Genomic DNA, 115343 nt, shown 5'->3' on the forward strand with positions numbered 1-115343 from the left:
CGACAGCTGCTCGTTCTGCTTGAACGCATTCGAGAAACGAAGCGACATGAGCAAGGTCAGCATCAGCAGGAACAAAAACGGTTCTATCGGCGGAAACGTGAATAGCGGCACGAAGAAATAAACATTCAAATTTTGCACAAAAGCATAAAGGTTGAGCGCGACTGCGGCAACCGCCAAATACAAGCTTCCTTCCACTTTTTGCCGGGCAGCCAGTATAAACACATACAACGCATAAAAAATCGGGAAAACCGCATAAAACGTCGATACCGGCTGCATAGCCGCTTGCTGGAAATAGGAGAAAAACAACGCATACCCGATCGTTAAAATACATCCGATAACCAGCATAAACCATATGATTCGCCTGGAGCAATAACTCCGAAAGCCTGTATAAATATAAAGGCAAAACGACATGCCGACTCCGACGACCGAGAGATATTGGAGGCGCAGGAACAGCCATCCCGGCAAGGATTGGACGAGCTCATACACCACTCTCTCGCCCCTCATTGACGTAAAAGCGCCAGTAAACAAACAAATCAAGCCAAACATGAAGATGGACGGATCATTTCTCCGTTGAGTATATAAGCCGACGAAGTACACGCCTACCATCATGAAGGCCGTAAGCCTTATCCAATCATAGGCCATCGCTTTACTTTGGATCTTCGAGATCTGTTCGGCGTACCCGATGTAAATAGAATGATTTATCCCGCTGCTTGCCGGAAAATCATAATTCGAAACTTGAACAATAACTTCATTGGTTCCCCGCTTCAAAGTAAAAAAACCGGCAAATGGCTTATTCCGCGCATCATATGCCCGGTTATTAGCAGGATCTCCGCTCTTCCCGATTAGTTGGCCATTCACATAAATATGGTTAGCCATAGGGATCGACAATGTTTTTAACCCGTATAAGCGGTTATCTTCCTCGTTTTGGATGAGCAGCCGATACGTTGCGCTGCCGAAGGTGCTCATTTGGTCCGACCATGATCCCGGCACGGCAATCATCCGAGGAGCGGGCACACTTCCCTCAGCAAAATTTTGCGCGAACAATAACTGATTGGGATAAAACTCCCACTGGCAGTCGAGCTTCATTACGCCTTCTTCGGCGAAACGCCAGGGTTGTAAATCGAGCACACCATGCTCCGCCTTCGGCGCTCCGTCATCGTTAAGCTTCAATATCCAAGGGATCGTTCCGTACGTGCACACGACCATAGCAACTGTAATTAAAAGTGCTGCTATCTTCTGTTTCACGCGCCGCTCCTGATTCGGAAATGGGAAGAAGTTAACTGCTGGTACAACGCAGCGGTCTCCGGCTCCAATTCGACACCGAGACGCTCGCGTACCTCATGCTCCAGCTGCCGGTATACTTTAATCGCCTCATTGCGATCCCCCATCTCCATATGCAGCTTCATCAGCTCCCGGCTATCCTGCTCGGAATCCGGAGAAATCGCTACACTCCTGCGCAGACACTCGAGCGCATAAGAGCGCTGGTCATTGCTTTTGAAAAAATGAGCGAGCCTGCGAAGCGCATGCACATATTTGTCCGCCAGCTTATCGCGCCTGTGGTACGCCCAAATAAAGTCACAGTCTTCCAGGTAATCCCCCTTGTACAGAGCCATGATCCGCTCCAGACGCGGTACGCCAAGCCCCGTATCTTCCAGCGTTTTGTCGAGCAGCTGTTCCAGCTCGGTTGCATCGCAAACGAGGCTGCCGCAATCAAGCGAATAACCATGGGCCGTCTTACGAACAGTTAACGGCAAGCCGCTCTCCCGTATATTTTTTCTAAGCAGCGATATGCACGTATGCAAATAGGTCCTTGCCTTCTCGGCATTCGATTCCGGCCATAGCGTCTCCATAATGACGGTACTCTCTACGGTTTGACCGGATCGGTGGACAAGCAGTGCGCACAGCTCCTTTTCCTTGTTCGTCCGCCATGACAATTGCGTACTTTCGCTCTGCCCGAGCTTAACCGAGAAGCTGCCCATACAGCAGATTCTCGGGCTACCGCTCTCTTCATATCCTCCAGACCGTCCTGCTACAGCTTCTTCAATCCGCTTAAACGAATGATGCAGCCTATCCTGTTTAATCGGTTTCAACAAATAGTCGAGCGAATGAATTTCAAACGCTTCGACAGCATACTCGGCATAAGCCGTTGTAAAAATAATATGCAAACCAGGGTGGGCCGTCTGAATGGCGCGCGCCACGTCCACGCCTTTCATACCCGGCATTTCAATATCCAAGAAGACAGCGTCCACTTGCCGCTGTTTGATTTCCTCAACGGCTTGCAGCGGATTCATATATTTACCGACAATGTCCACATTGCCGAGCTCGCACAGCATAATTTCCAGCATATCCAGCGCGAGCTCCTCATCATCAACCAGTACGACGCGAATCATCAATGCTCCCCCATTGCCCAAAGCTCTCATTTGTATGTGAGTAATTAATTCGACAAAATCAGACGATGTCCTGCTCTTTTTTTTCCACGAATAACCAAGATACTAGGTCCAACTACCTTGACAACCGGGGATAAAAAAAAGAAAAAGCCGCATCCCATGCGACTTCTATATTTGGTGCATAATTCATTGCTCTACTGTTAATGTTGCCTGACCTTTCACCAGCTTCTCCTCGGTACCGGTGCCTGCGATTGGCGAATAGACACAGCAATGCAGGTCTTCGTTGCCGTTAATATGGCCAAAGGTGTTGATTTCGAACGACAACTCACCAAAGTCCGGGTGGTTCAGCAGAAAAGGCTGCGTCTGCTTCTCTTTGACATTGTGACGATCCCACCGGGCGGCGAATTCTGCACTTTCCTTGGAAAGTCTTTGGACGAACGTCTCGTACCACGGGTCCCCCTTCGACTGCCCATGATACGAGCGGAGGATAGCGGCGCTATATCCGGCAAAATCTTCCCAGTTCAGAACTCGGTTCCGTAAATACGGATTCATGAAGAGGGACCAGACCATGTTGCGGCCCATCACAGGGTCTTCCAGGAAGTCATATAAGAAACGAGGCGCCTGGCGGTTCCACGCGATAATTTCGGTCCGGCGATTGACAATGATGGAGGGATACGGCAGCTGGTCGATGATCTTCTGCAGTCCCGGTTCGATCGGCGAAGCAAGCTGTTGTTCGGACCAATCCGGAAGATCGCCAAACCCCGACAGCCGCATGACATGCAGCCTCTCGTCATGAGACAGGAGCAGCGCTCTGGCGATACTCTCCATTACTTCCCTGGAAGCAGCCACGTCTCTTCCCTGCTCCAGCCACGTGTACCATGTGGTGCTGACATTCGCCATTTCCGCGACTTCTTCCCTGCGAAGTCCGGGGGTTCTCCTTCTGCCGTATCCCCCGGTGATGCCGACATCCGCCGGTTGAAGCCTTTCTCTGCGCGATTTTAAGAACTCCCCGAGCAGACTCCGGGTTTGCGTCATTTAAGCAGCACCTCCGTGATGTAAGATTACAATGCTCAAATGATACCATCCTTGCTGTCTCAATAAAAGCCTCCGCTCCACTATTAGGCGAGCAAGAGGCTGTAGCTTGTGGCATAATATCGCTTTGATGATCTAACGATTGTAATTGCTTAATATGCTGCTATCCGTTATCCCATCTGCAGCACCAGCTTGCCCGACGTTTGCCGGCTTTCGAGCAGCCGATGCGCCTCGGCTGCCTGCTCCATCGGATAGATACCGTACATCTCCGAGCGTACATCCCCGTTCGCGAGCAGCTGCAGCGCTTCCCTCGCTGCCTTTCCCACCGCCTCCGGATCATATACGGCATATGCACCCAGGTTAAAACCGACGATATTCCTATTTTCCAGCCAAATCTCATTCGTGTCATGCATCAGCTTGCCGCCGCTGGCATTGCCCAAAGCGATCATTTGACCTAGCGGCTTCAGGAGCTCCAGACTGTGGTCCCTCGTCTCTCCGCCAACCGGGTCAAAAATAGCGTCGACTCCCTGTGCTCCCGCCAATCGTTTGGTTCCAATTGCAAAATCCGAGCGCAGCAGCAGCTCATCATACCCAAGCGAGGAAGCGAGCTTGATCTTGTCCGATGTGCCCACTGTTCCCAATACCATACCGGCACCGAACCGCTTGGCGACTTGCCCTAGAAAGCTGCCCAATCCTCCTGCAGCGGCATGAACCAGGACGGTGTCTCCTTCCTTCATCCGGCTCACATGCTTGACAGCCATATAGGCGGTAGTGAGGTTAACGATGGAGGCAGCCGCCTCGGCCATCTTCCATTCGCCTCCTAGTGTATCCAGCGGTACCGTAAGCTGCGGCGTTACTCTAGCCTGAGTCGCGTAACCTCCAAGCTCAAGGAGCTTCATAGATGCAACCGGCTGGCCGATCGTAAATCCCTGAACGCCCTCTCCTATAGAGCGGACATATCCGGACACCTCTAGGCCCGGGATCACCGGGAACGGAAACAACTCTGTAAACTCGCCCTTGCGGATCAGAATATCTACGAGCCCAATGCCAGCATACGCCACATCGATGATCATCTCCCCGTATCTTGGCGTAAGATCCGGCAGTTCCTTTAATTGCAGCACCTCGGCTCCGCCTGCTCTTTCAATAACAATCGATTTCATTTTGAATACCTCCCCATAGGATATCTACGAATTTATGTTACCAACGAAGGGCGGCTCCAAACAGGTTTCGATTATACGGGTATAAAAAGTAACAGGCTTCGCGAAGAATATCAATTTATCCTGAAAGGAAGCATTACCTATTGTGAAGGATCCATAAGGGCTGTATCGCTTGGACCGCCATATTCCCTACTCATTTAATAAGGTGGTCACCCTGCTCTGGATCAGCTTGGCTACTTCCTCCGCAGGCTTTTGACCGCTAAAGAACGATCTGGCTTCGTCTCCTATGATGGAAATTATACTCCCCTTCACCATCGAATAGTTATCCGCAGTGCTAAGAAGCTGTTTGAATTTAGTGAATTCTTCGTCCGATACCTTTGGTATTTTTCCGTCTGGCAGCTTGTATGTACCTTTTTTCACTTGTTCTTGAATATCGTTTAGTTGCTTCTCGTTCACAGACTTAAGCATGGAAAACCCTTCTCTCTCTTGCATGGACTGGATCTCTTCGGATAACAAGAAGGCAATCACCTTCCATGCCTCCTCTTTAACCGGAGATTTGGCTTGAATAGCGAGCTGGGATGTGGTGACAATCCGGGTCCCGCTTTTTTGTTCAGGCTTTTGCAGCAGCTTCGGGTTGGAGTAGAACTGATGTAAGCCGTTGATAACATCTGCCGGTGATTGCAAAACGGTAGAGTAGAACATTTGCTTGCCTACGTCAGCCGGTTCCGTGGTCATGACTTTATTATCATACATGCTTTTAATTTGCTGCATCGCTTCCAAAAATAAAGGAGAGTCGAACTTTGCCTTCTTCGCCGTTTGATCAACAAAATCCGCGTACTTATCCACGATCATCTCTTGAAGGAGTATTTCCGGCGGGTCATTAGCTAAGGCATAACGGCGTTCCTTGCCGCTTTCCCCCATTTTCTTCGATATCTCCGCAAACTGCTTCCAGGTCCAATTCTTATCGTCAACGTTTGTCTTCTGCAGAAGATCCCCATCTCCTACGAACGCCCGCAAGTTGAATCCGGATGGAATGCTATACAAACCGCCATTCATCTTCAACGCATCTATAATATTCATCTGCAACTCGCTCTTATTCAGTGTTGCATCTTGCTTCATGAGCTCATCCAGGTTCAGGAGAAGCTTTTTGCTCATATAATCGTCGATTGGCAAGCTGCTTATTTCGAAGATATCCGGGCCTCTGCCTGCCAAGAGCGCCGTATTCGTCGTCTTCTGGTATTTTTCATAATCTTCCGTGGATTGGATTTGCAGGTCGATGCCCGAATTTTTTTCTTCAAATTTTCTCTCTACAGCCTGGAAAAATGCGCTCGATCTTTGCAATGACAAAGTAACGACGGTCTTCCCCTCTCCTGATGCATTGCCCCCCTTGCGCTCCACTTCCTCACTGCCGCCAGAACGGCACGCAGTCGTTATCGTTATTAACATACCAATACATAGTATCCATTGAAACTTTCTCATTGAATAAATCCTCCTATCCATTTCTCATATACATATATCAAACTATTGCAGGCGAACCTGGTTTCCGTCTTGCAAAGGCTCACTGCTTTCCAGAACAATCATGTCATCCTCATAGATGCTATCGGATTGAATCATCGTTTCATAGCCATTCATTTCATAGGAGTGAATTCGGACCTTGCGGACAATAAAGACGTTGCCTATGGCTCCTCTCTGCTCGTCAATCTTATAAACAAACATGCCCTCACGATCCTGATGAAGAGCTTCATTGGAAAGGGTCAATCCCTCTTTGCGCGATCGTTTCTCGAGCTTGATCTGTACCTGTTCACCCCCTTTCAGTCCGGGATCAACGACCTTTACGCGAAGAATCTTTTGTGGAATGGCTACCGACTTTCCTATCCCTTCATTAGAAGAGCTCGCGGTTCGCGGTTCTGCATTCGCCACTTCGTCTAATGTGCCGTCGATTATACGGGATTGTTGTTCTTGCGCAGCGTGTACTTCGACCTCTACTTTCTCACCGGCCGAAATCGCAATGCTGGACAAACGGCTTGAATCGGCAACAAGCTCGAATCGATAACCAAGGCTGCTATTCGTCATAACAATATCAGGCTCACCTGCTGAGGCCAGACCTTGTGCGGAATTTACTTTCGTAATCACCCCATCGAAGGGAGCCGTCAGTTCCTTCTGGATCGATAGACGGTCTTTCAGATCGTTAATTTTACGTTCCTGCAACGCTAGATCAAGCTTTCTCGTTTCGAGATCGCGTCTTGCATTCCGAATCTTGAGCTCGTCCCCATCCATGGTTGACTGGATAAGCTGGTCTTGAATACTTTCAAGAGCGATTTTTTGCTTGTCTAGGCTGGTCATTTCATCTTCCAGTTCACGTTCGGCCGTTTTGCTGTCATAGATGATTAGTTGTTGCCCCTTCGTCACTAGATCACCTGCTTTAACGAGAATTTGTCGGGCCTTCCATCCGGCAGCATTCGATAGGTTAGCTTCATTGAGCGGTTGCAGGTTCCCGCTGCCTTCGATTGTGAATACAAGACTTCCCTTGGCCGGCTTTTCCGTTATCACTTTCGGCAAGGCTAACGACTGCAGCGTATTGCTGAATATCGTAAAAAACACTAATAATCCCATAAATACAATGAACACGACTTGAATGCTTTTTTTTCGCCTATGTTCAACCGGCTTCTTTTCCAACTCCATCTCCCCTTACACTTGCATGGTAGGCGACGGCATCGCGACACTACCCTTTGATGCCAGACAATTGAATACCTTCTATGAAGTAGGCTTCCGCATGTAGAAACAGCAGCACCATCGGAGCCATATAAATGACGGACGCAGCAAAAGCAACCCCCGGCTCAGCATTGATCCTGGACAAATAAACCGATAACGGCTGCTTGAACGGATCATCCAGAAAAACTATCGGCTGTTCCACCATGTTCCAGTAATCAACGAATAAGAGGAGAACAAGTGCAGCGAGACCCGGTTTAACCATCGGGAGCATGATCTCGAAGAAGATCCGCAAATGCCCGGCTCCATCCATTTTTCCCGCTTCAATGTAGTCATAGGGAATTTCCAGCATGAATTGTCTTAGCATGAACACGCCGAAAGCAGCGAAAATGCCTGGTAGTAGGATCGCGATCGGACTATTTAGGAGCCCAAGCCTATCCGCCATAATGTAATTCGGCACTAACGTCACTTGGAATGGCATGAGCATCGTCAAAACATACACGAGAAACAAGGATTCCCGCCCGCGAAATTTCAGCTTGGAAAATGCGTATGCTGCAAGAGATGCTACCAGGGTGTGTCCTGCGATGATCGGAACTACCATAAATACCGAATTCCAGAACATCGCGAGATATCTCGGACTGTCCACCAACACCTTACGATACTGCTCCAAGGTCACTTGATCCGGCAGCAATTTCAAATTCACGAAACGAGCGGCTTGGTTCATCTGCCCTATGGAGCCGTAATTGATGCTAATTTCTTGCTCTGTCATGAGCGAGTTTGTGAATGTAATCACAATTGGGAATAAGAACACTATGGCTATTGCGCCCAAGAAGAGCGTCAACACGCCTTTTTTCAATATTTTGGCATCAAGCACCTCCAACCTTCCCCCTATTCCATAAACTGACGATACCGGCGTTCAACCGCAAACAATCCAGTGACGATCAGAAGGATGCAGCCCGCCATCAAGATCGCCGCCGCAGTCAACTTCTGAATATCGAGCGATGTGAACATGTTGTTCATATAGTGCTGCAGCATGTAGATACTGTCATGCGGATAATCGCCGGCAATCAAATACGTTTCCCTAAATACTTTGAACGAATTAATGATCGACATAATGACTACGAAGAATATGGTGGATGTTAAGCAGACAATCGTAATACTGCCGAACTGCCGTAAACGACCTGCCCCTTCCACTTGAGCGGTGTCGTAATAATCTTTCGGGATTTGCTGCAGTCCCGCCAAGAATAAAATCACGTTATAGCCGATGTTCTTCCATAGATAGACGGCAATGATCACGATTCGAGCATGATCGGTCTTCATCCAATCCACTCGTTCGATACCGCTGCCGCTCATCCAGGCGTTCAAGGAACCATTCCAATCAAGCAAAATTTGCCAGACCAGCAGGGTCGAAGCTACAGGAACGACAAGCGGCAGCACATACGCAGTGCGCAGCCAATTTCGAAGGTATACATTCTGGTTCAGCAGCATCGCCAAGCTTAGCGACAGCACAAGCATAAGCGGGACACTAACAGCGCTAAAATAAAATGTGTTGGATGCCGCCTTCCGAAAGGAGTCGCTCGCCAGCAGCTCTCGGTAATTATCCAGTCCCACAAAATGGCCGTCCACCGTACTGTCCATGAAAGAATAGTACATTCCCATAGCGAACGGTATCAGGTAAAACAGCGCAAAGCCGATAACGCTCGGCGCGAGGAACATCCATGCCACCGAAGCATCCTTGCGGAGCCAGTTCTTCATGGTTGCCTACAACATCCTTTCCAAAAGCCAAAGTTCAAAGGCGTACTGTTACAATGATTCCATCCATATTGTTGCCGGAAATCTCATATTGGCGGTTGGCCGGCACTTTAATGGCGGTATTTTGGGATACCGGGTAATAGGCGACCTGATATTTTGTACCGTCAACGGTAAACGCAATGCTCTTCTCCTTCTTCAAGTAATCCAAATATTGCTCCAAGACAAATCGTTTCTCTTGCATAATGGCACTATGAGGCAGTCCGATATAGCGGTAATGCCACGGTTCATATTGGATCCCCGTAATCGCTGCTTTATCCTTCGGGTAGCGTAAGATAAAACCGTATTTCCACGCATTTTTATTCAGCCACTTTCCTTCAGGCGCTTGATTCATCTCCATTTGCGTAGAACCGATATCAAGGGATAACCCTAAATTATGTTCGCTGTAACCAGCAGGAAGAGCGTAATCCGAACCCATTTCTTGATAAAGCTGACTCTGCTCTTCCAGGCCGCGATAACCGCTAGTAATAGAGAAATGGCTGACTTTATCTTTTTGTGCAGCACCCACCATCTCTATAAATCGTTGCGCCACACTCTCCGATAATTGAATACGGTTGTCCAACAAACCATATCCCCTTATCAGCTGCTTATGCTGAGACAGCTTGATCACATCGGATTTGATTCCCTCTTTATGAACGGGATACTCCTTATTCACCAACAACAGATCACCTTGGTAAACCTGATCCTTTGTGATCGTTATCGTTTGTTGTTTTAGTTGTGATACCGCTTCTTGATCCTTTTCACGAGCTGGGTAGCCCTGCATGAGCTGTTCATTCTGTTCGAAGACGATACCCCCTGCCACCAAAAGTACGGCAAATAAAAATAGCCACTTCTTCATTTTCAGTCCTCCTCTTCTTACATTTAGACTAAGGAAAACTGTTAAAGAAAAAGCAGCGCAAAAATTAAAATTTTTCTAAAACCACAGGATCAGAGTTGTGTCCTTGAAAATAAAAAAACATCGTCCCTACCAGCTGACGATGTCAAGTAACCCCTATGTTACGCGGGCTCTACAGGTATGTTTTTTTGTGGCAGACGAACTTCAAATACCGTACGAACGAGATTGCTTTGAGCCGTAATGGTGCCGTGATGCTGCTCTACTATATTCTTTACTATGAACAAGCCAAGACCGGATCCCCCGTCTTTATGAGTTCGCGCCTTATCCCCGGTAAAAAACATGTCGAAGATATGCGGCAGCTCCTTCTGGGGAATACTGTCTCCATAATTGACTACTTGAATCACTACATCTTTTGCATCAGGATGGCATTGAATATCTATGAACTGGCCGTCTACTCCATAACGAATGGCATTCGTCAGAAGATTTTCAAATACGCGTGCCAGCAGTTCACCGTCACCCCAGACTATCATATGAGGGGTCATATTCAATCTGGCCGTTAAATTATTTTTCTCCAGCACAGGGAATAATTCTTCGGTTAATTGGATGAGAAGCTCGTTAAGATCGATCGTCGTTGTTTCCATGGTAAGTTTTCCGTAGTTCATACGGGTGATTTCGAACAGTTCGTCAATCAGCTTCTCCAGACGCTGGGCTTTGGTGAAAGCTATGCTTGTATAATGCTTCCTTTGGTCAATAGTCAGCTGATCGTCTTGAAGCATGAAATCCAAATAGCCTATAACAGATGTCAGCGGCGTTCGCAAATCATGAGCCAAATTCAAAACCAGCTGCTCCTTGCTGTTTTCCGCAAAATCTCCTCTTTGTATAGCCTGCTGCAATTTTTGGCTTGCCAGATTAATGTCTCTCGCTATATCCCCAAATTCATCATTGGAATGTAGACTTATACGACTGTTAAAATCACCGTTCGCAAGCTGGTTAATCCCGTTGGATATGACATGAAAATAAGCCGCATAACGCTTGGTGAACAGAAAGAACAGATAAAAGGAGACCGGGAAAAATATGATCAAAAAGAAATTCACATCCCCGATTTCTCGAATGAAAAAACGCAGTTTGGTAGATGGATCCTCAAACTTCGTCGTATGATAATAGAGCTGCAGGATTTTAAAGAGGATATAGGTAAATACAGCGGATAAAGACATACTCAAGCCGAATAGTAAAATCATTTTAAACCGAAAGCTTCGGATTACGTTATCCATTGAACGAATACCCCACCCCCCAGACGGTTTTAATCAGTTTGTTCTTATGCATGTCTTCTCCAAGCTTTTTCCGCAAGGTTCGGATATGTACCATTACCGTATTGCTGCCTTCATAGTATGCCTCTCCCCACACATGCTCAAAGATATTTTCCGTGCTGTACACCTTCTTGGGATAGCTGGCAAGCAAAAATAAAATGTCGAACTCTTTCGGAGTTAATTCAACAGGCTTGCCGTATAAGAACACGGTTCGCTCTTCAGGATTGATAATCAGCCCTCCAGCCTCCAAAGCAGGCTTACTCATCACTTGCATCGATTGATTGAACTGCATGGACCGTCTCAGCTGGGCGTTGACTCGTGCAACCAGCTCCATCGGATTGAACGGTTTGGTCACATAATCATCCGCTCCTCTCACCAGCCCTGCAATCTTATCGAGATCGGTAGCTTTAGCGCTTAAAAAAATGATAGGAAACGGATGTTTCTCTCGAATTTGCCTTGTTACTTCATAACCGTCCATTCTAGGCATCATAATATCTAAAATCGCCAAATCAATAGAGTGTGTATTAACAACCGAGATTGCTTCCTGACCGTCAGCCGCTTTGATACACTGGTAGCCTTCTTTCTTCAAATGCAGCTCAATTAGGTCGGCAATCTCCGCCTCATCATCAGCTATTAGAATCGTAATAGACTTCATACACTCTACCTCCGTAATACGTAGTATTACATATATTAAATCGTTTATTCCTAGTGATTCCGGCTAAGATTCGCTTGGCTTGGTGAATGAATTTGGTACAGCTACCTTAAACTTAGCACATAATCGGAACGCAATCCAACCGATCAAGCCCCCGCAGGAATTTAGAATAAGATCATCAACATCAAAAATTCCAATGGAAAATACGGTTTGCGCGCATTCCAAGCATAGACTTAAACCAAAAGAACACAGGAGCGCATCTACAAACGATAGCTTTCTTTTGTTTATAGATAATAGGCCAAGTAAAATACCGTAAGGGATGAAAATCACGATATTTCCTAACAGGTTATAGAGCAGATGGCTCGAAAATACGTGAAATGATTTGGATATTTCATGAAACGGAATCAGATTCCCTTCATTCAGCCGCGAGGCAATATAATGAGGGTTAGCCAAATTTCGTCTCAGCTGGCGATATAGAAATGGCACATCCATCGTGCCGAACTTAAATAATATCACTTTGAATAATCCGAACACATACAAGCCGAGCAGTGCTTGGATCACAATATCAAATAATAATCTCTTCTGCTTCATTCCTCATCCTCTACTTTCCTTAAGCTCAATCTCCAGTGAATGATAACCGAGACCACTTATTCACCCTATGTTAAGGATAACTATTTAAAAAGAAATGAGGCTAAATCTAAAATTTTCATTAAATTGATATTGTTCTGCCCGTTAGCACAAGACGGCTGCCGAATCCATCGCGGCAGCCGTGTCTTAGGTTATTATTTTTATTCTGAGAGATCGGTCACTGCACCTTTAGATGCAGAGGATACGAGTCTTGCATATTTGACTAGCACACCCGAAGAAGCTTTGAGCGGTGGTTTCACCCATGCACGTGCCCGAGCAGCCAGCTCCTCTTCGGATGCGTTAAACATAATCTGCTGGGTTTCACTGTCGATGGTTATTATGTCCCCGCTCCTTAGCAGCGCGATTGGACCGCCTACCTGTGCCTCGGGTGATACATGGCCGACTACGAATCCATGCGAGCCTCCAGAGAACCTGCCATCCGTAATAAGGGCGACTTCCCCGCCAAGCCCCTTACCTACAATCAGCGCAGTAACAGATAGCATCTCCGGCATACCCGGTCCGCCCTTTGGGCCACAGTAGCGAATAACCAGTACATCGCCTTTATGGATTTCATTTCTCAAAATGGCTTCGGTTGCGTCCTCTTCGCTGTCATATACCTTGGCCGGTCCGACAAAGCGCTGCTTCTTCATACCTGACATTTTGGCAACGGCGCCTTCAGGTGCAAGGTTACCTCTCAGTACAACCAAGGGTCCATTCGGCTTTAGCGGCTGATTCAATGGACGAATAATCTCTTGATCGTCCTGCAGCGGAGCTGCTTCGGCTAGATTCTCCGCCAAGGTTTTCCCTGTGACCGTCAGACAATCACCATGAAGAAGCCCCTCAGCGAGTAATAGCTTCATTACACCCGGAACACCGCCAATTTCGTTCAAATCCTGCATGACATGCCGGCCGCTTGGCTTCAGATCCGCCAAATGAGGAACACGCAGACGGATCCGCTCAAAATCGTCCAATGTTAAATCGACCTCTACCGAATGGGCAATGGCGAGCAAATGCAGGAATGCGTTTGTTGAACCACCCAAAGCCATAACAACCGTAATCGCATTTTCGAACGCTTTTTTCGTCATAATGTCTTTGGGATAGATCTCCTGTTCGAGCAACGATATAACTTGCTTGCCTGCTGCAGCACATTCGGCTCCTTTATCAGGTGAAATGGCTGGGGTTGATGAGGAGCCGGGCAGGCTCATCCCCATTGCTTCCGCCGCAGCAGCCATTGTATTTGCGGTATACATGCCGCCGCAGGAGCCTGGGCCCGGGCAAGCGCTGCATTCTACCTTATAGAGCTGTTCATCCGTAATTTTACCTTCATGATATTGACCGACTGCTTCGAAAGCCGAAACGATATCGACGTTTTTACCGTCAAGTTTCCCAGGCTGTATCGTGCCTCCGTACACATAAACGGAAGGAATATTCAGCCTCCCGATAGCCATCAGACAGGCAGGCGTGTTTTTGTCACATCCGCCTATCGCCACAAGACCGTCAAAGCGCTCGGCCCCTGCAACAATCTCAATAGAATCCGCAATGGCTTCCCTGCTTGGCAGCGAGAACAGCATTCCGTCATGCCCCATCGAGATGCCGTCTGAGACGGTAATCGTATTAAAAATTAATGGAGCGCCACTGTGGTCACGGACGCCTTGCTTGGCTTGAACAGCCAAATCATTGATGTGCATATTGCACGGGGTTACCTCACTCCAAGTGCTGGCTACGCCAATCATCGGCTTTTTGAAATCTTCATCTGTAAAACCAACAGCGCGCAGCATCGCTCTGTTCGGTACCCGATTCACACCTTCACTTATTACTTTGCTGCGAATACGGAGATCTTTTCCGTTCGACATTGTACATCTCTCCAGTCTCTTTAGAGTAATCCGTGCAGCTCCTGCATCGGACGGATGAAATTCTGCTTCATCATAGCCTGAGCGTTATCACTATCATTCTTCTCAAAAGCTGAAATGATTGATGCATGCTCATCGACTGAAGCCTGTGTCGCAGCCATCGGCTGCTTTAAGAACACATATTTAAAACGCCGGATATGAATTTGAAGCGAAGCGCTGAATGAAGCGATGTAAGGATTGTCCGACAGCTCTACAATGAGGTTATGGAACTGCTCATCTGCCTCCATGGCTTGATAAGCTTGACCGCTCTTAATGGAATTTGCAAAATCCAGATTAATCGCTCGGAGCTGTTCGATTTGCTCCGGAACAATAGACTTGGCGGTGATTTCGGCTGCTAAAGCCTGAAGGGCTGCCATCGTTGAATACATCTTGAAGATGTCGTCCTTCTCAATTTCTGTTACTTTGGTTTCTTTTCCAGGATGCGTGGTAACAAGCCCTTGTACTTCGAGCAGCTGAAAAGCTTCCCGAATCGGTGTGCGGCTTACGCCAAGCGATTCCGCCAATTCGGCGTCGATCAGTTTTTCCCCGGGTTGCAGCGTTCCATCGATTATCCATCTCTGAATTTGCGAGAAGGCCCTTTCTTTGGCGGACATCCGTGCTGGCGAGACAAAATTGGTAGGTACTGGCATGGTTATCATCCTCAATTCCATGTTTACTTATATGCAATATATCGCATACATATATTAATTGCAAGAGGTTTTATTGGAGACTGCTTCTGAGCAAAAAAATAAAGCCCCATCACATAGGTGGCTTGATTGGCGCTGCCTAATTCGAACCTCACTAACTGAGACGGATCTAGTACACCTGCTATCGGGTGAAACGGTTATTCCACATATTCGAGGCGTAATTTACTAATTAGACCACCACACAGTAATGAAAGCCACCGCGTTAACACGCGATGGCTTGTTAATAATACCTAACCCGTTCCTGACTATGAACACTCGTCGATCAACCGCTCTAAAAACTCCGAAAACATCGAAGATTCTACCATGATTTTTTTAATCCCGATATCAACGTGCTGTCGTACCTGCTTTTAATATAGCAGCTTCCGATCCGATATGCGTGCCGTGACCACATGACCGCCGGCATGATTGCGATGTCCGCATGCAACAGGATCCGGTCCGACATAGCCCGATTCTCTGCCCTCAATGCTGATCTTTCCCGGTTCCAGCGTTACGATAGCGTATAATGCGTCTTCATATGGCGCTGTATTGGCCAGCAATGGGTAAGCTTTCATGACTTCGTCTGAATAACGGGTAGCCGCATAGTCTTTGCCCATATAGAAGTAGGACATGCTGTTAATATGAATGAAGTAAATATCGTCAATCACCTTGACCCCGTCCAGATGATTATGACCGTTCAGACACGCAATCACTTTGCGGAACCCTGCCTGCTCATTCGCTTCTCGTAAAATCGCCCGCAGCTTATCGCTGTTTTTGATGCCATAGTTGAAATCGTTGTAGGGCGATTCCAGATTTTGATGACTGAACAGAATCGTCGTCTTGTTCGTTGCGGCCAAATCTTCCCGAAGCCATTCGAGCTGTTCTTCCGTCAAGTTGCTTATCGCATCGGGGTGCTTGTGATAGTTGCCATGCTCGTAATCGACGCAGCTTCCCTCCAGCAGCAAGTAGTTCGCATCCAGCACGACGAAATGGTAATCTCCACTGTCGAATGAATAGTAATTGCGCTCCATGCCTAAATATTCCATGATCGTCTTCTTGTCGCACTTGTCCATATCATGGTTGCCCAGCACATGGTATTTCGGGCCGGTGAACCGTTCCCATTGGGCGACAAACGGTTTATTTTGCGGGTAAGGGAAACAGAAATCTCCAAGCTGAATAATAAAATCGACGTTCTCTTCGTTCATTCGATCAATGAATTGCTGCAGCCGCTCTTCGGCCCGGTACATGAAATCTTGATGAATATCGGCCATAACGCCGAATTTGATCTTGTCGTTGCCCATAGGAATCGACTCCTTTTCTACTTTTACTCCTTCACTGAGCCGAGCACAATCCCGTGAATGAAATACCGCTGCAGGAACGGATAAATCATCAAGATCGGAATCATGCTGACCATCACCTTGGCGGCGTTCAGTCCTTGGTCGGACGTTTGCATAAGCGTCTTCAGCATCTCCGGATCCATATTGTCTATTTGCGCCGGCTGCAGCAAGAAGGTGTTGATATAGGTTTGCAGCGGCATGTTAGCAGGCGTATGGATTAACACCAATCCATCGAAAAAAGCGTTCCAATGCCCTACTACGCTAAGCAGCGTTACTGTAGCAATAGCTGGAAGGCCGAGCGGAAGATATAGGCGGAACAGCGTGTTCCACGGTCCCGCGCCGTCCATCATGGCAGCTTCGTCCAGCTCCTTCGGCAAGTTGCGGTAAAAATTCATCAGTAATATGACGTTGAATATCGGCACCGCACCGGGGAGAACGAGCGCCCAGATCGTATCGATCAAGCCGACAGAACGGATCGTAAGATACCACGGGATCAAGCCTCCGCTGAAAAGCATGGCGATCACAAGGCACCACATATATACGTTGCGTCCCTTAAATCTCCGCGGTGTCCTAGATAATGGAAAAGCCATCAATACTGTCATAATAAACTGGATTGTTCCGCCTAGCAAGACGCGTTTTATGTTTGAAGGCTTACGTGAAGCGGGAATTCGCCTGCCGCAGCAGATCGGTCCTCTTATGCGCCGGAAAACATGGCAAGGATCTGTGTTCTCATCCTATCGGGATAACCTAGAGTAATGCTGTAATATACGCAAGTAATGATGGCACCTGCACCAAGCCCCTGAAACACCCTCCCTGCGATTAACACTATCATATTCAGTGAAGCAGCCGCGATAACAATACCGATCACGAAACAAAGTATGGAAGCAATAAATGCTACAAAAACACCATTTTTGTTGATCCGCTGCCCCATAATCATAGTTCCTACGATTTGCGCCAGAAGAAACGCGCTGAATATCCAGCCGTACAAGTGAAGGCCATCTAATTGTTGGGCAAGACTCGGAGCGATCGTAGTGATCGCCAATCCTTCAAACGCCACAGTAGTGACGGCAAGTATGATTCCAATAGTCAATGCTCTGTAATTGGAGTCAAAGATCCCGACACTTTTTTGAGTTGTTTCCTATAGTATAATCTCTTTTATTATTGAATAATAGTCCTAACTATAATGGTCGCGACAAGTATATGACCTGCCTTTAATAAATTAATTGGAGTTAGTCTTAGCTACATTCTCCATAGGCAAATAAAGTTGTCTCGTCTATAATAGTGCAGCAAGTATATGACCTCCTTAACTTAATGATACCTAAGTAATCAAATGATGGCCGAACTTCACTGCTGATTATAAATCATTGACATTGTTATACATTACGTTCAGTACCCTTCGGAATGTATCAACTTCCTCTTCGGTTAAATTTTTAATGGTGTTCTTGTAAGCTTCGATGGAAGGAGCAAGAATTTGATCTTTCATATCACGGCCTTCAGGAGTCAAATAGACGCGCAAAGACCTTCGATCCGTTTCATGGGTCTCACGATAAATAAATCTCTTCTTCTCCAGCTTGAACAGCATTCGCGCAACGTTCGTCTGGTCCTTGTGCAGCCTTTCTGCAAGCTCCTTCTGGGTAATCCCTTCCTTTTCCCACAAAACTACGAGTATTTCCCACTGTTCTACAGTAATATTAAACGGATTGACCACTTTTTGATAATAGTTGTTAAGCCTTAGAGCTGCCCGCTGTACATTAACACCGATATATTTTTCTAATTCCATGGTTATCCCCACTTTTAGTTGACATGAATATAGTTGTTACGACCATTATAATCACACCGCTTTTCCAGAGTCAACTCCCCTAAATCTATTGAGGTATATAAAAATCCCCGTGGCACATAAGTACCCGGGGATCCATTAGTGATGACTAATTATTCAAAACGTACGACCTGTTTCTCATCCGCCGACCTAAGCGCACGCAAGCAGGCCTCCGTCACGTAAAACGAATCCTCGGCGCTCACCAAGCAGCGCCCTTCTCCTTTAATCTGCTGCACGAAATCGGCGAATATCTCGCCTTTCGGCACTAACGGCAGCTCCTGCACGCCATTGTGCCTTCCATTGATCAGCAGTACCTGCTGATCCCGGACCTCTAGCACGCCGGCCGTTCCGGCGATGCGGATCCGGTCGTCGCCGTGCGACGGTGCCTCGTTCGGCCGCAAATAGTCGATGCTGACTGACGCGCCGATTTCGCCTGACATCGTAAATTGGCACTGTGCCGTGAGCTCCAGCTCGCCATGCTCCTCATTGAATAGGGTCGAATGCGTGGCATAGACCGTTTCAAAGCGTTGGCCGCTGTACCAGCGTACCCAATCAATCGCATGGCTGCCGACCCAAGGAATTGTGCCGCCATAGGTGTCCCGCTTCGTGAAATGCTCGCCACGGCGACCGAGCCGATAGGACTTCTGTGCCTGAAGCAGCCGTACTTCCCCTACCGCCCCATCGCAAACCGCGTGCCATGCCGTCAAAAATGCCGGCTGATAACGGATGCCGAACATCGCAGCAAGATGTACGCCCTTCCCCTCTGCAGCGGCATACACCTCACGCAGCATAGCCAAGTCTTCCAGCGTCGTCGCGATCGGCTTTTCGACAAATACATGAATGCCTCGGCGCAGCGCCTCCGCTGTAATTCGGGCATGGTCGTGAAAGTAACATGCGACCGCCACGATATCCGGCTCAACTTCGTCCAGCAGCTTCAAGTAATCCTCATAAACGGCCGGCGAGTGACTTTCCTTTTGCGCTGTTTGGATAACCTTGTCCATTGTCTCGCCAGCGGAACCGACGGCCACAGCGGCCAACTTGACCTCAGGGAGCTGTCTCAAGCCGCTGAATACATAATTGATGTGCCCGGTCGCACCGATAATCGCTAATTTCATAAGCATAACACCCTTTCAATCATATCGAGTAGGATAAATGTAATGAGTGCGCCATGGCAGCTCTTCCTTCATTTCATAGACTTTCGTTAATCTTCTAAATATGACTACTCCCGTTTCTATATCTCATTGGTTAATTCCTGCCTGTTATGGGAAAAATAATAGAAAATTTCCTGCAAGGAGGAGACATCAATGCACACGATCTGGAAAGGCGCAATCAGTTTCGGATTGGTTAACATCCCTGTCAAGATGTATGCTGCCACAGAGGACAAGGACATCTCTATGCGTATGCTCCATAATGTTTGCGGGGGCCCTATTTCCTTTACGAGAACCTGCAAAAATTGTGATGTGCAAGTGCAAAATGAGGACATTGTACGAGGTTATGAATATCAGCCCGGTCACTTTGTAGTGTTTGAAAAAGACGAGCTGGAGGCGATCGGCGGGGAAAAATCACGAGAAATCAAGATTATTGATTTTGTTGATTTACACGACATAGACCCTATTTACTTTCAAAAAACATACTTTCTGGGCCCGGCCGAAACAGGAGTCAATGCGTACAATTTGCTGTTTAATGCGTTAAAAAATACAGGTAAAATCGGGATTGCCAATGTCGCATTACGCAGTAAAGGCAGCCTAGCCGCGATTCGATTAGTGGATAACTGCATCGCTATGGAAACAATCTTTTATCCTGACGAAATTCGATCTGCCGGAGATGTCCCTAATTTGACACCTGATGTAGAAGTGAGTCCTAAGGAGCTCCAAATGGCTGAAATGCTCATTGAACAGCTATCCACGGAATTTGATCCCAAAAAGTACGAAAACGAATATAGAGCCCGCGTATTGGATGCGATCAACAAGAAAGTGGAAGGAAAACAAATCACCGTCACGCCAGAGGCTCCGTCTACAAATGTCATCGATCTTATGGCAGCGCTGCAGGCGAGTATCGAACAGGCTTCAGATAACAATGCATCGCCCAAGAAGAAAACTACGAAAGCTAAGAAAGCTCCAAAGCCCGCATCTGGATAAATGCTCCTCCAAAACCATGAATTAACGCATGAATTAAGTGCCTGTTACTTGTTACAATTGCACCTAGAGGTGTTAATTCATGTTTTTACAACCAATGCTGTTAGAAGGCTACGAAGAACCGTTTGATGATAATGAATATATTTTTGAACCCAAAATCGAAGGTTACCGTCTCATCTACTCGCAGGTCAACCAAATCACTCATTTATACAGCCGATTTCATCGTGATGTAACCCGGTTTTTCCCGGAGATCTACCATATTCACATCGATGATGACATCGTATTGGATGGCGTGATTGCCAATGTTGATAAGCACAGCGGCCATATCGACTCGGATTGTATAAAGCAGCGCTTTTCGTTAAGAAACCACCAGGAGATTCAGAAGCAAAGCATACATAATCCATGTAATTACATCCTATTCGATATCTTGTTTTACAAAGGCAGAGATCTTAGAGGCTTGCCTTTAATGAAGAGACGGGAAATTCTTCGGCAGCTCGATCTGGGCAACCGGAATATAGGGTTCATCCCCTTTATTGAGAACAATGGGAGCAAGCTCTTTGAAGAAATCCGAAAGCGCGATATGCAAGGTATGGTCGCCAAGAAGAAAGATAGTCTGTATATCGGAGACCGGTCTGACGAATGGTTAAAAATCATGAATTGGCAGTACGATGATTTCTTCGTGACCGGTTATACATCCGATAGTACTAAAATTAGAATTTCTGCAGTGGACAAAGCTAGAGGATTTAGAGAATCCGGGTTTGTCTCATCCGGGCTTACCCTTGTAGATAAACTAACGCTTTTAGCAGCGTCTAAGCCGCTGATCCTTAAGGAGTCTGAAGATATAGTCTCATTATTGCCGGTAATAAAAGCTCGAATAAAGTTTCAAAAGTACTCAAAGGATGGCTTTTTGAGAGACCCTTCATTCGTACGGTTTCTTTAGCCTGCTTCATCTGCTCTTATTTGAAATATATAACGTTATACATAAGCATAAGCCCTCGGAACTCTAGGTCCCGGGGGTTTATGTTTTGCGGTTAGCGTGTATAGCAGCAAGACAACTGGTTAATAGTATATGGAGAAAATTTCCCTGAAAAAGTGACTGGGACGACAATACCATGGTTATTGGGGAGTTAAATCATCTCTAGAAAGGAAGAACGTCATGAATCCATCGGATCACAGCATATCGGAGCAAGGAGCATTCAATTTATTCAGTGAAGAAAGCGTGAAGAACCCCTTTCCCTTATTTGCACAAATGCGAGCTATGGGGTCGGTGATACCTATCCCAAATCCGATGGGCGGTACAGGTCAAGCCTGGATGATTCTGCGTATGGAGGAAGCGATGCAGGTGCTCAAAGACCATGCCCGCTTTACCGTAGATCCGACTACTATCGACGGCAACAACGACATCAGAGCCGGCCTTGCCGACAAGGCGGATCCGTCCGCTCCCCCTACCTTTTTCACCGGCAAATCCATGCTGTTTGTCGATGAACCCGATCATCGTCGGCTGCGGGTACTGGTGTCCAAAGCCTTTACCCCCAAGTTCATGGAGGGCTTACGCCCGCGCGTACAGGAGATTGCCGACGAATTGCTTGATCGGGTGCAAGCTCGTGGCGAGATGGACATTGTCAAAGACTACGCCTATCCTTTACCGATCAATGTCATCTCTGAAATGCTGGGAGTACCTCAAGCCGATCGGGAACAAATTCATGTATGGTCCGGTGCGCTCGCACGCGGTCTCGGTTTTGGCAAGCAAGAGCCAGAGGTTGCAGAGCATTTACGAGCCTTCGGCATGTACACGGCGAAGCTTGTGGCTGACAAACGGCAGCATCCCGCCGATGACTTGATCAGCCAGTTGATCGCCATCGAGGAAGAAGGGGATCGCCTGAACGAAGAGGAGCTGATCTCGATGATCTCTCTCTTGATCTTTGCCGGACATGAGACGACCTCGAATCTGATAGCCACCGGCACCTTGATGCTGCTGGATCATCCCGAACAGCTGGAGCGGCTTACTAAGGACCTTAGTCTTGTTCCCTCAGCGGTCGAAGAGCTTCTGCGCTTCAATGGTCCCGCCACAGCGTCAGGACCGCGTTTTGCCACGGAAGATACGGAACTCGCCGGACAGCGGATCAAGAAAGGTGATATGGTCATTCCTTTGCTGAAATCGGCCAATCGGGACGAACACCAGTTTAGCCAGCCGGAGGAGCTGGATATTACTCGCACCATGAACCGTCATCTCGCCTTCGGATACGGGATTCATATGTGCTTGGGGGCGCCGCTGGCTCGCGTGGAAGCTGACGTTGCCTTCACCACCCTGCTAAGGCGCATGCCCAATTTGAGACTTAGCATCCCCCGTGATAACGTAGCTTGGCACTTCGCATTATCTTCACAGGGGTTAGCGTCCCTTCCCGTTACTTTTTAGACGGGTACAATTCCTAGTAACGCATAACAGACCAGGCAGCAAAAATAGCCTTGGCCGTCTAACGGCTAAGGCTATTTGCATACTTGCGAATCGGAGGCGATTCTGTAGCGCCGAATCAGCCTCTGCAGCTTATTTTGCGCCTTTCACCAGCATATCGGTGATCAAATCGGCCTGCCCAAGGATGGAGATCGGATCGTAATATAAATACGTATTATTAAAAAATGAACGGAAACACAAAGGTAACGAAAGCGGCCCAAAGTCCGTATACAGGTAAATACTGGGCAACGGCATTCTGAACGGCTGTAAGTCCGGTTTTGTTCTGCAGAAACCGCATGTAAGAGAGCATAATCCAAATCAGGTTGGCCCAGATCAGGATGTTAACGCCTAGTACGGCGATTCTGTTGGGCGTAATCCCATAGGAGGAAAGCCTGAACACTATGGCGGATAAAGCTACACTGTCTATGATCAGCGCAAGAATAATCAAGGCAAAATTGATGGAATCCGAAATGTTCCTTTTCTCGTCCGTCTCTCTTTCGGTAATGGAGAATATGGTGACCGCCAATACACTAAGAAGGATTCCATTGAAGGCCAGGAGGAAATCGCGGTCCAGGAATGGATTTTTCCCTACCGCAATAACCGTTACAAGATATACCAGCAAGGTCACCAATACAAGAGGACTAAATATTTTGGCTATATAGGGAGCTATATTTTTATATAGTTTAAGGTTCCTTGACACCAGATATGCAGCCACAACGGCGAGAGCGGCAGCGCCAAAGATAACGACATTTTTAAAATAAAATTCCGTTATATCCATTCCGACAAATCTAAATAACTGCATGGTTAATGCCGTTAGCAGCATTCCACAGATGGCCATACTGGCGTATAGTATGCCGAACTCTCCATTAAATTTGAGATAGGCTAATCTGGCTCTGCTTATTGGGTATTCATTTCCTGTAAACGCAAGCCCTACTAATACCCATAAGAAAATGGGAAGATGGAGATAAACCAGGATAATACTGTCTTTATTCTCCAGAGGCAGCATATTAAGATAGGATGCCGAGATTAAGAACAATGCTCCAAGGATGTATAGTATCTTTCTTTGAGGTGCATTATTGTATACAAAATACGCTGCAATAAAAGGAAGTACTCCAAAAGCAAGGTTAATCGGGGCTATGGCTTGCTGTTCGGCATAATGAAAGATGATTCTGCTGACAAGCCCGGCCAAAATGGCTAGTAGGCCCATAATTAAGAATTCTTTTTGAAGCAGAGCAGCTTTTTCTGTATTTGTCGTCTCCTTGAAATTCAATCTTTCGTTCCACACGGCCAGAACCTGCGAATTAGGGTTTTGAGCCCAAGCGGCTGTGAATGACCTCTTAAAAGCTTCAGGATCTTTTCTGTACATACTCTCCAACTCGCTTGGATTCGTCAAATGGTTAATGACAAAATTACTAACGTCCATGCTATACCTCCTCCACTGTCTTAATAAGTCCTGTTTTATTCTTGAGAGTCTTCTTCGTCCATTTTGTACTCTAAAATATCTCCAGGCTGACAGTCCAAAGCCTTGCAAATCGCCTCTAACGTGGATAACCGGATCGCCTTTGCCTTACCATTCTTCAATATGGAAAGATTGGCCATCGTAATTCCCACCCTCTCCGAAAGCTCGGTAACGCTCATTTTCCTCTTAGCCAACATCACATCAATATTGATAATAATCGCCATCGTATTCACCTCAGACTGTTAAATCATTTTCAGATTTTATGTCAATAGCCTCTTTTAAAAGCCTTTGGAGAACAGCGGCAAACACAGCAATCACCAGGGAGGCAAAGATCAAGACCATTCCGATAACAATGATCCCTGGGGCATCGTCTCTCTCTGCTATGAGATATAAGAGCGGCATACCCAGCACATACAAGCCGCTGAATGTGATTGCACAGTATTTTATCTTCTTTAATGCCTGAACCGATAAATCCGAGAAGGCGTTGCTCTTGTCAATATAGCCAAGAAGCTTGAAGGACTGATACAGCGCAATGTAAAAAGGAACCGCCGTTGCATACAAATCGATCAAGACGAGATATTTTAAATAAGGACTGTCCGGATACAATTCTACGGCAAAATTCCCGATCTCAGGCACCGCGAATATACACAAAGCAAGCACCGGAATTGCAATAAGTATAAGAGCCGCCTTTAAAAAGAGGGTTGAGCCTTGTTTCATAACATACACCTCACAAAGTTATTTACGATTTATAATTTAGCATAGTATTTATCGTAATTCAATAAATAATTACCGTTTTTAGATCAATTTTTATTTTATTGTAATATGTCTACCATTTTGTGCACAGAAAAAAAAGCATTCCTTTTTTACAAAGAAATGCTCAACTCCACTACAAACTATTCAATTGCGCAACCGATCCAATTGTTCGCGTAACGCCAATAGGCTTTCGGCTACGGTTTGATGTGCCGTGTCTAAAACGATATGATCCCTCTCCCAATCATCGTACTGCCGGTTCTTGACCTCATCCCATGTCGGCAGGACAAAGCCGGGAATATCGGTTGCTCGCGTAGCGACTCGGTGCCTGTGTTCTCGTTCATCCGAGCAGACCACTTCGATTTCGACATAGGGAATTCCGAGATCCTCTGCCACGCCTCGCCAGGCTCGTCGAGTTTCATGAATGGGATTGACCGTGTCCGCTATTACGTCGAGGCCGAGCTTAAGATTCTGTGATGCAATCTCGTAACATACAATATAACCCGCCGGACCATCAACCCAGACTCCGGCAGCTCGCATAGCCTGCTCCACGACATCAACCCGGAGATAGGTGGCCCGGAGCTCTCCTGCCAAAGCTGCTGATAACGTGGATTTCCCAGTGCCGGGCAAACCGCTGAAAATATAGAGCATCAAGACCGCCTCCTTTACATCATCGCTGCCATAAATCGTTTCAAACCTAGCATGGCAAAGCCGAATAAAACCGTGCCGGCACCAATTCCCGTAATCGCGCTGTTCGCTACTTGGAGCTTAGGGGATACAACTACGGCAGCTATCGAAACGGCAACCATTAGCGCTGCCAGAATCCATAAGCTGGGATCGTCAAATACACTTTTCAGACCAATAAAATGTAGGCCGACGATAAAAGCGACCCAAGGAGCGATGTATTCTTTTCGCTTCCATCTGGTAAGTACAAAAGCACCTGCACCTGCCACAATACATTCGGCATAAAACGAAATTAAATAATTACGATAGGCGGACACTTCATTCAAAGCGGATGGCGCATCCCAGTTCGTAATGCTTAAATAGACACCTGTTAAGCAAAGTAACAACGCGATACCGGATGCAATGCCAATATATATTCTCCAACTTGGTCTGGGACGCTCTTGTGCCCAACCAAACCAGACAAAACTAAACATACCGAATACAGATACGTACATGGCGTAATCCCTGATGTATTCCATGATCCTCCACCTCGTTTCAATAGTTAGTAGAGCAATCCTTGGCCACTTATTGAAGGTTTGGGTAAACCTGATAAAACAAAAACACGCGATTAACGCGTGAGTTTGTTGGCATTATTCCGTAATGATCAACTCGGTTTCTGCAAAAGGCATTGGATTTCGGCATATTTTCAGCTGCTTGCCGCTCTGTGAAGTGATGTTGCGGCAAATGACTTTTTTACTGGATACATAAGGATAGGGCTTGACCGTATCTTGACTCTGGTCGTCAGACGGATTGGAAAATAAATAAAAGCCTTCATCGTCTCCCGGAACGTTCGAATCGTCGATATGGAGGTTGATAATCTCTACATTCTGAGGCATGTAGCATGTATATCCAAAATCATGCATGCCGTTATTTCTTACGGCAAACACGGAAGTACGGGCGTCGCCGTTATATGGAATCCACTTGGAATCCCGAATGATGACGTCACCTTCCCATGTGCTGCCATAATCATTCCGAAATTCCACTAGAGAATGTCCGTATGAGATTACATTATCAAGAGTCAGCAATCCTCTGCCAATGGCTTTGACACCCTGCCATCCTATGTAGCTGTCTTTTATGGTATAGGTACCGGATACCCCCATATGCGCATCAAGCCTTGAGATGACACAGTTTTCCACTCGTATATTTTTGCAAAAATTCGAAGCGACGACCCCCCAGCGGGTCCGGTCAGTAATATTGTTCATCCTGCAGTTTATCAGCTTAAAATCAATTACGCTATTTGCATGAACATCGTACGATCCCATCGATACCGGCTCACCTGCAGAGCCAATGGTAGTATATATCTTATGTCCGCTAACAAAGCTGTTCTGAATCGTCACATAAGCACAACGCATTGCATTTAAAAATCCTCTGTACGGAGAACCATGTCCCACTTCGCCCGCAATATAATGGACTACCCCGTCGATCACAGTATTGGAGCGAGTAATATCGATCCCGCGGCCATAGTAATCATATTTGGATTCTCCCCGGTTCGCTATTGTTGTAAAAATGCCTCCGCTGATTTTCAGCACGGAGTTATCGATGGGCCACGCTTCTACCTTCGTAATCTCCTCATAGTCCCAATCAATGGGGGAAACAATGGAACCGTCTTTATTCACAATAAAACAGTCTGTCTGATTAGTCCCGTTGTCCTGATTTAACCCAAAACGGATAAATTTCTTCACGTTGGCATTGGTTACAATAACATAACAATTCTCTTCCAATGATAAATCCAATTGCTGCTGGTCTCTGGTCAAGGCCGGGATCTTCAGTTCAACCGGTTTATGGACAGACCTTACATGAAAACAAGGAAGCTTGTTATTGTCTACAACCGTATCGTCGATGGTAAATCGTGTCGTGCTCCAATCTACGTCCGTTTCAATCACGGCAGTCAAAGCTTTGGCTCCAATGTAATAAGTAGCATCAGGTTTGGTCTTTACCGGCAAACCATGCGTATTGGCATAATCATGCGCAGCGCAAATTGCCTCCATATCGTCTGTCTCGCCGTCCCCGATTGCACCGAAATCCTCATAATTGACATTCTGGACTACTTTTTCCATCGTTACTTCCTTTCTACCATATGAGTACGGTTAGTTTATCAGTTAGGGATAACACGCCTGTAAAAAATTTCTTAATTCGATCTTAACATAAGTTTCATTGATGGAGTACCCGTGAAATTTTTATCGCCTATTGCACACTATATCGCACCGTGATATACTCACTTCATGATATATCAAGATGCGATATAACAAGGCATGATGTAACATACACTGATATAATATAAAGGAGATTGTATGGACAACGAAAAGATCTATCGTCAGTACTTGCCGATGTCTGAGACCGCCTATTACATTTTGCTTTCCCTTACCGAGGTTCGGCACGGCTACGGCATCATTCAGTTTGTGGAAGAGCTAACGCAAGGCCGAATTCATCTTGGCCCCGGAACTATTTATGGAAGCTTATCGCGAATGGAGAAGGACCGCTTAATTCAGGCAGTAGCTGAAGAGGAACGGCGTAAGCTGTATCACATTACTTCATCCGGTAAGGAACTGCTCAAGCTGGAGATCGCCAGAATCACGGAGTTGTACGACAATGCGAAGAAAGCTGAGGGATCATTATGATGAAAGAAACCAAAAAAGTGTTTAAATGGTGGGACGGTTCTCAATCGGAGGTCATAACCGCGTGGCTGGAGAAGATGGAAGCCGACGGCTGGCACTTGGTTCGAGTAAGCTGGAACGGGTTACGCTTTCACTTTGAAAAAGGCTCATCAAGGAAAATGAGCTATTGCATAGATTATCAGCCAAAGGCGGATCGGAATTACTCGGGTATTTTTGAAGATACGGGCTGGGAACCAATTTACAATAATACAGGCTGGTATATTTGGAGACAATCGTATCAAGATACGAAGCCGGAAATATTTACTGACATTGACTCCATCATCGACCGCAATAAACGGCTCATCACTGTATTTACAACTCTTTTTTGCGCACTAATCGTAATTCTTCTTTCAAACATTGTTAATGATTTTATTTTTCCTCTGCTGTTCCTGTATATTCCTGTCTTAAGCCTGCTTGGGATTAGTTTATACCGGTTGACTGGAGAAAATAAAAGACTTCAAGCCAAAAAGGATATTTTTTGATTGAACACTTCCAAAAGCCGCACACATCGATTTCCTCATTTTAGTACAATATCCAGCTGAAGCGTTCAATATGAACTGGTTTGAAATTAGTATGAATAGTACTAAGGCCATTCGAATCCTTGGCAGCCTAATGGTATAATTATTTTGAGCTGTAAAGGTTTACAAAAATGGATCAAGGAGTCTGTAAATGTAATGAGTACTTTAACAAAAATACCGAAGGCTGCAGTATTTGGTGCTGCGAATGGTGTTATGTTCATGACTTTTTTTGGGGCTCTCTGGGCTTCCATTGGCATTGTCGGTTCAAATGGACTTGGAGGTCCGTGGTTCCTTGTTCTTTCGGGGATTATGACGTTAATCTTACTTAGCGGAGCGGTATCCCTTTTTGGTAACGCCCGTAACATGAACAATAGTACTACACGGGAAGAAAGAGGACATTGGCGACAAATCAATCGAAAATTCGGCTTGATCTTTGGCCTGGAAGGACTTGCTATCTTTATCGCAAGTGTAATTTGTAACATGCTTGATCATTTTGAACTCTTCTTCCCTATCATGGCCATCATTGTCGGTATTCACTTTTTTCCTCTAGCTCAATTGTTCCGAGTACGCTTTTATTATGGTACAGGTATCGTCCTCTGTATTTTGGGCGTAATTACTTTCTTTGTACCAATGAATGCTACTGTTAACAACGTGTCTCTGATTGCGACGTCTACTTTTATCGGTTTCGGCTCTGCTCTCACACTATGGGTGACAGGTCTGAGAATCTGGATTGTGATGCTCAAACAATTGAAACGGCAATAAAGGCCATCCTTCGGCGGAATGGCCTTTTTTGTAATCCCACAATCCTCTCACCAAACGGCAATATGCCCATCCGTCCTGGACTCGGTGCCGCCTACATAACCTTGTCCGTCAGGATTGCGCCAAATGATCTGTCCCCGGCCAAAGCTCAAAGAGGACAGATTACGAGTAATATGGTGTCCTTTCCGCTGCAGTGCCTGCGCGAGGTGATCCGGAAACCCGGGCTCCAGATCCACCGTCTTGCCCTGCTTCCATTGCCAACGAGGCGCATCTAGCGCCGCCTGCGGATTCATATGAAAGTCGATCGTGTTCATGATCAGCTGTACATGGCCTTGAGGCTGCATATAGGCGCCCATAATTCCAAACGGACCGACAGGCTCCCCGCCCTTTGTAAGAAAACCGGGAATGATGGTGTGGTATGTTCTTTTGCCTGGAGCAAGTGCGTTAGCCTTAGTGTCATCCAAGCTAAAATCCGCTGCGCGATTCTGCATCGCAATGCCGGTGTCCGGAATAACCACCCCGGAGCCAAAGCCCATGTAATTACTCTGGATCAGAGAAATCATTTGGCCTTCCTCATCCGCTGCAGCCACATAAACCGTACCCCCGCGAGGCGGCTGTCCAGGCACCGGTTCATGCGCCATGTCACCAATTAAGGCTGCTCGTTCCTCCGCGTACGCATCGGAGAGCAGATCTGATGTGGAGACCTTCATGTTCCGGCTATCCGTCACATATTCCAAGCCGTCGGCAAACGCCAGCTTGATGGCTTCAATCTGCTTGTGATTCGTATCCAGCTGGTCTCGGCCCGTTATGTTTAATCGATTCAGCACATTAAGCGCCATAAGTGCAACCATACCTTGTCCGTTTGGAGGGATTTCCCATACTTCATAGTCCCGGTAACGCACATGTATCGGATCCACCCATTCCGGGGCAAAAGCGGCAAGATCCTCCTTCGTGAGAAAACCGCCATGCTGCCTCACAAACGCATCTATTTTCTCAGCCAGCTCTCCATGGTAAAAGGCTTTGGCATTCGACTGCGCAATAGATCGAAGAGTCGAAGCGTGATGCGGCAATCGTATGCTTTGGCCTGTTACAGGATATCGGCCATCCGGCGCGAAGGTCGTGTACAGTTGCTCGAACTCAGGACCCTTTTCCAGCTTGTTGTACTTGGTAAACTCATATTCGAATAATGTACCCAGCGTCGGCGATACGGGATACCCCTTCTCAGCGTATTCAATCGCAGGACCAAACAGCTCGGCAAAGGGAAGCCTGCCAAGCTTCCGCGACAGCTCCGCCCACGAAGCCGGCGCGCCCGGCACAGTCAACGGCACGATACCGAAGGTCGGTATCGTTTGATAGCCGCGTGCTTTAAGCACGTCGATAGATAACCCTTGAGGCGCCGGTCCGCTGCCGTTCAGACCATGCAGCTTGCCGCCGCTCCATACGAGAGCAAAGAGATCTCCGCCGATCCCGTTGGAGGTTGGCTCCAGCACGGTCAAGCTGATAGCCGCCGCGAGTGCCGCGTCGACCGCATTGCCTCCGCGCTTTAACATCTCTAGCCCTGCTTGCGCCGCAAGCGGCTGGGATGTAGCGACCATACCCCGAGAAGCGTAAGTGCACGTTCGCCGGGAAGGATAGGGATAATAATGAGGATCGAATGTCGTCATAGACTTGCCGCTCCTTTCGTAGCCTTTGCCGTCCGTTGGTCAGTTCCAGCTATTGCAGCCATTGAAAGCCTACAAATGAGCCGCCAGCCAATCATAAGCCAGCCTGCCGGAAATTTCGTGTTCTCCGTCAAACAGATCCAAACCTAACCGGTCGCCTTTATCATGAAGCTGATAAATCGCTTCAAGCCTGCGATACGCTTCCATGGTTCCATGTACCGGAAAAATACGGTCGTTTGTTCCGGCTTCGATAAGAAGAGGCCGCGGGGCGATCAGGCTAATCACGTCGGGCATCTCCGCTTCTAACGACAATCCGGGGATATAATTGTCAATACAATGATGGATGGACAACAAGCTCGCCTCATAAGTATTGGTGAAGCCGCTGACCACTGCCGCAGCGATGCGTTCATCGACCGCAGCCGTATAAGAGCAGACCAGTCCGCCGCCCGAGATGCCCATACAGCCGATTCGCTTCTCATCCACGTCATGGTTAGCAAGCAAATAGTCGATGCAACGCATCGTTTCGTAAACTCTATAGCCTGCCATGGTTTTGCCGATCGCAAGCAAAAAGCTGGAAATACGGTTGCAAGAATTCGCATCCTTGGCGTTCTCCGTCAGCTTCCGGTCCCCGAAACCGAACAGCTCCGGCGCTACGACCAGAAAACCGCGGTTTACAAGCTCTACCGCAAAATTTTTCTGATATCCCGCATCTCCCGTCTTTTCCGTCCCGTCCGGATTCAGTCCCACGATATCTCTGCTCCCATAACCGTGACCGTGACAGGCGATGACAGCCCGGTGACGCTCTTCTACATCTTTAGGAATCAGCACATACATCGGCATAAATAGCTGTTCCAACGTCTGAATTTGAACTCTTTGCCGCACATAGGTTCCGCAGTCGACGGATTCCAGTAAAGTTGGCTTCAGATCGGCTGCCTGCTCAGGAAAACCGCCCATTAACTGAACAAAGTGCTTCCTGAAGCCTTCCTGCCATGCAAACCACTCATCCTCCGAGCTGCCCGAAAACCGGCTTGCCGGCTTAATTCCGTCGTATAACATCTTCAAGTACTCATCCGGATTCCACATCCTCTTCGCCTCCCTTGAAATTGTTTAGAAGAACGGCACGTTCATCCGCATCAAGAACCCCTCTACTCGCGAGCAGCAGATCTTGATGTGTAATGAAGTGCGGCCTGCCGTCGATTCGGTCCAAAAAATCTTCAATCACCGTTACAGGAGCCTTGACCAAATCGACCCGATGGAACTTCTCTTGATGGGTCATAGCAAACATCAATTCATCCATCTCGACGGCAGGATCACCGAATAATCTCAGCTCAGCGCTCCCCTTCGTACCTGTAACGAAGATCCGGCAGTCGCCGAAAGCCCAGCATTGCTCAGGAGTATGCCAGTCTGTATACAGCTGAGCCACAAGACTCCCTTCCATTATAACCTGAACCGTCGCCGTATCGTAAAAATCAGGATACTCCGGCAAAATATTCTTGGCCATGACACTGCTGACCTGCCGCACCTCTCTACCGGTCAGCCATCGCAATATATCGAAGTCATGGATAAGCAAATCCACAATGATTCCGCCGTTGTGCTCCTTGGAAAAATGCCAGGGCGCTCGTGCCGACGGAGACAGCTTATGAGGCTTACGCATCGTAATGCTAACCAGTTCTCCCAAATAGCCCTCTTCGATGTTTTGCTTAAGCGTAAACAGGGAGCTTCGTTCCCGGGAGGTGAGCAGCATGCCTACCTGTATCCGATTGCGATCCAATACAGACTCTAGACGACCCAGTCCCTCTCTGGAAGTTACCAGCGGCTTATCCAGCATGATGTGTTTCCCGTACTTTTCGCATAGTTCGATTAAATCTATTTTTTCATTATTCACGGCCGAAGTTCCTATGATCGTCACCTCCAGCCGATTCATTAACGTATCCACATCATCAACTAAAGGAATCCGGTGCTTTTCGGCAAAAGCTTTGGCCAGTGAAGGTTCCTCCACCTCATAAATTCCCGCACAGCGGTTCCCCAGCTCCAGCATTTCCCGAATAAACTTTTCAATATGCCCGTGCCGGCATCCTATGATGGCAAATGCAGTTCCCACGCTTCTCCCTCCTCAGCCTTTCAGCCCGCTTGTGCTGATGCCCTCCACAATATATTTTTGAAACAAGAAGAATACGATGACGACCGGTACAAGCGATAACGTCGACATGGCGAACATCCCGCCCCAATTATTCAGGGAATCTGCATCTAGGAACAGCTTGAGAGCGAGTGACACCGGATACAGCTGCGGCTTGTTCAAGTAAAGCAGAGGTGTGATGAAATCGTCCCATCGCCAGTAAAACGAGAAAATCGTAGCGGTTACGAGCGCAGGAACGATGAGAGGAACGATAATCCGGAAGAATATCGTGTATTTGCTGCATCCGTCCATCTTCGCTGCCTCGTCCATTTCGGGAGGGATTGTCCGAATGAATTGCATGATCAGAAATATAAAAAATGGCGTTCCGAAAAAATGAGGGACAATAACCGGCTTAAATGACGACATCCAACCCAATTTGGAAAACATCACATATTGCGGAATAATCGTTACGTCATGTGGCAGCATGAGAGTCATCATCACACAGCTGAACCAAAACGTTCTTCCCCAAAACGGGATACGCGCTAACCCATAAGCTACCAAAGCTGAGGAGACAACCGCACCTATCGTGGAGAAAATCACTATAATGAATGAATTTTTGAAAAAGACGGTAAAGCTGTTCGATCCGAAGCCTTTCCAACCGGCTATATAGTTGCTGAACTCCAGCCGGCTCGGTATCAAATTGTAGGCGGTGGAGAAAATTTCGCCGCTCGGCTTAAGCGAGCTGGCTGCCATCCATAGGATTGGGTAGATCATTACGAGAGCCAGGAGGCTGATTACGGTATGATACAGAATCGCTTGCGCATTGCTTTTCCGCATGTTACCTCTCTCCTTTCGACTCATAGTGAACCCAATAGGCCGATGATTTGAAGATGACGAAGGTGATCGCCGCGATGATCAGCAGCATGACCCACGCCATAGCGGAAGCATATCCCATTTCAAAAAAAGCAAAGGCACGGCGGTATAAGTAAAGGGAATACAATAACGTATTATCCAGAGGCCCCCCTTCACCCCGGGAAATGACATAGGCAGGAGTGAACGTCATAAAAGCAGAGATGATTTGCATAATCAGATTAAATAAGATGATCGGGCTCAGCAATGGAATGGTAATTCTGTAAAACCGGTACCACCCGTTCGCACCGTCTACGCTAGCCGCTTCATAATACGATTGAGGAATATTTTTTAGCCCCGCCAGAAATATGAGCATAGAAGAGCCGAATTGCCAAACGGACAAGGCAATCAATGTCCAAAGTGCCGTTGACGGGCTGCCGATCCATGATGTTGTCGTATGGATGCCCACTAGCCCAAGCATTGAGTTAAGCAGGCCTTTATCGCCAAAAATTTGGATCCACATAATGGAAACCGCAACGCTGCCTCCGATCAATGACGGCAAATAGTAAGTCGACCGGTAGATCCCAATGCCACGAGCCGTGTTATTAAGCAGCATAGCCACGATTAGAGCAAAGGCCAGCCGAAGCGGGACACTGGCAAATACGTAAGTAAACGTGACCTGTAATGATTTGATCAGCTTCTCGTCGTTTGTAAACATCTTCTGATAGTTGTCCAATCCAATCCACCTAGGCGTATCGAATAAATTATAATCCGTAAAGGAGTAGTACAGAGAAGACAATATGGGGTAAGCGGTAAATATTAGAAATCCAAGAACAAAGGGAGAAATAAATATATAGCCGACCAAATGGTCGTTTTCACGAAGCTTCATTCTCTACCCTCCTTTGTCAGCAAGCTCGGAAAGAACGAATCAGAACAGCGCTCCAGTGCGCTGTTCCGATCCCGATCTGTATCGTCCCGCATGCTAATTATTTTTTGTTTTTACCCAATATGGCGTTGGATTCCTTCTGAAATTTGGCTGCCGCATCTGCAGGCGAAATTTTATTGTAGAGAATTTGCTGGCTGGTATCCGTCAGCAGCTTCGATACCTCCACGGCACCGACCGGGTCGATCGGATTATCCGAGGTCGTCCTCTGGCCGACCCAGGCGACATAATCGACGACCTTTTGTTCCTCCGGCGTAAGCAGCGGTTTGATGGCTTCCTGCACCTTGCTGGAAATAGGCACTCCCCGCTCGCCCTTCATAATTTTATTGGCTTCGATATCGTTGATCATAAAATTGACGAACTTGATCGCTTCCTCTTTATTCTTCGAATTTTTTGCCACGGAAAGACCCTGACTCGATTGCAGGAACAGTCCTTTATCAATATTGGGTCCCGGCGGCGGCGCGATGTCCAAAGGTCTCTTGGCAATGGCCGAGTCGGCGACAAACAAGTTGGACCAGGTAAACGTAGTTCCCGCATTGCCCAACACTAGCTCGTCATCCTCAGGTACGCCCTTCTTCTGGGCCTGTTTATCCAATGCAAGCAGGTAGCCGTTATTGTACATTCTTTGCAGACGGGTATAGTAGTCGGTAAACAGCTTGTTATCCGTATACCCGAGCGAGGTACCGTTAGGATCGAATAAGTTTCCTCCGAAAGTACGCAAGTAGAATGACAAGAAATTGCGGTCATCAATATTGGCGGCGGCCAGCTTCCCCTTCGCTTTCAATTTGGACGCCATGGCCTCGAAGTCATCCCAGGTCCAGCTATTGGACGGCAGGCTGGCGCCGGCATCCTTAATCATTTGCGGGTCGTAGACGACGGCAAGCGCATTAACGCCGAGCGTAAGCTGATATTGTTTACCGTTATACTGGCCTACCTTTAAATAACTATCGGAGATCGAGCTCTTATCAATCGTTCCTTTGGTCATATGAGGCGCGAGGTCCTCCAATTGTCCCCGATCTCCGAACTGGCTGATGTAAGCCACGCTCATCTGAATGACATCGGGCAAGTCGTTCGCTGCGGCTTGCGGAACGAGCTTCTTCCAATAATCGTCAAATGCCGCATATTCAGGCTCAATCTTAACGTTCGGATGTTGCTTCTCGTACATATCGATCATTTTCAGCGTGTAATCGTGCCGCGATTGTCCTCCCCACCATGCAACTCTCAGCTTGATCTGTTCCTTGCTGCTGCCCGAGCCGTCCGCGGGCTGTGAAGCCGGCGCCGAAGTGTCGCTCGAGCTGCAGCCTACCACTCCGGTTAGCAGCATCGACAACGATAACGATAACGCGATTTGTTTGCTTTTCATAAGTAATCCTCCCTCAAATGGGTCTACTCATGACTTCGGTTTTTGAATCAATGAGCTAATGAGGACGGAATTGCCCTCTCTCATTGATTTGTTGGCAGCGAAGCCTATGGCGTTGGACATCGCACCGTCCCAGGAGCTAGCCTGCTGTTGAAGCGGATCTTCCAAGTTTCCCCGAAACAGCATATTTAACAGCCGTTCGTCCCCTCCTCCGTGGGCACCCAAAACTAGCGGTACCTTATAGGAGATCTCCTCTTCCCTCCGGTTGTATATTCTTAACCGGTTAATGTCTTCACCGGCAAACGGTCCCACGGCTCCATGAAACGTTTCCGCTTCTAACCTTCCCTCGCTGCCGTTGATCGCCAGCTTGAAGCCCTCAAAAGGGGAATGAGCCGTTAGCGAATAGCTCATCAACGCACCGCCTGAATATTTCACCTGCAGGCTCACGGAATCCTCAATATCAATTTCCTCCGAGAACACACATTGATCGCGGTAGTATGCATCCACATCCTCACATTCGAGGTAAAGGTCCCGGGTAGATTCCTTGGTAATGTCAAAATAAAATTCACACGAACTTTTGTACGAACAGGTCAGGCACCGCGTCCCTCGCTCCTCCCTGGTCGGTCCATAAAACCGAAGCGAACCAAAAGCGGAAACCTGCACCGGCTCCTCTCCCAGCAGCCAATTGATGAAATCGAAGTGATGTGTGGATTTGTGAAGAAGCAATCCGCCGGAGTTCTCCTTCTTCCGGTGCCACCTTCGGAAGTAATCCGCTCCGTGTGACGTGTCGAGGAACCACTCAAAATGGACGCTTAAAATTTGGCCTACCGTATTTTGCTTAAGAAGCTCTTTAATCCGCACGACAAAGGGTCTGTACCTCATGTTAAAAGTGACAGTGACTTTTCGGCCAGTCCTTTGCTCCGCTTCCAGAATGGCATTACACTTTTCCTCGTCGATCGTCATCGGTTTCTCGGTAATCGCGTCACAGCCCATTTCCATTGCCTTGATAATGTATTCATGATGGTATCTGTCGATGGTGGTCACAATGACCACGTCCGGCTTCGCTTCAACAATCATTTGTTCAAAGTCTTTGTATACCGGAAAACCGCCACCGCATTTTTGCTGAAGCAGCTCAGCCCGTTTGTAGTTAGGATCGTAGACTCCGACGATTCGCGCTGCGTCTGCGAATTGCTTGCTAATCGGTAGAGCAAACATCGACGTACATCGGCTGCCGGCTCCGACAATTGCGTAAGTTTTCATAGATTCATCCCCATTTGTTAATAATTGTCTAAATATTCTGACATTTAATTCCATAAAAAGTCCTGCCTACAGATGATAAACCGATTCACCGCCCAATACGGTTTCAAGAATGGTCCAGCCCCCATCGGCATGATGATCATATACAATAAAATCCGCTGGAGAACCGGGCTGGATGGTACCGACTCCCTCACGATCCAGTCCAAACAGCTCTGCGGGATGCAGGGACGCCATCGTGATGCACTCGCCCAGTGAAGCTATGCCGGCATTCGCTGCATTTTGAATTCCAACATGCAGCGGTGTGGATGACCCGGCCAATATGTCAGGGGTGCTGGCTAAATGCAGAAATCCATTTTCCTCCAAGACGACATCGTCGTTAATATGCGTATGGTATCTCCCAGGCGGCATTCCGGCCAAATGGACCGCATCGCTAGTCAGAATCGCCTTTCTCCCCTTAGCTCGGATCATCACTTTCAGCGTGGACATGGGAAGATGAAATCCGTCCGGAATAAGTCCCGCCCACAAACGATCCTCTGCTAACTGAGCCCATATGTAATTAGGATGCCGTTTGATGTAAGGGTGTGCACCGTTGCCCAAATGGGTGCTCATTGTAACGCCGGCGCTGACAGCCGCTTGAATCTGCTCCTCCGAAGCCGCAGTGTGGCCGATAGACGCGATGATCCCAAGCTGTCGCAGGTTCTTAATAAACGGGATGGCACCAGGCTTCTCCGGCGCCAAGGTCACCTTGCAAATTCTCCCCCCGGCAGCTTCATTCCACTCCAGAAATTCCATCCAATCCGGATCCCTAACATAGAGAAGGTTATGTGCTCCCCGCGGGCCGTCCTCCGCTGAAATGAACGGACCTTCTACATGAATGCCGATAACTGAATTTCGTACAATCGGATCGGACTCACACGTCTGCGCAATGGTCCTTATGCAGTGAAGCATTCGCACCTTCGAACCGGTCACCACAGTAGGACAGAAACGGGTCACGCCGCCACGGTGAAGAACGGCTGCAGCCTGCCTGACCGTATCCACGGTTAATTGCGCATCATTCAGATCGAACCCGCCGATTCCATTGACCTGGACATCAATTAGACCGGGAGCAATCCAATGCTCTGCCTCTTCATTGCTCGGCTGAAGACGGACTACCTTACCGTCCTCAACCACGACCGTTACCGTCTGGCCTGTCAACCAATGTTTACCTGTCCATGACGATGTTTTTATAAGAATCACCGTCTTTCCTGGTTCATTTCCGATGCTGAGAACTTGTCGAGGAACAAGGTGTAGTTAGGATGGCTTTTCAAGATAGTTGCCGGAATCTGATTCGTGCACTCATGAGCGAAGAAATCGCGGATCGCCCGTGCCTTTACCTTATGGGGGACGCAGGATATGATGATCTCGCTTTGCATGATTTGATGCACCGTCATCGTGATCGCCTGACTTGGAACCTCATCGAGCGATGCAAACCATCCTTCGCCTACCTGCTGCTTTTTGCAATGTTCATCCAAATTCACAACGATGTACGATTCCTGCGTATCAAAATCTGCCGGAGGGTCGTTGAAGGCAATATGGGCATTCTCTCCTATGCCGATCAACGCCAGATCGATCGGTCCCTTCTGTATTTCAGCACACAATTCGGCAATGTTTACTTCAATGTCTCCCTCTCCATTAACGAAGTGCACCTGTTTGAGCGGAATCGAGAGGCGCTCTACAAACCGTTCCTTCAAATATTTCCGGAAACTTGCCGGATGATCACCGGGAAGATGTACGTATTCATCCAAGTGGAACATCTCCACCTTGCTCCAATTGATATCTTTTTGCGTAAGGGACTCTAGTGTTTCAAACTGTGAGGCTCCCGTCGACAGCACCAGCCTCGCACTTCCCTTCTCCTCGATACGTTTGCGCAATAGCTGCGCACATCGCTCGGCCGCTTCTTGGCCAAGCTCCTTAGCGTCTTCCAGAATATTTACTTCCATAATCGACAATAGTCACTCCTTCACATGGGAATCATCGTCCTATAGAAACCGATTTCTATTCGTTTGATGTTGTATCTTTATGCGCAAGTATGTTAATTATTACACTTTAGTTACAGAGTCTCTTTCGATTAATTCAGGCTGCAGCATGATCTCTTTTTCAGTCACATGGGTTCCCTCTAACAGCTCCATCAGCGTTTGGCACGCTATCGTTCCCATCTCATATTTGTTTAGATTCACCGTTGTTAGAGCTGGAGTAAGCATCTGTGATAGTTCAATGTTGTCAAACCCGATCACCGACATTTGACCAGGCACGTCCACTCCGGCGTGTTTCAGCTCATGGATGACTCCTGCCGCAGTAAGATCATTGCAGCACAGAACCCCCGTCGGCCGGTCATCTGCATGCAGCAGGCGACGTGCCAGCTGTTTGCCATTATTGAATTCGAAAGTACTGCCATAGGATGAATTCTCGCAATCCTCCGATATTTGAATCCAATGATCGGCTGGGGAAATTCCTTCTTCATATAAAGCCGCTTTGTAGCCCTGATAGATCTGAATCCGGCTAGGACGATTTAAAGCAGCAGATAGAAAGGCAATCCGTCTGTGACCCATCTCAATGAAGTGCTTGCATGCCAGATAGGCGCCCTCCTGGTAATCATAGCCGATTTGATACACCTGTCGGCTGTTCACCTTTTGATCGATGCTGATGATCCTCTGCCCCTTGGCCAAATATTTGTTAAGCCATTGTTTCTTTGGGGAAATCGAAGACAAAATAACACCCTTTACTTGCTTTTCAAGCAGTGTTTGCAAGTACTCCGCCTCAAGCTTGGCGTTCTGGTGAGAGTTACAAAGTAATACCTGGTAACCGGATTTTCGCGCAATTTCTTCAATGCCAAGAACTACATCGGCATAGAACGGGTTGCTGATAGAAGGAATAATAACGCCAATGGACATGCTGTTATTTTTTTTCAGCTGACGGCCGAGCATATTTGGGGTGTAGTTTAATTCTTTGGCTGCGGCCTTAATTTTTTCGCTCATTTCACTGCTAACCGGATACTTACTGTCGCTGAGTACTCGGGACACGGTAGCAGCGGAAGCATTCACCAATTGCGCTATATCGTAAATCGTAACCGGCTTATCGGACATGGGTTCACATCCTTTGTTATTTTGGATCCATTAGATCATATCTAGGTAATGAGATTAATAGCTTTTGAGCCCTCTCTCATGGAGATGCAATTAGGGAGAGTTCAGAGGGGGGACTATCTGAAGTATATGACGAGTAAACAAATGTATGAGCCGGACTAGCTTGAAGACTGGTTATACATGTCAATTACGAAAAAAATCCCCTGGACTTGAAGTCCCGGGGATTCATGATTATGGCAAGCAGCCGATTAATTTTTGATAACTGTCAGCATCCAAGGCGTTTCCGGATTCCAGCGAACTTCTCCGCCCAATTGCTCGACAAGGAAACGAACCGGTACATAATGGACTCCATGGATGAACAGCGCCTCATTACCCATATCGACCAGTCGGCCGTCAACCAATGCTTTCGCGCTACCCTGTGCAAAGGAAATTTCCTTCTTACCCGTTGAGACCACAACACTATTGCTGCCGCTGTCCCATTCCGCTTTATACCCTAATTGCTCGGTAATATGACGCAGCTGTCCGTATGCTATATTGTCTGAGGTAAAGCCGTTCGGCAAGTATTCTGCATTGCCGCCGCCCTCTGTCATCCTGTCGAAATCGGACTTGCTCATCAGCCACAGGTTAAACTGCTTTTTGGTGACCTTCAAATCGCGCTTCAAAAAGGTATACAATGCGGAGTTTTCATCCACTTGCTCTAGAACCGCCTCCGGGGTATCGAGCTGTGCGATATCTACTGCATCCCGCGAAGAGAGAGCCGCAGGCTGAACGGCGCCGTTCAAATTCCAGCGCTCCATCTGGAACTGGATCTTACCGCCTTTAATTCCGCCAAGCTCATCTTTAAACTGGATGCTCATGTCGGCCTTTCTTACAAACTGCTGCGGATCGACGAACAAATTAAGATGTACCCTTGTATCCGGTGAGATGTGAATCTCCTGCTGCTTCGTTGTTACGATCGAAGTCAGTGTAGCGAGCAAAAACTTCTCGACCCCGTAAATACCTTCTACCGACACTTCTTTATCGGTAAACCACTCCTTGAACCGGCCCCCGATCTCTTCCTTATCCTTCAAATATTCGAACAAGCTGTCCGCCAGCTCCCTCAGCCCTTTGTCATCCAAGGTTAACGATCGCAAGTATTTCTTAATCAGTTCCGGCATCTGAGTGCCTGTCACGTCGAAGGTCACGGTTGTTCCTGTCGCCTGACTGCCGTGAATGTCAACCAGCTGGTTACGTTGTATAGACAAGCTATCCGTATTCGGAAGGTTGCGGACCAGCAGCTGGAGACCCTTCCGCGTCAATTCGCGTTCCTGCTCATTGCCAGTAGAACCTCTGCCCAACTGATACCATTCACTAGTACGATATGGAAGCTCATCGGTCAATGTTCCAAGCGTCAAAGTTATCGGATGACGGGCACCCTCCACTTGAACAACTACTTTATCCCCTTCCACCGAGTATGCGAACGGGATTTGCAGCTGAGCCTTAGTCAGTATGCCTTTACCGGAAACAATTCCGGACTTCGTATTAACCTTCACCTCGTTCATTTGAAGCTGCAGGCCGTTCAGCAGCTCGTAAGTCTCCAAGCTTGACCTCGAGTAACCAATCCCGAGCTCATCCGTTTCGCTAAACTTAGCTGAGTCGATATCAAATTCAAACTTCAACGATGTAGACCCTTCGTAGGAAGCAAGCTCCGCTTCCTGTTCAAACAGCTTCACTGGATCAAATCCGTCGATCGGCTGACAGCCCACCATCAAGAGCAGCGCAACCAGCAGTGCGGCGATTCGCATCTTGTTCCAACCAAACATTCATGTCTTCCCCCTCTTCCTATGATCACTCTTACTATAAATGGAAAATATTACTTCTAGCAAGTACTTTGTGAGATTCATAGAGTTTAGCCTAACAAGGGGGCTTATTTTATCCTGTGAAACTATTGTCTACACCCGCTCATTGTCTTCTACCGATAAATACGAACGAAAGCAAGCTGCCACCTATCATATTAACCGTTGTAACGATAAGCGACATATGCATTCCGGCTATGAAAGAGCTGCTGCCGCCCAGGATCGAGCCGAGGATAGCAACCCCCAACGTAGCGCCAAGCTGGCGGCTTGAATTAAGAGCGCCTGAAACTGCACCGGTCAGTTCTCTCGGTACGGAAGAGATCACTGCCGCCATCAACGAGGGAATCGTAAAGGACACGCCAAAGCCGATTAAGAGCAACCCAATCATCGTAATGACGTAGCTGCTGTTCACATCCGTCAAGACTTGCAGGAGCGTACCCGCACCACCAAGGGAAAATCCGAGAGTCATCGGCATCCGCGCACCGATTCTCCCAACGATGCGACCGGTTATAATGGGGTTGAAGGCCATTGGAATCATCATTGGAAGGAGCGCAAGTCCTGCCGTGTGGGCCGATAATCCGCGCATTTGTTGAAAGAACATGGGCAGAACGAATAGAATTCCCGATAGGCCGATGTTGATAGCCATCCCAGCAAGCATCCCGGCGGATACCGTTCTATTCTTAAACAGCTGCAGCGGAAGCAGCGGCGACTTGCCTTTCGCTTCAAAGATCAAGAATAGGATGACACCCGATAGGGCCACACTAAATGCGGCGATAATAACCGGGGAATTCCATCCGTACGTCTCTCCCTCCATCAATCCGAACGACACAGAAGCTATGGCGGCAATGGCCGTTATTTGTCCCCCCATGTCCAAGCTTTTCCCTGATTTACGTTCCGTTTCTGTGACAAATAGGAACGTCATGATCAAGCTAACGCCTGCGAGCGGTATGTTAAGCAAAAAAATGCTTCGCCAGCCGAACGAGTCCACCAAGAGTCCGCCGACAACAGGTCCTGCCGCCATGGCTACCCCGGTAACCGCTGCCCAAATGCCAAGAGCCCGTGCCCGTTCAGCGGGTTCAGGATATGCATGGGCCAGCAGGGTGAGCGATGCAGGCATCAGAGCTGCGCCCCCCACACCGAGTATTGCTCTTAAGCCGATAAGCATTCCTAGTGACGATACGACCGCCGATATCGCCGAAGCTGCCAGAAATAAGGCTAATCCGGACAAATAGACTCGTTTAGCACCGAGTTTATCGGCAAATGCGCCCATGGATAGCAGGAAACCTGCAAAGACGATCGTGTAAGAATTGACGACCCACTGCAGTCCCGATATTCCACCGCCAAGCTCGGAGCGAATTGCCGGCAGAGCTACGCTCACTACCGTCATGTCCAGGAGTACCATAAAGTATCCGAGCGAAAGTCCTAGAAGCAGCATCGTTTTTGATAGCTTCCCGGTATGGCCCGATTGTATTTGCATTGCTTTGTCCAAGGTAAATCCCTCCACTGTTTTGTCTTCATCTCCCAAGTCAGTGTACAATGAATCGTATACTAGAATAAGATGAGGGTTTATCATGGGATTAATTGTCCTATGATAGAAGCCAGACAGGGAAGCAGGTGACAGTAGATGCAGCAATCAAACAAAACGCGGCTAGAAGAGCTGGCACAGTTCTTGAGAACGCGCCGCGCCCGTATCTCACCAGATCAAGCCGGTCTCCCAAGCGGAGGCCGACGGCGAACTCCGGGACTTAGACGCGGGGAAGTAGCGCAGCTCTCGGGAGTAAGTGTTGACTGGTATACTTGGCTGGAGCAAGCTCGAGATATCCAGGTATCGTCCCAAGTGCTGGAGAACATTGCCCGGGCTCTTCAGCTTGATTCGAATGAGCGCAAGCATTTATTTTTACTGGCTCTCCAGCAGCTGCCTGCCGATCTGACGCCAATCGAAGATACCGTCAATCCTACACTCCAGAGCTTCCTTGACCTTCAAGGAACGAGTCCTGCATATGTCACGGATCAGCGCTTAAATATTGTTGCTTGGAACAAGATGGCAAGCTTGATTTATGGGGATTATGATGCGATGTCGTCACGCGAACGGAACACGGTGTGGCGGACGTTCACTTCGCGATACGTGCGTGAATTGCTTCAAGCAAACTGGGAAAAGCATGCCCGGCACCGTTTAGCTCATTTTCGCGCCAGCTACGGTAAATTCGCGGGTGATCCTTGGTGGATGGAACTCATTGGGGATTTGAATCAGGTAAGCGAAGAATTTAGATCTTGGTGGCCGCAGCACGATGTTTTGAATGGGCCGGAAGGAAAGAAAATAAATCACCATCCGACGGCTGGTTTATTAATTTTCGACCAGATTTCTTTTCTTGTATCGGATTCTCCCCATCTTACGGTCACGATCAATATACCGGCAGACGGCAGTGACATGGTCTCCAAGCTTAAGAAGCTCTTAGATGAATAAATAGAAACACTGAAATTTTAATACGAAAAAGGCAGCCAAGGCCCTGTGCTGCACCTCCATTGTTAGTTGTACCACAAATAGAGGTGCAGCACAGTTTCGCCGGCTGCCTTCGTTAATCTAACGATCTGACCTACTCAACAGGTAGAATGGGCTGCTGTTTTTCCTTCAGTTCAAGATAAAAATGAGACAAGCTCGCTTGCATATAAGGAATAATCCATAAGAGCCCGATCCCGAGCGTTACGATCGACAAGAGCAGCCAACCGATAAATGAGAGATACAGGCAAAACAGCTTCCATTTGTAGCCGTCCATCATTTGTCGGCTCCTCGTGATGGCTTCATTCACCGTCAACTGTGGATCATCGATCAATACTAAGGGAGCCAGCGCGTAGGAAAAGCTTTTGATGATGCCTGGAATAAGGAGCAGCAAGGTCCATAAGAACAAGTAGATTCCCATCAAAAGATAAAACAGTATCGTCTTTACATATCGGCCATTAGAGAAATATTCAAAGATCATGCCGAGAGAAACCTCTTGTCCTCGGGCTGCCCTCAAGTATAAAGCATAGACTCCCATCGTAACCGCGTTCACTATCAGTAAACTGTATAGCAGTGAGAGGATTGTACCCAGACCAGCAGAATCCTTGGGATCGATACGCTCAAACACATTCGGAATCACCGCGGAGAGGATCAGAATGACGATGGTGTAGCCTACAAAGTTCATCCAGCGGCCTTGCAGGGTTTGGCGTGCTTTCTCACGCAATGCAGATAAAACCAAAAATAACACCTTCTTTCCTTTTTTTCACTAGTAAGAATTGTAAATTCAGTGGCCATCCTTGTCAATCCAATACTACATTAAACTTCTTTAATTATTGATTAATAAATTAGTATGCGCGTGTCCTGAAAATGTAGGATCAAAAAGGTTCCACATAATAGGCATTATATTAGGTTCATTGTTAGGTTATTCTTCCGTTTCTTCAATGAAAAAGCAGACGGCCGCAGCCGTCTGCTCGCTCAGCTATCCTGCCTGGCATAAACACTGCTACAGCCGTTCCAGGTTAGCTTCATATTTTATTTCCCCATTCCGTTCGTCCCACTTGCTCATGACGTATTGTTTAATTTGCTCTGCAACTTGTGCTGGCGGGGTTGATGTAGTATCCATTGTGGGCATAGGCGGGTTGTACGCCGTTGCTGCATTATGGATTAGCCATTGAGCAAATTCTTCATGCTGCTTAAGCATCTCATCCGTCCACGTGGCGTGATCTGCCCGGTTGCGCAAACGGGTATTTCTTGTTTCATCATCGCAATGTAAATTAATAAAACATACTTCACTGAATGAACTGTAGGTATCGCATTTTTCAGCGGCCCAAGGCATCAGCGTACCGCAAATGATCGTTCCTCTTCCGGATTTGGCGACAGCATTAGCAAAATGAAACAGTAAATTAAATCTATCCTGGTATTCTAGTTTGGAAGCCGTAGTTCCAAAATTATCGTTATCCGTGCTAAATACATCAAACTCCGGCAAAATGCTGCGCAATTCATGCATAACCGTAGTTTTTCCAACACCGCTTGCTCCGGTTACTATGAACAAAGGCATTTTCTTCATCGTATCCCTCCCTATAATTGGCAGCCGTATAAATACATACTAAATCCTGACTGAGCTTACAGGAAGAGAAAGTTTGGTTTAATATGTTCAATGCCTATAAATAAAGCCGCCCACAAGCCCCGTTAGAACCATAAGAAGAATGGGGTTCATCTTCCATGTTCTCAATACAAACAAAGAGCCTGCAAATATAGCCACTGCAATCCAGTCCACTTTGACAGGCACGCTTAGTTCCGTTGTCCCAAGAAAGGTTAGCAGCAATATGGTTGCAGCAGCGGAAATGATAAGCCCGAGGGAAGCCGACCTCAAACCGTTCAACGCCTCAAGTACATAGACAGATGTATTGAATGTTTGGAAAAAGCGATACAGCATAATAGAGATGCCGACACCTGAAATCACGCAGCCGAAGGTTGCGGTTATTGCCCCGGGTATCCCCGCAATCTGTAAGCCTACAAACGTGGAGGTGTTCACCGCTAACGGACCAGGCGTCATTTGCGAAATGGTAATGATATCGGTAAAAACCCGCTGCGATACCCACGCGTATCTATCCACTACCAGCTCCTGGATGAACGGAATGATTGCATACCCTCCCCCGATACTGAACAACCCAATCTGAAAAAAGACCATGAACAGTTTCAGCAGTTCCTCCATTAGATCTGCCGCCTTGCTCTTAACCACACTCTCGCGATGCATACAAAGCAGCACAATGAGAGGATAATGGCCACATGGATTTCAAACATAAAGCTTGCCAAAAAAGCCGCCGGAATCATCAGAGTTAGAAGTAAACAACGTTCCTTGATGATCCTACTGCATATATCGACAACAAAATCTACGATGAGGGCTGCTACGCTTGCCTGCATCCCCCTCAAAACGGCAGAGATTAAAGGATTCGCCGCAAAAGCAGCGTAGAACGTGGAGATGCACGCCAGGATGACGAACGATGGAAAGATCGCAGCAATACAACTAACAGTCGCCCCCGTCCTCCCCGCTACCCGATACCCTGAGAGTGTTGACAGATTAATTGCGATTGCTCCAGGCGAAGACTGTGCAATTGAAGCCATATCGACGAGCTCATCTTCGCTGAAAAGTTTTTTCCTTGATACAAAATACTTCCGAACCATCGGAACAACGACATATCCGCCGCCAAATGTAAATGTGCTGATAAACAAATTGATACCAATAAGCCAGAAATATTGCTTGGTTCTTTGGCTTATCATCAGATCACCTCCCTGTTTGCTTATCATTATGGAGGCTGATACACTATTAGTAAAATGATATTATTTTGCAATAATGATTAGTTTTATTCATGAAAGGAGCAGCATCCATGATGACGCTTCGGCATTTTGAAATATTTCGTGCAGTAGCTGAAACGGGGAATTTTACCAGGGCTGCGGAAAGATTATATATCACTCAATCCGCAGTTTCCCATGCAATACGAGAACTGGAAGAAAAGGCAGGGACAGCATTATTTGACCGACTATCCAAAAGCGTTCAGCTTACAAAAAGCGGCCGTTTATTGCTCGAGGAAATTGTACCGATTTTATCCTCGTGCGAAGCTTTAGATGCACGTATCCACTGTTTGGAGCAGCGCGCCCCCCTACACATTGTTTCCAGTATAACCATTGCTGCGTTCTGGTTACCTGCAATATTGAATGCCTTTCAACAAGATTGGCCCGGAATCCCGGTCAATGTGGATGTGGTCAGTACAGCAAATGCCATTGAAATATTACGGAACGGCAAAGCGGATATCGCTTTGGTTGAAGGCGCGGCTCCCCAAGGACCTTTTATCTGCACCCCATTTGCCCACTATCCGTTATACATTGTGTGCGCTCCGGACTATCCCCTCGCTCGTAGGGAACTGACACTACAAGAGTTTTGCTCTGAAAAGCTATTACTGCGAGAGAAAGGGAGCGCGATCCGCGATACTTTGGACAGCGTGCTTTATTTGTCCGGACATACCGCACAGCCCGCATGGACAAGCGTAAATTCCCTTGTCTTAATAGAGGCTGCCAAGGCTGGCTTCGGCATCACGATTTTACCGGATGTGCTTGTACATGAGCCGCTATCGCAAGGGAAATTAATATCATTGTCTGTTCAAGACCTCTCTCTGAAGAATGAATTGATTGCGGTACGCCATCGGGATAAATACCTGACAACACCTATGAAGACCCTGCTCAATCACATAGAATCTACGATGTCACCTGGTCATTAACATTTTTGAGTGATCCGTATGATGAAGCTAAAGAGAGAGGCCTAGGATTGGGTATACGGATGATCCTTAATCCATTCCGACACGATCAGATATACATTGTCTTTCATTAATGGGCTAAATGCGGGATCATTCATCATTTCATCCTGCTTTGGAATGGTGTCTAACAGCATGACTCCATTTGTTTCATATCCCCTCGGCAGCTCCCTTAGAACGCTCACCTTCGAGATATAGATATTTTTCACAAATGCAAGCTCGGAGTGTTCAAATATTAAATATTGTCCAATTCTTTCAATCGATTCGAGCTCTCCGCCCGCCTCCTCATACATCTCTCTGACAACGGCTTGTGTAACTGATTCCCCCTCATCCCTCATGCCGCCAGGCAATTCCCAGCCTCGGGTGCAATGTCTGACAAGCACCAGCTTCCCTTCAAAGAAGGCGAAAATCAGTACGCAATTAACTTCGTCGATAAGGCATTGCTTCGTTAGGATTATATTCTGATTAGGTAAAGCACCGGGAAACTCATAATTCACTTTGACCACCAGCTTACTTATTATTAAAGACACCCGCTACTTACGCTTGTGCTTGTCGCCTAACCCGGCATTCCGGTAGGTCAACACTTTGGATTTCGTTCGCATCTCCTCATACTCGTCGTCAGCGGTTGAATCCCAGATCACTCCCCCGCCTACTCCATACACAGCCAGTTGTGTTAGTGAATCAATAAGGACTGTGCGGATGGCTACGTTAAATGTGATGCCTTCCCCCGGTACGGCAAGCCCAATAGAGCCGCAGTAGATATGTCGGGGCTCCTTTTCCAAGGATGAGATGAGCTTCATAGTGGAAATTTTGGGGGCTCCGGTTATTGAACCGCACGGGAACATAGCTTGGAATACATCGAACAGGGTAACCCCGGGCTGCGTATTCGCTTCAACGGTCGATGTCATTTGATATAGAGTGGGATATTCCTCGATTTCAAATAGTCTGGGAACCTTAACCGTGCCTGTTTGGGCAATCCGATTCAAATCGTTCCGAAGCAGATCCACGATCATCACATTTTCTGCGCGGTTTTTCTCCGATTCGAACAAGGTTTGTTTGCTGCCCGTTATAGGAAGGGTGCCTTTCATCGGCTTCGTACGAATGAGATCTCCGTTCCAGTGAAAGAAAAGCTCCGGGGAAACAGAGAGAATCCGATGACGCCCCATATTTATGTATGCGGAATAATTCGTTCGGGCATCCCTCAAATCTTCGTAGTAGGCTAAGTCATCACCAGTAAACGATGCCTTCAACCGCGTGGAGTAGTTGACTTGGTATGTCTCTCCTCTGGCAATCGCCGCATGTATGCTTTCAATGTTGTCGCTATACTCTGCACGATTTGTACCTGCTATCCATTCCGAAACAGAGTACTCCCCTCTCTCCCCTGTGTCGACTTCTTCTACTGGTTTCTCATAGACACCGAACCATACTAACGGAAACTCTTCATCAGGCTCACAAACGCTGAAATGGCTATCGAAAGCGGGGGCGCATTCATAGGAGACATAACCTGCTACATAATACTGATCCTGGATAGCCTCCTGTACCTTTTCAAAAATCTCATCCACGTTTTCCAGTTTATGAGTTTGCCAAATCTGCAAGGGCTTCTCAAATGTTAATCTTTTCTGATTAAAATCCATGATGACGGTTGGTTTATGTTTCATATGCTCCACTTCTTTCTTCTCTGGTATTGCCGGTGCCCATCCGAGCAGCCCCCGTAATAAAATAAAAAGTATTCGATCCTTAATTAGATCAAATACTTTGCCCAGGCGTACGGCGATATATGAATATGTGTTCCCTTGTGGTTCACCACATTTACGCCAGTCACACATATCGAATACTTGATTTAGGTATTGCTTTCACTTTCCAATGCTTATTATAAGAAATATATCACAGTTTCTTGGTATAGGGTAACTTCCTTAAACTATATCTGGTTATATTCTTACCCTATATCAACATAAGGAACCCTTGCCGCGGCTGCTGCTCCACATTTATGTGACAAACGCTCCGCCCGTCTTGGCTGATCGCCGCCCACTTTTCCGTACCAATAAATTGGTGTTGCGAACAACAGTATATCACAATCAAGCACGCGGTCAATAACAGCATTTCCGTATTGCCGTTTTATAACCTAATCTGATGCAGCAGCTCTTCGAGCCTGCTAATAATTTGCGGATCAAACACTTCTGTATCCGTCGGTTCCCTGCGGTTTTCGCCGGTTAGCTGGCTTTTTCTATAATGGTACGGGGTCATCTTATATTTGATTTTAAACGTTCGATTGAACGATTTTACATTAGGAAACCCGACGGCAAGCGCTACATCCATCATGCTGGCCGATTTGTCCGACATTAACAGCTCCACGGCTTTTTGGATACGAATTTGGTTCAAGCATTCGGAGAACGTAATACCCACCTTGCGTTTGAAAAAATGACTTAAATAATAAACGTTCAGAAACTCCTCTTTGGCGAAATCCCTCAGGGAAATCGACTGTTTATAGCTTTCGTTCATGTACCTCAAAATCCGGTTCAGCCTTAGAAAGTCGGATTCCGACAACGCTTCGGCATTTTCATCTCGTTGGGTGTAGGGAAGCTCTCGCAGCAGCCGGCTGATCAATAGATGGATGTACGCCATCACTTCATTATGATAGCCTGACTTCTGATAGAAAAGCTCTAGAACTATTTGAATGGTAAGCCGTTTTATGTCGGTAAGGACAGGATTCGGTTCTCCATTATCATACAAGAAGGCAGGATCAAAATAAAGCTCGGTAAAATCATAGCCAAACGGCTTGCAAAAGGATAAATCGATCTGAACAATCAAAGCCGAGGTATTGACCCCTGCGTATTCCGAAGCGTGGATCTCATTGCAGTTCATAATGAGCATTTCGTTCTTGGATACATGGTACCGATGCTTCGTTGTTTTAATATGAATAGACCCTTCCAGAACCAGGAAGATTTCCAGTTCCTTGTGCCAATGGTAGCTGTAGCTTGATTTGCGATGTGTGACTAGGCGAATGGGCAAGCTTTGCTGAAGCGGTATGACTTTATAAGTATATTCGATGATTCTCCCCTCCCTAATCCCCCAAAACAGGCTTCTAAAAAAGATCACACCCCCGGCAAAAGCAGCAAAAAGCAGCCGCTACCGGTTGATGCCGATATGCGGCCGCTCCCTTCATTACCATGGCCAGTCATTGCCTTTCCAATCCCGCATCGCCAGATGATCTTCTTCCACATCCCCAGTTTCATTGGAGATCCGTGGATTCAAGAAGTAGGACAAGGCTGAGGCAGCTACATCGTCCGGTTCCAGCTCAGCATTCATATTTTTCTGACCCGACATGTATGTCTTCATCCATCCCGGGTGAAACAGCCGGAACGTGTAGCCCTGCAGTCTGAGTGAATTGAACAACAGCTTGACTCCCATGTTCAGGGCGGCTTTGGACATGCAGTAGCCATACCATGCCTCTCGCTGACTTCGGCTAATGCTGCCCGCCTCGGACGAAACGATACACAGCCTCTTATGCTTGCCTGCTTCCATTAGCGGGAGAAATGTATTGGTTACCCTTAGCATGCCGATTGCATTGACATTATACATGCGCAGCATGTCATCATAGTCCTGGCTCTCCATAATGGTCCGGTTATTCAAGCGGCTGGAAACGCCTGCATTATGAATGATCATATCCAGGTGGGCGCTGTGAAGCTTCACTGTCTCCAGCGCTTGCTTAACGGAATCATCCGAAGCAATATCTAACTTTACGATGTTGATGGTGTCCCCATACAGCGCTTTTAGCTCGGTAAGCTCCGGCCAATCGGAGAGATAGCTTCCAGCCCATACAAGCCAGCCCCGCTCAGCCAGCTGCTTGGCAATAGACAGTCCCAGCCCGCGATCGGCACCGGTCACTAGTGCGGTTTGCATAGCAATGGTCTCCTTTGTAATCAGGATTATATTTTCTCATAGGGGATCCTGTAACTGTCAATCCCCGCTGTTCATCGCTTCTCCATTAATAGACTCCTGCACTTCCTTTTCTGTAGGCTGCAAGCTAACGAATTGCATTGCAGATGGCCCCGCCAGAACAGAACTGGAGTTTTGCCCATCGGATTATCCTCTATGTTCATGCCCGGCACACCAGCCAATGCCATATTGTAAAATCATCTGATAAAAAGGATTCTGCCACACAGAGGGAAAATGACCTGGTGTAGCTACGCAAACTCTCCCTTTGCCCTGGCGCCGAATCCATCCTGCCGGCTGCCGGCCATGTAACGATTCAGAGGTCATAAACACCTCCGCGAGGCTGTCATCCAGCTCGACAAAATAATGCTCGTCCTCGATGACGGCCGTAGGCCCTAAAGGAGCATTGGCTGCAACGCGCGCTTCCGGCTCCAGCTGAAGGATTACCTCACATGCCGGCGGATGGTGTGTAAACACGCCTCCGACTAGCCGGCGAAACATCGGAGCATCCTTGTAACCGACGGTTCCTGAATGTACTACGAACAGCCCGCCGCCACCTTCCACATAGTCGGCAAACGACAGCTGTACCTCTTGAGTTAACCAGGGGCTCGGATCGTTGGCCGAGCGGCAGTTCGATTTGGCGAGAATCGTAACGGGATACTCGCTCATTCTTTCAGCCGACCAAGCGGAGTCATTCTGCATAAATTCGTACTCAATGCCTGTTAATTCAAGCGCTTTCAATCCAGTTTGAACAGTGTTCGCCGGATGCCAGCGATCGTCGCATAAAACGGCTACCTTCAAAACTCTTCGACCTCCCATAGGCTAAGGCTTTGGTTTTTCGACTTTTATTTACTCCTAATCGGGAGCCATTCCAGCACTTGTTGAATCGTTTCGTCCCAGTAATTCCACTCATGACCGCGATTCGGCGCCTCGGTGTAGGTTAAATCCAGCCGGTTTTGGAATTGGCTGTAAAACCGCTTGTTGATCTCATAATTATGATCCAGCGTACCGCAGGCTTGATACATTTTGGGCAGCTGCTTGCCATTGGCAAGATGCGTTTCCAGCACATAGGCCAAATCATTGGCGCTATGTTCATATTCTTCCACGGAGCCGAAGGTATGCTTGGCCATCTGCAGCATGACGGAGTTGGGCAGCGACGGTTCACCGGTGAGTCGGCTGCGCTGATCGAGGCTCCCCGACATACTGGCTACGGCGGCATACCGGTCCGGGCATACTATGCCTAGCTTGAATGCGCCGTAGCCCCCCATGGACAACCCCGCAGCGAACGTGTCTTCCCTGCGGTCCGATACATGAAAGAACTGCTTCACCAGCCGCGGAAGCTCCTCGGATAAGAAGGTAAAATAATTCAATCCGTATTTTTGATCGGAATAGAAGCTATACTGGACCGCCGGCATTACGACGACTAGCCCCAAATTGGCGACATACCTTTCGATGGCCGTATTTCTTTGCCAATTCGTATGATTGTCGGAGCCGCCATGCAGCAAATACAATACCGGGTACGGCGGCTTGAACCGTTCCGGCTGCTTCTGGAGCTGCTGCGGAACAATGACGTCCATCGAGCTGGACAACGCCAAGACTTCTGAATAAAATTCAACATGGATCAGTGCCACGTGATTCCCTCCTCCTTCTTATGAACGGCAGATTTAGAATAGCAGCAGTGCGGCTCCGATGAACGGAGTGACCACCATAGCTGTCTTCAAATAGACCAGCGGGAGCCTTTTGGTAAATTTAGCGCCGACATAGGACCCTGTCATAATACCGGCCAGCACTTCAGCCAGTAGCAGCAGATCGAGATGTCCCGACCCGTAAAATCCCGCCCCTCCCGCAAGGGCAATTGGGATGATGATCAGCATCGTCGTTCCCGCGGCTTGGCTAATCGGCATTCTGAGCAGAGTGATCAGACCGATTTGGATAAAAGGCGTCGATCCGATCCCGAACAGGCCGGATAACGCACCGCAGACGATGCCGATTGCGATAGCGCGGAACCAGAAGCCGATGCCGGCCATTATGGCGGCGTGCTCCATCATCGATGCGCTGCGTTTGCTGACAATTCCCATTCTTATCCACAGCACGATGGCTGATAAGAACAGCATGCCGGCTGTCATCCATTGGAGCTTTGTTTCATCGATACCTACCGATAATTGCGAGCAGCACCATGCTCCGATTGCCCCTGCTAAGCCGACAATAATGCCGGTCCGAGGCGTAATATTCCCCTCGCGGTAATGACTGACCGTGCCGGAAGCCGATGAGAAGAGCATAGCAGCCAGTGCGGTCCCAAGCGCAGTGTGGATCGGGAACCCGAACACGGTGGAGAGGATGGCAATAATGAATCCTGAGCCGCCTGCTCCGACGAAGCCCAAGAGCAGGCCGGCAGCGAACATAACTACAATAATTGGTGCGGATACAACCATGCAGAACCCTTCTTTCATCATTCCATTACAGAGACTAAACTTCAAGAACTATTTCTTCTTTGCTTCGATTTCTTTATTGGCCTCTTCTTCCGCCCTCCGCAAAGCCGTATTAATATCTATGTTCCCTGCCAAATGATCAGCGAATGCAGCTCTTAGCTTGGAGCGCACGATATCATCGTATTTATGGGCTTTGTGCGGCTGTCGTGGTGTGCTTTTGAATACGCCGGCTATATTTTTCGTCTGAAAAAGCGGATACTCCGAACCGAACTGCTGGAGCAGCTTGTCGTTGCGGATTGCCGGCAGCGCCCGTCCCAGCTTGACAAAACTCCCCTGAAGCTCCTCCGAGGAGGTTAAATATTGGATGACTTGAAACGCCAGATCCTGGTGCTTGCTCGTCTTGGATAAGGCAAATACATGTGCGTCGACTTCCGCCGATTGTCCAGGGGATTCGGAAAAGCTCGGGAAGGAGACGACATCCCAATTAAAGTTCAGGTCGGCATTGGATCTGACCAAGGTTTGCAGTCTGGAGCCAAACCAAGGCATCATGGCGACATTCTTGTCTTTCATGAAATCGTCTGCGCCTTTCCAAATATTTAACGGGTCTTTGGGCTCGTTTCCCGGTATTGAGTTCAATTCGCTTGCCCATTCGAACGCCTGCTTCCATTCATCCGTCGTTACTTTGGCCTTCCCGGATTGATTGTCGATAAAGGACAGCGACTTGGCAAGGCCGAACGTATCAACCGTATCGATAGGCTGAATGCCCTTGTATGTAATACCATCCTCAACACGGGTCAGCTTCTGAGCGAGGACTTTCACTTGATCCCAGGTCATTTGATCGGTCGGGTAAGGGACCGAGAACTTGTCGAAAATATCCTTGTTGTAAGCCATCATATAATAATTTTCGTAAAAAGGCAGCGCATACAGCTCTCCCTTTTCGCCATAGCCTTGAATGGCGTCAATGGCTTCTTTGCGGTAAGTGGACAAGTCCAGCTTATGCTTGGCGGCGAATTCCCGCAGGTCAACCGCGACGTCCAATTCCTGAAAGGTAATTAAAGCGCGCAATCCTGTCATAATAATGTCCGGCATAGCGCCGGCCGTCAACAGCTCCGTCGGCCCCGTTCCTTCCCCTGGAACGACATATTCCAATGTCAGATTGGGAAACTTGCTCTTCACGGGCGCTGCGATATATTTCTCGAAATCCTACTTTCCTAGTGCACCGTTGTACGCATATGCCTTTAGTGTAACTGCCTCCTGCTGCTGACGCTCTTGAACAGCTGGCGCCGGTTCCTGATTGGAACCGCTGCTGCACCCCGCGATGACTGCAATTACGCTTACAATAGAAAGCATACTTCCCCACCTAGGTTTTCCCATACTCTTCCCCCCAGAATAAAAACTGTTTCGCCACATGTTATGCGCTTTCATGAATAGATTATCACGAAATCGCTTCCAAAGTAGGGCGATAATTGCTCTCCTTATGTGACTTCCTTGCTGAGATGAGTAAGGTCCTTCACAGTAGGAACCTGCTTGAGCCCCCCAAAATCCGGCTATATCCTGACTATCGGTGCGGCTGCACTCAAGTTTCCTCTCAATTGAATAGGTCAAAATATTGCTGCGAATGTATAAAAAGCCGGCTCCGGCAAGGAAGCTGCAGCTTATAATACCGAGCGAGACAAGCTTTCCACTCGGCCATTTTTATAGTAACCTATCCTTATAAAGGGAGGAGATGAAATTCATGGTGAAACAACTGATTGTCGGAGACGCGATGCATGAGCTGGCTACTACGCGCCGCATCCTGGAGTGTTTGCCCGAGGAGCATATGACATGGAAACCGCACATGAAATCGATGACGTTGGGCGAGCTGACTACACACTTGATCAACCTGCTGAACTGGCAAATTGCCATTTTTCATTACCCGGAATTCGATCTGTCAACCGTGCCGATTCGGCGGGAAGCTTTGGAAAGACGCGAACACGTACTGGAGGAATTCGATACGAACATCGTCAAGCTTGAAAAGCTGCTAGCCGAATGTGACGAGAAAACGCTCGGCGAGGAATGGACCTTGCGAAACGGAGACCATATCATCCTGCGCCAACCACGGGCGATTGCGCTTCGCACCTTCGGATTAAGCCACATGGTCCACCACCGGGCGCAGCTCGGGGTTTATTTGCGGCTTCTCGATATTCCAGTGCCGGGCGTCTACGGTCCCACAGCCGACGAAGAAGGCAAATAACCAAGACAATCCAAATAGTCGTATGGTATCGGCATGAACGCCGACGCTATGCGACTATTTTCTTGAATATCTCCTCAACCAAAACAAGCGATGGATCGGTTCCATCGCCAAGCAACTGTGTTACCCGTCAGGCAAAGTCTCTTACGGCTGCCATAGCTCGAACAAATTTCCATCTGGATCCGTAAATCGGAAGTTCGGTCCGCAAGGTCTATCTTCCGGAATCTCAGTTACGATGTTTACTCCGTTTTCCTTGAATCGATTGTACATTTCTTGAACCCGGGGAGTGATGAAACAGGCCAAGGCCTGACGTTTGCCATTGTCGAACGTAAAACCCAAGCTTCCTGCTGCTTGACTCGCCCCTCCGCCTCCTCCCATCAGGAAAATCGCTGGGACTACTTGCCGTATTCCGGGTTCTGGAAGGTTTCCGTTTTGATCAGGAAAATTCATAATACTTATTTTCATCCCGGGAGTAACTTCATTGTGATCTGAGGGCTGACATCCTAAATTCTTTTGATACCATTGAATGGACTCGTAAACATCATTCACCGGAACGTAAATACAAGTGATTCCTGTAATGTCTTCCACTTTGCTTTCAAATTTGATTTCCTCATTAGTTTGCAATTTCTCGTATCTCCCTTCATTAACAATAATGACTGCCCTTCTAATTTACCGCACATTTGTTCGTTTGTGAATAGAGGGAATTGATCCGTTAAATCCTTTACCATTCCGCGTACCTTATCGTGAACTGCTCCATGCAGCATCATTGAACCTACTGATAAATGGCATGCTTCAAAGCTTCAACATAAGCCGCGCCTAGCTTGGTCATAACCGTATTTTTGTGCGAAATCCAGCCGACATGAATCGTTTCCACACAATCGAGCGGCACCGGAATGATCTCGTTGCCATTCAGATCCGCGCTTAACACACCTGTAGAAATAGTGTACCCGTTCAAGCCAATCAGCAGATTGAATAACGTCGCACGGTCATTGACACGAATGCTTTTTTTATGGGACATGGTGCTCAATATTTCTTCTGAGAAATGAAACGAGTTAAACTCACCCTGTTCAAAAGACAAATAAGGATATTGCTGCAGCTGCTCGATCGTTACAATCGATTGCCTCGCCAGAGGATTTTTGATGCTGATAAACACATGCGGAGTAGCGGTAAACAAGCTGGTAAACTGCAAATTGGCCGCTTTGAGAATCTTATTAATGACTTTCTCATTAAACTCATTCAAGTATAAAATTCCAATTTCACTGCGCATGCTTTTCACGTCTTCGATAATTTCATAGGTTTTCGTTTCACGTAACGCCATCTCATATTCATCTTGACCGTATTCCTGAACCAGACTGACAAAGGCATTGACCGCAAAGGCATAATGCTGGGTCGAGACCGAGAAATGCTGTGGAGACGGCTTCGTATTAAGGTACCGGCTCTCCAGCAATTCCGCCTGCTCAACGACTTGCCGCGCATAGCTTAGAAACTCTACCCCTTCTTTGGTGAGCGCTATGCCCTTATTGGATCTTTCAAAGATGGAAAGCTGCAGCTCCTCTTCCAAGTCCCTGATTGAATTGGAGAGACTGGGTTGAGTAATAAAAAGCCTCTTTGCGGCTTCGTTGATGGAGCCTCGGTTAGCAACTTCTATTACATATTTTAATTGTTGTAACGTCATACCGACCACTTCCCCATTGGTGTCCTTGAGAATATAAAAAAGACATCTTTACCCGAAAACTTAGGAAAGGTAAAGATGCCTGGATCGTTGAGAAACGCACGATAAGACCGTCTTAACACAATCCTATCTTCCGTAGGTAAAGCAGTGCTGTCAGAACAGGCAGGTCTCCTGGCTCTGGATTCCTCGTCATCAGCAGCCTTCCCGGTCCAGAACAGACCAGTGGCACCATTGCTAAGACTCCCCCATTACAGTGGCGGGACCGCGTCGGCGTTGCACCGAACTTCCCTATTAAGCTTTAGCTGATGCTAAAGCACCTTGTTCCCCTGATATGCAATTAGGTTGAAACAACTCTCATCATATTAAAAAATTCCATGTAGAGCAAGCCTAAAGCATCAATCCCCAAATAGGAAATCGTCATCCGTCAATGATTCTACATTTACCGTCCGGATATAGCCGTTTCCTTTCTTGGAGAAGAAATCATGCTGCTTCGTACGAGTATTGATTCCATTGAGGACAATAGGATTGATCTCCTCTTCCGGAAATAACGGTTCGAGCCCCAGGTTCATCATGGCTTTGTTGGCATTGTAACGCAAGAAGGCTTTCACTTCGTCCGTCAGCCCTACAGCGGTGTACAGCTCCTCTGTATATTGCTCTTCATTGCCGTGCAAGTACCGGAGCAGTCCCTGCAGCGTCTCATATGCAGCTTGCTGCTCGTCCTCATCCATTTGGGCGTACAGCTCTTGAGCCAGCATGCCGACGTACAAGCCGTGAATGCTCTCGTCACGCAAAATCAGGTTAATGATCTCTCCGCTGCTCGTCATTTTTCCCTGTCCCGCCAAGTAAAGCGGGTAAAAGAAGCCGCTGTAGAACAGATAGCTCTCGAGCAGTACGGAAGCTGCCATCGCCAAGTATAGATCTTTGCGCGAATGAATGTTGTTATAGTATTGAGATATCGTCTCTGCTTTGGTTTGCAAGAAACGGTTGTTTTCGATCCATTGAAAAATACTGTCAATCTCTTCTGTTGAAGCTAAAGTGGTAAAAATACTGCTGTAGGACTTCGCATGGATTTGCTCCATCATTCCCATAAAGCCGAGAACGGCTTTACGCTGCAATCCGTCGACCAACTCGAGAATCTTAGGCATTCCCACGCCGCCTTGTACGGTGTCGAGCAAAGTTAAGCCGCCAAGAACCTTCATATACAGGTCCCGCTCCGCATCGTTTAAAGTCAGCCAGGACATTTTGTCGTCCGACAACGGAATCTCCTCATCCGTCCAAAACTGCATAATATTTTGTTTCCAGAATGTATCCGTAAAATCGTCATCAGGACGGTTCCAATTCACGGCTTTCCAAACACTCATTGCTGCAACTCCCTTTCCTGCTAACTTATCTTATACGGAACAACTGATGCACTCTTCAACGGAAAGATGGTTAGTCCGAGTGTAATAAAGAGATTTCAGTCCTTTTTTCGCTGCATAAATATAGTATCTTGCAAGCTGCCTCGTCGTTACATCGCTATTCACGTGCAGGACGGTGGATATTCCTTGGTCCACGTGCGCTTGAATTTCAGCAATTAAATCCAACACTTTGAATTGATCCATTTGATAGGCCGATTTATAGAAGAAGTAGTTATCTCTGCTCAAATACGGCATCGGATAGTACGTAGTCGAATTCGCATAAGTCCGCGTTTCGATCTGCTCGACTATCGGCATAACGCTTGATGTTGCATTCTGAATATACGAAATGCTCTGTGTTGGTGCAATAGCAAGGCGATAAGCATGATAAAGTCCATGGGTTTGTACGGCGTGCTTCAAGTTCGCCCAATCCAATGGAGACGGAACCGTCATATCCTTGAACAGGCTTTTTACCTTATTGGTGACGGGTCTATAATCCGTTTCTAAATAGCGATCAAAGTAGCTCCCGTTCGCATAGTCCGAAAGCTCGAATCCGGCGAACGTAACGCCGCGCTCTTTGGCAATCTCCATGCTTTGCTCCAAAGAGTAATAATTCATCATCATGAAGAAGGTCCGTGCAAAATCTTTGGCTTCTTCACTTTCATAGGAGATTTTATTTTTGGCCAGGTAGCCGTGCAGATTCATGGCGCCCAGCCCGACCGAATGCATCTCTTTGTTCGCTCTGGCAACGCCGGGAGCATTGGCGACGGTAGTCATATCGCTGACCGCTGTCAAGGCGATAATCCCTTCTTTGACGGATTCCTTCACCTTGCCGAGCTCCATTACGTTGACAATGTTCAAGGAAGCAAGATTGCAGCTTATATCGCGCCGAATCACATCCGCTTGACCGTAATCGGCGATTTCCGAAGTCTCCTGCAGCTGGAAAATTTCCGTGCAAAGGTTCGACATTTTAATCGCACCCAGCTGCTTCAAAGGGTGAGCGCGGTTCGCATTGCTTTTATTCATAATGTAAGGATAGCCCGATTCAAGCTGAATCATTGAAATCTTGATCATCATGTCGCGCGCGCTCATAACGACCTGCTTACGCACACGCTCGTCGGCCAGCAGCTGATCGTACATCACGTCAAGATCCATATCATCCAGATGCATTCCATACGCTTTATAAACGGAATAAGGAGCAAAAACATGCAGCGGTTTGTTTTCCTCCGCCAGCTGATAAAACTTGTTAGGTATGATCAGCCCGATCGATAACGTTTTGAGACGTGTTTTTTCATCGGCATTGATTTTCTTACTGTCCAGCAGCTCCATAATATCCCATCCGAAGATGTTGTAATAGGCTGCACCCGACCCTCTGCGCTGGCCCATTTGATCGGCATAGGAGAATGCATCCTCCATCAGCTTGAGCACCGGCATAATGCCTTTGGCCGCGCCTTCCACGTCCTTGATCGGTTCTCCGCGGCCGCGCAGCTTGGACAGGTTGACCGCTACACCGCCGCCGATTTTGGACAGCTGCATGCAGGTACCGAGAACATAGTTGATCGAATTCAAGGAATCGTCCATTTCAAGCAAGAAGCACGAAACCATCTCTCCGCGACGGCTCTTACCCGCATTCAAGAACGTCGGAGTCGCCGGCTGTACACGCTGATCCATCATCGCTGTAGTCAGCATTCTTGCCGTATTCATATCTCCGCGAGCCAGATGCAAGGCTACTATTGCAACTCTGTCTGGATAGTGCTCCAAGTAGAGCGCGCGGTCATTACTCTTCACTGCGTAATCGGTATAAAACTTGGATGCCGCCATATAGGAAGGAAACTCGAAGCGATAGCTATGGGCGATTGCGTAAATTTCCTCAACGTCAGCCTGAGAATATTGCTGATATACATCCTCGTAATAATCGTTATCTATCATATAGCGCACTTTCGTGGTCGTATCGGCGAAATGGACGCTCTTGCTATGTACTTCCTCTATAAATGCCTTAACAGCTTCCTTATCTTTATCCAATTGAAAAAAGCCGTCCGGATCTCTTTGCAGCAACAAATTGTTCAATTCAATATGCAGCAACCAAATGCACCTCCTGTTTAAACCTCTCCACATCTTGTTTCGTTCCTGAAAGCTCAAACTTGCTTAATACCGGAACCTTATATAATTTGGCGATCAGATCGGCGCTTCGGGCAAACCCTTCGCCCCAATTCCGATTCCCGCTGGCCGAAACACCTATCAGATTCGCATGGTTCTTCTGAAGAAAGGACAGCACCTTCTGAGGGACTTGACCGAAGCCCGTAGTATAGGTGATGAGAATGAACGGTTCATCCACCTTCATCATTTCCTCAATTTGAACCACCCTCATATTCAGCTTCTCCACAAAACGGCGCACATTTCCCGTCTTGGAATCGTAAGCGATCAACATGTCTTCCTTCCCCTTCCTTGTCCCTGACAAAGCAGACATAAAAAAGCGCGTTCGGCTAACAGGGCCGAATGCGCTGAAATGAGCATGCAAAGAAACACACTTCATTAAAGACGTAACGGACACCTTCCTGTTCTCCGCAGGCCGTGTCAATGAGCAGGCAGGTCTCCTGGCTAGAGAGTCATCGTGATCGATCCGCCTTCCCAGCTTGTTCAACCAAGCCAGTGGCATACAAGACCGATTCTCCTCTCTTACAGTGGCGGGACCGCGCCGGTTTCTCACCGGTCTTCCCTATTAAGCTTTTTCGTAGTGTTTCACGAAATGCACCTGTCACAACAATATATAGTTGGCATTTAATAATTTATATCAATATATGGTGCTTGTCAATGGATAGGAGAGCCCTATTTTTAATATACTCATAGACTTCAGCCCAATGCTGTCCATCCCTGTTCGTACTTATTTCGTGCCATTCAATACAGCTGCATGCGGCTTATTAATGACAAAAAAGGACGGCGCATGCGGCGCCGCCTCCTTTTTGCTCGATTTGTAATTCCTATCGATATGACCCTAAGTTCCCCCACTAAATCCTGTTCTGCCAAATGCCTTGTACAAATCTTCGAGTCACTTCGGAACCTGGAACCTCCAGCCTACAGAAAAATCCAACGCATATCGTCACGATTGCGCAAATCTTCTGCTTTGGCCGCGGTTTCGTAATACACCCTTTCCAATTCAGGCCTGTCGACAAAATGCTGGGCTCCCCATCCCTTATCCTTGTCGCTTTGCGGAATCCTTGTCTGTATAAACAGCTTGCGTCGGATCATTTCCTCGTTCCATGGACTAAATCTGAAATGGAGCATGTATGCACCTGGTATATAGGATTCGCTCGGATGGAATGATTGATGTCGGCCGGGTCCATAAGCGCCATCCGGATATTGGTGAATAAATCGATCCCTGAAAATATTTTCATATCGATATATGCCGTGATATCTTTGCTTAACTAGAGGCGCATCCGGACTGGGATCAGAATATACACCCCACGGGTCTGCCATTGTAACGCCTGTTGTTCTATATATGAATTGGCCTTGTTGATTCAATTGATGCAGGAAAGCATACTTATGCTGAATGCATAGGAATTCGGTTGTATTCAAAACCATTTTCCAGCCCGTGAACTCACGCTCGAATTCCATAACCTCCTGATCGCAGGCGGCTATATCAAAAACGGGGTTTCGGGATCTGCGTATCTCCCAATTCGGTGCCAGTTGGCGGATCAGCATATTGGAATTATCCGTCGAACCGTAATCGATCATGACACCGTGATCGAACAATGGATAATGATGCTTTAGCCACCATTGAAGCATGTACGCTTCATTGTAATAATGACAAAAGACGATCATATTGGATTGCATAAGATAACCCCCCGCTCTATAATGTTTCCTCTCTTTTAATATATTCCTGAGATTGCCGGGGGCGTGGGTGAATTTTCTGGTATTAAAAAATATTGTTACTATACAAGACGTCCTTCAACAGGCAGAAACTAACAGGTGTTATTCATTTCCCATCATGATTGTGTATAACTCGACCTGCTCAGCTCTGATACATATTGTGGCTTAAGTAAGGCAATAGCTGTCAAACATTTCTCATCATCTTGCCCTTACACATCTTTCTCAGAGCTTCTTATTGTAAGTATTTTTTTATACAAATCGCTAATATTTTCGGATTCTTTTTCGGGTAGCTATCACTTTTCGTGCTTAGGATAAAAATCTCTAAATAAATAATTATGTGCAGAACTTGCCATGACCCTTGTCTTTTCTTCCTCCCTCTGATCAATTACATTTATTAATTTCTCTACTATGTACTTGATCGGTTCAATACTCATATAAATCCTTTCCATTCTTCCGGCTCGATCAAACAAGCTAAGTTTCCTTAACGTTGCGATAATTCTATCTTTATAGACGTGGTCTTCAATACTTTTATGTTATTTATTAATTTGTTAATTGAACGATAATTAATTACCAAGCCTCTATGTAACCAAGATCTATACTTATGTAGAATCTGATAAAGTACTGGATTTGTTGGATCCGATCTAAGAAAAATAAATAAATAAATAAATAAGTGAATCCATCAAGTTTTTTGCGTACATCTTTTCAAACATTATTACCACCCCCTTTTATTTATTCGTATCCGGAATACCCGCACAACGAGAACATATATTCTATTTTTACCATAAAATGCACCAATTGTACATTATTGGTTTGTTTTTATGAAATTGCGCCAAACCAACAAAAATGACCCCTATCCCATAATATACAGGGTAAGGAGCCATTACTCGATGGTTCACAAATTAATATGCTTTCGCGGTACGCTCCGTTTCCTCCTCATTCGGTGACTCTTCCCCCTGCCACAATAGCTGCATCTCCGTACAAGTCGCCAGCAGCTCGGACAATGTACCCTCAGCCTCGACCCTGCCGTTCTTCATCACAATAATATGATCCGCGCGTGCTAGTGCCGCTCTTCGGTGAGACACAGCGATACACGTCACATCCTGTTCTTTAAACAGTCGTTCCCACAGCAGCTTCTCGGTTTCTACGTCAAGCGCGCTGGATAGATCGTCGAAGAGCAACAGATCCGACTGCGTCAGCATCATTCTGGCCGTAGCCGCGCGCTGGATTTGTCCTCCGGACAGCATCACGCCCCGTGGACCAACCATGGTATCAAGCCCGTGTTCGAGCTGCTTCACATCTTGCTCCATCACTGCTAACCGAACTGAATAATCAAGCATATCCGCGGATACATTGCTGCCTTGGGTGATGTTCTCGCGGAGCGGGTCACTGAACAAGCGCGGCACCTGCGGTGTATATGCCGCTCTCGGCGGGATGAGGAATGTCGCCGGATCCTCTATCTGCATCCCATTCCATGTGACTTTTCCATCCGTTTTGGGGAGAAGTCCTAGCAGCGTCCGAACCAAGGTCGATTTTCCAGAGCCAATTCTGCCCGTAATGACCAGAAATTTGCCGCGCTCCAAATCGAAGCTGACGTCAGAGATTCCATTATGAGAATTCGGGTATTGATAGGAGAGCCCTTCCACCTCCAGCCGCTGCAAGGGTTCAAACGTGCTCTTGTCATAAACCGGCACATCGGGCGGCGAATGGTCCAGATAAATCGCATTGTGCTCGACTATGCTGTCTTCCTGGCCTGGACGAAACAGCACCCGCATCCGTTCGATTGCAACTTTCAGCTTGTTGTGCTGGAACACCATGTAACCGAACAACGAGATGCTTGATCCGAACGAACCGACATACATCGTAAAAAGCGCAAAGTCCCCAACCGTGAATCGCCCTGCCTGCATCTCGGCAGCACACATCAACAAAATAATACCCGTGCTAATGCTAAGTACATGCTGGTTCAATGAGCGCATCCACTGCTTGAATAAATTATCTTTGAGCGCCGCCTGCCTGCGTGCTTCATTAAGCGCTAAAAACCGGTTAAGAACATGGCGCTCGGCTTGCCCCAGCTTTATTGCTTGCACGGCGCTGAAGGTTTCCGCGATAAAACCGGTGATTCGTCCTGTCGCTTCGCGATTAAGCCGGCTGTATCTTTGCGCTTTGTTGCGGGATAAATTATTAAGAAGCGTCACGACCAGAAGCGGAAGAATCGCAACGACAGTGATCCATACGTTAATATTAACCATGATGACGATGGCGATGACCGCGTACGCTAACTTCCCCCAGAAATCAACCCAGGATTCCACATACTCCACCACTTCGTCTACGTCTTCACGGAAACGAGTCATGGCCTCGCCCGGCGAAGCGGGCAGGTTGCGTCCAGGCCAGCGCATAATGCCAGTGAGCATATTGGTACGCAATATCGCTTGCAGATGGTACGTGTAGGTGATCCATTCATAGAAGGCAACGAAGAACACTCCGACTCTTCCAACCCGCACAAGCGCTATCAACAACAACGGTACTACAAGCCACATGAAGTTCTGGGACCCGCTGGCTACGCGATCGAAAAACCACTGCATCCCCACTCCAAACAGCAGTGGAATAGAGTGAAACGCACACCACAGGAGTCCGTTGATTATAAATAACGTTAACCGATAGTGCAGCAGACGCCCTACAAACTGACCTACGGTCATGCCAATTCCTCCTGACGATCTGTTTGTAATAACTTTGCATAATATGAGTACGGGTTCTGCGCAAGCGCTTCCCTTTCTCCGAATTCGAGAATCCGTCCATGGCCAAGCACCATAATTTTGTCTACTTTCTCCAACGTGGACAACCGATGGGCAATGATGATCGCTGTGCTATGCTCCAGCAGCTGATCCACTGCGCCTTGCAAGGCGGCTTCTGTTGCCGCATCCAGTCTTGATGACGGCTCATCCATAATAACCAGGCTCGGTTTAGTCAGAAAAACTCGCGTCAGCGCGAACAGCTGCGCTTCCCCGGCAGATAACGAAGCCCCTCCGGCAGATAAATGCGTGTCCAGCCCGTTTGGCAGCTCTTCGATCCAGCTTCGTAATCCGAGCTTATCGGTCGTCGAGAGAATATCTTGTTCCGGTACGCTGTTGTCGAACAAAGTGAGATTATCCCTCAGCGTTCCGTCAAACAGTTGTACGTCCTGTGTGACCATGCCGACCCGGCGATACAACGCTGCGAGCCGCATGGAGCGGATGTCCACACCGCCTACTCGTATGGTGCCGCTATCCGTGTTATACATGCGAAGCAGCAGACGGCTGATGCTGCTCTTCCCGCTCCCGGTGCGCCCTACAAGGCCCAAGCGCTCGCCTGGCTGCAAGGAAAAGCTGATGTCATGCAGCACACGGGTGTCTTTGTTGTAGCTGAAGCTCACCTGCTTGAACTCCACACCTAGAGCCCCGGCTGGAAGCGTTTCGCCATCCCCTTCTTCAATCTCGCTTTGCATCGATAAAATTTCACGGGAGCGGCGCATACCCGACTTCGCTTTTTGAAACTCCTGCACCTGATTGCCGAGCTGTTCAATCGGATCGTTCAGCATTTGTGTGTATTGGTAGAAGAGAAACAGCGTACCCAAGGAGACCTGGCCCTTCAAATACATATAAACGCCAAGCAATAATACTACAGTCACGGCGAGGGCAAATAAGACGACCGTAGCGTTCCATGGAACTACGCGAAGCATCCATGCTTTTCTTCCGGTCAGGAACAAGGTGCGCATCGCTCGATGAAAACGGTTCATCACATAGGGAACGCCACCGTTGGCCTGTACGTCCTCAATTCCGGCAATCCTCTCTTCGATCAGTCCCAGCAAGGAGGCTTTGGCTTGGCGCTCGGCTTGCGTCGCAGCTACACCCAGATCGCGAATGTACACCATTACCCCGATGGAAATACAGGTGAACACAGTCATCACAACGGCAATCGGCCAATTATAGACGAACATATAGCCCAGAATGCCTGCCAGCAGAACGAAGCTGCCGATAATCTGCACGATAAACATAGAGAAAAAATTCGACATGTTCGTTACATCGCCGTCGACGCGTTCGATCATTTCGCCGGGTGTTTTGAGATTATGAAAGCGCATGTCGAGCCGGAGGCAGTGCTTAAGCAGATCGGCCCTAAGCTGATTGGTCGCCCGCCAAGCTACATCATTGCCCATATAGCTTATTGCTACAGTGAACAGCTGATTGCAAACGGCTACAATAAGATACACACCGGCAAGACTGAGCAGATCGGTGACGATTCCTTTGGCGGATGCGGTATCAATAAATTGCCGGACGATTTGCGGATGAATGAGCTGAAGCGCTGTGGAAGACAGCAGCATCCCAAGTAGAAGCATGAGCCTGCCTTTTACGGAGCGAAGATAACGAAACAGCCAACAAATCGATAATTGCTTGTTGTAGTGCATAGATGTCCCCCCTTTTCTTCATGAATTGTATCGAAAAGAATGAAATAATCCCTCTTCGCTGCAACATAATTACCATAATACACCAATAGCGTATCGTAAAAGGTAGAAATTGATTGTTAGTAAAGGTGTCCCTCCTTACATTGAGTTACCGAATCTGCTTTGGTCAACTGAAATCGATGCTTGCAGCGGTGAAAGCGCTTGATAACAAGATAAATCATTTTTCCAAAAAAATGTAGACTTATGTTTTTCTGTAAGCTATAATACTATTGTAAGGGATTGGAAATGGTCCCCTTGCTTAAATTATGTCTGAAACGATAAATCCCACAGTTGACTGTGGTTTTTTTTATTTCCCCTTCTATCCTTGACTCGAATGTAAGAAAACGCAAAGAGCCCGTCCTGCTGCATGACAAGACGGTTGACTATCGAGGAAGCTGGTACCCGGAGAGTTATTCATAATGTGATGATGGAGCCAGATTGATTATTATTGCAAAAGCAAGGTAACCAAATGTCATCAGTAAAAGTACATAACCTACCCATCGCAAATGATGTAATGATGATTTCGAGCGAAGAATTAATAGAAGTCCATTTCCAATCATTAGCGCTATTATGATCCCAAAATTGAACAATCCTACACGCCCTCCCGTTATCACGGCTAGAGTTAGATAAAGGCAACCGATCCTCGGCTGCCCTTGTTATGCCTCCCAAATACTCTTCTTAATCGCCAAGCCCATCGGATTCCATCAGATGGTATGACTCCATTTGCTTTTCCACATGACGCATGAACAAATGGTCCAGACTATTCAAATACTCTTCCCGATACATCAGAAAAATTTGATTCAGCGGAAACGGATTGTGCTCAATGGGAATCGCGACCATCTCTCCCGACTCGATTTCCGTTTGCATATATAGCGGGCAGGACAAGAAAATGCCCAGCGTGCTCTTGATCCAGAATTTGATGAGCTGCAAATTATTCGTTTCATAATGAGGATCGTAGAGCATATTCAAATCTTTGATGGTTAGGTCGATTTTTTGCCGGTGAAGGCTGTCGGCTTCGTATAAGATGAGCTTTTCTTTTAAAACATCCTGCAGACTGAGCATATCGCGCTCCGCATAAGGATGTTCACGGGAAATGACCGCATAGGCAGGGTGAGCATAGAGCAATTTGAACGTAATGCCCGGATCATTAGCCGTATAGCGGGTGATGCCGAGCTGGATATGCTTGCTTTTAAGCATTTTGATCTGCTCCTCCGTAGAGTAGCAATGGACCTTAAGCGCAATGCCTGGATGTGCAGCCATGAAGCTCTCCAGAATCGATGGAAGGATCGTGCCGGCAAACGAATTGTTGCAGCCCAAAGACAGCGTACCGGTTAGCCCCTGATTCATCTGCTCAACCGCTTCGCGTCCTTGATCCAGCGCCGCTAGCGCGCTAAGGGCGTAAGGCAAAAAGGCGTGGCCTTCTTGCGACAACCGGACGGTTCCGTTCGCTCGTATGAGCAGCGGCTTGCCGAGCTCCCTCTCCAGCTGCTTGATCCTGTGCGACACGGTTGGCTGCGGCAGATACAGCTTCTCCGCGGCTTTGGATATGCTGCCGAGACGGTAGATGGTCACGAAGGTTAGAATCTGCTCGAAGGTCATCTCATACCGCCTTTCCGGAATCATCAATAATATAACCGAATCGGTCAAAAGGATATTCAAAAAATGAATAAGATCATTCATTTTCGCTCATTTACTTGCCTTGCCATTCTTCATAGTATAGATAGTGCAAGCAGGCTTCCTTTGTAGGATATACCTGTGAGCTCACCATTTCAAGAGACCACACTAGATAAATAGAAGGTGACTTGCTATGAATATGGAAAAAGCAGTAAGAGCCGTCGGGATTTACGGCGGCGGAGTTTTTTTCGGCGTGATGTCCGTAGCACAGCCGTTTTTTACTTTATACGCCGAAGCCCTCGGCGCCTCTACGGCGTTAATCGGCTTCATTGTGACCCTTCGAGCGTTGGTACCGATGTTTATTGCGATGCCGATCGGTCAAATGATCGATACGCTCGGTCCGATGAAGATGACAAAGATCGGCTGTCTGCTGCTTATTGTCTCCCTAGCGATGACCTCCTTTAGCACCACATTGCCGATCCTTGCGATCTCCCAAGTTCTGCTGGGCACCAGCATGATTATTATGGCATCATCGCTTCAAGTATTAGCATCGGACGGCGAGCAGGACAAGGAGCTGCGCAACAAGAACATTAACCGCTTCTCCATGTGGAACTCTGCCGGTAGTATGGCAGGTCCGCTGCTTGGCGGGTTGGTTGTTACTCAGATGGGCTCGTCCGTGTGGAGCTACCGCTCAGCCTTCCTGGCCTCGCTTATCGTATGTACTCTATGCTATGTTCTGATTATGCTAATCCGAACTCCAGGCAATTCTGTCATGCGCGGCAAAACTAAAGAGCTGTTCCAACCAAAAGAGATGTTGAATAGCTACGTGAGCGGCATTCATCTGACCCGGCACAGAGGAGTGCAGTTTGGCCTGGTCGGCACTTTCCTGATCATGTTCATTCAAGCGCTGTACGCCAGCTTCATTCCGCTGTATTTGAACAATCACGGCTATTCCGCCTTCATCATCTCAACGGTCATCTCACTGATGGGCTTGTCCGGGTTCGTATCGCGCTTCCTGCTGGGACGGCTGATGAAGTTCGCAGCGCTCGAGACGATCCTGATCTTCGCGGGCTGCATTGCCTCAGCCTGTCTGATCTTCATACCCGTCGCTTCTCTGCATTTGATCGGCATCGCCGCGCTGACGTTCCTGCTGGGCAGCTCCATCGGCATGAATTTGCCCGTGACGATTATGATTATGGTGGAGGAGACAAAGGAAACCGAACGCGGCAAAGTACTGGGATTACGGCTGCTTACCAATCGGCTGTCGCAAATGACGGCTCCCGCCATGTTCGGTCTGCTGGGTCAAGCGTTTGGCTTGACGGCGGCCTTCTACACCGGCGGCGGCATCCTGCTGGCAACGATGCTTGGCTTTGCCGTGTACAGCTCTCATCGAGCTCCTGCGACAAAAACCGAGGACGCTGCAGAGGCAACTGCGGAAGCTGCGGAAACTCCCAATCGGGCTTAACAGGTTATCAGGTATATAAAGTAAAGAGCCGCTCATGTGAAGGTTCACATGTCGGCTCTTCTTTTTTGCTGCGAATACTTAATTACCTAACTGGGGGTAAAGCGATGCAACCCCTCCCAAAAGATTTTTTTGTACGTTCTGACTTAGTTCATCAGCAACAATCTCATAGAGATCTGCAGCAATTCCGTCTATCGCGATTCTTGCGATATCCTTCGGATCAGACTTAGGAGCTTGGATACGAGTTGTCATGTCAGTGTCCATGTATCCGACGTGCAGTCCTGCAACTCTAATGTTTTTGGGAGCTAAGTCCAAACGCAGCCCATTGGTCATTCCCCATTCGGCCGATTTCGCGGCAGAATACGCTCCCGCATTATTGACGCTTAACCAAGATAGCACGGATAAGATATTCAGTATCGTCCCTCCCCCGTTCTTTTCAATAATCGGTGCGAAAGTGCGAATCATCGAAAGGGTACCGAACACATGCGTATTGAACTCCAAGTGGATATCGTCAAGCTTTCCTGTGTAGAGAGAAGCCCCTGTAGAAGATCCTGCATTGTTGATAAGAAGAGTCACATCACGAGCCGCCTCCGCTGCTTTCCTTACGGATTCGGGATTTGTAATATCGAGCTGCACCGGAATTGCACCTGGTATATCGATGGCTTCTGGATTTCTCGCTCCGGCATAGACCTTAGCCCCTCTCGCTAACAGCTCCAGTGCCATATATTTGCCAAAACCCCGATTTGCTCCACTAACTAGTGCTATTTGATTAGAAATATTCATGGTTCTACTCCCTCTCGTTATTTATTCTTTTAATAATTTGCTAGCAGCGAACCGACGACTGCAACATGGTTGTTCCATATATCATTGGATCACTTCTCTTTAACTCCCGATCAAAAAACAAGCTGCTTACTTATCGTTCCCCTATGAGGAACTGGATAAGCGGGTGTAAATGCCTCATCTCCTCCGTTAAAATATGATGAATATAATATATTATGATCATCATATTATAATTAGTCAATAGTGCGCTAATTTATTTATTAAACTTGCTGGAGAAGGCCGTAAAAATTGACAAACTTTTATTATGATGATTATAATATTTTGCAGGTATATTTTGAGCGAAGGAATGATGGCAATGCCTTATCCTGAAGGTCATAAGGAAAAAGTTCGAGGCCGTATCATCGAAAGTGCCGCCAAAGCCTTTCGTTCCAACGGGATTCGAGACATTAGCGTCCCGGCCATTATGAAAGGTGCCGGTCTGACGCACGGAGGATTTTATTCGCACTTTGGCAGCAAAGAACAGCTTGTCTCCGAAGCTTGCAGCTACGCAGTCAGCGATACGATTGCGTTTCTGGAGAAGGCAGCAGATAACGAAAAGTTGGATAACAAGATCCATGCTGTTATCGATTATTATTTGAGCCCGTACCATCGGGACCATACCGAGACAGGCTGTATCCTCCCTTCCCTCTCCAATGAAATTTCCCGTTCATCGGAAGAGGTTCGCCAGGTGTTCACCCATGAGCTGGATCGCATAATAGATTTTATCTCCAAGTTGGCTGAAACCGATAAAGCTACCGGAAGTGCTCTGCTTAGTCTTTTGATTGGAACGCTAGTCCTTGCACGTTCCGTTATTGATACTAAGTTGAGTGACAGCATCCTTGCCGCAGGAAGACAGCATGCCAAAGCTCTATTAAATTCCTAAAATTTCATCGAGATGAATTACGATTCGATAAAAAAAGCCGGCCATTTCGGCCGACTTTTTAGGTTCAACAATATTCTATAATGTGCAAATTATTAACTTGAAGCGGATTAGCTTAAGCCCGCTTTCTTCAGCCCAAACGCAGTATCAGCCGAACCTGGCACCGTCCTGAAGGCAACATTTACACGGTTCCATGCATTAATCGCCATGACGGAGAACGTCAGATCCGAGATTTCTTGTTCAGAAAATTGCTCACGAACCCGGTTATAAATTTCATCGGGAACGCCTTGCTCCGGCAGCTTGGTCAAAATCTCGGTCCATGCCAATGCAGCACGTTCACGAGGCTCAAACAGGTTCGATTCCCGCCAAATCGAGATGTGGTAAAGTCGAAGCTCGCTTTCTCCATGGATTTTGGCCTGTTTTACGTGCATATCCAGGCAAAATCCGCAACCATTCATTTGCGACGCTCTAATGTGGACGAGATGGAGAATTTTCTCCTCAATGGAGCTATCTTTCTCAGCGCCGCTGAACTCCATCATTTTTTTAAAAAATTCCGGGGATTGCTGCATGTAATTTAATCGTTGTGTCATGATCGTGTGCCTCCTCATTTTTTTATATTTACACTATTAAGACAATCGACGACTTCGATGTGTGACATGAATGAAATTTCAATTTAAGTTTTGTAATTTATCCGGATTCACAATAACATAAATTCGTTGAATGGCGGTTGTTGCGGCATCCCACTCAAAACAAATCACCCCAGATGGATCCCCATCTTTGGTCATAAGTATTCCCGGCTGATCATTGACCTCTACCAGACGTGCCTGCGACCCGGGAAATCGGCTTGCCGAAAGAGCCTTCAACAGCTCTAGCACACGTTCTCTGCTATAGATTGGATTAATTGCAGCAGATACTTTTCCTCCACCGTCGGAAATCAATATGACATCCTCTGTTAGCATACTCACCAAAGATGGAATGTTCCCATTAGTTAGAGCCGATATGAAGCGATCGACCAGTTCCTTTTCCTGTTGAAGCTGCGATGAAGGTATTTCATCCTGTTGGGAGGACAAGTCTACTTTTTTCTTAACGCGACTGTAAATTTTACGGCAGTTGACCTCCGATTTGTTCAACATTTCGCCTATTTCACTATGTTCATATGCGAAAGCTTCTCTTAAGATAAATACAGCCCGTTCCAATGGTGTAAGCTTCTCCATCAGGACAAGAAAGGCGTACGAAATCGTATCATGGCGTTCGACATTTTCCAGCGGGCTGTCTTCACCAACATGCACTGTCGGTTCAGGTAGCCAATTACCTACATAGCTGATTCTTTTTTTTCGTACTGATTTTAATTCGTTCAAGCATCGATTGATCATCATTTTGCTCAAGTATGATTTGATATTATGAATATTGTCATTTAGATATCCGGGGATGCTTACGAACAAATCTTGAACCATATCCTCTGCATCAGATCTGGACCCCAGCATGCGGTAAGCTATTGAGAATAAATGAGGCTTGTATGTTCTATATAAATCTTCAATTTGATTAGTTGTGGGGTCAAATGTATTGCTCTGCATCGTATCCGCCTTTCTTTGGATCGAAATTCTCCATCCATCCTATTGTTCTTAACTTCATGGTTTTTGTATTCATTTCTACAGATTTATTGCCTATAACTGTTAAGACAATTGACGGAGCCAATGTGTGACACAATCTCAGTAATTTTTTGCAGCTATCCCTTTAAAAATAAAAAAAGCCGCAATGAATGCGGCTTGGCTATAAAGGAGGGTCATATGCATTACAGCATGGAATGGATGCATTACTTCAAGTATTGGCCTGTGATCGATTGCTCCGCATGGACGATTTGTGCAGGTGTGCCCTCAAACACCACCTGGCCGCCATTACTGCCACCATCCGGTCCCATATCGATGATCCAGTCCGCTTGGCTGATCACATCGAGATTGTGCTCGATCACGATGACCGTATTACCGGCATCTACGAGACGGTTCATAATCTCGAGAAGGTGACCGATATCCGACATATGAAGTCCAGTTGTCGGCTCGTCCATCACATAGATGGAGCCTTTCTTGTGCAGCTCGCTTGCCAGCTTGATGCGCTGGCATTCCCCGCCTGATAGCGTGCTCAGCGGCTGGCCGAGGGTAATATAGTTCAAGCCCACATCACTCATCGCCTGGAGCTTGCGAACGACTTCTTTTAATTCAAAAAAGTCCAAAGCCTGCTCCACCGTCATCTCCAGCACTTCTGCAATGGATTTGCCGTTCAGCTTGTACTCAAGCACCTCTTCCTTGAACCGTCTGCCTCCGCATGCTTCGCATGGCAGCTTCACGCTCTCGAGAAAGGCAAGATCTGTATATACCACGCCAAGCCCTTGGCAGTTCTCGCATGCTCCTTTGGAGTTGAAGCTGAACAAGCCTTGGTTGACTTTGTTCGCAGAAGCAAACGCTTTGCGTACATCATCCATAATGCCTGTGTAGGTCGCAGGATTCGAGCGGGTTGACACTCCTACCGCCGACTGGTCGATGACGATTGCTTCCGTTTGCTCGCTCAGGAATACTTCGTTAATCAGTGTACTCTTGCCCGAGCCGGCGACACCGGTAACTACCGTCAGCACTCCGGTCGGAATATCTACATTCACATTCCGCAGGTTGTGCAATGTGGCATTCTGGATGGACAGCTTGCCGGACGGCTGTCTGCAATCTTGCTTCAGCTGAAGCGCACGCTTCATATGAGTGCCAGTCAGTGTATCTGACCCCAACAGCCCCTGGAAGTTTCCTTCGTATACGATGGTGCCGCCGCGGCTTCCGGCATAAGGTCCTACATCGATGATATGATCCGCCACCCTGATCACGTCAGGATCATGCTCGACAACAATCACGGTATTGCCCTTGTTGCGAAGCTTCTGGAGCAATTCATTTAACCGGTGTACATCACGGGGATGTAAGCCCACGCTGGGTTCATCGAAGATGTAAGTGACATCGACCAGGCTGCCGCTCAGGTGCTTCACCATCTTGACACGCTGCGACTCGCCGCCGGACAACGTATCCGTCTCGCGGTCTAGCGTCAAGTAGTCCAGCCCGATATCCACCAAATGCTGCAATCGCTCCGTCAGCGACTTGATGACCGGCGCAGCGACTGGATCGTTAATTTCCCGAATGACACGGATCAGCTGCCCGACCTCCATAGAGGACATCTCCGCAATGTTGAGTCCATTGATCTTACAGCTGAGCGTCGCCTGACTGAGTCTCGCTCCGCGGCAGCTGGAGCAAGGTCCTTCGGAAATGAACGGCGCCACTGTTTTTTGTGTACGCTCGGATTTCATCTTCAAATCCTGCTTGATGTATTTGTTGGTGAACTTCTCAATGACGCCTTCCACTGTAATGTTCGTCGCTTTACCTGCAAAGTCCATCTGGACTTTCCTTGCTTTGGCATACAGAAGCTGCTCCAATTCTTCCTCTGAATAATCGCTCAGCTTCTTGTCGAGATCAAAGTCTCCCGCCTGAACGATCATATTCCACTCCCAGCTGTTCACCGAATAGTCCGGCAGCATAATAGCTCCTTCATTGAGCGACTTGGACATGTCAACCGCCTTGCTCATGTTGACGCCCAGCCTGCGGCCGATCCCGTTGCATTCGGGACACATTCCCTGCGGATCGTTAAACGAAAACATGTGCGCTTGTCCAACATAGGGCTGACCCACTCGGGAGAAGAGAAGACGAAGTATCGGGGAGATATCGGTAATCGTGCCCATCGTGGAATGGGAGCCGCCGCCGAGCCGCTTCTGATCCACAATAACAGCCATGCTCAGGTTTTGAATCGCGTCCGTATCCGGCTGCGGAACTCGGGGCAGGAAGTTGCGCACGAACATACTGAAGTTCTCATTCAGCAATCGTGTGGACTCCGCGGCGATCGTATCGAAAACGATCGAAGATTTGCCGGATCCGGATACGCCGGTGAAAATCGTGATCTTCCGCTTGGGAATGTTCAAGGATACGTTCTTAAGATTGTTTTCCCTCGCACCCGAGATAACGATATACTCCTGATTTGCTTCGTTCATGCTTGCATCCCTCCATTTGTGTTAATTTCTACATTTATTCATTGTACCATTTATTGCGTAAAGAAAGTCTAGACTTGTCTAATTGTCTTAACCAGACATAAACCGGCCTGCAAACTGCATGCAGCCGGTTTATGCGGATTTGGAGCAAACAGATTTCAATGCGGTACTCTCTACTATCATTAGGAAGATGAAATGGTAATACCAACTGCGGTTATTGCTCCAACACCTTTGCAAGCTCTCCGCACCATTGGCTCCAGCCATGTCTGGCGCCTTCGACTCCATGAACATTGGAGAATCCGGTTTGATCGAGATGAAGATTAACCTTACCTTCTCCTAAATCCTGTAACGTCCAGGTGACCGTGTGCTTCTCCCCTCCGCTAGCCCAAGAATAGGACAAACGGTTTGGCGGATCTACGATAAGTACTTCGCCTTCAATTAATCCGTCCCAATATTCGGTCGGCTTCGTGCGAAACTGAAAGCGATGACCAACGACGGGCTCAAAATCATTTTCCATGACCCATTTCGCAAGCGTCTTTGAATCGGTAATGGCGGCCCACAACTTCTCGATCGATGTTGTGTATTGAAAATCCAAAGTTAATGATAAACTCATATTTCTTCCTCCTCAAAAACGTTGTTTTTATTGCAGCATATTAGTGCCTCAGAGATTTCTGTTAAATTCAAGCCAATCTTGCCATAGAGTTCCCATAACTTGCTGTTCCCGCTAACGCCACCCTTTCTGGAATATTATTACCAAGGGACAGCCATTAATATCGCCACCTCCTCTATTTGCTTCAATAATTGGACACCTTTTAGTGACACTTTGATTATAGGTCACCATTTGGTGTCGTGTCAACAACAATCATTTTGCGGTAAAAAAGGGATTCTTTTAATACGTTCAAAATCTATTTCATCATAATCCTTCAAACCGAACTCGATCATTTACCACACAATCGTGGCCATCAGCACGGCAAGGCCGCCAGCTTTATGCCGGCAGCCGCAGCTTGATCCAATTCAGCTAACGTTCTCCGTCAGCGTAACCACTTCGTTAACTTTTGCTAAGACCTGCTATCTGCTCCTTCACATTTGTATTACTTAATCCTCCGTGGTAACAAACCACAGCTTCGATGTCAAAGTCTGCATATTTGTTCAACGAGCGCCGCGCTGCTTCCATATCCAGAGTAGTCGGAGCATGAATTCCCCCGAGCATACCGTCGACACTGTACATCGAATCCCCGGCGATGAGAGTCTTGCTTTGACATAAATAAAGGCTGATATGACCAGGTGTATGCCCAGGAGTATGAATAACGCGAATTCCGCCGCAAAACGGCAGTTGCTGTCCATCTACCAAGGTTTCGTCCACCTTGCCCTTCGGCGGGTTCTCGAGGTGACTGTCTTTAATAAGAGGGATCTCCCCCTGAATATACGGCTTATCCAGCTCGTGTGCATATACTTTAACCTTAGTGCCGCATTGCTTTAAAATCTCAGGGAGACTGCCTATATGATCCATATCCTGATGTGTTAAAATCACCGCTTGCAGCTTGTCGAAGGACACTCCAACGTTGTCCATGGCGGCGCGTAAATCTTCCATTTGCCCCGGGAAGCCTGTATCTATCAAAACGGCCAAATCTTGATCCCACAAAAGAGTCGGATGAATCATATTCCCATGAAAATTTAGATGAAGCATCTCTACGCCCTTACATACTTCCATAACTTCAGACCTCCGAGAAATATATTTTGTACGTAAAATTATTTTATTATGTAGATTTAGCTGTTGTCAACATGTTAAAACGTATTGTAGATATCTTCACATTCCTATGCGGTAGGCTTACTCAGCTCAAAAAATGTGCAAAACCCCTCCCAAATAATCCATTGTCCAATGTCAGCAGATCCATTATGATGTACCTTGGACTTCATTGAGAATGAATATCAATACGGAGGGATTTCAATTCCATGACTAAACTTCGCAATCACATCGCTATCTTCACTGTTCTAACGCTGCTGGCGCTGCTGCTCGCCTCTTGCGGGGCAAATTCGAATTCGGCAGGCTCCCAGCACAGCACAGAGAGTGCTTCAACCGGCTCCGCCGATCCATCCAAACAAACGGAACCGGCAACCCGTACTTTCAAGGATGCCAAGAACCGGTCCGTAGTCATTCCACAACAACCGCAGCGGATCATCGCCCATTATTTTCCCGCAGAAGCAGTCGCAATCGGTATAAAGCCCATTGGAACCAATCTCGTTACCGCGAAGCAAATTATGTCTGAAGATCAGCTCAAAGGCATAGAGGATATTGGAGGTCAAGGTACGGAACCCAATTTGGAAAAGGTGCTGGCGCTTAATCCTGATTTGATCCTAGTACCGGACTTCCTCGGGGAAGCCAGCATTGAAGCCTTGTCGAAAATCGCGCCGACTGTCGCAGTAAGCTATACGATCGATGTGTTCAGCAGGCTGCAGCTATTGGGCGATATTACCGGCAAAGCAAAGGAGGCGGAAGCCTGGATTGACTCTTACCGCTCCAAGGCGCAGGAGAAACGAGAGCAGCTGAAGTCGTATGTGAAGCCAGGCGAGACAGCGACGGCGCTCAATTATTTCCAGGATAAAAAGCTGTACGTTTACGGCAATCAGCGGCTAGGCGCAACCATGTACGACGCACTGGGCTTCCAGCGAACGGAGAAAGCCCAGCAGTTGTTCGCGGATAATCCCAATGCGCTATGGCAAAGTATTTCCGTCGAGGTGTTACCGGATGTCGTAGGCGATACGATCTTTACTGTGGTCAATGATGCGAATCCAGATATCAAGAGCGGTGTTGAGGAGCTGTTGCAAAGTCCATTGTGGAAAAACCTTCCCGCGGTCAAAAATGGCAGCGCCTACATCGTAGGAAATAAATGGTCTTTCTACGATCCCATTACACTCGATTGGCTGCTTGATGAAATGCCTAAAAAGCTGATGACCAAATCATCAAATTAAGAAACATATCTGAATAACCGGTAAGCGTCATTTGAAACAAAAGCTATATCCGTTTGCATAACGATGATACCATCTTTCATCCGAATGAGGGTGCTGGTATACTGGTGGAATAGAGTGATAATCGTTCTCATTGGTAAAGAGGAGTGTGTATAAGATGAATTGCAAGGAGACATCCCCAATGCCTTATGCAGCGCCTACATTTACATTCTTATCAATAAGCCTGATCTGCCGGCCGAATACTACTGCCACTCAACCCGACTTGCAGCAGTATAAGCTGGAGCATTTCGGGCTGTTGGCCGTGGCGGGAAGCCGCGGCCTCCTTTCAACGGCTGAACGCGACTATGATTTGAAGGCAGGAGCATCCTTCCTTTGGTGGCCCGGTACCGTCCTGCATATCCGTGATGTGGACCTAACCGGATTGGAACTGTACCTGCTCCAATTTAATGTAGACGGATCCGATAGTCCCATCGGACCGAGAGATGCCGGTTGGCTTTGCTGCGGCCCTATCGTCTATCGTCCTATTCATCGGTTGATCGCATGGCTTAAGAGCTTAAACCTGGAATCCAAGCAGTATTGCCTTACCGGCCATGCTGACTACGATCGTGAACCGGATCAGATCCGTGCACTTCGGAAGCATATCCGATTTCAGGAAATGCATTTAACCGTACTCGAGCAAAATCTTCCCTCCCCCAAGGAGGATATCTCTGCACGGGAAGCGGTAGAGAGTATGATCGGCTTCATGAAACAGTCCTATCATGAGCAATTCTCCATCGAACAACTATCGGCGGAGGCTGGCATCAGCCGCTGGCAGTTCAATACCATTTTTAAGCAGCTGACGGGCTCGACACCCGTCGATTATCTGACGCAGCTGCGCATCAGCCGTGCCAAGGAGCTTCTTAACGTCCCCGGCCTCTCCATCAAGGATATCGCTCAGCAGACCGGATTCAGGGACGAATTTTACTTCTGCCGGCGGTTCAAGCAGACTGTCGGCGAATCGCCGCGTCAATTTGCTCACCTAAGAGAGACAGGCACTCGAGTCTGTACATTCCAATATGTCGGTGAACTGCTGATGTTGGGTATAAAGCCCGTCGGAGCGAATCTGGGGAGTCTGAACCACTTCCTTGAGGAAGCGGGTGATGGTGTTTATGCAATTGAGGAGCCTGTGAACGAACGTAAACTAATCAGCTTAAAGCCCGATATGATTTTGTACCCGGACATCGCCTCGCAAAGGCTGGTTCAACAATTAGAAAGCGTCGCCCCTTCCTTCCCGATCAAATGGCATGACGATGTGTATACCAGAATGAGAAAGCTTGGCGACTTGCTGGACAAGCGCCAGATAGCGGAGCAATGGATTGAGGGATATGAGGCCAAATCAAAGCGGACACTAGCGCGGCTGCGACGCTATGTCCGGCCGGGAGAGACCGCTGCAGCCTTTATCTACGACGAGCGGCACCAAAAGCTGTTTGTATATGGAGCCCATAATTTCGGACATACACTATATCGGGCTCTTGGTTTCGTTCCGCCGGTCAAGGTGCAGGAGCTGATTCAACGTGATGATTCCTTTCGTTGGATCGCTATTGCGCCGGAGGAGTTATCGCTCTACGCAGGGGAGCATGTGTTCATGGCCATTTCACCCGAGGCAACCGTTAGTGAGGAAGTCCGTGCGATATTGGGCAGCAAGCATTGGCTGAACCTGCCAGCGGTTCGCTCCGGACGCGCCTATATCGTTGAGCGGCGCTGGGCTCTATACGATCCGGTTACGCTGGACCGGCATTTAGATCATGTCGAGTCACTGTTAACTTAGCAAGCTTGGTATAAATGCGGGTCTATGCATGGTCCGTGTTGCTTCATTCATAATGCCTTTCACTTGCACCAAAAAGAGCGGCCTTCGTACGATGGAAACAAGGTAAGGATATTAACCCTTAACCCCGCTTCTTAGTACGAATCGCTGCCATTTGCTTCTGCCGTATGTTGTTGCGATACCTGCTCTAATAATTTGATTTGATCCTCCATCGTTAATTAACTATACGGTTGACCCATTAATCAATCTACCATTCAGCGCTGCTACTTGCCGGAAGCTGAAACTTAACCCAACAAAAACGTACCATATATTGAAAAAGCGATAGCCCTGGATGAAACAAGTCCCGGCTATCGCTCTTAGATTATGTAAGCTCTCAACTCATACTCGCCAAAAGCTCCTCAAGTCGATCCATAGTCTCTTCGGCACCTGGAACGGCATAGGTTTTCACCTTATCGAATACTTCGGCGCTTTCTTCAAAGACGGTTCCATAAGTCAGTTTGGTTTTGCCGTCCAGATCCTCGAAAAGGGCCGTCGCCACAAAATGGGGAAACACTGCATGTTTGAAGACGATTCGCTCGGGTTTAACGACTTCGATAATCTCGTTGGTGTTGGGAAAATTAACGCCGTCCGGACCGTGCATAGTGAACTGCCAAGTACCGCCCGGCTTCATTTCAAACTTTTCGAACGTTGTCGTAAAGCCTCGAGGTCCCCACCACTTCGACAGGTGTTCTTCATTCGTCCAAGCATCAAATACAAGATCACGTGGAGCATTAATTACGCGGGTAATCACAATTTCACGATCACCTACATGCGCTGCATTTTGACTGGTATCATTACTTTGGTTCATGTCATTCCTCCATAATTGGGTTGATCGGAGCTTTGTTTAATTATAGCATCAAAATGAATGCAGTGATTTCTCTCTAATTGCTCTGTTAACCACTGGCTGGAACCGAATATCAAAAAACCGTCATGCATCTAATCGCACGACAGTCCGCTAAGCTATTTCCTAACGAATGGTTTTTCACTTGGAAACGGCGAATAGCCTTTTTCTTCTTTCATTTATAATACTAGATTTCCCTTTTTACTTTGCCTCAAAATCCCCAAGGATCATCTGGTCTAAGGTCGTACCGCCAAGAACCATCGGGTATACATTTTCATCAGCAGGAATCTCAAATTCAACGAGAACCGGCCCCGGCGTGTCCATCGCCTCCTGCCACACTCGCTCTGCCTCCGCCTTCGTGCTTGCTCTAAGCCCTTTGATACCATAAGCATCCGCTAACATGACAAAATCAGGACTGCCGGCAAGATCGATTTGGCTGAAGCGCTTCTCATACATCAGCTCCTGCTGCTGTCTAACCATACCGAGCACCCGGTTGTTTAACACAACAATTTTGATTGGAATTTGATGGATAGCACAAATCGCCATTTCCTGAGCACACATTTGTATGCCTCCGTCACCGTTGATAGATACAATCAACCGATCCGGATTGCCGATTTGAGCGCCGATGGCCGACGGGAATCCGAAGCCCATAGTACCGAATCCGCCGGATGTGATTAAAGAACGGGGACGATTGAACTTGTAAAACTGTGCCGCCCACATTTGGTGCTGGCCGACATCCGTCGTAATAATCGCATCTCCCCTCGTCGTTTTATGAATCAATTCGATGACGTATTGCGGTTTAATCTCATGCTCAGAATCATTATATCTTAATGGAAATTCCGCTCTGTAGCGCCGGAGCCGCTGAGTCCATTCAGGGAATGTAGAGCTCTGCGCGAGCTTATTGGCGTATTGCAGCACTTCCTTGATATCCCCGACACAGGCGATATCTACCGCTACATTCTTCCCGATTTCAGCGGGATCGATATCGATATGCGCGATCCGCTTGGCATGCGGCGCAAATCCGTCCAGCTTCATGGTTACCCTGTCGTCAAAGCGTGAGCCGATAGAAATGATCAGATCGGCGTTTTGGATCGCTTGATTCGCAGCGTACTCTCCATGATGTCCCGGCATGCCGTACCAAAGCTCATGTGAGCTTGGAAAGCCGCCTAAGCCAAGCAAGGTGGTCACCACGGGAATATTCGTTGTCGTCACGAATTCCAGCAATTCTTCGGAAGCATTCGCATAAACAACCCCACCCCCAGCCAAGATGAGCGGCTTCTCCGATTCGGCAATGGCCCGAAGCAGTTTGCCGATCTGCTCCGGATCGGGACGCTGAGCCGGCTCATACCCGCGAATCTGTACGGGAGTGCTGCCATCAAACAGCTGCTCTCCCTCAACGGTCAGCACTTGATTCGATATATCCTTGGGAATATCGATAAGAACCGGACCTTTTCTGCCGCTGTTAGCCAAATAAAAGGCTTCACGGATGATGCGCGGCAGCTCGTTAACATCATCTACATAATAACTGTGCTTAGTTATCGGCATCGTAATGCTAACGATATCCGCTTCTTGGAAGGCGTCCGTTCCCCTTACGGTTGTAGGGACATTGCCGGTAATGATAACGAGTGGCACCGAATCCATGTAAGCTGTTGCGATTCCTGTAATCAGGTTGGTCGCTCCCGGACCCGAGGTGGCAATACATACGCCCACTTTGCCCGTCGACCGGGCGTAGCCGTCGGCAGCGTGAACGGCACCCTGCTCGTGCCGGGTCAAAATATGGCGAAACTCAGGCTCGCTCGTCATCGCGTCATAAATATATAGGGCATTGCCTCCAGGATACCCGAATACACATTCTACACCTTCCTTGATCAAGCCTCGCAATAAAGCTTCAGAACCGGTCATGGTTGTACTGCCGTGCTGCTGATACGAATTTGCTGCAGTTAATAATTGATTGTTCATTCGAGCTGCCTCCTTCTAATAAAATCCAAATAAAATAACCCCCTTCATCCCAAGCCGCAGCATACTACTGCCGTGCTTACAAGGACGAAAGGGGTTTATCTTTCGCGGTACCACCCTGGTTCGCTGAAACCTCGCGGAATTCAGCCTTATGAGGTAAGACGCTTCTTACCTGCGGCACGTTAACGGATGCCGATCCGGCCGCTTCTACACATCGAACCCCCACTTCCTGATCCGACTTTCCTGCAGCTGCTCCGAGACGACTTCATACAAATCTTAAGGCAAAGGTTTCAGCGGTTCCCCTGCTCTCTGGGCATAAGTTATTTGTATGGGCTTCTCTTCATCGCTTTATTTATTAGCTTAGTGTAAATAAACACAAAACCCCCTTCATCCAAGCCGCAGCATACTACTGCCGTGCTTACAAGGACGAAAGGGGTTTATCTTTTCGCGGTACCACCCTGGTTTGCTGAAACCTCGCGGAATTCAGCCTTATGAGGTAAGACGCTTCTTACCTGCTGCACGTTAACGGGTGCCGATCCGGCTGCTTCTACTCATCGAACCCCCACTTTCCGGGTCCGACTTTCCTTCAGCTGCTCCGAGACGACATCATGTCCGGCTTAAGGTGAGGGTTTCAGCAGCTCCCTCACTCTCTGATCATAAGCTCTTCGGCATGAACTTCTCTTCTTTGCTCTTCTCATTATTTTGTATGGTTAAATATAAAAAACCTCTCATCCGCAAGGAACGACAGACAGCTTCTGTCATAGCCTTAGGGACGAAAGGTTCATTTTTCGTGGTACCACCCTGATTTACTGAAATCTCGTGATCTCAGCCTCATGAGGTAAGATTCATCTTACCTGCAGCACGTTAACGGGTGCCGGTCCGGCTGCTTCTACTCATCGAAACCCGACACTCCTGGTCCGACTTTCCGTCAGCTGCTCCGAGACGACATCATGTCCGGCTTAAGGCAAAGGTTTCAGCAGCTCCTTCGCTCTCTGATCATAAGCTCCTCGGCATGAACTTCTCTTCAACGCAATAAATTTGTCTCATCATATCACAATGCTTCGATCATTTCAATCCGCTGCTATCAAAAAGTCGTTTTAAATGTAAAAATCTCATCAACAGCCTGCTGATACCCGCCTGATTTTCGTAAGGATTCGCTAATTGCTGCAGCTGCATTTTTGAAAGAGGGATGGCTTAATACATGATCTACGGCGTCACTTAACTGATATGCAGTCAAATTATTCATATCCAGCCTAATACCAGCTCCAATATGAGCCACTTGTCCTGCAATGATCGGTTGATCCGCACTCTGCGGGATTACAATTAAGGGAACCTCGTAATAGAGTCCTTCATGGGTACTGTTCATTCCACCGTGGGTAATAAACAATTTAGCATATTGCAGTACATCCGTTTGCGGCACGTAATTTTTTACAATGAAGTTACTTGGAATTTCCCCTAAATCAGCAATTGGAACTCTGTTCCCGACAGACATGACAAGCGTATGATCCGTGTTCCCGAATGCCTCAAAGCAAAGCTTATAGAAATCAACGGATTGGTTAAAGACGGTCCCTAGTGATATGTAAATGGGGTCTTTCCCCTTGATGGCACTAAAGTCGAAGTCTTCTTGAGTTAGCCGTGTTGCGATGGATGGACCTACAAATTGATAAGACGAGTCGAATGCTCCTCCATCGGGTTGAAACTCTCTAGACGTATACACGATGGTAAGCGGTGCAGGATTGCAAAACACCTCGTAAGGAGACTGGATTTCCACATCATATTGTTCCTTCAATGTTCCCGTCAGCCTCTGAAATTGATCGGTTATCGGTTTTGTTATTTCTTCAGGGACTGTAGTAAAAAAATGCTCCAGCATCCTATCGAACGATTCTTTGGTCTGGGCAAAGGTAGTACAGGAATTGATCGCAGGAAGCTTAAGAATTTGAGCGAGCAATCGCCCGCAACCAAACATGGAATCATGGATGATGTAATCGAATTGCTCTCCCTTGATCTGTTCCAGAACGCTCGGTATGACTATATCTGCCGTAAGCAGCAGGCCGTTGATTCTTTCGAGCACATAATTTCTACCGCCCGCAATAAAGGCTTTAATAAACCTCTGATCATCAATGGTTCGTACGGATGCTCCCGTCTTCTCTATACGTTCCCGAAAAGCCTCATTTGTAAAGTACACTACCTCTTCGCCGCGAGAAATAAGCTCTTGCACAACTCCTAGCGTCGGATTAATATGTCCTTCCGATCCAGCATTAATAAATAGAACACGCGCCATGGCTACCGCTCCTTAAGGTCTTAAGTATTATATGTACTACCCCATGTCATCGCTCGAATCACTTAAAAGCTATCCATATTATCATAGTACACTATGTGATGATCTCAAAACTTTAAAGATGATATAGCGTTTGCAGCTTGTCACGATAATTTAACAAGAAGCTGATCCCAATAAAAAAACCGCGATATCCGCGGCAATATATGCGATTTACAGCTTTTCATCTGCAGTAATTTTCATTCCTCTTTGGAGTCGCTCCTGGAGATTCGAACGCACGGCATGCCATTCGTTCTCAAGAATCGAATAGTATGCGGTATCTCTAATGCCGCCATCGGTCGCAGGGATATGTGCTCTGCGTATCCCTTCAAACGCAGCACCCAGCCTTTGAATGGCAGCACGAGAACGCTCGTTGCGGGCATCGGTCTTAAGCGTAACTCGAATGGAGTGCCACGTGTCAAACGCATGAGTGAGCATTAGGAGCTTACACTCTGTATTGACTCCAGTTCGTTGGAACGAAGCTGCATACCAGGTGCTCCCTATCTCGGCAACGGTAGGTGGATTCTCATCACTTGGTACAGGTCCGCTGGAAGCACCAGGGGGCCATGGAGGAGGCCATTTGAAAACATCAAGATCAAGAAACCGTGTTGAACCTATAATACGTCCCGTTTCAAGATGACGAACTACAAACGGTAATGCACGGCCATTCTCATAAGCTCTAAGTGCTTCGTCAATGTATCGCTTAGCACTCTCCAAGCTATCGGGCACATTCGTATATGAATAAGTTGACCTTTCTTCCAAGGCTGCGGAATAGAGATCCTGGGCATGGTCCGTCGTCATAGGCTCCAGACAGATTAGATTCCCTTGAAGTGTTACTGGCGTAAGCATGGCATCACTACCTTCACATATTTGTTATTCTACCGGGAGAGTGCGATTGAGCCCGTATATTTATCAAATCACGCTCTATTGGTTGTACTTCATACATTGTACTGCCAAATCGGTATCCTATTAAGATCCAATTTTATGATTATTTATTAATCCAATACAGCTGCGTCTCGCATTCCCGTACTTAGTCAGATCGATTGCTGAATCCGTTAAAATGACTGAGCATCTGTATGAAATCTTGAAGCTCCGAATCTTCCCATTCCGAAATTCGTTCATAGAACACGGAACCTTTCTCCTGAAGCGCATCTATTACTTTTTGATGTCCATACCCGGTTAGAGATACTACGATCCCCCGCCCATCACTAGGTGATACCTCTCTATCTACATATCCCAATGACTGGAGCTGTTTGATAAGGCGGCTGACCGAGCTTCGATCCATCGCAGTGGATTCAGCCAAAGCGGCGGCATTAGTTGGGCCATAAGAGTATAGCCAACGAACAATATGAAAAGCCGCAGGCTGTAAGGAGGCATCAAATTTCGCTGCAGCTCTTACGTTCAGGGCATGTGCGGCACTGAGGAGCGCACTAAGCTGCTCACCCAATTCCATTTCCAATTTCTCTCTTGGAGCATGATTCTTTTCATTATGATTCATCTTTATTCACCTTTCTTTTGATCCAAAAATGGCCGAAATCTAATTGACATATATCAATTATATAATTATAATGGACATATGTCAATCATTATCCGTGATCCATCTATTCGCAGGGAGTGACAATTATTAATTAAAATTGTATCACATGAGGGGAGAAATGAAGATGTCTACAAAAGCAACGGTTGTTATAACTGGTGCCACCAGCGGTCTAGGACAGCTTGTCGCGCTCGAATTGGGCAAACGCGGTTTTGACCTTGTCTTGACAGCCAGAAGTAAAGAACGTGCTGAAGCTGCGAGAAAACGTATAGAGACAAGTGCTCCATCGGCGAAAGTAGACTTTTTCTACGGGGACTTAGCGCTAATGAAGGATGTCCAACGGGTTGGGAGCGAAATAGCCGCCGCCTACCCCCGAATTGATGTGCTGCTGAACAATGCGGGAATCCATGCTTTCGAGCCTCGAATCACGACCGAAGGGCTGCCTGAGATGATGGCAGTCAATTATTTAGCACCATGGCTGTTAACCCGCACTCTAAAACCATCTCTGCAAAACTCAGACAAGGCCAGAGTCGTTAATGTTGCCTCCGAAGCCTCACGTCGTCACGGTGTTTTGAAGCTGCCCGAGGATTTAACGGATTCGGCTCCTTTTACCGCGCACGGCTCGTCACTCATCTATGGAAAAACAAAATTGCTAAACATCATGTTCACTGCTGAACTGGCACGAAGGTGGGCGGGTACAGGAATCAGCGTTAATGCACTAAATCCCGGGTTTAACGTAACCGGACTCGGACGTGAGCTATGGTTTGCCCCTTTTATAGAACGATTGCTGAAGGCTCTTCATATAGGAGATCCGCGAAGAGGAGCCGATATTATCACCCGATTGATTGTGGAGCCGGAATATCACAGCTTGACAGGCGGCTACTTTAATGTTGGATCGGGAAAGCCTATCGAGCCTGTAACACCCGGAGGAGATCCCCAAATGCAGCACAAGCTGTGGAAGGCAACAGAGAACTTGCTGGAGCAAAGAGGATTTTTACTCTAAAGATAGTCAGTATAACTAACCGTTAACACAAAGCAGCTGCCGGTTTATGAACCAGCAGCCGCATTATAATGAATATAGTCAAATCATTCGCCTTTGCATTCAGTCATCAGGCTTTTTATCCCAAAGCCTGTAAGCCGTTCTTGTCATAAAATGCCGGCCCCTTCGTCCAAGCGCAGGCTAGATGCATCAATAACTCCGCCGTCATGCGCTCGCGTATCGCCGCGTGCTCAGCAGCGCCGTATAAGTTATTCCATTCGTTCGGATCCTCGGCCAAATGATACAGCTCACCTTGGACCTGATCGACCCGCGAGAGCGCATTTTGAAGTCCTCCCGGTAAATACAAAATGAGCTTCCAATCCCGCTTGCGCCACATTAGCGCAGGGGGCATGTGCGTACCGCCGGTTCCTTTGGCGTGGAACTCACAGAAAGTACCTTGGCGCTGGAGCTCACCGAACAAATCCAGTCCCGGCAACTGCGGATTGCTGTTAAGTCCGGCAACGTTCATTAGAGTCGGTACAAGATCGATCAATTCCGCCGGACGTTCATCTACCGTTCCTCGCTTATCTTCCGGTATGAGCGAACCGGAGAGGATCAGCGGCACGCGGACACTGCTGTCATACAGGCAATACTTACTAAAGCGATATCGGCGCTCGCCCAGCATTTCCCCATGATCGGACACGAAGACGATCAGCGTATTCTCGAGCCTTCCCTGCCGATCCAGAATTTCCAGCGCCCGCCCGAAATAATGATCCAGCCACGAACAGTTGGCCCAGTAACGAAGCGTCGTCCGCCTCCGTTCCTCCTGCGTCATCTGCTCCCATACAAGCCTTTTGTTAAGATAGTTTGCGCGGGTCTGAGTGCTGCCCTCCTCATTGGCAGCGAGATGTGTACCTTGCTCCTCTTCCCAGGGCGGCTGCGGCAAATCCGGGATATCCTCCAGCCGGTACAAGTTCTCAAATTCCTTCGGCACGTTGAAGCCCGCATGCGGCTTCAGGAACGATAAGTATAGAAACAAAGGGCGTTCTTCGTCCAGGCCGTCTTCCAGAAACTGCAAGCATTGCTCCGCCACCCAGCCGTCACGATGCAAATGCATCGGTACCTGGCTCGTGCAGCCGATATACCCGTTGGCGTTCTCTTCTCCGCCTCCGTAATGCTTCGTCTCCTCATGATAAGCGGCTAGCCCCTCCGGCTCAGTATCTCCCATCATGACAGCGCCCACTTCATAATGGCCGCTTTCCCGTGCCAGCCCGACCGCCCGCACTTCGAATCCTCTAGTCGGGGGATTCGAATTTTTCACACCGTGGTTCCAGTGCGTCTTGCCAAATCCCGCCGTTTGGTAACCGGCTTTGCGCATCAGTTCCGGCAACGGATCGACAGGCAGCTTGTCTTCGTCGTGCAGCCCGCCATAGTTGGTCAGCACACCCAGCTGGGACGGATAATACCCGAACATCATCGAGGTGCGGCTTGGTACGCACATAGGCGCCTGACATACCGCCTGATTGAAGATGATGCCGTGATCCGCCAGTTTATCGATCGTTGGAGTCTTAATGTGTGCATTATAACGACCTATGCAGTCCCAGCGCTGCTGGTCAGTCATGAAAAACAAGATATTCGGCTTGGTCTGTACCATTACCCTCTCTCATCCTTTCCTTCTTCGATGCCGTCTACGCTTTGATGGACCCTACCATCGCGCCTTTGGCGAAATGCTTTTGCAAAAACGGATACACCATCAAAATCGGTGCGGTCGCTACGATAACAGCAGCCATCTTGAGCATTTCCGACGGAGGCGGCTGCATCGAGACATCATAAGCCTGCAAATCGGTGTTCGAGGCGTTGATCAGCATATTTTGCAACAGTACTTGGATCGGCCATTGCGATGAATCGTTCAGATACAGCAAAGCCGAGAAAAACTGATTCCAGAAGCCGACAGCGTCAAACAAGGCGAAGGCTGCGATCGCAGGCAACGATAACGGAAGAATAATAGTCACCCATGTCCGGATATCGTTACTTCCGTCTATGGCTGCCGATTCATCCAGCTCTGCGGGAATGCTGTCAAAAAAGCCTTTCATCAATATGACGTTCCAGCCGCTAGCCAGTGCAGGCAGGATCAGCGACCAGATGCTGCCGATCAAGCCGATCTGCCTGACTAGCATGTAATGCGGGATCAACCCTGGGTTGAACAGCATCGTCAACAGGATCATCAGTAGAATCGCCTTGCGGCCCCTCAACCGTTTCCTGGACAGCGCGTAAGCAAGCGCCGACGTCACAACTAAGCTGCAGGCAGTACCTACTATCGCCAGGAAGGCGCTGTTGCCTACCGAGCGCAGAAACGCCCGGGTAGACAACAAGTATTCATAGGAGGCGAAGCTCCAATGGTCGGGAAACAGCACCCATTTCTTTTGCAAATATTCGGCCGGGTCCGTAAAAGAAACAACCAGTACATAATAAAACGGAAAGCAGGTCAGCAGCGCCAACAATGCCAACAATGCAGCATTGACTATATGGAACAGACCGTCTCCGATTCCTGCAGGCTTCATGCATGCCCCTCCTTTAAATGTATTGCCGTTTTGTGTTGACATTGAATTTAAAACACGCCGTCTTGGCCGAATTTTTTGGCGATGCGGTTCGCTAAAACGACCAGAATCAGCCCGACGACCGATTTGAACAATCCTACGGCTGTGCTGTAGCTGAATTGCGCACGCTGAATGCCATTGCGGTAAACGTACGTATCGAAAACTTCCGCAACTTGAGAGACAGCCCCGTTATACATGAGGAAGATCTGCTCGAAGCCCACGTCCATCATATGGCCCAACCGCAAAATAAGCAGGATTACGATGACATGACGGATTGCCGGCAGGGTCACATGCCACATTTGCCTGAACCGTCCCGCCCCATCCATCTTCGCAGCCTCATACACTTGCGGGTCCGCCCCTGCGATGGCGGCCAAGAAGATAATCGTTCCCCATCCGGCCTCCTTCCACATCGATTGCAGCGTAACCATCAACCAGAATAAATCGGGGTTTGTAAGTACATCAATCCTCTCCCGTCCCGCAGCCTCAAGCCAGTGGTTAACGAGCCCTTCTCCTTTGGCGAACAGCATAAAGGTTAGGCCGGCGATGATGACCCATGATAAAAAATGAGGCAAATAAATAACTGATTGAATGAACCGCTTGTAGATAGCGCTTCTTAGCTCATTGAGCATCAATGAAACGATGATCGGCACCGGAAAGAAAAAGATCAAATTCAGCACATTGATCGCCAGCGTATTGCGAAACAGCAGCCAAAAATCCGTTGTAGAGAAAAAGCGGTTAAAATGCTCAAGTCCTACCCATGGGCTGTGCAGTACTCCGCCGAACGGGGAATAGTTCTGGAAGGCGATAACGATCCCCCACATTGGCACATATTTGAATACAATGAAAAACAAAACACCCGGCAGCGCCAGTAAGTACAAGTACCGGTCCCGCTTCAAATCGAGAGTCAGCTTACTCCAGAATGGCCGTGCTTTGCGTCCGGAATCCGGATTTTCCCGGGGTGCCGGAAAGGAGCGTCCTTCTGCATGCTCCACCTGCCCCTCCCCCTTTCCTGTCGGTTTGCAGGTTTATTTGCCCGCCCGTTTATGATAGGCTTGCGTCATTTCTTCGGTCATTTTGACAACATCCGGACTGTTCTTCGTCTTCGCTACGAAATCATCCCACGCGCTGAGGGGTTCGCGTCCGATGACGATTTTGGATTTCAAATCAAGGATTTGCTTTTCCAGATCCGGCAGCACCTTCAGTGCCGTAGGTGAGTTCAGCCCTGCGCTAATATCGGGGACGCTTACCTTAGCCCGGTCGTCTTGAATCTTTTTCCGCTGAACATCGGCTGCTATCATATCAGGCGTTGCTGGAGGAACCTCTAGGCTCGGGTCTATAGGATTGACGATTTGATTGAAATCGGACGCGTTATCCGCATTCAGCTTCTCCGGTATGACGACCTTGGCTCCATTCACGACATTATGATGCACTCCTTCAATGCCAAATCGCTGGATGGTGCCCACTTCTTTGGTCATCCACGTATCGACCAGCTTCAATATCCGTTTCATTTTGGCTTCGGGAACCGTTTTGGGGATCGCCAGCAGTCCGTTAAAGCCCGTCCCCTTCGGCGTAAACCCGTTGATCGAGGTCAGCGGATAGAAATCCGTATCCTTGAAGGAAGGGACGATTTTGCGCAAATCCGTGGCGTAAACCCGGTTGCCCGTGCCTGTCTTATCGATGACGCTGCCCGCCCGATTGCCTTTGAACAAATCCCTCACTTGTGTTGTCTTGAGCGACAGCTGGTCTTCCGGCAACAGCTTCTCCTTGTAAGCCTTCGTCGTAAATTCCAGTGCTTTACGCACCTCAGGTAGCCAGGCCGTATATACCAGCTTGTCTCCATCGAGCTTCCACTTGCCGTTCACTCCGGTGAATGCCCCTTCGACCGTACCTAGCAGCGTCTCGATGCCGGTGGATAGTCCGTACGTATCGTTCTTCCCGTTACCGTCCGGATCCTGCTCGGCAAAAGCTTTCATTACCGCGTACAGCTCATCGGTCGTCGTCGGCGGATTCAAGCCCAGTTTGTCGAGCCAATCCTTGCGGACGATAAGGAAAGACTCGTCGTTCTCGTCACGGGCCCGGGGAATCCCGTAATTTTTCCCGTCATCCATCTTGGTCAGCTCCCAGGCAATCGCAGGCGTGCCATTCCATAAATTCGGATAATCCTTCAGGAATGGGGTAAGATCCCAGAACGCGCCCTGGGTCACCATCGTACGGAACGTGCTGTTGAACGGATCGTTAATCATTGTCAGATCCGGTATATCGCCCGATGCAAGCGCAATGTTTAACTTGTCCGAATAGATGTTGTTCGACACCCATTGAATCTTCATCTTGGAATTCGTCGCCGCTTCTATCGCCCGTTTAATGACATTGTCGTCGGAGGCCGGAGGCGTGCTTGGCGTAATCGTCATAATGCTGAGCTCAAGCGGGCCGTTATCTGCGGGCTGCGCTGACTTGGAATCCGGTTTGGATCCTGCGCATGCGGACAAAAATAATGTGGACAGCAGCAGCATGCCGGCCGTCACTGCAGTAACAGGCTTTAGTCCGGGATGCTTTCCGGTACTGCGGTTAGTATCGTTTCCATGATTCTTCCGCGGTTTTTGCGGCTGTAACGTCAGCCATGTTCTCTTTCCACTCATCCTCATATCCCCTATCTTCTCTCGTGACTTTTTTCTCTTTAATTTGCTATGAAATTTTACGATTCTGCTTCTGTTTTCTGAAACTTCCCGGCGTATTGCCAACCATCCGGCTGAACAAACGCGTGAAAAAAGACGTATCGCTGAAGCCTACGGCAAGTGCGATGGCCTCTATGCTCTTGGGCGTCTCCCGCAGCAGATGCTTGGCGCGTTCGATCCGTATTTGTTGAAGCATCCCCGTGATACTGCTTCCGGTTTCCTGCTTGAACACCCGGTTCAGGTGCCTTTGGCTTATATTGAATTCCTTGGCCAGGGAATCCCCGGTCAACTTTTGCTGAAAGTTCGTCTCCAGATATTGCCGTACTCTTCTGACCAGAATTTCATGGCCGCTAGCCAGAGGTCGATACCCCTTGGGCGCAGACTGCTCTTCGAGCACAAACCGGGATAGGCGAACCAACAGCTCGATCAGCTTTAACCGGTTCAGCAGCTCGAATCCGGGCTCCCGTGCCTTTCCTTCCTGAATGACACTTTCGAGCAGTCCAATGACTCCTCCGGATTGTACATGCGTCAGCTGGAGCCTTCTTGGCAAATGCTTCAACTCATTGAAGAAAGGAGCGACATAGGCAAGCTCGCTAAGCTCACCGTCCAACTCCGGCCATGCAGCCCGTACAGTCTCCGGTTGAAATAAGCAGTTGATAATTTCAAGCCCGGATTCGTGGACGTCGAGATAACAATGACTTTCGCCAGGAAGAATCGCATAAACATCTCCCGAATGAATGCTATACCATTCCTCGTTAATTTTGTGATGCCCTTCACCATGTACAACATAGACTAGTTCGATAAAATCATGCCGGTGCTCCTCCAGCCTATTGTGCATCCCATGTGAGGATCGCTGTACCCAAATGCCGTGTCCTTCCTTTTGGTATTGAGCAAACGATTTGACCAACATGCCTCCTACTCTCCCTTCCTTGTTTTCATCATAAGACTCGCGATTAAGATCATAACGAAATAATACCAAGTATATCGCTAGAATTTATATGATTTATAATATCTCATTTCGAATCGGTTCGTCATGTCCGATAAGGACAAAAAACCAGCTTATCGTGACAAATGTGTATTTGATCATGAATACAAAACTATATAATGGGAATGAAGTGTAACAAAAAAGCCATGAAGCTCTCTAGTTTGAGAGTTCATGGCCTACAGGCTAGAAGTACAAAAAATCATCAATCAGCGAAATATCATTTTCGATCCGCATTCGACTGTCTCGTAAAAAAATCGCGGGTCCAACCGTCGGGTTGACTCAAATCCCGGCTCCAGTACATACCGACGACTACAATAATTTCGCGCAGTCTTAGGAAGAGGGCCTGTTGGTCCTTCCAGCCCTCAGTCATTTAAAATCCCTTTAGCCTATCCCGATACCTTCGTAGTCAAAACCCATTTCACGCAAAGCCGTGGCCGGTAAAAAATTGCGGGTATCCAATATATACGGCGATTTCATCGTGTGGTAGATCCGGTTCCAATCCAACTGACGATACTCCTTCCAATGCGTCAACAATACGAGTGCATTGGCCCGGTCAGCCGTGTCTTCCGCATCATTACAATAGTCAATTGGCAATTCACTATGCAGACGCTGAAACATGTACATTCCCTTAGGATCGTGGACTCGCACCCTTACTCCGAATTGCAGCAGGTTCTTGATGATCGTCATTGCTTGTGTTTGACGCGCGTCGTCCGTATCCGGCTTGAAGGTAAGCCCCAAAATCCCGATTGTGCTTCCATTTAAGCTTTTTAACTTGTTCTGTATCTTGTTTATACAAAATTGGTTCATTTGCTGGTTCGATTCGACGGCTGCTTTAACGATGGTAAGCTCCTTTCCGTACTTTTGGCTGGTCGCCAATAATTCACCCGTATCTTTAGGGAAGCAGCTTCCACTCCAGCCGCTGGATACCTGCAAGAATTTTTCCCCGATCCGCGAGTCGAGCCCCATGCCTCTGGCAATATCGGTTACATTCGAGCCGAGAGCTTCCGATAATCTTGCGATTTCGTTGATATAGCTAATTTTTACCGCCAAGAACGCGTTGGAGGCATACTTGATTAATTCCGCGCTTTTTGCATCGGTTTCAAAATAAACGGTTTTATGCTCATTTTTGTTTGCTGAGATCGGCAGGCGGCGCATCATTTCTTCATCATGATACAGCTTTTCAACGAACGGTCTATATAGCACCTTCATGGTCTCTCTTGCTCTAAGGTTGGTTGTGCCGATAACAATGCGATCAGGATAAAACAGATCTTCAATCGCGAAGCCTTCCCTCAAAAATTCAGGATTACTTATAACGGCAAACTGTTCCTCCGCTTTCAACCCCGATGTCTCTTCAATGATCCTTGCTACGAGAGCGGAAGTACCAACCGGAACGGTGGACTTGTTGACGATAACCGTAAATCGTTCCGCGTTCAGATGCTCTCCTATGGAGCGGGCTGCAGCCTTCACATAGCTCAAGTCTGCCGTGCCGTCGGCGAGGGAGGGTGTACCAACACAAATAAACACAACATCCGCAGTATGAACATCATGATACGTATCGGTTGCCTTAAGCAAGGTACCTGCTTTATCCTGTATCAGCAAATCCAGACCCGGTTCGTAGATGGGGCTCCGCCCTCCGTTAATACAATCTACCTTGTGCCGGTCAACATCGATAACGGTTGTATGATTCCCTGCTGCTGAGAATGCGGCTGCCGTTACGCTTCCGACATATCCCGAGCCTATGCATATTACATTCACGCCCGTTCCCCTCCGTCCGATCCGCTCAGCTGTGAACGGTATATATCAATGGTTCGTATTAGCCCTTCCTCTAGTGTAATTTGCGGCTTCCAGCCGAGGAGTCTTATCGCTTTATCAATAACCGGACGGCGAACCTTGGGATCATCCTTCGGGAGACTGTGGAACGTAATGCGGCTGTTTGATCCGGCCAGCTTCTTAACAAGCTCCGCAACGTGCAATACGGAATACTCATCGGGATTTCCAACGTTAATGATTTCTCCCGTAGCCGAATCCTTTCCCATCATAAGCATGAGCCCATCTAAAGTGTCATCCACATAGCAAAAGGACCTTGTCTGGCTTCCGTCCCCATATACCGTAATATCTTGTCCGCGTAGGGCCTGGTTAACAAAATTCGAAATGACTCGCCCATCGTCGTTGCGAAGGTTTGCCGAGTAGGTATTGAATATTCGCGCCACTTTGACACCGGCTCCGAATTGATGATAATACTCGTAGCAGTATACTTCACCAAGACGCTTGGCTTCATCGTAGCAAGCTCTCGGCCCCCATGTATTGACATTGCCCCGATACGTTTCTTGTTGCGGATGTATTTCAGGATCCCCATACGCTTCACTCGTACTGGTATACAGCATCTTTGCTCCGTTGGCCTTTGCAAGCTCAAGCATATTTTTCGTTCCTATGGTGTTAACGGCAATCGTATCGAGAGCGGCGGCTTGATAAAATTTCGGAGATGCAGGTGAGGCTAGATGATAAATTTCTTCTGCTCCTTTTAACGGCTGCAAGGTTAAAACCTCTTGAGAAACTACATCCATCCGGATAAAAGTAAAGTTTGCCTTGTTTCGTATTTCCGCAATGTTGCTTTCTCTGCCCGATAGCATATTATCGATTCCGACAACCTGGTTTCCCTCGGCCAGCAGCCTTTTGGTCAGACACGAACCGAGAAATCCTGCGGCGCCCGTCACAATGATTTTTTTCAATGGATTCACTCCCGTCAATCTTTCTCGGTGCTTTCTATGGATTTATGCAAAAATAGCTTGAAATTTTCTTTCAAATGGTCATGCTTTAAAGCCAGCTCGACGTTAGCTTGAAGAAAACCTAGCTTATCGCCCACATCATACAATTTCCCTTCGTATTGGTAAGCCCAAATGGGCTGTTCCCCTATGAGGCCCTGAAGCGCATCGGTTAGTTGAATCTCTCCGCCTACTCCAAGCCTCATTTCCTCTAAGAAATCAAATATTTTCGGATCCAAAATATACCTTCCGATAATGGCTATATTGGAAGGGGGAGCAGCTATTGGTTTTTCAATCAAACCGGACACCAGCGTCAACTGTTTGTTTACCTGCTTACCCCGGACTATTCCGTATTTGCTTGTCTCCGACCATTTGACTCTTTGGACTGCGATAACCGATGACTGCTTCTCGTTATATATCTCGATTAACTGCTGCAAGCACGGCACCTGACTATCGATAACCATGTCCCCTAATAAAACGGCAAAAGGCTCATCTCCTATTGCATCGCGAGCGCACCAAATAGCATGGCCTAATCCGAGTGCCTGCTCCTGCACAATATAATGAATGGTGGCCAAAGAGCTGACATTCTCAATTAAGCTTACTAGATCCTGTTTGTTACGCTCTTTCAAATAGATTTCAAACTCAATGTTTTTATCGAAATGATGCTGTATCGATCGTTTATTGTCACCGATGACAATGTAAATGTCATGAATTCCGGATTGCACTGCTTCTTCGACGATATATTGAATGGTCGGCTTATCGACGATAGGAAGCATTTCTTTCGGTATGGCCTTAGTAACGGGAAGAAATCGGGTTCCAAGACCGGCAGCAGGTATAACAGCTTTGCGAATCGTTTTAATTGAAACTCCCTCCCTTCGTGATGCTCGGCTACTACCATCGTATGTAGGTAAGTGTAGTTACGACATCAGCCAATGTACGCATGATGATAGTCTAGTAGGGATTGGTGCAAATGGCCGTGCCATATCATATGGACTCCGCATAAAACTAGAAATAACACTGTGAAGGGACGATGACTTCCGATGACTATTGAAGTAAGCGTCATTATGATTACTTACAATAAATATCCGCAAAATTTGTATTCCTTATATGCACTGGAAAATCAAACCTTTAATAAGAAGAAAATGGAAGTAATAATGGTAGACGACGCCTCTACCGACAGAACGCCTAAATTGAAGCATTACCGTCCTCCCTTTCATTTTCGCTACATTCGCTGTGAGCAAAATGTCGGGAGATCCAAGGCTAAGAATATAGGTGTTGATGCAGCTCGAGGGAAAATCCTTATCATTATGGATGCAGAGATGATTCTGGACCCTGCTTATGTAGAGCAGCATTATAAACTTCATCAAGCCGACCCTAACCTGGTCGTAACAGGCTGCCTAAGACACTACAATGCATTTACGGTATTGGATAGAAAATTTAATATCGAGCAAGTTAAGCTGCTCAGGCAATTGAATCGTCAAAAAAACCCGCGCTACAGAAGATTGCGAATCCGGAGAATTTTCAGGAAATATCCGAAAAAAAGACTGTTTACCAAAAGAAACATAGCTCAACTCAAATATAAAAAGTATGCTTACCCAGCCCCCTTCTTTCGAGAAATCATTGAACGGCATGGCACCAATTATGAAGGCTATCATTTGGCTTATATTTTTGTAATCACTCATAATATTTCCCTCCGTCGAAGCACCTTGGACAAAATCGGTCCTTTTGATGAAGGGTTTAAAGGCTGGGGATGTGAGGATTGGGAGTTTGGTTATCGCCTGTATAAGCATGGCGTGAGAATCGTCGACAACCCGAAGGTGAGCGTATACCACCAGGAGCATCCGCGCAGTTTCGGTGCTCAAAATAAAGACGGCCTGATCAATTACCAATATTTCTTTACGCTTCATCCCGATTTTGAAGTCGGCGTGCAGGCCTTGTGCTGGATCGGCAAAAATCTGCTTGAAGTCAATGATCTGGTCGTTGACTATAAAGCATTGGCTCGTCAATATGAGCAGCAATACCCACATCTTATCCAGTCGTTTCTCCTATTGTTTGACACGATTCTAACCTTACTGGTTAACGATATGCCCGTAACGAATCTCCTGAACGGTTCCGAGACCATGCGGGATCCGCAGTGGCGGGATGCCTTTCTGGCAGAGCTGAGTCAGTGGAAAGCATCGGGAGAGTATCTGAATTTGCTCGCGCATTTGGAATGGCTGCTAAGCAAATGATCAAGGAGGATTAACGATGCTTATCTCGGTAGTAATGGCCGTGTACAACGGCGAGAAGTATGTAGAGGAAGCAGTCCGCAGCGTATTGAACCAGACGTACCCGCACTTTGAGCTTATTATCGTGGACGACGGTTCTACGGATCGAACTTGGGAAATCCTTGAGGCCATCGATGATCCGAAGGTAAAGATCATTCATCAGGATAAGAACCATGGCGCTGCATCTTGTCTTAACTTAGGCATCGAGCATGCTAAGGGTGATTGGATAGCGATCCATGACGCGGACGATATCAGTGAACCGAACCGGCTGGAGGAACAGGCCCTTTATCTGCAGACACACCCTGGCCGTATAGGCGTAAGCTCATTGATTGCGGGTCGAATCGGAAATGAGATTGTTGTCCACAACGAGGAAGTACATTATTACAATCTGATACTGGATCACGGGCAAATAATAAACACCCGTTTATTCAGCTGCTATTTGTGCCATGGTACGGTCGTCTTTTCGAAGAAAGCATTCTACGCTGTCGGCCGGTATAATCCAAAATATAAAATTTCTTACGATTACGATCTGTGGTTACGACTATTTCAAATTTCCCCTATTGAGAAAATTCCAAAGGTCTTGTATCATTACCGGCTTCGCGAGGATTCCCTCGGGAAACAAGATAGAAGCAAAACCATCGCCGAATTAATGGCCATATCCTCTCAACATGTATACAAAAATCGGATCCGCAGAAGGAAAAGAAAGCCTGTCCTAACCATAGTCGGATCAACAAAGGGATGTTTATTCTTTAAACGGCATGTAGGTCAGAATTTTGCAAAAAAATACTATATACGTATTAATACGATAAAAGACGTAAGAAAACTAATAATACGGAACAGAAAAGGCAAGCTCAAAGCGGCAGTGCTGTTAAACAATCCGTTTATAAACAAGGTATACGACGATCTCGTGCGAAGAGACGCCAGCTGGAGAAAGAAACTGTTCAAAATTTGGAATTATAAGTATTGAACTCATACAATCCCGAACCAGGAGAACATGGTCCGGGATTTTTTGCGGCTCGTCATTTCCAGCGGTCTTTGTTTTCAAGATAGATTTGCTCCATGATTTGGGGAGCCGGAATTCGAATGCTCCAATCCGGGTAATGACTTCGAAACTTGCTTGTATCGGTAATATACCAAATATGGTCACCCGTCCTCGATTGATTGCTATAGGAATAGTTTAATTTTTTTCCGGTAATGTGGTGTACCCAATCGATGGCTTCCAGAATGGAGAGGTTCGAATCGCGGCCGCCGCCAAGGTTGTAAACCTCTCCTCCCCGTCTTGGATTTTGGAAGAAGGCATGAAAGGCGGCGACAACATCACTCGCATGAATGATGTCCCGCACCTGCTTCCCCTTGTATCCGAATACGGTGTAGGGGCTATTCATCATCGCACACTTGACCAGATAATTGAGGAATCCGTGAAGCTGCACTCCAGATTGTTTGGAGCCGCTCAATACGCCTCCGCGGAAACTGACGGTTTTCAACTGAAAGTACCGGCCGTACTCCTGCACCATAATGTCCGCCGACAGCTTGGAGGCACCGAACAAGGAGTGTAAGCACTGGTCGACGCTTAGTGTTTCAGGTATTCCCATATAGTACGGATGCTCGGAATCAAGCTCCCAGCGGCTATCTTGTTCCAAGTAGGGGAGCTCGTTCGGACGGTCGCCATATACTTTGTTGGTCGAGGTAAAAATAAACACGGCTTCCGGACAGTAACTCCGCATCATTTCAAGCAGATTCAGTGTCCCGCTAGCATTAATATGGAAATCTGTGAACGGCTCTCTGGCAGCCCAGTCATGCGACGGCTGTGCGGCGGTATGAATGATGAGCTCAATATCTTCCCCGTACGATTGAAAAATGCCCGCAAGTGCCCCGGTGTCCCTGATATCCGCGTCATAATGGACATATTTCGCTCCTAAGCTGTTCTCCAGCCGAGTGCGGTTCCACTTCGTCGTCCCCTCCGCGCCAAAAAAATCTTGACGCATATTGTTGTCAATACCAATGACACGGTAGCCCAAACCGGCATAAAATTCGGCAGCTTCGGAGCCGATCAGTCCCGCGGAACCTGTTATCACAACTACAGACATGACAATACCTCCAGTAAACGTCTCGGATCAATTGAAAGATTGTCGAATCCCGACCAAAAATTGTTCGGATTTTCTCTAGTTCCGACAATCATGTGGTAATCCAATCCCATAAGTCTGCTAAGCATCCAATAATGCGGCTCCATAAAGCTCGGCGGGAATAGTTCAATGACGTGCGTTTCCGGCTGACAGAACACAAGATTGGCAAGCCCGGCGCCATGTGCGGCCACAATGATTTTGGCATTATAAAACAATCTAATTTGCTGCTCCAATGGCAAAGCCTCCAGCTCGATGCTGATAAAGCCGCATTGCGATAACAAACCGAAGATGGCATCTTCATTGACTATTTTTCTATAATGCTTCCGCCGGATATAAATCCTCTCAAATGTCAGCCCCATAGTATCGCTGGCCATATAAGGCAGAAATGTACTTCTGACATATTGACAAGACCATGCATTCGGCAAATTAACATAAGACGGCACGATTAATCTCCGTGCTGAGAGATGGAATCGGTCGTTCGGCCGAACGATTTTTTCCATCGGAATCCCGCATGCAGCAAGAGTTTTTAGCTGAAATGGAAAAGACTGGTGGTTAATGATGTATTTATCGATTGCAATCCCGGTCATTTGCAGCAGATGAATGCGTGCGATGGATTCCATCAGCCAGTGATAGTAATTTTTGGATGCCGGATGATTGAGCATAGCCACGGTTTTATCGGTTTCGATAACGGGTGGAAGCATAGTATCCTGAAATATGGAATGTTCCGGAGCTAATTTCGCCCATTCTACCGAGACGTCCCATAGCAGCACATTATCTGGTGAAATAACGGCACGGTCTCCAAGTACTCGTCCGTCCGGAATGTCGGCAACAAAAGCCTTGTTACTGAATCTTGGTTTATCGACAAGCAGCTGCCACTCTTCCTCCTTCATCACGGAGGGGATTGGAATTTCCGGATATAGGGTGTGCAGCCTGTTTTCGTTCTGCGTATGGTTGATCCACTCCAAGGTAGATTCGTAGTAACTTGAAGGAGGTATCCTTTTGCTTGAATCCATCATATTTGTTGCAACTCCTTTGACGGTCAATGGCATTTGCTTCATTATATGGACACAACCTATCAAAGACACGGCTATGGCATACCGCCATGCATTCGAGACTAAAATAGGTTCACCAATAAGTGATAGGTGTCATAAAGATAAATTGTCCCAGCAAATTGGAGGAGGAATAAAGTAATGGAGCTTAAGCAGTATATGAATGGAATATCATTCTCCTTAGTTCAGCCTAGCGTGGTTCCCCATTTTCACATATATAACATGCTTGACTTTGAGCTCGCTAACACCTTATTGCCTGAGAATGATCAGCAAATGAAAGAAAGCTTATATTGGATTTGCACTCTGCCGAGAATGTCCACTCTTGCTTTGGGAGCCATAATAAACAAAGCTGTCTCGCAGATGGATGAGCATCATGCTTTCGTTAACGTAGGAGTTTGGAATGGCTTTACTTTTATTGCCGGGATGCAAAACAATCCGTATAAAAAGTGTATCGGAGTGGATAATTTCTCGGAATTTGGAGGTCCGCGGGAGGCATTTGAAGAGGCTTTTTCTCATCACAAGAATGAGCATCACTTATTCTATGACATGGATTATGCGGATTACTTTACTCATAAGCATAACGAACCTATTGGGTTTTATATCTTCGACGGCCCTCACGACTACGACAATCAGTTAAAAGGGCTCCAGCTGGCCGAACCTTTTTTCACCAAAGATTGTATTATTTTGGTTGACGATACGAATTGGGAGAACCCCCGTCAAGCTACTCTCGATTTTATTGCCAATAGCGTACACGATTACGAAATATTATTTGATGCATCTACGGCATATAACGGACATCCGACTTTTTGGAATGGGGTCATCGTGTTACAAAGAAAATAAAGAAAAAAGAAACCATTTGGTCTGCTTCAAGCAGCCAAGTGGTTTCTTCTGTAATACGGATAAGCGTTATTTATTTCACGAGCAGCCTCTGAAAGACATCGTCCTGCTGCATTTTCGCTTCCAGCTCCTGGCAGTTGTTTTCCTTCGACTCAATGGTCCAGCCAGCCACCTTCGTGCCGTAAATCACGGCCTCCGCCAGCTTCAAGCCGCGAACAAGGCCCATAACGGTCCCGGAGAAAAACGCATCGCCCGCGCCGCTCGTATCGACAACGTCTACCGGGAATACGGGCTGATATCCCAGTTCCTTGGTACGACGATCATAGTAGATCGAGCCATCGGCTCCAAGTGTGATAACCATCGATTGCAGCCCCTGCTCCTCCACATAGGTCTGAAGCGACGCCAGTTTCTCCCCAAGCGCCAAGTCGCTGAAATCGCTGTGAACCAGCTTTTCTGCTTCAATATTATTGCAAATAAAACAATCGAGCTTGGTCAGCAAATCAAGGTTTTGCAGAATCACCTCGAGATTGCCGGGAATGCCGTATACAGGCTTGTTATATCGGCTTGCTACTTCTATCATATGCCGGGATATTTGCTCATTGAGGTCGATTTCCAGCACAAGATGGGAGGAAGCATTGACGATTTCTTCTCCGCGCTGCATGACCATATGCTGCATCGTCGCCAAGTTAGGCATTTGGGAGATCGAGCCTACCAATTCCCCATGTTCATTCAATAATGCAAGCCACATCCCCATTCCTTGAGCGGGTGCTGCAGGCAAATACTCAAGCGAAACCCCTGCTTGCGTAAGGCGTTTCTTAATCTCCTCGCCAAGCGCCGAGTCGTCCACTGTGGACACGAGTGCCGTCGACAATCCCAGATTAGCCAAATTCTCGACAACGTTACGGCCAACCCCGCCATGCACGAACTGAATACTGCCGAGGTTGCGTCCTAGAGCGATATATTGCTCATTAGCAAAACCTTTGCAATCGACGAAAACAGTGCCGACCACAGAAACGAAATTTGTCATTCTATGTAAACCCCTTATCCATAATGTAAAATAATAGCTCTATTATACATAGTTCCTTAACAAACGTATATGCCCATCTGATAAAAAAAAGAAAACGTATCCATTTACTGATTTCATGCCGTAAACAAAGCCAAATACTAAAGTTCGCTTTGGAGGAATCGAGGCAAATGACAAATACACCCCTTCAGCCACCGGCCGTTCTGCCAAACAGCTGGGGCAAGGGGTTGCACGGTTTTTGTCTCATTGACACAGAAGAAGCGTCAGGCAGCATTCCGAAACTCTGGTCAGCACGTTATTGATCATTCATTATCTTTTTTTGAAACGATTCTTGGCATCTTTTCGGACCTTTGCTGTGGAGGAAGCCTTTACCTCTTTGCTTACTACTTTCTCCGCCTTTTTTTCACCACTATCCGTTTCGTCTAAGAATGCGAGCTCGTTAAAATGATCATCTTCTTTGTTCAAGTTATTCAAATGTACTTTTTTCATGATATTTATCACGCTGCCTCCTTGTATTTCAAATTAAAATACAGATCGTAATATCGTATGTAAAAATCTGTATTACGTTCATCGTGAGGCAAATGAAAAAAAAGCAAGCAACCAGGGCTTATACAAAAAAAGACCTTCGAGAGCCGCTGCACAATAATGCATCGGTTCGAAGGTCTTTCTTTCATTAGTTAGCAGGCATTTCGTTAAAGAATGTAATGTCTTCAATTGGCAGCCGAGTCGTCGGATGGCCCGGTTGTGCGGCTTTGCCGAGTGCAATCAGCATGATCGGAATATAACGATCGCTGATGTTGAAAGCTTCCTTCAGCTTGGCTGCGTCATAGCCGCCCATCGGGACTGTATCGTAGCCATGAGCGCGTGCAACCAGCATCAGCTGCTGGGAAACAATACCGCCATCGGTGTGGATGATTTTGTGCAAAATGTCTTTCGGGAGCGAGCCATACATGCTAGCCGTTCTCTCAGCGAACGATTTTGCCGTTTCTTCCGGCATGTAGCCGCGTTTTGCTGCTTCACCGTAAATTTCATCGGCTTTATTATAGCCTTCCGTATCGCCCAACACAGCGATCACCGCTGCGGCTTCCGTAACCTGAGACTGGTTGAATGCAATCGGCTGCAGCTTCGCTTTCAGTTCTTCCGTCTCGATAACGAGAAAACGCCACGGCTGAACGTTCGAGGAGGATGGGGCCAGTGCCGCTTCCTTCAGCAGCTCCTTAATTTCCTCATGAGACAGACGGAACGATTTGTCATAATGACGTACAGAGCGCCGCTCGCGAATAACATCGGTGAAGAGTGGGGAGATTGCCCCAGTTTGAGTTGAAGTTGACATATTTTATTCCTCCTTAGGGTATAAATACTGTTTATGATTTAGCACAGTTACAATCGCACAATGCACTTTAGTTAAGAAGGATGCTTCTGCGGCAGTTATAACTGTGCTGAAATTCGCACAGTATGTCTCAAAAAAAATATGGATGCTTGAGCTAAACTGTTGATTCTATAGCACAGTATATCCGCTGATCAAACCATTGTCAACAGACTTATTGCCTAAACTCATTACAAATCTTTGTTTCCAATTGATTGGCGATATCCGCAATCGTATACTGGCTTAGTACCCCGCGCATGCTGTTGTCCATCTCTTTAGTAATTTCCCCGAGTACAGATTTCATACCCACACCAAAAGGATGCGTCCCCGCTGTTTCGGTAATCCCGATGCATACATTGCTGTCAGTACGGAAAACATCATATATGTCGACCAAACGAATGGACTCCGCAGGTTTCTTCAAGTGATATCCGCCGGTACGGCCTTCCCGTGTTCCGATAAACCCTTCCTTGGCTAGAACAGCAAGGATACGGCGCAGCAAAGAAGCCTCTGACTGAAGGTATTTGGCAAGCTCAATGCTCGGACAAGCTGAGTCTACGTTCTCCCGCGACATAATGATAAGTGCCTGAACAGCGAGGCCGAACCATTTCGGGTGCTGCGTCGACGTACAATATTCTTGCTTCACCTTAAGGTCCCCCTTCATATCGCATACTATTTGCAGTTATGAATAATTGTACCGAAATCTCGCATATCCCGCAATTGTATTTATATGTGCGCCAAACTATTATTGCTTTTGCTTCCGCCGGTTTTAGTCTTCAATGATCTCTATCTTTTTGGCACTAGCCTGAGCAGGAAAAGATTCCGCGATCCCGCCATCAACCCAATAGCGTACTTTTTGGCCTACTTTATAACATACCGCATCCATCACCCTTCCTGCATGTCATGAGAAAAAACCGCATTTAGATGTGATGCGGCTCTTAGAGATACGAAATTATTTCGCGTTCTTATCCGGTTGGTGGATTCCAAACAAGTTTCCTTCCGGATCCATATAATATCCCTGCCAAGCCATTCCGGGCAGAGCGTATTTAGGCAATGCGAGTTTGCCTCCGTTATTCAAAATTTTTGCTTCCGTTGCGTCGTAATCCGCCACTCCCATTGTACAAGCAAAGCCATTCATTGCCTGGCCTGGTTCTGGGGCGGCTCCGTGCCGCTGCATCAATGCACCGTTGATTCCCATTTCATTCGCATCGCCAGTGACAGCCCCGAAATAAGGCATTCCGGCATAGCTGCTCCAATCTTCAAATACCCATCCAAATACCTCGCCATAAAACTTCTTCGCAAGCTCCATGTCACTTACATGGATTTCGAAATGAACGACTCTTCCCATAATTACCTCCTAATGATGACTTATTTCAATTGCAATGTTTCTATTTGCAGACTCGATTCTCCTTTATTTATTATTATATCTTGTACAAATTCATTGTTTTTTAAAAAAGGCTTTCCTATTGTTTACAATTCAACAAGTGAGATTCCGCCGCAACCACTTGCTCTTTTTTAAGCCGCTCCTTCATAAATTACTTATTGTTGATCCTATTCATTTCTCTAGATGCTCAAAGCGGGAAGCGGGTGATTGAGAATGAAGCATCAGTACCATGAGAGAGAAGATACAGATCTAAATGTCATCTATATTGTTCTGGATGATGTTGGTTTCTCTTCTTTGGGATGCTACGGTTCAGAGATACAGACTCCTAACATGGACTCCTTAGCCGAGAATGGCCTGCGTTACAATAATTTTACCGTAACCCCTCTATGTTCTCCCACCCGCGCTTGTCTGCTTACAGGCCGTAACTGTCACTCGGTAGGAGTTGGGATGGTAAGCGATATAGACTGGGGGCCGGAGTACCCTAACAAAGGAGGACGCATTACCGATTCAGCAGCCACAGTGGCAGAAATTTTGCAGCTCAATGGGATGGCTACCTATATGGCCGGAAAATGGCACCTGGTCCCGGGTCATGAAGCCTCATCAGCCGGACCTTTTCATAATTGGCCGCTTGCAAAAGGCTTTGACCGGTATTACGGCTTTTTACAAGCCATGACGGATCAATATGCACCTGATTTGGTTTACGATAACCATCGTGTTCGCAAGCCGGACTTTCCGAATTACCATTTATCAGAGGATTTGGTTGACAAGAGCATCGAATTTTTGACAGACCATCTTTCCGTTACACCTGACCGATCCTTTTTTCTTTATTTGGCTTTCGGAGCCACCCATGAGCCTCATCAGGTACCGAGCGAATATATTGAAGCTTACGCAGGCGTATACGATACAGGCTGGGATCACATTAGAGCTGAAAGATTCAAGCGGCAAATGGATATGGACATCATCCCTCCGAACACTCAACTTGTGGATCGCAATCCGGGCATCAAGCCATGGGACGTGCTGACTCAGGAGGAAAAGGTATTATTTACACGATTCCAGCAAACGTATGCCGGGTTTCTTACTCATACCGATCGCCAAATCGGAAGACTGCTTGCTTATCTAAAAACTAAAAGCATTCTCGATCATACGATTATCGTCTTGCTTTCGGATAACGGGGCCAGTCAGGAGGGAGACTGGAATGGCTCCATTAATGACGCTGCCTATCTAAATCGAATTACGGAGAACGTGAATGAGATGCTGCTTCACATTGACGAAATAGCGGACCTCAAACAAGCCCTAATTATCCCAAAGGATGGGCGCAAGCTGCAAATACGCCCTTCAAATTTTATAAGCAAGACACCTATTATGGAGGCATCCACGTCCCTCTTATCATTCATTGTCCTTGTTTGATTTCAGACGGCGGCGCGGTTCGTTCGCAATTTTATCACGCCATCGACATTACTCCTACTATACTGGACCTTCTAAATATTCAAGCTCCCGCGAAAGTAGATGGTGTCCCTCAGATGCCGATGCAAGGCGTAAGCATGAAAGATACATTGACAGATCCCAACGCAGCTTCCCATCGGAATACACAATATTTTGAAATGCTCGGCAACAGGGCAATTTGGCATGACGGCTGGGTTGCAGTTACTAATCATGAAACCGGCGTGCCTTACGATAAAGATCAGTGGGAGCTGTACTATGTTAATGAAGATTTTTCTCAAAAGTTTAATCTTGCATACCGGTATCCGGAAAAATTAAGAATGCTCGAAGCTTTATGGTGGGAGGAAGCCATAAAGTACGGTGTTCTTCCTCTGAGTGATCTCCCGCTGTCACACGGGTACGCCGGCCTCCAGGAAGGGAGAACCACGTTCGTCTACTATCCCGGAATGGCCCATTTGCCGACAACCGCCGCTCCCTACATCAACAGGTCATCTTACTCGATTACCATCCCTATCTTTCGATCCGATGTTTCAGCAGAAGGAGTATTAATTGCCCATGGCAATCGTTCCAGCGGATATACACTCTATATTAAAAATAATACATTATTCTATGAATACAATGATGCCGGCACAGTCTATAAAACTCAATCCTCTGCAGGAGTTCCCCTTGGGTACTCCACGATTCAGTTTATTTTTAAACGAAGAGGAATCCTTCAAGGCGTCGGCAAGCTCTTCATTAACGGTCAAGACGTTGGGACGGTAGATATGCCGCGGACCTTACCGTTTGTTCTTTCCGTCGAAGGGTTGGATGTCGGACGGGATCGATTAACTCCGGTCAGTCCAAGGTGCCCCACTCCCGAATTTCCGTTCAGCGGCCTCATTGAGAAAGCAGTGGTTGATATTTGCGAGCACCCCTATCCATCATGCATCAACGAGACTCCATCTATATCAGCATCAATGGAAAGACGCGTATGTTCCAAGGGTAGAAGATCAGTACTCATCCTTTCTTTAACCAGCCGGGCGCCCACCAGTTCCAGCTTCCAAGCCATTTCATCAGAGCAGGAATCAGAATCAATCTTATAATGGTCGCATCGATGAAAATAGCCGCTGCAATGCCTATCCCCAATTGTTTCACGCCTATCACCTCGCCGAACGCAAACGGTAGCGTAACTGCGATCATTATCGCGGCCGCCGAAGTGATCAATCTGCTTGTGGAGGCTAACCCAATGAGGACCGCCCTGTTATTGTCCCGTGTCTGCTGATACACCTCGAAGATACGGGAAACAAGGAATACGCCGTAATCCATACTGATACCGAATACCAGCCCGAATAAAAATACGGGAATCATGATCGCAATGCTGCTCTGTTCCATTCCCAGAGCCCCTTCGTTATACATCCATGTCAAAATACCGAACGAGGCGCCGAGGCTCAATAGATTCATACAGATGGTTTTTATCGGAATGAGGACGGAGCGGAATGCGGCGAACAAAACGATATAATTGGAGACAACGATAAAAAGGACAACGTCTTTTATATTGTTGAAGATCGCATCATACACTTCCTGTTGATATTTGGCTTCTCCTCCCAGGAGGAACGGCATACCTGCAGACATCCCCTCCCGCTCCCATTTCCTGACCCAATCCATCGCCTGCTTCGATGACGGCTCCCCTTCAATGGTTACTTCAAGAAGCATGCGGTTTGCTGTAACAAAAGCCGGGAGTACCGGAGCGTATTTCCCCCTGCCATAATGCTGCTGAAACAGGAAATGGAGCTGGCCCGGCGGCAGCTTCAGTGCAGAGAAAACGGATTTCACCTGCTTAACCTCAGGTTCCTTTTCTATTCTTTGGACCAGCGCAAATGCCTTCAGCCAGTCCTCATTGCTTGAGCTGTTGAAAGCTCCCGTTGCAACAACCAACACTTGGGAAGTCGAAGGGTCTACGAAGCGGGTTTGATACGACTGAGCAGCCACACGGGATTCGTAATGCTTCGGCAGCGATTGAGCGTCCGGAATGGTTACTTCCATCCTGCTCAGAGGCAGGAAGCAGCCGGTCAATATCATTAACGCCAATAGCCCCATTCGAACGGGTCTTTGCATCACATACTGCGACCAGGTGTACCAAATGTTCGATCTGCTGATAGATGACAGCGGCATGGTTTCCGCCTGAATAACCGGCCATACCAACGCAAGAAGAGCCGGGAGCAGCGTCAAGGTTAAACAAATCGAAATAAGCAATACAACCATAGCGCCGAGAGCGACGGAAGTAAAGATCGGCAGCGGAATGTGCAGCGTCCCCGCCAATGCAAGAAGCACGGCGGCGGCAGAGAACACAACAGATCTTCCGGCCGTTTGCATGGTTGTTATCAGAGCTTGCTCCAGGGGATGCCGTGACAGCTCTTCACGAAACCGGCTGACCAGCAGTAATGCAAAATCGATGCTAAGCGCCAAACCGACCATCGGAATGACATTCAGGACGAAATTAGACAGCTCCAGCTCCTTCCCTATCCAATACATCAATCCCATAGTACCGGTAACGCTGACCACTCCGATAATAACGGGAAGCATGGCGGAAGCGACTCCGCCGAAGGCGATCCACAAGATGATGAACGCAGCTGGGAGTCCGATCCGTTCCGCCTTTCCGAGGTCATTGCGGCTCGCTTGATTGACATCGGATTGGACTACCGGCTTCCCCGTAATTTTTACGGAAATCCCTGCATCTTTAGGCAATCGTCGATGAATATCGTCTATCACCGGCTTCAAATCATAGGAGGTCTTCTGCAACGCCAGAAGCGCGTAAGCATGATTTTCACTAAGCATTCCCGGCCGCTCTAATGGCGATATGATGTCGGTCAGATCGTCCGTTCCTTTCACATTAAGCAGAGCCTTTTCGATGAAGCGCCGGAATTGATCGGGAGTTACGGTTTCCTTTTTCTCAAAGATGAGAATGATAGGATCATCGGGGATATGAAATTCGGAGGATACGATTTGCTGCACTTTGGCATAGGATTCGTCAGCCAGCAAACCGTGATTTTTTAATACCGATGGAAGCTTGGGGGCGTATGCCCCGAATAAGACCAAAAACACGGTCCAAATGATAATGATGGTTTTCGGATATTGAAGGCAGAGGAAGGCGAGCTTGCGGTATCCCATGGATATGCTCCTCTTTGTAAGGATTGCGAAGGTAAATACATAGGCGGATGCTCTAGAGCTCTAGAAAGTCGATTTCCTTTAGTCTGGTTGCACGAAGCAATCGATCAGCAACTCGCGGCGTCATCCTGGCTAGGCGCAGCGCAGCCGTGGAGAGTATGGGCTTATTGACCAGTGATTGTATTAGCTGACCCCAACGCAGTGGACCCAGGAATTCTCGGCGAATGGATTGAGAGTATTCGTGCTCCCATTGGCTGAGCGACAGATTCCCGTGCAAATAGCTATCTGTAAATGAGGAGCATAACTGGGCCGATCGCAGTGCCATCGACATCCCGTCTCCACAGAGCGGCGGAAGCATAAGCATCGCGTCACCCACTCTGGGAATGATATCCCACGCAAGAGGCTTGCGGGTTAGATGGACCGGAGCAACAGCCGCTTGAGTTCCGGAAATCGGCACAGCTTGGGACAGCCTTTGGCAGAGCACGGGATTCCTCCGGGCGGCGGCCTCGATCAGCCCTGTTATCGTTGCAGCATGTCCTTGAAATGCATCGTGCTCCACCAGCGCAGCAATATTTACGATCCCGTGCTCAACAGGACAGACGCCGATATAACCACCCGAAAAAAAATAAAGATCTACAACAGGCTCCGCTTCCACACCGCTAAAATGAGATTTTATGCCAATGTACTTCTTTGCCGTCGAATTCGGACTCGGGCCGGGCAGACCCGAACGGCGGCCGGCTCCCCATGCGGCAATAACGGCTCGTGCCATTACGGTACGAGGCTCCGTATTCTGTTTCGTTTCGATCGTATACCCCTTGTCTCGCGGGAGAACGGAAGTCACCGTCGTTGCCGTCTGCAGCTCTACCCCCGCTTTAACCGCCTCCTTATGAAGCATCGAGTCCATGGAGTGTCTGCTTATTCCCAAGGCGATTCCTGGCATAGCCATTTCCAGCGCATCACCGCCGTTCAGGATTAGCCTTGTCCGGTTAATCCGGCTCGGTTGAAGCGATTGTACCGCTTCATGCAGCCCAAGAGCGCGCAGTATACCTTGCGATTCCGGAGACAGAAATTCTCCGCATACTTTATGCCGGGGAAACTGGCGCTGATCGATCAGCACCGTCTCCCATCCCCGATCCGCTAAAGCTTTGGCCACGGCGCTTCCGGCTATTCCCGCCCCAAGCACCGCGACATCATATTGGCGATGCATCGCATTCAACTCCATCTATTGGAATGAGCCCCTTGCTTGCTTAGGACGACGGCATAACGGAACAACGGCCTCCAGCGATAGA

107 protein-coding genes, 1 pseudogene and 3 riboswitches (2 of these 111 cut by a window edge) are annotated in these 115343 nt (G+C 47.6%); of the genes and pseudogenes, 19 read left to right on the forward strand and 89 right to left on the reverse strand.

Features of this window, described 5'->3' with window-relative positions; translation table 11 throughout:
* The 19 genes and pseudogenes from DVH26_RS22105 to DVH26_RS22195 all read right to left on the reverse strand — a co-directional run.
* Window positions 1-1245, reverse strand: partial view of an ATP-binding protein gene (locus tag DVH26_RS22105; RefSeq protein WP_239625449.1) — the 5' end (the start) only. Its footprint begins 1824 nt before the window's first position; 1245 of the gene's 3069 nt are visible here — the first part of the coding sequence; the start codon lies at window positions 1243-1245; its stop codon lies beyond the left edge, outside the window.
* Complete coding sequence (locus DVH26_RS22110) at window positions 1242-2390, reverse strand: response regulator (protein ID WP_239625452.1); 1149 nt, start codon at window positions 2388-2390, stop codon at window positions 1242-1244. The genes DVH26_RS22105 and DVH26_RS22110 overlap by 4 nt, the downstream gene beginning before the upstream one ends.
* A gap of 183 nt (window positions 2391-2573) precedes the next feature.
* Window positions 2574-3422, reverse strand: coding sequence for a helix-turn-helix transcriptional regulator (locus DVH26_RS22115; protein ID WP_239625455.1), 849 nt, complete (start codon window positions 3420-3422; stop codon window positions 2574-2576).
* Window positions 3423-3589: 167 nt separating this feature from the next.
* The gene (locus tag DVH26_RS22120; protein ID WP_239625457.1) at window positions 3590-4579 is read right to left on the reverse strand and encodes a quinone oxidoreductase family protein; all 990 of its coding nucleotides are present in this window, start codon (window positions 4577-4579) and stop codon (window positions 3590-3592) included.
* A 186-nt stretch (window positions 4580-4765) separates the two neighbouring features.
* On the reverse strand, window positions 4766-6055 hold the full coding sequence (locus tag DVH26_RS22125) for an ABC transporter substrate-binding protein (protein ID WP_239625459.1): 1290 nt from the start codon (window positions 6053-6055) through the stop codon (window positions 4766-4768).
* A gap of 42 nt (window positions 6056-6097) precedes the next feature.
* Complete coding sequence (locus DVH26_RS22130; RefSeq protein WP_239625461.1) at window positions 6098-7258, reverse strand: efflux RND transporter periplasmic adaptor subunit; 1161 nt, start codon at window positions 7256-7258, stop codon at window positions 6098-6100.
* A 40-nt stretch (window positions 7259-7298) separates the two neighbouring features.
* Window positions 7299-8159 carry a carbohydrate ABC transporter permease gene (locus DVH26_RS22135; protein ID WP_239625463.1) on the reverse strand — a complete coding sequence of 287 codons (861 nt, stop codon included), beginning with the start codon at window positions 8157-8159 and terminating at the stop codon, window positions 7299-7301.
* Window positions 8160-8173: 14 nt separating this feature from the next.
* Window positions 8174-9040 (reverse strand): carbohydrate ABC transporter permease, encoded by an 867-nt coding sequence (locus DVH26_RS22140; RefSeq protein ID WP_239625465.1) that lies wholly within the window; start codon window positions 9038-9040, stop codon window positions 8174-8176.
* 34 nt (window positions 9041-9074) lie between these two features.
* Window positions 9075-9932 (reverse strand): VanY-A/VanY-F/VanY-M family D-Ala-D-Ala carboxypeptidase, encoded by an 858-nt coding sequence (gene vanY / locus DVH26_RS22145; RefSeq protein ID WP_239625467.1) that lies wholly within the window; start codon window positions 9930-9932, stop codon window positions 9075-9077.
* 158 nt (window positions 9933-10090) lie between these two features.
* Window positions 10091-11200 carry a sensor histidine kinase gene (locus DVH26_RS22150; protein WP_239625469.1) on the reverse strand — a complete coding sequence of 370 codons (1110 nt, stop codon included), beginning with the start codon at window positions 11198-11200 and terminating at the stop codon, window positions 10091-10093.
* A complete protein-coding gene (locus tag DVH26_RS22155) occupies window positions 11193-11891 on the reverse strand; it encodes a response regulator transcription factor (RefSeq protein WP_239625472.1) in 699 nt (232 codons plus the stop codon). The genes DVH26_RS22150 and DVH26_RS22155 overlap by 8 nt, the downstream gene beginning before the upstream one ends.
* A gap of 63 nt (window positions 11892-11954) precedes the next feature.
* Entirely contained in the window at window positions 11955-12479 is a 525-nt protein-coding gene (locus tag DVH26_RS22160) for a VanZ family protein (protein WP_239625474.1), read from the reverse strand.
* A gap of 197 nt (window positions 12480-12676) precedes the next feature.
* Window positions 12677-14368: a dihydroxy-acid dehydratase gene (gene ilvD, locus DVH26_RS22165; protein ID WP_239625477.1), complete on the reverse strand. Its 1692-nt coding sequence runs from the start codon at window positions 14366-14368 to the stop codon at window positions 12677-12679.
* Window positions 14369-14388: 20 nt separating this feature from the next.
* Window positions 14389-15054: a GntR family transcriptional regulator gene (locus DVH26_RS22170; protein WP_239625479.1), complete on the reverse strand. Its 666-nt coding sequence runs from the start codon at window positions 15052-15054 to the stop codon at window positions 14389-14391.
* 404 nt (window positions 15055-15458) lie between these two features.
* Window positions 15459-16388, reverse strand: a complete 930-nt coding sequence (locus DVH26_RS22175; protein WP_239625481.1) for a metallophosphoesterase family protein — start codon at window positions 16386-16388, stop codon at window positions 15459-15461.
* A 23-nt stretch (window positions 16389-16411) separates the two neighbouring features.
* A complete protein-coding gene (locus DVH26_RS22180) occupies window positions 16412-17026 on the reverse strand; it encodes a carbohydrate ABC transporter permease (protein ID WP_345774009.1) in 615 nt (204 codons plus the stop codon).
* A 95-nt stretch (window positions 17027-17121) separates the two neighbouring features.
* Window positions 17122-17538: pseudogene (locus tag DVH26_RS22185) on the reverse strand (MFS transporter); the annotation flags it as partial.
* Between the two features lie 240 nt (window positions 17539-17778).
* Window positions 17779-18204: a MarR family winged helix-turn-helix transcriptional regulator gene (locus tag DVH26_RS22190; RefSeq protein WP_239625483.1), complete on the reverse strand. Its 426-nt coding sequence runs from the start codon at window positions 18202-18204 to the stop codon at window positions 17779-17781.
* A 149-nt stretch (window positions 18205-18353) separates the two neighbouring features.
* A complete protein-coding gene (locus tag DVH26_RS22195) occupies window positions 18354-19355 on the reverse strand; it encodes a Gfo/Idh/MocA family protein (RefSeq protein ID WP_239625485.1) in 1002 nt (333 codons plus the stop codon).
* Between the two features lie 189 nt (window positions 19356-19544).
* Between DVH26_RS22195 and ku the strand changes: the two genes are divergently transcribed.
* The 3 genes from ku (at window position 19545) to DVH26_RS22210 (ending at window position 22791) form a co-directional block, all read left to right on the forward strand.
* Window positions 19545-20378, forward strand: a complete 834-nt coding sequence (ku, locus tag DVH26_RS22200; protein ID WP_239625487.1) for a non-homologous end joining protein Ku — start codon at window positions 19545-19547, stop codon at window positions 20376-20378.
* Between the two features lie 79 nt (window positions 20379-20457).
* Entirely contained in the window at window positions 20458-21315 is an 858-nt protein-coding gene (locus DVH26_RS22205; protein WP_239625489.1) for an ATP-dependent DNA ligase, read from the forward strand.
* Between the two features lie 216 nt (window positions 21316-21531).
* Complete coding sequence (locus DVH26_RS22210; RefSeq protein ID WP_239625491.1) at window positions 21532-22791, forward strand: cytochrome P450 family protein; 1260 nt, start codon at window positions 21532-21534, stop codon at window positions 22789-22791.
* 214 nt (window positions 22792-23005) lie between these two features.
* Here DVH26_RS22210 and DVH26_RS22215 read toward each other — a convergent pair whose 3' ends face one another.
* The 6 genes from DVH26_RS22215 to DVH26_RS22240 all read right to left on the reverse strand — a co-directional run bounded on the left by DVH26_RS22215 (window position 23006) and on the right by DVH26_RS22240 (window position 27816).
* Window positions 23006-24250 (reverse strand): DUF4153 domain-containing protein, encoded by a 1245-nt coding sequence (locus tag DVH26_RS22215; RefSeq protein WP_239625493.1) that lies wholly within the window; start codon window positions 24248-24250, stop codon window positions 23006-23008.
* A 35-nt stretch (window positions 24251-24285) separates the two neighbouring features.
* Window positions 24286-24510, reverse strand: a complete 225-nt coding sequence (locus DVH26_RS22220) for a helix-turn-helix domain-containing protein (RefSeq protein ID WP_239625495.1) — start codon at window positions 24508-24510, stop codon at window positions 24286-24288.
* A gap of 10 nt (window positions 24511-24520) precedes the next feature.
* Window positions 24521-25003, reverse strand: a complete 483-nt coding sequence (locus DVH26_RS22225; RefSeq protein WP_239625497.1) for a DUF2975 domain-containing protein — start codon at window positions 25001-25003, stop codon at window positions 24521-24523.
* 180 nt (window positions 25004-25183) lie between these two features.
* A complete protein-coding gene (locus DVH26_RS22230) occupies window positions 25184-25687 on the reverse strand; it encodes a P-loop nucleotide/nucleoside kinase family protein (RefSeq protein ID WP_239625499.1) in 504 nt (167 codons plus the stop codon).
* Window positions 25688-25701: 14 nt separating this feature from the next.
* Entirely contained in the window at window positions 25702-26238 is a 537-nt protein-coding gene (locus DVH26_RS22235) for a hypothetical protein (RefSeq protein ID WP_239625502.1), read from the reverse strand.
* A gap of 111 nt (window positions 26239-26349) precedes the next feature.
* A complete protein-coding gene (locus DVH26_RS22240) occupies window positions 26350-27816 on the reverse strand; it encodes a hypothetical protein (RefSeq protein ID WP_239625504.1) in 1467 nt (488 codons plus the stop codon).
* 234 nt (window positions 27817-28050) lie between these two features.
* Here DVH26_RS22240 and DVH26_RS22245 point away from each other — a divergent pair, with 234 nt between their 5' ends.
* From DVH26_RS22245 to DVH26_RS22255, 3 genes are all read left to right on the forward strand, one after another.
* Window positions 28051-28377, forward strand: coding sequence for a PadR family transcriptional regulator (locus tag DVH26_RS22245; protein ID WP_239625507.1), 327 nt, complete (start codon window positions 28051-28053; stop codon window positions 28375-28377).
* A complete protein-coding gene (locus DVH26_RS22250) occupies window positions 28374-28895 on the forward strand; it encodes a DUF2812 domain-containing protein (protein WP_239625509.1) in 522 nt (173 codons plus the stop codon). Before DVH26_RS22245 ends, DVH26_RS22250 begins: the two co-directional genes overlap by 4 nt.
* Window positions 28896-29087: 192 nt before the next feature.
* Window positions 29088-29693, forward strand: coding sequence for a V-type ATP synthase subunit I domain-containing protein (locus DVH26_RS22255; protein ID WP_239625511.1), 606 nt, complete (start codon window positions 29088-29090; stop codon window positions 29691-29693).
* A 47-nt stretch (window positions 29694-29740) separates the two neighbouring features.
* Here the strand turns inward: DVH26_RS22255 and DVH26_RS22260 are convergent, their stop codons facing one another.
* The 12 genes from DVH26_RS22260 to DVH26_RS22315 all read right to left on the reverse strand — a co-directional run bounded on the left by DVH26_RS22260 (window position 29741) and on the right by DVH26_RS22315 (window position 44319).
* The gene (locus DVH26_RS22260) at window positions 29741-31354 is read right to left on the reverse strand and encodes a gamma-glutamyltransferase family protein (protein WP_239625513.1); all 1614 of its coding nucleotides are present in this window, start codon (window positions 31352-31354) and stop codon (window positions 29741-29743) included.
* A 69-nt stretch (window positions 31355-31423) separates the two neighbouring features.
* On the reverse strand, window positions 31424-32434 hold the full coding sequence (locus DVH26_RS22265; protein WP_239625516.1) for an alpha/beta hydrolase family protein: 1011 nt from the start codon (window positions 32432-32434) through the stop codon (window positions 31424-31426).
* Window positions 32418-33452, reverse strand: coding sequence for a Gfo/Idh/MocA family protein (locus DVH26_RS22270; protein WP_239625518.1), 1035 nt, complete (start codon window positions 33450-33452; stop codon window positions 32418-32420). The genes DVH26_RS22265 and DVH26_RS22270 overlap by 17 nt, the downstream gene beginning before the upstream one ends.
* Window positions 33453-33464: 12 nt before the next feature.
* On the reverse strand, window positions 33465-34304 hold the full coding sequence (locus DVH26_RS22275) for a carbohydrate ABC transporter permease (RefSeq protein ID WP_379455177.1): 840 nt from the start codon (window positions 34302-34304) through the stop codon (window positions 33465-33467).
* A gap of 1 nt (window position 34305) precedes the next feature.
* Window positions 34306-35205 carry a carbohydrate ABC transporter permease gene (locus tag DVH26_RS22280; protein ID WP_239625524.1) on the reverse strand — a complete coding sequence of 300 codons (900 nt, stop codon included), beginning with the start codon at window positions 35203-35205 and terminating at the stop codon, window positions 34306-34308.
* Between the two features lie 97 nt (window positions 35206-35302).
* Window positions 35303-36622 carry an ABC transporter substrate-binding protein gene (locus DVH26_RS22285; protein WP_239625526.1) on the reverse strand — a complete coding sequence of 440 codons (1320 nt, stop codon included), beginning with the start codon at window positions 36620-36622 and terminating at the stop codon, window positions 35303-35305.
* Between the two features lie 27 nt (window positions 36623-36649).
* Window positions 36650-37879: a Gfo/Idh/MocA family protein gene (locus DVH26_RS22290; RefSeq protein WP_239625529.1), complete on the reverse strand. Its 1230-nt coding sequence runs from the start codon at window positions 37877-37879 to the stop codon at window positions 36650-36652.
* Between the two features lie 66 nt (window positions 37880-37945).
* Window positions 37946-39070 carry an N-acetylglucosamine-6-phosphate deacetylase gene (locus DVH26_RS22295; protein ID WP_239625531.1) on the reverse strand — a complete coding sequence of 375 codons (1125 nt, stop codon included), beginning with the start codon at window positions 39068-39070 and terminating at the stop codon, window positions 37946-37948.
* Between the two features lie 38 nt (window positions 39071-39108).
* A complete protein-coding gene (locus tag DVH26_RS22300) occupies window positions 39109-39855 on the reverse strand; it encodes a glucosamine-6-phosphate deaminase (protein ID WP_239625534.1) in 747 nt (248 codons plus the stop codon).
* A gap of 99 nt (window positions 39856-39954) precedes the next feature.
* Window positions 39955-40998 (reverse strand): LacI family DNA-binding transcriptional regulator, encoded by a 1044-nt coding sequence (locus DVH26_RS22305; protein WP_239625537.1) that lies wholly within the window; start codon window positions 40996-40998, stop codon window positions 39955-39957.
* Window positions 40999-41243: 245 nt separating this feature from the next.
* Window positions 41244-42797, reverse strand: coding sequence for a copper amine oxidase N-terminal domain-containing protein (locus DVH26_RS22310; protein WP_239625540.1), 1554 nt, complete (start codon window positions 42795-42797; stop codon window positions 41244-41246).
* 139 nt (window positions 42798-42936) lie between these two features.
* Window positions 42937-44319 carry an MFS transporter gene (locus DVH26_RS22315; protein WP_239625542.1) on the reverse strand — a complete coding sequence of 461 codons (1383 nt, stop codon included), beginning with the start codon at window positions 44317-44319 and terminating at the stop codon, window positions 42937-42939.
* 135 nt (window positions 44320-44454) lie between these two features.
* On the opposite strand from DVH26_RS22315, the gene DVH26_RS22320 reads away from it, so the two are divergent.
* Window positions 44455-45294, forward strand: coding sequence for a helix-turn-helix transcriptional regulator (locus tag DVH26_RS22320; RefSeq protein WP_239625545.1), 840 nt, complete (start codon window positions 44455-44457; stop codon window positions 45292-45294).
* 130 nt (window positions 45295-45424) lie between these two features.
* Here the strand turns inward: DVH26_RS22320 and DVH26_RS22325 are convergent, their stop codons facing one another.
* The 4 genes from DVH26_RS22325 to DVH26_RS22340 form a co-directional block, all read right to left on the reverse strand.
* Window positions 45425-46066 carry a DUF975 family protein gene (locus DVH26_RS22325; RefSeq protein WP_239625547.1) on the reverse strand — a complete coding sequence of 214 codons (642 nt, stop codon included), beginning with the start codon at window positions 46064-46066 and terminating at the stop codon, window positions 45425-45427.
* A 264-nt stretch (window positions 46067-46330) separates the two neighbouring features.
* Window positions 46331-46894 (reverse strand): P-loop nucleotide/nucleoside kinase family protein, encoded by a 564-nt coding sequence (locus DVH26_RS22330; protein WP_239625549.1) that lies wholly within the window; start codon window positions 46892-46894, stop codon window positions 46331-46333.
* A gap of 87 nt (window positions 46895-46981) precedes the next feature.
* Complete coding sequence (locus tag DVH26_RS22335) at window positions 46982-47542, reverse strand: chromate transporter (protein ID WP_239625552.1); 561 nt, start codon at window positions 47540-47542, stop codon at window positions 46982-46984.
* Window positions 47542-48108 (reverse strand): chromate transporter, encoded by a 567-nt coding sequence (locus DVH26_RS22340; RefSeq protein ID WP_239625554.1) that lies wholly within the window; start codon window positions 48106-48108, stop codon window positions 47542-47544. The genes DVH26_RS22335 and DVH26_RS22340 overlap by 1 nt, the downstream gene beginning before the upstream one ends.
* A 107-nt stretch (window positions 48109-48215) precedes the next feature.
* Between DVH26_RS22340 and DVH26_RS22345 the strand changes: the two genes are divergently transcribed.
* Window positions 48216-49103, forward strand: a complete 888-nt coding sequence (locus tag DVH26_RS22345; protein WP_239625556.1) for a LysR family transcriptional regulator — start codon at window positions 48216-48218, stop codon at window positions 49101-49103.
* 41 nt (window positions 49104-49144) lie between these two features.
* Here DVH26_RS22345 and DVH26_RS22350 read toward each other — a convergent pair whose 3' ends face one another.
* The 9 genes from DVH26_RS22350 to DVH26_RS22390 form a co-directional block, all read right to left on the reverse strand.
* A complete protein-coding gene (locus DVH26_RS22350; protein WP_239625559.1) occupies window positions 49145-49633 on the reverse strand; it encodes an NUDIX domain-containing protein in 489 nt (162 codons plus the stop codon).
* A 36-nt stretch (window positions 49634-49669) separates the two neighbouring features.
* Window positions 49670-50794, reverse strand: coding sequence for an aminodeoxychorismate synthase component I (gene pabB / locus DVH26_RS22355; protein ID WP_239625562.1), 1125 nt, complete (start codon window positions 50792-50794; stop codon window positions 49670-49672).
* Between the two features lie 92 nt (window positions 50795-50886).
* A riboswitch (ZMP/ZTP riboswitch) is annotated at window positions 50887-50968 on the reverse strand.
* Between the two features lie 283 nt (window positions 50969-51251).
* Window positions 51252-52232 carry an AraC family transcriptional regulator gene (locus DVH26_RS22360; protein WP_239625565.1) on the reverse strand — a complete coding sequence of 327 codons (981 nt, stop codon included), beginning with the start codon at window positions 52230-52232 and terminating at the stop codon, window positions 51252-51254.
* Between the two features lie 66 nt (window positions 52233-52298).
* A complete protein-coding gene (locus DVH26_RS22365) occupies window positions 52299-53036 on the reverse strand; it encodes an SDR family oxidoreductase (RefSeq protein ID WP_239625568.1) in 738 nt (245 codons plus the stop codon).
* Between the two features lie 183 nt (window positions 53037-53219).
* Window positions 53220-53870, reverse strand: a complete 651-nt coding sequence (locus DVH26_RS22370; protein ID WP_239625570.1) for a ThuA domain-containing protein — start codon at window positions 53868-53870, stop codon at window positions 53220-53222.
* Between the two features lie 44 nt (window positions 53871-53914).
* A complete protein-coding gene (locus tag DVH26_RS22375; RefSeq protein ID WP_239625573.1) occupies window positions 53915-54700 on the reverse strand; it encodes an alpha/beta hydrolase in 786 nt (261 codons plus the stop codon).
* 33 nt (window positions 54701-54733) lie between these two features.
* Window positions 54734-55501, reverse strand: coding sequence for a sulfite exporter TauE/SafE family protein (locus tag DVH26_RS22380; RefSeq protein ID WP_239625575.1), 768 nt, complete (start codon window positions 55499-55501; stop codon window positions 54734-54736).
* A 48-nt stretch (window positions 55502-55549) separates the two neighbouring features.
* The gene (locus DVH26_RS22385; protein ID WP_239625578.1) at window positions 55550-56674 is read right to left on the reverse strand and encodes an ABC transporter substrate-binding protein; all 1125 of its coding nucleotides are present in this window, start codon (window positions 56672-56674) and stop codon (window positions 55550-55552) included.
* A gap of 27 nt (window positions 56675-56701) precedes the next feature.
* Entirely contained in the window at window positions 56702-56848 is a 147-nt protein-coding gene (locus tag DVH26_RS22390; RefSeq protein WP_239625580.1) for a hypothetical protein, read from the reverse strand.
* Between the two features lie 385 nt (window positions 56849-57233).
* Between DVH26_RS22390 and DVH26_RS22395 the strand changes: the two genes are divergently transcribed.
* Window positions 57234-57731, forward strand: a complete 498-nt coding sequence (locus tag DVH26_RS22395) for a DinB family protein (RefSeq protein WP_239625583.1) — start codon at window positions 57234-57236, stop codon at window positions 57729-57731.
* Between the two features lie 141 nt (window positions 57732-57872).
* Here DVH26_RS22395 and DVH26_RS22400 read toward each other — a convergent pair whose 3' ends face one another.
* The 9 genes from DVH26_RS22400 to DVH26_RS22440 form a co-directional block, all read right to left on the reverse strand.
* Window positions 57873-58352 (reverse strand): VOC family protein, encoded by a 480-nt coding sequence (locus DVH26_RS22400; RefSeq protein ID WP_239625585.1) that lies wholly within the window; start codon window positions 58350-58352, stop codon window positions 57873-57875.
* A 148-nt stretch (window positions 58353-58500) separates the two neighbouring features.
* Window positions 58501-59403: a LysR family transcriptional regulator gene (locus DVH26_RS22405; RefSeq protein ID WP_239625587.1), complete on the reverse strand. Its 903-nt coding sequence runs from the start codon at window positions 59401-59403 to the stop codon at window positions 58501-58503.
* A 141-nt stretch (window positions 59404-59544) separates the two neighbouring features.
* A riboswitch (cobalamin riboswitch) is annotated at window positions 59545-59736 on the reverse strand.
* Window positions 59737-59795: 59 nt separating this feature from the next.
* Window positions 59796-60761, reverse strand: a complete 966-nt coding sequence (gene nrdF / locus DVH26_RS22410; protein ID WP_239625589.1) for a class 1b ribonucleoside-diphosphate reductase subunit beta — start codon at window positions 60759-60761, stop codon at window positions 59796-59798.
* Between the two features lie 30 nt (window positions 60762-60791).
* A complete protein-coding gene (gene nrdE / locus DVH26_RS22415) occupies window positions 60792-62876 on the reverse strand; it encodes a class 1b ribonucleoside-diphosphate reductase subunit alpha (protein WP_239625592.1) in 2085 nt (694 codons plus the stop codon).
* On the reverse strand, window positions 62863-63222 hold the full coding sequence (gene nrdI, locus DVH26_RS22420) for a class Ib ribonucleoside-diphosphate reductase assembly flavoprotein NrdI (RefSeq protein WP_239625594.1): 360 nt from the start codon (window positions 63220-63222) through the stop codon (window positions 62863-62865). The genes nrdE and nrdI overlap by 14 nt, the downstream gene beginning before the upstream one ends.
* Before the next feature lie 139 nt (window positions 63223-63361).
* A riboswitch (cobalamin riboswitch) is annotated at window positions 63362-63565 on the reverse strand.
* Window positions 63566-63866: 301 nt separating this feature from the next.
* Window positions 63867-64625, reverse strand: a complete 759-nt coding sequence (locus DVH26_RS22425; RefSeq protein ID WP_239625596.1) for a glycosyltransferase family 2 protein — start codon at window positions 64623-64625, stop codon at window positions 63867-63869.
* Window positions 64626-65560: 935 nt separating this feature from the next.
* Window positions 65561-67354: an ABC transporter ATP-binding protein gene (locus tag DVH26_RS22430; RefSeq protein WP_239625599.1), complete on the reverse strand. Its 1794-nt coding sequence runs from the start codon at window positions 67352-67354 to the stop codon at window positions 65561-65563.
* Window positions 67351-69096, reverse strand: a complete 1746-nt coding sequence (locus tag DVH26_RS22435; protein WP_239625601.1) for an ABC transporter ATP-binding protein — start codon at window positions 69094-69096, stop codon at window positions 67351-67353. The genes DVH26_RS22430 and DVH26_RS22435 overlap by 4 nt, the downstream gene beginning before the upstream one ends.
* 714 nt (window positions 69097-69810) lie before the next feature.
* Window positions 69811-70731: a LysR family transcriptional regulator gene (locus DVH26_RS22440; RefSeq protein ID WP_239625603.1), complete on the reverse strand. Its 921-nt coding sequence runs from the start codon at window positions 70729-70731 to the stop codon at window positions 69811-69813.
* A gap of 208 nt (window positions 70732-70939) precedes the next feature.
* On the opposite strand from DVH26_RS22440, the gene DVH26_RS22445 reads away from it, so the two are divergent.
* Window positions 70940-72211, forward strand: a complete 1272-nt coding sequence (locus DVH26_RS22445; RefSeq protein WP_239625605.1) for an MFS transporter — start codon at window positions 70940-70942, stop codon at window positions 72209-72211.
* A gap of 78 nt (window positions 72212-72289) precedes the next feature.
* Here DVH26_RS22445 and DVH26_RS22450 read toward each other — a convergent pair whose 3' ends face one another.
* The gene (locus tag DVH26_RS22450; protein ID WP_239625606.1) at window positions 72290-72991 is read right to left on the reverse strand and encodes an SDR family oxidoreductase; all 702 of its coding nucleotides are present in this window, start codon (window positions 72989-72991) and stop codon (window positions 72290-72292) included.
* A 352-nt stretch (window positions 72992-73343) separates the two neighbouring features.
* On the opposite strand from DVH26_RS22450, the gene DVH26_RS22455 reads away from it, so the two are divergent.
* Window positions 73344-73910 (forward strand): TetR/AcrR family transcriptional regulator, encoded by a 567-nt coding sequence (locus DVH26_RS22455; protein ID WP_239635456.1) that lies wholly within the window; start codon window positions 73344-73346, stop codon window positions 73908-73910.
* 107 nt (window positions 73911-74017) lie between these two features.
* Here DVH26_RS22455 and DVH26_RS22460 read toward each other — a convergent pair whose 3' ends face one another.
* From DVH26_RS22460 to DVH26_RS22480, 5 genes are all read right to left on the reverse strand, one after another.
* Entirely contained in the window at window positions 74018-74497 is a 480-nt protein-coding gene (locus tag DVH26_RS22460) for a carboxymuconolactone decarboxylase family protein (RefSeq protein WP_239625608.1), read from the reverse strand.
* Between the two features lie 78 nt (window positions 74498-74575).
* On the reverse strand, window positions 74576-75481 hold the full coding sequence (locus DVH26_RS22465) for an RNA polymerase sigma-70 factor (RefSeq protein WP_239625611.1): 906 nt from the start codon (window positions 75479-75481) through the stop codon (window positions 74576-74578).
* A 239-nt stretch (window positions 75482-75720) separates the two neighbouring features.
* Window positions 75721-77976: an ATP-binding cassette domain-containing protein gene (locus DVH26_RS22470; protein ID WP_239625613.1), complete on the reverse strand. Its 2256-nt coding sequence runs from the start codon at window positions 77974-77976 to the stop codon at window positions 75721-75723.
* A gap of 211 nt (window positions 77977-78187) precedes the next feature.
* On the reverse strand, window positions 78188-78586 hold the full coding sequence (locus tag DVH26_RS22475) for an SRPBCC family protein (protein WP_239625615.1): 399 nt from the start codon (window positions 78584-78586) through the stop codon (window positions 78188-78190).
* 435 nt (window positions 78587-79021) lie between these two features.
* A complete protein-coding gene (locus tag DVH26_RS22480; protein ID WP_239625617.1) occupies window positions 79022-79684 on the reverse strand; it encodes an MBL fold metallo-hydrolase in 663 nt (220 codons plus the stop codon).
* 242 nt (window positions 79685-79926) lie between these two features.
* On the opposite strand from DVH26_RS22480, the gene DVH26_RS22485 reads away from it, so the two are divergent.
* Together DVH26_RS22485 and DVH26_RS22490 are read left to right on the forward strand one after the other, a co-directional pair.
* A complete protein-coding gene (locus tag DVH26_RS22485; RefSeq protein WP_239625619.1) occupies window positions 79927-80943 on the forward strand; it encodes an ABC transporter substrate-binding protein in 1017 nt (338 codons plus the stop codon).
* Window positions 80944-81097: 154 nt separating this feature from the next.
* On the forward strand, window positions 81098-82747 hold the full coding sequence (locus DVH26_RS22490; RefSeq protein ID WP_239625621.1) for a helix-turn-helix domain-containing protein: 1650 nt from the start codon (window positions 81098-81100) through the stop codon (window positions 82745-82747).
* Between the two features lie 370 nt (window positions 82748-83117).
* On the opposite strand, the gene DVH26_RS22495 is transcribed toward DVH26_RS22490, so the two are convergent.
* The 5 genes from DVH26_RS22495 to DVH26_RS22515 form a co-directional block, all read right to left on the reverse strand.
* Complete coding sequence (locus DVH26_RS22495; protein WP_239625623.1) at window positions 83118-83591, reverse strand: SRPBCC family protein; 474 nt, start codon at window positions 83589-83591, stop codon at window positions 83118-83120.
* A gap of 234 nt (window positions 83592-83825) precedes the next feature.
* On the reverse strand, window positions 83826-85583 hold the full coding sequence (ilvB, locus tag DVH26_RS22500) for a biosynthetic-type acetolactate synthase large subunit (protein WP_239625625.1): 1758 nt from the start codon (window positions 85581-85583) through the stop codon (window positions 83826-83828).
* Between the two features lie 1081 nt (window positions 85584-86664).
* On the reverse strand, window positions 86665-87861 hold the full coding sequence (locus DVH26_RS22505) for a macrolide family glycosyltransferase (RefSeq protein ID WP_239625627.1): 1197 nt from the start codon (window positions 87859-87861) through the stop codon (window positions 86665-86667).
* A 207-nt stretch (window positions 87862-88068) separates the two neighbouring features.
* Window positions 88069-88743, reverse strand: coding sequence for a GNAT family N-acetyltransferase (locus tag DVH26_RS22510; protein WP_345774010.1), 675 nt, complete (start codon window positions 88741-88743; stop codon window positions 88069-88071).
* A 181-nt stretch (window positions 88744-88924) separates the two neighbouring features.
* Window positions 88925-89392 (reverse strand): MarR family winged helix-turn-helix transcriptional regulator, encoded by a 468-nt coding sequence (locus tag DVH26_RS22515; RefSeq protein ID WP_239625629.1) that lies wholly within the window; start codon window positions 89390-89392, stop codon window positions 88925-88927.
* Between the two features lie 163 nt (window positions 89393-89555).
* On the opposite strand from DVH26_RS22515, the gene DVH26_RS22520 reads away from it, so the two are divergent.
* Entirely contained in the window at window positions 89556-90431 is an 876-nt protein-coding gene (locus DVH26_RS22520; protein ID WP_239625631.1) for an SDR family NAD(P)-dependent oxidoreductase, read from the forward strand.
* 115 nt (window positions 90432-90546) lie between these two features.
* On the opposite strand, the gene DVH26_RS22525 is transcribed toward DVH26_RS22520, so the two are convergent.
* From DVH26_RS22525 to galU, 8 genes are all read right to left on the reverse strand, one after another.
* Entirely contained in the window at window positions 90547-92061 is a 1515-nt protein-coding gene (locus tag DVH26_RS22525; RefSeq protein WP_239625634.1) for a sulfatase family protein, read from the reverse strand.
* A 34-nt stretch (window positions 92062-92095) separates the two neighbouring features.
* Window positions 92096-92968 (reverse strand): carbohydrate ABC transporter permease, encoded by an 873-nt coding sequence (locus tag DVH26_RS22530; RefSeq protein WP_239625636.1) that lies wholly within the window; start codon window positions 92966-92968, stop codon window positions 92096-92098.
* Window positions 92969-93015: 47 nt separating this feature from the next.
* Window positions 93016-93996: an ABC transporter permease gene (locus tag DVH26_RS22535; protein ID WP_239625638.1), complete on the reverse strand. Its 981-nt coding sequence runs from the start codon at window positions 93994-93996 to the stop codon at window positions 93016-93018.
* A 33-nt stretch (window positions 93997-94029) separates the two neighbouring features.
* Window positions 94030-95640, reverse strand: coding sequence for an extracellular solute-binding protein (locus DVH26_RS22540; protein WP_239625640.1), 1611 nt, complete (start codon window positions 95638-95640; stop codon window positions 94030-94032).
* A 46-nt stretch (window positions 95641-95686) separates the two neighbouring features.
* Window positions 95687-96586 carry an AraC family transcriptional regulator gene (locus DVH26_RS22545; RefSeq protein ID WP_239625642.1) on the reverse strand — a complete coding sequence of 300 codons (900 nt, stop codon included), beginning with the start codon at window positions 96584-96586 and terminating at the stop codon, window positions 95687-95689.
* A 456-nt stretch (window positions 96587-97042) separates the two neighbouring features.
* Complete coding sequence (locus tag DVH26_RS22550) at window positions 97043-98416, reverse strand: UDP-glucose dehydrogenase family protein (RefSeq protein ID WP_239625644.1); 1374 nt, start codon at window positions 98414-98416, stop codon at window positions 97043-97045.
* On the reverse strand, window positions 98413-99390 hold the full coding sequence (locus DVH26_RS22555) for an NAD-dependent epimerase/dehydratase family protein (RefSeq protein ID WP_239625647.1): 978 nt from the start codon (window positions 99388-99390) through the stop codon (window positions 98413-98415). Before DVH26_RS22555 ends, DVH26_RS22550 begins: the two co-directional genes overlap by 4 nt.
* A gap of 14 nt (window positions 99391-99404) precedes the next feature.
* Window positions 99405-100283 carry a UTP--glucose-1-phosphate uridylyltransferase GalU gene (gene galU, locus DVH26_RS22560; protein ID WP_239635458.1) on the reverse strand — a complete coding sequence of 293 codons (879 nt, stop codon included), beginning with the start codon at window positions 100281-100283 and terminating at the stop codon, window positions 99405-99407.
* Window positions 100284-100463: 180 nt separating this feature from the next.
* Between galU and DVH26_RS22565 the strand changes: the two genes are divergently transcribed.
* Together DVH26_RS22565 and DVH26_RS22570 are read left to right on the forward strand one after the other, a co-directional pair.
* On the forward strand, window positions 100464-101654 hold the full coding sequence (locus DVH26_RS22565) for a glycosyltransferase family 2 protein (protein WP_239625649.1): 1191 nt from the start codon (window positions 100464-100466) through the stop codon (window positions 101652-101654).
* Window positions 101655-101670: 16 nt separating this feature from the next.
* On the forward strand, window positions 101671-102657 hold the full coding sequence (locus DVH26_RS22570) for a glycosyltransferase family 2 protein (protein WP_239625651.1): 987 nt from the start codon (window positions 101671-101673) through the stop codon (window positions 102655-102657).
* Between the two features lie 52 nt (window positions 102658-102709).
* Here the strand turns inward: DVH26_RS22570 and DVH26_RS22575 are convergent, their stop codons facing one another.
* Entirely contained in the window at window positions 102710-103777 is a 1068-nt protein-coding gene (locus DVH26_RS22575) for an NAD-dependent epimerase/dehydratase family protein (protein ID WP_239625654.1), read from the reverse strand.
* A complete protein-coding gene (locus DVH26_RS22580) occupies window positions 103768-104829 on the reverse strand; it encodes a glycosyltransferase family 61 protein (RefSeq protein ID WP_239625656.1) in 1062 nt (353 codons plus the stop codon). The genes DVH26_RS22575 and DVH26_RS22580 overlap by 10 nt, the downstream gene beginning before the upstream one ends.
* A 174-nt stretch (window positions 104830-105003) precedes the next feature.
* On the opposite strand from DVH26_RS22580, the gene DVH26_RS22585 reads away from it, so the two are divergent.
* The gene (locus tag DVH26_RS22585) at window positions 105004-105702 is read left to right on the forward strand and encodes a class I SAM-dependent methyltransferase (RefSeq protein ID WP_239625658.1); all 699 of its coding nucleotides are present in this window, start codon (window positions 105004-105006) and stop codon (window positions 105700-105702) included.
* 70 nt (window positions 105703-105772) lie between these two features.
* Here the strand turns inward: DVH26_RS22585 and DVH26_RS22590 are convergent, their stop codons facing one another.
* The 6 genes from DVH26_RS22590 to DVH26_RS22610 all read right to left on the reverse strand — a co-directional run bounded on the left by DVH26_RS22590 (window position 105773) and on the right by DVH26_RS22610 (window position 109434).
* The gene (locus DVH26_RS22590; RefSeq protein WP_239625660.1) at window positions 105773-106726 is read right to left on the reverse strand and encodes a carbohydrate kinase family protein; all 954 of its coding nucleotides are present in this window, start codon (window positions 106724-106726) and stop codon (window positions 105773-105775) included.
* A 306-nt stretch (window positions 106727-107032) separates the two neighbouring features.
* Window positions 107033-107224: a hypothetical protein gene (locus DVH26_RS22595; RefSeq protein ID WP_239625662.1), complete on the reverse strand. Its 192-nt coding sequence runs from the start codon at window positions 107222-107224 to the stop codon at window positions 107033-107035.
* A 172-nt stretch (window positions 107225-107396) separates the two neighbouring features.
* Window positions 107397-108056 carry a nitroreductase family protein gene (locus DVH26_RS22600; protein WP_239625664.1) on the reverse strand — a complete coding sequence of 220 codons (660 nt, stop codon included), beginning with the start codon at window positions 108054-108056 and terminating at the stop codon, window positions 107397-107399.
* Window positions 108057-108264: 208 nt separating this feature from the next.
* Entirely contained in the window at window positions 108265-108732 is a 468-nt protein-coding gene (locus DVH26_RS22605) for an RrF2 family transcriptional regulator (protein ID WP_239625666.1), read from the reverse strand.
* A gap of 123 nt (window positions 108733-108855) precedes the next feature.
* The gene (locus tag DVH26_RS37375; protein WP_379455121.1) at window positions 108856-108972 is read right to left on the reverse strand and encodes a DUF3221 domain-containing protein; all 117 of its coding nucleotides are present in this window, start codon (window positions 108970-108972) and stop codon (window positions 108856-108858) included.
* 66 nt (window positions 108973-109038) lie between these two features.
* Complete coding sequence (locus DVH26_RS22610) at window positions 109039-109434, reverse strand: VOC family protein (protein ID WP_239625668.1); 396 nt, start codon at window positions 109432-109434, stop codon at window positions 109039-109041.
* A gap of 249 nt (window positions 109435-109683) precedes the next feature.
* On the opposite strand from DVH26_RS22610, the gene DVH26_RS22615 reads away from it, so the two are divergent.
* Together DVH26_RS22615 and DVH26_RS22620 are read left to right on the forward strand one after the other, a co-directional pair.
* Window positions 109684-110877, forward strand: coding sequence for a sulfatase-like hydrolase/transferase (locus DVH26_RS22615; protein ID WP_345774075.1), 1194 nt, complete (start codon window positions 109684-109686; stop codon window positions 110875-110877).
* Window positions 110841-111992: a sulfatase/phosphatase domain-containing protein gene (locus DVH26_RS22620; protein ID WP_345774076.1), complete on the forward strand. Its 1152-nt coding sequence runs from the start codon at window positions 110841-110843 to the stop codon at window positions 111990-111992. The genes DVH26_RS22615 and DVH26_RS22620 overlap by 37 nt, the downstream gene beginning before the upstream one ends.
* Here DVH26_RS22620 and DVH26_RS22625 read toward each other — a convergent pair.
* The 3 genes in view from DVH26_RS22625 to DVH26_RS22635 are tightly spaced (at most 52 nt apart) and all read right to left on the reverse strand, a layout consistent with a single transcriptional unit that may run on beyond the window.
* Complete coding sequence (locus tag DVH26_RS22625) at window positions 111907-114057, reverse strand: MMPL family transporter (protein WP_239625672.1); 2151 nt, start codon at window positions 114055-114057, stop codon at window positions 111907-111909. The genes DVH26_RS22620 and DVH26_RS22625 overlap by 86 nt on opposite strands.
* Before the next feature lie 52 nt (window positions 114058-114109).
* Window positions 114110-115261, reverse strand: coding sequence for an NAD(P)/FAD-dependent oxidoreductase (locus DVH26_RS22630; RefSeq protein WP_239625675.1), 1152 nt, complete (start codon window positions 115259-115261; stop codon window positions 114110-114112).
* A 5-nt stretch (window positions 115262-115266) separates the two neighbouring features.
* Window positions 115267-115343, reverse strand: the 3' portion of a protein-coding gene (locus DVH26_RS22635) for a methyltransferase domain-containing protein (protein WP_239635459.1). Its footprint extends 655 nt past the window's final position; the window shows 77 of its 732 coding nt (coding positions 656-732); the start codon falls outside the window, past its right edge; it ends in the stop codon at window positions 115267-115269.

The sequence above is a fragment of the Paenibacillus sp. H1-7 genome (assembly GCF_022354825.1).
Lineage (GTDB): Bacteria > Bacillota > Bacilli > Paenibacillales > NBRC-103111 > Paenibacillus_S.

Coding starts and splice junctions, on each gene's coding strand:
- DVH26_RS22110 (WP_239625452.1), bottom strand. CDS start 2,390: ATGATTCGCGTCGTACTGGTTGATGATGAGGAGCTCGCGCTGGATATG.
- DVH26_RS22115 (WP_239625455.1), bottom strand. CDS start 3,422: ATGACGCAAACCCGGAGTCTGCTCGGGGAGTTCTTAAAATCGCGCAGA.
- DVH26_RS22120 (WP_239625457.1), bottom strand. CDS start 4,579: ATGAAATCGATTGTTATTGAAAGAGCAGGCGGAGCCGAGGTGCTGCAA.
- DVH26_RS22125 (WP_239625459.1), bottom strand. CDS start 6,055: ATGAGAAAGTTTCAATGGATACTATGTATTGGTATGTTAATAACGATA.
- DVH26_RS22130 (WP_239625461.1), bottom strand. CDS start 7,258: ATGGAGTTGGAAAAGAAGCCGGTTGAACATAGGCGAAAAAAAAGCATT.
- DVH26_RS22140 (WP_239625465.1), bottom strand. CDS start 9,040: ATGAAGAACTGGCTCCGCAAGGATGCTTCGGTGGCATGGATGTTCCTC.
- vanY (WP_239625467.1), bottom strand. CDS start 9,932: ATGAAGAAGTGGCTATTTTTATTTGCCGTACTTTTGGTGGCAGGGGGT.
- DVH26_RS22150 (WP_239625469.1), bottom strand. CDS start 11,200: ATGGATAACGTAATCCGAAGCTTTCGGTTTAAAATGATTTTACTATTC.
- DVH26_RS22155 (WP_239625472.1), bottom strand. CDS start 11,891: ATGAAGTCTATTACGATTCTAATAGCTGATGATGAGGCGGAGATTGCC.
- DVH26_RS22160 (WP_239625474.1), bottom strand. CDS start 12,479: ATGAAGCAGAAGAGATTATTATTTGATATTGTGATCCAAGCACTGCTC.
- ilvD (WP_239625477.1), bottom strand. CDS start 14,368: ATGTCGAACGGAAAAGATCTCCGTATTCGCAGCAAAGTAATAAGTGAA.
- DVH26_RS22170 (WP_239625479.1), bottom strand. CDS start 15,054: ATGCCAGTACCTACCAATTTTGTCTCGCCAGCACGGATGTCCGCCAAA.
- DVH26_RS22175 (WP_239625481.1), bottom strand. CDS start 16,388: ATGGGCAACGACAAGATCAAATTCGGCGTTATGGCCGATATTCATCAA.
- DVH26_RS22180 (WP_345774009.1), bottom strand. CDS start 17,026: ATGACAGTATTGATGGCTTTTCCATTATCTAGGACACCGCGGAGATTT.
- DVH26_RS22190 (WP_239625483.1), bottom strand. CDS start 18,204: ATGGAATTAGAAAAATATATCGGTGTTAATGTACAGCGGGCAGCTCTA.
- DVH26_RS22195 (WP_239625485.1), bottom strand. CDS start 19,355: ATGAAATTAGCGATTATCGGTGCGACCGGGCACATCAATTATGTATTC.
- ku (WP_239625487.1), top strand. CDS start 19,545: ATGCACACGATCTGGAAAGGCGCAATCAGTTTCGGATTGGTTAACATC.
- DVH26_RS22205 (WP_239625489.1), top strand. CDS start 20,458: ATGTTTTTACAACCAATGCTGTTAGAAGGCTACGAAGAACCGTTTGAT.
- DVH26_RS22210 (WP_239625491.1), top strand. CDS start 21,532: ATGAATCCATCGGATCACAGCATATCGGAGCAAGGAGCATTCAATTTA.
- DVH26_RS22215 (WP_239625493.1), bottom strand. CDS start 24,250: ATGGACGTTAGTAATTTTGTCATTAACCATTTGACGAATCCAAGCGAG.
- DVH26_RS22220 (WP_239625495.1), bottom strand. CDS start 24,510: ATGGCGATTATTATCAATATTGATGTGATGTTGGCTAAGAGGAAAATG.
- DVH26_RS22225 (WP_239625497.1), bottom strand. CDS start 25,003: ATGAAACAAGGCTCAACCCTCTTTTTAAAGGCGGCTCTTATACTTATT.
- DVH26_RS22230 (WP_239625499.1), bottom strand. CDS start 25,687: ATGCTCTATATTTTCAGCGGTTTGCCCGGCACTGGGAAATCCACGTTA.
- DVH26_RS22235 (WP_239625502.1), bottom strand. CDS start 26,238: ATGGAATACATCAGGGATTACGCCATGTACGTATCTGTATTCGGTATG.
- DVH26_RS22240 (WP_239625504.1), bottom strand. CDS start 27,816: ATGGAAAAAGTAGTCCAGAATGTCAATTATGAGGATTTCGGTGCAATC.
- DVH26_RS22245 (WP_239625507.1), top strand. CDS start 28,051: ATGGACAACGAAAAGATCTATCGTCAGTACTTGCCGATGTCTGAGACC.
- DVH26_RS22250 (WP_239625509.1), top strand. CDS start 28,374: ATGATGAAAGAAACCAAAAAAGTGTTTAAATGGTGGGACGGTTCTCAA.
- DVH26_RS22255 (WP_239625511.1), top strand. CDS start 29,088: ATGAGTACTTTAACAAAAATACCGAAGGCTGCAGTATTTGGTGCTGCG.
- DVH26_RS22260 (WP_239625513.1), bottom strand. CDS start 31,354: ATGACGACATTCGATCCTCATTATTATCCCTATCCTTCCCGGCGAACG.
- DVH26_RS22265 (WP_239625516.1), bottom strand. CDS start 32,434: ATGTGGAATCCGGATGAGTACTTGAAGATGTTATACGACGGAATTAAG.
- DVH26_RS22275 (WP_379455177.1), bottom strand. CDS start 34,304: ATGCGGAAAAGCAATGCGCAAGCGATTCTGTATCATACCGTAATCAGC.
- DVH26_RS22280 (WP_239625524.1), bottom strand. CDS start 35,205: ATGAAGCTTCGTGAAAACGACCATTTGGTCGGCTATATATTTATTTCT.
- DVH26_RS22285 (WP_239625526.1), bottom strand. CDS start 36,622: ATGAAAAGCAAACAAATCGCGTTATCGTTATCGTTGTCGATGCTGCTA.
- DVH26_RS22290 (WP_239625529.1), bottom strand. CDS start 37,879: ATGAAAACTTACGCAATTGTCGGAGCCGGCAGCCGATGTACGTCGATG.
- DVH26_RS22300 (WP_239625534.1), bottom strand. CDS start 39,855: ATGGAAGTAAATATTCTGGAAGACGCTAAGGAGCTTGGCCAAGAAGCG.
- DVH26_RS22305 (WP_239625537.1), bottom strand. CDS start 40,998: ATGTCCGATAAGCCGGTTACGATTTACGATATAGCGCAATTGGTGAAT.
- DVH26_RS22310 (WP_239625540.1), bottom strand. CDS start 42,797: ATGTTTGGTTGGAACAAGATGCGAATCGCCGCACTGCTGGTTGCGCTG.
- DVH26_RS22320 (WP_239625545.1), top strand. CDS start 44,455: ATGCAGCAATCAAACAAAACGCGGCTAGAAGAGCTGGCACAGTTCTTG.
- DVH26_RS22330 (WP_239625549.1), bottom strand. CDS start 46,894: ATGAAGAAAATGCCTTTGTTCATAGTAACCGGAGCAAGCGGTGTTGGA.
- DVH26_RS22335 (WP_239625552.1), bottom strand. CDS start 47,542: ATGGAGGAACTGCTGAAACTGTTCATGGTCTTTTTTCAGATTGGGTTG.
- DVH26_RS22340 (WP_239625554.1), bottom strand. CDS start 48,108: ATGATAAGCCAAAGAACCAAGCAATATTTCTGGCTTATTGGTATCAAT.
- DVH26_RS22345 (WP_239625556.1), top strand. CDS start 48,216: ATGATGACGCTTCGGCATTTTGAAATATTTCGTGCAGTAGCTGAAACG.
- pabB (WP_239625562.1), bottom strand. CDS start 50,794: ATGAAACATAAACCAACCGTCATCATGGATTTTAATCAGAAAAGATTA.
- DVH26_RS22365 (WP_239625568.1), bottom strand. CDS start 53,036: ATGCAAACCGCACTAGTGACCGGTGCCGATCGCGGGCTGGGACTGTCT.
- DVH26_RS22380 (WP_239625575.1), bottom strand. CDS start 55,501: ATGGTTGTATCCGCACCAATTATTGTAGTTATGTTCGCTGCCGGCCTG.
- DVH26_RS22390 (WP_239625580.1), bottom strand. CDS start 56,848: ATGCTTTCTATTGTAAGCGTAATTGCAGTCATCGCGGGGTGCAGCAGC.
- DVH26_RS22395 (WP_239625583.1), top strand. CDS start 57,234: ATGGTGAAACAACTGATTGTCGGAGACGCGATGCATGAGCTGGCTACT.
- DVH26_RS22405 (WP_239625587.1), bottom strand. CDS start 59,403: ATGACGTTACAACAATTAAAATATGTAATAGAAGTTGCTAACCGAGGC.
- nrdF (WP_239625589.1), bottom strand. CDS start 60,761: ATGAGTGTTTGGAAAGCCGTGAATTGGAACCGTCCTGATGACGATTTT.
- nrdI (WP_239625594.1), bottom strand. CDS start 63,222: ATGTTGATCGCTTACGATTCCAAGACGGGAAATGTGCGCCGTTTTGTG.
- DVH26_RS22425 (WP_239625596.1), bottom strand. CDS start 64,625: ATGCAATCCAATATGATCGTCTTTTGTCATTATTACAATGAAGCGTAC.
- DVH26_RS22430 (WP_239625599.1), bottom strand. CDS start 67,354: ATGACCGTAGGTCAGTTTGTAGGGCGTCTGCTGCACTATCGGTTAACG.
- DVH26_RS22435 (WP_239625601.1), bottom strand. CDS start 69,096: ATGCACTACAACAAGCAATTATCGATTTGTTGGCTGTTTCGTTATCTT.
- DVH26_RS22440 (WP_239625603.1), bottom strand. CDS start 70,731: ATGACCTTCGAGCAGATTCTAACCTTCGTGACCATCTACCGTCTCGGC.
- DVH26_RS22445 (WP_239625605.1), top strand. CDS start 70,940: ATGAATATGGAAAAAGCAGTAAGAGCCGTCGGGATTTACGGCGGCGGA.
- DVH26_RS22450 (WP_239625606.1), bottom strand. CDS start 72,991: ATGAATATTTCTAATCAAATAGCACTAGTTAGTGGAGCAAATCGGGGT.
- DVH26_RS22455 (WP_239635456.1), top strand. CDS start 73,344: ATGCCTTATCCTGAAGGTCATAAGGAAAAAGTTCGAGGCCGTATCATC.
- DVH26_RS22460 (WP_239625608.1), bottom strand. CDS start 74,497: ATGACACAACGATTAAATTACATGCAGCAATCCCCGGAATTTTTTAAA.
- DVH26_RS22465 (WP_239625611.1), bottom strand. CDS start 75,481: ATGCAGAGCAATACATTTGACCCCACAACTAATCAAATTGAAGATTTA.
- DVH26_RS22470 (WP_239625613.1), bottom strand. CDS start 77,976: ATGAACGAAGCAAATCAGGAGTATATCGTTATCTCGGGTGCGAGGGAA.
- DVH26_RS22475 (WP_239625615.1), bottom strand. CDS start 78,586: ATGAGTTTATCATTAACTTTGGATTTTCAATACACAACATCGATCGAG.
- DVH26_RS22480 (WP_239625617.1), bottom strand. CDS start 79,684: ATGGAAGTATGTAAGGGCGTAGAGATGCTTCATCTAAATTTTCATGGG.
- DVH26_RS22485 (WP_239625619.1), top strand. CDS start 79,927: ATGACTAAACTTCGCAATCACATCGCTATCTTCACTGTTCTAACGCTG.
- DVH26_RS22490 (WP_239625621.1), top strand. CDS start 81,098: ATGAATTGCAAGGAGACATCCCCAATGCCTTATGCAGCGCCTACATTT.
- DVH26_RS22495 (WP_239625623.1), bottom strand. CDS start 83,591: ATGAACCAAAGTAATGATACCAGTCAAAATGCAGCGCATGTAGGTGAT.
- ilvB (WP_239625625.1), bottom strand. CDS start 85,583: ATGAACAATCAATTATTAACTGCAGCAAATTCGTATCAGCAGCACGGC.
- DVH26_RS22505 (WP_239625627.1), bottom strand. CDS start 87,861: ATGGCGCGTGTTCTATTTATTAATGCTGGATCGGAAGGACATATTAAT.
- DVH26_RS22510 (WP_345774010.1), bottom strand. CDS start 88,743: ATGCTTACGCCAGTAACACTTCAAGGGAATCTAATCTGTCTGGAGCCT.
- DVH26_RS22515 (WP_239625629.1), bottom strand. CDS start 89,392: ATGAATCATAATGAAAAGAATCATGCTCCAAGAGAGAAATTGGAAATG.
- DVH26_RS22520 (WP_239625631.1), top strand. CDS start 89,556: ATGTCTACAAAAGCAACGGTTGTTATAACTGGTGCCACCAGCGGTCTA.
- DVH26_RS22525 (WP_239625634.1), bottom strand. CDS start 92,061: ATGGTACAGACCAAGCCGAATATCTTGTTTTTCATGACTGACCAGCAG.
- DVH26_RS22530 (WP_239625636.1), bottom strand. CDS start 92,968: ATGAAGCCTGCAGGAATCGGAGACGGTCTGTTCCATATAGTCAATGCT.
- DVH26_RS22540 (WP_239625640.1), bottom strand. CDS start 95,640: ATGAGTGGAAAGAGAACATGGCTGACGTTACAGCCGCAAAAACCGCGG.
- DVH26_RS22545 (WP_239625642.1), bottom strand. CDS start 96,586: ATGTTGGTCAAATCGTTTGCTCAATACCAAAAGGAAGGACACGGCATT.
- DVH26_RS22565 (WP_239625649.1), top strand. CDS start 100,464: ATGACTATTGAAGTAAGCGTCATTATGATTACTTACAATAAATATCCG.
- DVH26_RS22570 (WP_239625651.1), top strand. CDS start 101,671: ATGCTTATCTCGGTAGTAATGGCCGTGTACAACGGCGAGAAGTATGTA.
- DVH26_RS22575 (WP_239625654.1), bottom strand. CDS start 103,777: ATGTCTGTAGTTGTGATAACAGGTTCCGCGGGACTGATCGGCTCCGAA.
- DVH26_RS22580 (WP_239625656.1), bottom strand. CDS start 104,829: ATGATGGATTCAAGCAAAAGGATACCTCCTTCAAGTTACTACGAATCT.
- DVH26_RS22585 (WP_239625658.1), top strand. CDS start 105,004: ATGGAGCTTAAGCAGTATATGAATGGAATATCATTCTCCTTAGTTCAG.
- DVH26_RS22590 (WP_239625660.1), bottom strand. CDS start 106,726: ATGACAAATTTCGTTTCTGTGGTCGGCACTGTTTTCGTCGATTGCAAA.
- DVH26_RS22600 (WP_239625664.1), bottom strand. CDS start 108,056: ATGTCAACTTCAACTCAAACTGGGGCAATCTCCCCACTCTTCACCGAT.
- DVH26_RS37375 (WP_379455121.1), bottom strand. CDS start 108,972: ATGGATGCGGTATGTTATAAAGTAGGCCAAAAAGTACGCTATTGGGTT.
- DVH26_RS22610 (WP_239625668.1), bottom strand. CDS start 109,434: ATGGGAAGAGTCGTTCATTTCGAAATCCATGTAAGTGACATGGAGCTT.
- DVH26_RS22615 (WP_345774075.1), top strand. CDS start 109,684: ATGAAGCATCAGTACCATGAGAGAGAAGATACAGATCTAAATGTCATC.
- DVH26_RS22625 (WP_239625672.1), bottom strand. CDS start 114,057: ATGGGATACCGCAAGCTCGCCTTCCTCTGCCTTCAATATCCGAAAACC.
- DVH26_RS22630 (WP_239625675.1), bottom strand. CDS start 115,261: ATGCATCGCCAATATGATGTCGCGGTGCTTGGGGCGGGAATAGCCGGA.